Genomic DNA, 113,078 nt, shown 5'->3' with positions numbered 1-113,078 from the left:
CCCATCACCACCAGATGCGCCGCCCAGGGTCGGCTGCGGGCCGGCCCGCACGGGACCCGTTCGGGCTGTTGGCCCTGTCCCGCACGTTGTTCGGCACCGAGGACGAGAGCGAGATCATCCGCCTTTCCATGTCCCACCTCGGCGGGCTGGGACCGTACTGTGCCGAGGGGGGCTACCTCATGGTCGGGAAAGATCTGACCCGCACGCCGCCGCAGGCGGGCCATGGCAGTGGAGGCCCCCTCGACCTCCAGGTCCGGGAGCTCGCCGGGGCGGACGGCCCCGTGACCGTCTCCGGGCGACTGTGGAGCCGGCTGTTCGGTCTGCGCCTGTTCGGCAACCTGCTGGGAGCGCTGGTGGTGTCGTCCTCCTCCGTACCCACCGAGGAGGAGCAGTCGCTGCTCATGACGGTCATCGGGTTCACCTCGGTGGCCCTGTCCCTCGCCTCGGCACAGCACCGCCGGCATGCCTACAGTCGTGAGCTGGACCTACTGCGCAGCGAACATGACACCGCGCACAGAGAGCTGAGCGATCTGCGATCCGAGCTGAAGCACCAGCGGCGCGTCGACGGAGCACTCGACGCGGTCGCGGCCTCGGGCGGCGGCGAAGACGGCATCACCCGTGCCCTGCACGAGCTCACCGGGCTACCGGCGCTCGTCGAGGACCGGTTCGGCAACCTCCGCTCCTGGGCGGGTCCGGGCCGGCCCGACCCCTATCCGGCGCGGGCGCCCACACGACAGGGCGACATGCTGCGGCAGGTGGCCCTCTCGGAGGAACCCGTACGCATCAAGGGGCGGGTGGTCGCTGTTGCCCGGCGGCGCGGCGAGGTCCTGGGTGTACTGGCCCTGGTGGACCCCGACGGCAGGGCGGAGGAGCGTGACCTGTTCGCTCTGGAGCATGCGGTGCAGTCACTCACCCTGGAGCTGATGCATCTGCGCAGCCTGGCCGAGGTCGAGTTGCGGCTGCGCCGCCAGTTGGTCGACGACCTGCTGGAGGGCACGGACGAGGCCAGCGCCTATGCCCGGTCGGAGGCCGTCGGCCACGACCTTCACCGCCCCCACTACGTGATCGTCGTGCACTGGCCGGGCAGGCCGGCGGACGACTTCCTCGCCCGCGCCGTGGAACGAGCCGTGGCGACGCTGGGCATGCGGCCGCTGGTGACGCGCCGCGGCGGCCGGATGGTGCTGCTGACCGAAGAACGACCTCAGGGCACCGCCCTGCATGATGCGCTGGCCCGGGAACTGGGAACGCCCGGCGGGGCGGTCGGTGTGAGTGCCCGCTGCGCCAACCCACTTTGTATACCCCGCTGTTACGAGGAGGCACAACGGGCCCTGGAAGTGCGCCGGCAGTCGCGTCAGCAGCACGGCACGACCTTCTACGACGACCTCGGTCTGTTCCGGCTGCTCGGACCAGGCCAGGACCGCACGGAACTGGAGGGGTTCGTGCGGGAATGGCTCGGTCCGCTCCTCGACTACGACGGGGAGCACGGCACGGACATGGTCCAGACGCTGACGCGGTACTTCGACTGCGGTGGCAACTACGACGAGACCGCCGGCGCCTTGGCCGTCCACCGCAGCACGCTGCGCTACCGGCTCCAGCGCATCCGTGAGATCAGCGACCGCGACCTCGCGGACGTGGACACCCGGCTCAATCTCCAGGTGGCGACACGGGTATGGAGGATCCTGCTGGGCGGGCGGAGCTCACCGTGAGGCCGGGCCGGCTCGCCCGAGGGCCGCGAACCCGCATCGTCACGTCGTCGCGGTAGGGAGCCGCGGAACGTGCCCGCCCAGTTGGCGTGCCCGGTGCACGAACGTCTCGAGCAGATCCTGCGCCGCCTTCGGCACCGACTCGGCCCGTCGGCGCTGGAGCGTCAGCACCACCTGGGTGGTGTCCCCGGCCAGTGGGCGGCACACGATGGTCCCGTCGCGTTCCAGCGGGTCCCCGACCACACTGAAGTCGGCAGGACGGCAGCCCCGAGCTCCCCGCGACCATCAGCTTCCCCATCGCGTTCGGCACCGGGGTCGTGCTGCTGCGCCGGAGGGACGTATGAGGCGCGCCGGGCACGCGGAGTGGACGAAGCCGCGCACCGACGCCGGCACCGTCTGGCTGATGCCGGGCGTGATCGCGCTGACCGTGGCGGTGGGTGCCGGGGTGGCGTCGACGTCCCGGTGCGACGCCGCCGGCTGCGGTGACCCGACGCGGCTGAGCCTGACCGGGGTGATGGCCGGCCAGGTCGTGGTCCTCGCCGTCCTCATGGTCGGCAACGAATACGGCACCGGCATGATGCACACCACCCTGACGGCGGTCCCGCGACGGCTGACGGTCCTGTGCGCCAAGGCCGCCGTTCTCACAGGGGTGACGGTGGTGGCCGCGACCGGCTCGGTGCTCGGCTCGCTGCTGGTCGGGCGGCTGACCGAGCCGGGCCGGGGCTTCACCGAGGAACACGGATACCCGGCCCTGTCGCTGACCGACGGGCCGACCCTGCGGGCCGCGGTCGGCTCGGTCCTCTACCTGGTTCTGGTCGGCCTGCTGAGCCTGGGTCTGGCGCTGGCCGTGCGGAACTCGGCCACCGCGATCGGTGCCGTCCTGGCCCTGCTGTTCGTCCTCCCGATCCTCGCCCAGGTGATCGCCGACCCGGGCCGGCAGCGCCATCTCCAGCAGGTCGCGCCGATGACGGCAGGCCTGGCCGTGCAGGCCACCGTCAGTGTCGGCAATCTGACCATCGGCCCCTGGCAGGGGCTGGGCGTACTGGCCCTCTGGGCGGTCGCCGCCCTCACGGCGGGCGGACGGCTGCTCCGCTCCCGCGACGCCTGAACCGGCCGCCCTGCCTGCCGTGGGTGGGTCAGCCCTCGATCCAGCCGTGGTTCTTCGCGAACTGGGCCAGCGCGCCCCGGACCCGCACGATCTCCTCGGCGGTGAGCGTGGGCGCCGACGCAAGCAGCGTCTCGGTGACCTCGCGGGTGAACTCGTCCGCGCTGAGCAGATCGCACAGCGAGTCGTCGTCCGGGCCGAGCGTCCGGACGTCGGCTCCTCGGGCGAGACGGACGCCGGACGCCTTCGGCCCGCGCTCGCCGCTCTCGATCTCGAACTCCACGGCAACGCCCGGGCGGACGTAGGACTCCGGCATCTGCATGTCGTTCACATGCAGGAAGACGTCCTCTCCGCCACCGTCCGGAGCGATGAACCCGTATCCGCGCGTGCTGTCGAACCGCACCACACGACCGGTAACCATGTGAAACCCCCAACCAAACCGGGCCACCTGCCCGGACACCTGGCCCAGATGGTAGTCAGGTCGGCCCCGGTCGGGCGACTCCGCTCACCGCCGGGCGGCGAAGCCGGGGGTCACGCATCCGGGTCCGGTGCCCCGGATCCGCTGAGCCGGCTCATCAGCGTCTCCGTGTCCGAAGCGATCCATTCCTCGGCCAGCAGGCCGTCGGCGATCCGGTAGAGCTCGGTACTGGAGTACTCGACGGCTGGGCCGGTGGCGGGGACGCCCCGGAACTCGCCCTGGTGCGTGCCCCGCACGGTGAGCCGGACCGCGACCCGTCACCCGACCCGAAGATGTCGTCGATACGAGTCCGGAAGTCGGGGAAGGCCGTGCGCAGCATCATCGTGTTCCGCCGCCAGGTGTCACGGCCCTACATCCGGAACGGCAACCCCGCGATGTTGGTCGCGAAGTCCTCCGTCATCAGCCGGGTGCACGCGTCGAGATCTCCACGGTTGAGGGCGTCGAAGGCGCTGCGGACGAGCTCGACGGGGGACCGGTCGAGCCGCTGGGGGGGCGCGAAGTGGTCATGGTGCCTGCCTCTCTGGGTGGGTGGCACCGTCAGTACGGACCGTGACGTCGCGACAAGGTCAACCGCCGTTCGGGGCGTAGCGGGAACTCGGTGCGCGGACACGGAAGTTGATATGGAAAGCTGTCGCCAGCCGTCGGTGTGCCAAGGGGGGCCGGGGCGGTCATCGAGAGGAGCACACGTGACGCAGGACGGTTCTCGCCCCGTGGAGATCGACACCAGCAAGCCGCATCCCGCGCGGATCTACGACTACCTGCTGGGCGGCAAGGACAACTACGAGGTGGACCGCAAGGCCGGTGACCAGCTCGCCGCCGTCGCGCCCGAGGTGTGGATCTCGGTGCGGGCCAACCGCGGCTTTCTGCAGCGCGCCGTCCGGCATGTCATCGACAGCGGGGTCCGGCAGATCCTGGACGTCGGCACCGGGCTGCCCACCTCGCCGAACGTGCACGAGATCGCCCAGGAGGCCGCCCCGGACGTCCGCGTCGCCTACGTCGACAACGACCCGATCGTGAAGGCGCACGCCGACGCGCTGCTCAACCGGGCCGGCACCACCAGCATCGTCCTCGCCGACCTGCGCGACCCGCAGTCCGTCGTGGACCACCCCGAGGTCCGCCGCATCATCGACTTCGACCAGCCCGTCGCCCTGTTCCTCGTCGCCATCCTGCACTTCATCCGCGACGCGGAGGAGCCCGAGCGGATCGTGGCCACCCTGCGCGACGCGCTCCCGGCAGGCAGCTTCCTGGTGCTCTCGCACGCCACGGACGACTTCGCCGAACGCAGCGAGGCCCAGGCCGTCTACAACAACGCGACCGCCACCATGAACCTGCGCCCGCGCGCCCGGATCGAGCAGTTCTTCGAAGGTTTCGAACTGGTCGAACCCGGCGTGGTCCAGGTACCGTTCTGGCGCCCGGACGCCACCCCGCAGGAGGGCTCCGAGGAGATCGGCTTCTACGGCGGAGTGGCTGTCAAGAAGGGCTGAGCCGTTACGAGGGGTGCCTCATCAGGGGGGCACCCCGAGTTCGAACAGCGCGTACCCCGCGTACGAGCCGGAGGCCAGGGCCGCGAGGCCCAGCAGGAGGCACTGGTAGGGGAGGCTGACGCGGCGCAGCGCGACCGCGAGCGGGACGAACAGCGGGAAGGCGGGCAGCAGATAGCGTGAGACGTTCGCGAAGTACTGCTGGCTGCCGAGCACGAGGGCCAGGGTGAGCACCGTGTGGACGACCAGCACCGCGGGCGGGCGCAGGCGTCGAACGGCTGTGCTCGACGCCCATCCGGCGCCCGGCGGCGCCCAGAACGGAGGACGAACATGCCCGACACCCCGCCCGTGACCCTCCAGGACGTGCAGGACGCGGCCGCGCGGCTCAAGGGAGTGGCCCACCGCACCCCCGTGCTGCGCTCACGCACCCTGGACGAGCTGGTCGGCGCGGAGGTCTTCCTGAAGTGCGAGAACCTCCAGCGCATCGGCGCCTTCAAGTTCCGGGGTGCCTACAACGCCGTGTCACGGCTGTCGGCCGAGCAGCTGGCGAAGGGCGTCGCCGCCTACTCCTCCGGCAACCACGCCCAGGCCGTCGCCCTCGCCGCCCGCGAACTCGGCACCACGGCCGTGATCGTGATGCCCGAGGACACCCCGCGCTCCAAGCTGGAGGCGACCGCCGGGTACGGCGCGGAGATCGTGACCTACGACCGCTACACCGGCGACCGCGTGGCCGTCGGCGAGGCCCTCGCCGCCGAACGAGGACTCGCGTTGGTCCCGCCGTACGAGCACCCGCATGTGATCGCCGGACAGGGCACCGCCGCACTCGAACTCATCGAGGAAGTCGGCAAGTTGGACGCCCTGGTGGTGCCGGTCGGAGGCGGCGGGCTGATCGCCGGCAGTGCCACCGCGGCGAAGGGGCTGCTGCCCGGGATCCGGGTCGTCGGGGTCGAGCCCGAGGCCGGGGACGACACCAGGCGGTCCCTGGAGGCGGGGCACCGGGTGTCCGTCCCGGTGCCGAGGACCATCGCCGACGGCCAGGCGGCCGACATCCCCGGCGAGCTGACCTTCTCCGTCAACCAGCGTCTGGTGGACGACATCTCGCTGGTGAGCGACGACGAGATCCGGGACGCGACGCGGTTCGCCTTCGAGCGGATGAAGACCGTCGTGGAGCCGAGCGGCGCCAGCGGTCTGGCCGCGCTGCTCGCCCACCGGGTGACGCCGCTGCCGCGCCGGATCGGGGTCATCCTGTCCGGGGGCAATGTGAACGCGGAGCGGTTCGCGGAGATCGTGGCCGGCTGAGGACAGCAGCAGCATCGGCTCGCCGGTGCGGGCCTCCCGGACGAAACCGCCGGCAGCGCCGCACCGCCCGCGAAGCGCCCAGCGCCGGGGTGCGGGGCGCCCGGCACCCCGGTTCAGCAGTCGCGGAACTCGGGTGACTGGTTGAGGATCTGCGAGCGCGTCGAGGTGAAGCGGGTGTGCGTCTGTCCGCCGCGCGCCTCGGGCGGGAACACCGCCACCCGGTGGCAGTTCTGGAAGGCGAGGGCGACCCCGAAGTGCCGCTCCAGGCTGCCCCGGATCGCGTCGGAGGACAGCGCCCGGAGCAGCTGCCCGCGCTCCTTCTCCGACGGCGGCGGGGTCTGGTTGTCGGCGAACTCGCTGTCACCTTCGCGTAGTTCGGAGGTCAGCCGGGCGATGAGGTGGTAGGCGTACGGCAGCGAGGTACGGACGGATTCCACGAAGTCCTCCTCCCGCACCGCACCCTTCTCGGCTTCGGCGAGCAGCTGCGGGGAGACGTCGAGCGACATATTGCTGTGTCCTGTTCTGTTCAAGGCGGTCAAGGGGTTGGTGCTCGAAAGGGAGTGAGAGGGAACCGAGGTCTCAGGCGAAGGCGGGCAGGGCCGCCGGTCCGTGCCGGAAGTCCGGGTCGACCTGGGCGGCCAGATCCTGGCCGGTGGCCGCGTTCGCCCAGGCGGCGGCGTTGCGCAGATGGAACTCCACCGCGTGCCGCTGGAAGGCGTCCCAGTCCTTGGCCCGCGCGTCCACGGCGGCCCGCAGCCGGTCCATGGCCCGGGAGTTGTGCGGCTCCAGCGCACCGCCGTCCCGGCCCTGCTCCTGGGCGCGGACGTACGACGACAGCTCGCAGTGGGCCAGCAGGTCGTCGCTCACCCGCTCCCGCAGGAATGCGAGGTCGTCCGCCCCGGTCACCTTGTTGCCGACCACGGCGACCGGGATGCCGAACTCGGCCGCGTGGTCCCGGTACTGGCGGTACACGGACAGGCTCTTACGGGTCGGCTCGACCACCAGGAACGTCATGTCGAAGCGGGTGAACAGCCCGGAGGCGAAGGCGTCGGCGCCCGCCGTCATGTCGACGACGACGTACTCGCCGGGCCCGTCCACCAGATGGTTGAGGTAGAGCTCCACCGCGCCGAGTTTGGAGTGGTAGCAGGCCACCCCGAGGTCGCTCTCGGCGAACGCCCCGGTGACCATCAGCGGCACCCCGCCGACCTCCTGGACGTGGTGGGAGTGCACCTCGTCGTCGCCGAGCAGCCGCAGCAGCCGTGAGCCGCGCCCGGGCGGTGTCGTCTTGACCATGGCCTCCCGGGACGCGATCCGGGGGTTCGTGCCGCGCAGATAGTCCTTGATCGCGCCGGTCCGTGCGCTCAGCGGCGGCGCCGTGAACAGCTCGTCCTCGTCGAGACCGAGGGCGTGGGCCAGGTGCTGGTTGATGTCGCCGTCGATGGCGACGACCGGCGCGCCGGACCGCGCCAGCCGGCGGGCGAAGAGGGCCGACAGGGTGGTCTTGCCGCTGCCGCCCTTGCCGACGAAAGCCACGCGCATCGCTAACCGTCCTTCATCTTGAAAATGGAAGTCATGATCATAGATTGGAGAGGGTGCCGGGCGGTGTCAAATCGAGATCGCCCAACCGGGCTGCGGACCGGAGGAGTTGACGGAGCCCCAGGTCCGGCGGGCGGCGGGCGGCGTGGCGGACGCACGGGAACCCGGTCGGCAGCTCCGGGTGGAGACCCAGGGCCTCGACGTGATCGCGCGGTTCGGCACCCACGATGGTGCTCAGCCGGGCCGGGTACGGCCTCCGCGGGAACCGGCTGCCGTCGGCGTCTCCGGCCATCTGCTGGGCCCGCTCGGCCTCGGCAGTAAGTCGGACGCCTGGGCGTACGGCAACCTGGGCGTACGCCAACCCGGGCGTACGGCAACCCGGGCGTACGCCAACCTGGGCGTCCTGGCCGCGCTGACGCTCGCTTCGCCGGCACCCTGGCGCCGGCCCGCGGCCGGATCCATGCCCAGGAGAGGCAGGCCCCGACCCTCCCCGTGACGGCCCGATGACCATCCCGCCAGGCCCGCCGACCGCCATCGCGCCACGCGGTACGTCCCCCGGGAACGGTCCCCGCAATGCCCCGGCCCCCCGTGCCGGGCATCGCCTGCCTCTCCCGGCTCCCTCTCCCGGCTCCCTCTCCCGGCTCCCTCTCCCGGCTCCCTCTCCCGGCTCCCTCTCCCGGCTCCCTCTCCCGGCATCTCCCCGCCCCGCTGCCCCCCCGTCGACGTCGCCCTTCGGTCACCCGGGCCCCCGGGATCCCGGACGCATGCCCCGGCCACGATCGGGTACGCGTGCCGTGGCTGCCCGGTGCTTACCGGTCCCTGCGGCCCGTACCACCACTACCTGGGGATCTGTCATGGAGACACCCGCACACGACGACTTTCCGACGCCGGCCCAGCGGGCGCTCGACACGCTGGCCGTGAACGCCGAGGACCGTGACGCGCTGGACACGCTCGCACACAGCGACGTGCTGGTCCCGGTCCCGGACGACGCGGCGGAGGCGGCCGACCCCGCGATGATCGCGCTGCCCGTCCTGGAACGGCCCGACGGCGACCCCGTCGTCCCCGTGTTCACCTCGGAGGGAGAGCTGACCGGCCTGCTGCCGACGGTCTCCCGCTACCGCCTGGTGCCGCTGGGCGCGCTCGCCTCACAGTGGCCCGAGGACAACCTGTCGCTCGCCATCGACGGCAGCTCGGCACACGCGCTGACGCTCACCTCCGAGGGCGTACGCACACTGCTGGCCCGGCCGGCGGGCTGACCAACGGTCCCGGTCACCGGGAGGTCGCCATCCGGGTCAGAATGGCCCCATGGAATGGATCTCCGGAGTGGCCGGGGGACTGGTACTGATCCTGGTCCTGCGCAGCATTCTGCGCACCCTCGTGGTCCCCCGGGGCCTGTACTCCGTGCTGGTGTACCGGCTGTGGTGGGGCCTGCGGCGGCTGCTCCGCCTCACCGCGCGCGGCCGCGGTTACCGGGCGATCGACCGGGCGGAGACCTGGCTCGCCCCGCTGATGCTGATCGGCATGCTCACCGCCTGGCTCGGCGGGGCGTTCCTCGGCTTCGGCATGCTGCTGTACGGGTTCTCGCCGCTGTCCTGGAGCATCTCGTTCCGTGAGGCCGGCTCCAGCCTGTTCACCCTCGGCTTCGCCAGCGGCGCCCGGCTTCGGCTGTCCGCGCTCGACTTCGTCGCCGCCGCCACCGGCCCCGTCGTGATCGCCCTGCAGATCGCCTATCTCCCCACGCTGTACTCCGCCTACAACCGCCGCGAACTGGAGGTCACCCTCCTCCAGTCCCGGGCCGGCGAGCCCGCCTGGGGCCCGGAGATCCTCGCCCGGCAGTGGCTGGTCGACACCGATGTCGCGCTGCCCCAGCTGTACCGGGCCTGGGAACGGCTGGCCGCGGACATGGGGGAGAGCCACGCCACCTACCCGGTGCTGCTGGCGTTCCGTTCGCCCCGCCCCTACCGCAGCTGGCTGGTCAGCCTGATCGCTGTCCTGGACGCGGCGGCCATGCAGCTCGCGCTCACCCCGCAGGCCGCCCCTCCGGAGGCCCGCTTGGTGCTGCGTGCCGGTTTCACCGCCCTGCGTGACATCGCCGCCTCCGTACGGGCGACCTTCGAAACCGACCCGGCCCCGGACGCCGACATCGAGCTGACCTACGGCGAGTTCGAGGCGGCCGTGAGCATGCTGGAGAAGACCGGCTTCCGCGCCGAACGCGGCACGGAGGAGGCCTGGCCGCACTTCCACGGCTGGCGGGTCAACTACGAGGCAGTGGCCTACGAACTGTGCCGCCGGTGCGACGCCGTACCGGCGCTGTGGACCGGCGGGCGCGACTTCCCGTCGGAACCGATCCCGCCGATGCGCCCGGTGGACCGGCAGCCCCCCCAAGGACGGCCGGAAGTTCCTCCCAGCCACGGGTAGCGCGGCGCATCCTGCGGGAAGATCCCAGCAGGGGTCGGGAAGACCGAGAGGGGCGAATCGTCGTGAGGGTCGTCCTGCTGGGCACCGCCGCCGGAGGCGGGTTCCCGCAGTGGAACTGCGCCTGCGCACTGTGCGCCGCCGCCCGGGACGGCAAGCTGCCCTCCCGTACCCAGGAGTGTGTCGCCATGACCGGCAACGGCCGGGACTGGTGGCTGCTCAACGCCTCGCCGGACATCCGCGCCCAGCTCACCGCCACCGCGGTGCTGTGGCCGGGCCCGGGCCCTCGGGACACCCCGGTGCGCGGAGTGCTGCTCACCGATGCCGAGGCCGACCATGTCACCGGTCTGACCGTGCTGCGCGGGGCACCGGGCCTCAAGGTGTACGCGGCCCCGCCGGTGCGGACGGTGCTGGCCCCGGCCCGCGGTGCCCTCGACCGCTACGCCCCTTGGGAGTGGGCCGACAGCCTGGCCGACGGCGGCTTCGTGCTGGCCGGCGGCCTGGTCGTGACCGCCCACCCGGTGAGCGCCAAGGCCCCGAAGTACGTCCCGGCCGCGCTCGCCGAGGCCGACGGCCGCTGGGTCACGGCGTATCGCGTCGAGGACCTGGCCACCGGGGGAGTCCTGCTGTACGCACCCTGCGTCGGCGCCTGGAGCGACGTACTCGACGAGTTGTGCGCGGAGGCCGACTGCGTCCTGCTGGACGGCACCTTCTTCACCGCCGACGAGATGGGCACCACGGTCCGCTCCGGGCCCGGGCAGGCCGCCATGGGTCATCTCCCGGTCTCCGGCCCGCACGGCAGCCTCGCCGCCCTGGCCCGCCATCCCCGCGCCCGCCGGATCTACACCCACCTCAACAACACGAACCCCCTGGTCGACCCGGCCTCCCGGGCCCGCGCCCAGCTGGCCGAGGAGGGGATCGAAGTACTTCCGGACGGCATCGAGTTCGCGCTCTAGCCGGCCAGACCGTCGAGCATCCGCTCCAGCGCGGCCCGCTGCAGCGGCCGTACCTCGGCGTGCAGGGCGCGGCCCTTGGAGGTGAGCGCGACCCACACGCCCCGCCGGTCCTCGACGCAGACCGACCGCTCCACCAGGCCGTCCTTCTCCAGCCGCCCGATCAGCCGGGACAGCGCGCTCTGGCTCAGATGGACCCGCCCGACCAGGTTCTGCACCCGGCAGTGGTCACCCTCGGCGGGCGACTCGGTGGCCAGCAGGTCGAGTACCTCGAAGTCGCTGGCGCCCAGCCCGTGCGGATGCAGCACCCGGTCGATCTCGCACATCGTGCGCGCGTGCACCGACAGGATGTCCCGCCAGCGTTCCTCCAGCCGGGCCTCGGCCGTCTTGACTGCCATACCCGCACCGTAGCACCGATCCGGCCAATCGTTGAGTGTGCAACTAGTGCGGGTGCAACAGTCGTCCTGCGAGAAGACTGCGGAGGAGTACGCCGGTCAGGCCACCGGATCCTGGAGCAGCCCCACCATGTTCCCGTCGGCGTCCTTCACCGAGGCGACCAGCCGCCCGTTGCCGACGTCCCGGGCGTCCTGTACCAGCTCCGCGCCCGCCGCCAGCAGCGCCGCGAGCCGCTCCCGCAGATCGGTGACGTGCCAGAAGGGCGTCGGCCCGGTCAGCCCCTGGGCATGCCCGTTCGGGTCGAGCCCGACGTCCTGCCCGGCGGCCTTGAACCCGATGTAGTAGGGCTCGTCGGCATACGGCTCGACGCCCAGCAGCGCGCCGAACAGGGCCTTGGCCCGCTCCGCGTCCTTCACGGGGTAGATGATCGTCTGGATGCCTGCGGTCATGGTGTTCTCGCTCCTTGTGCGTGGCTGCCGGCGCGGTCCGTCCGGCGGTTCCCACGCTAGGAGCGCGCGGGGCGGTACGGCTTCTCGAAAACTGACCGCCTGCCGTACCGCCCCACGCCTCAGGTCGACTCGCGCCGCACCAGCTCCGTCGGCAGGATCACCGCCGCCGGGTCCTCGCCGCCTATCTGGGCGAGCAGCAGCCGCACCATCTCGGCGCTGATGCGGTCGTAGGGCTGGTGGATCGTCGTGAGGGCGGGGGTGGCCTCCGTCGCGGCGGCGGAGTCGTCGAAGCCGCCGACCGAGACGTCCTCGGGCACCCGGCGGCCCGCCCGCCGCAGCACTGCCAGGGCACCCTGCGCCATCAGGTCGGAGGCCACGAAGAGGGCGTCGATGTCCGGGGCCTGCGCGAGAAGCCGCTCGGCGCCCGCCTCGCCACTGGCCCGGCTGTAGTCGCCGGAGACGATGAGCCGTTCGTCGATCTCGATGCCCGCTTCCGTGAGCACCTCCTGGTAGCCGGCGAGGCGATCGACACCACCCGGGGTGTCCAGGGGACCGCTCACCATGCCGATCCGGCGGCGGCCCCGCGACAGCAGGTGCTGCACCATGTCACGGGCACCGTCCCGGTCGTCCGCCGCCACGTAACTCACCTTGGAGCCGGGCCCCATGGGCTTGCCGCACTGGACGAGCGGCACACCCGCCTCGCGCAGTTCCTCGGCGACCCGGTCCCCGGAGTGACTGGACACCAGCAGCACCCCGTCGACATGCCCGGCGGTGATGTACCGCGTGATGCGGCGCCGTTCGTCCTTGGTGCCCGCCAGCATCAGCAGCAGCGGAATGTCGTGTCCGGCCAGCGCCTGGGTGCAACCGCTCAGCAGGACATTGAAGTTGGGGTCCTCGAAGAACCTCTCCTGAGGCTCCGTCAGCAGGAAGCCGACCGAGTCCGAACGTCCGGTGATCAGCGAACGGGCATGCCGGTTCACGACGTACCCGGTGCGGCGGATGGCGTCGTTGACGGCCTCCTGCGCGGCGGGGCTGACGTAGTGTCCGCCGTTGAGCACGCGGGAGACGGTTCCCCGTGAGACACCGGCCTCGCGCGCCACGTCGTGGATCGTCGGCGGTCTGCGCCGGCCCCCCGCATTACTGCTCATGGTCATGACTTTACGGCCCCGGACAGCAGGTCAAGGCTCCAGAACCGCTGGATGACCAGGAACAGCGCGATCAGCGGCAGCACGGCCAGGAACGCTCCGGTGATCACCAGGGTGTACAGCGCCGGAGTGTTGGCGCCCTGCTCGAGGAGCGTGTACAGACCGAGCGTGAGCGGGAACTTCTCGTCGTCGCTCAGCATGATGTACGGCAGAAGGAAGTTGTTCCAGACGGCCACGAACTGGAACAGGAACACCGTCACCATGCCGGGGATCATCATCGGCATCGCGATCCGCGTGAAGATCCGCCACTCACTGGCCCCGTCCATCCGCCCGGCCTCGACCACGTCGGTCGGCACGGCCGCCGCCGCGTAGATGCGGGAGAGGTAGACGCCGTACGGGGAGAGGATCTGCGGCAGCAGCACGGACAGATAGGAGTCCGTGAGGTTCGCCTTGGCGAGCAGCAGGTACTGCGGGATGGCGAGGATGACGGGCGGCATCAGCACGCCCGCGAGCAGCACGTTGAAGATCGTCTCACGGCTGCGGAAGCGGTAGGTCGCGAGCGCGTAGCCGCTGAAGGCGGACACGCACGTCGACAGCAGGGCGCCCAGACCGGCGTACAGGGCGGAGTTGCCCATCCAGCTCCAGTAGATGCCCTCGCGGTAGGCGCTGAGGTCCTTGAGGTTGTCCAGGAAGCCGCTGCCGGGCAGGAAGGTGAACGTGGAGAACAGCTCGCTGCCGGACTTGGTGGACGCGATCACCACCCAGGCCACCGGGAGGAGGGTGTAGATCGCGCCCAGCAGCAGGGTGAGCGTCGGGATCAGGGCGATACGGCGGCGCAGCGGCGGGCCCTGGGCTGTGCCCGGCGTCGTACCGGCCGCGGGGGCGGCCTTGCGAACGGCAAGAGAACTCACTGGGCTGCCTCCTGCTTGTTGCGGCGGTTCGCGGCTCGCAGAAACCCGAAGGACAGCGCCAGCGTGGCAAGGGCGATCAGCGTCGCCTCGGCCGACGCCGAGTAGATGTCCCCCTTGCGGAAGGCGTCCTCGTACACCTTCATCAGCGGACTCCAGGTCGTGTTGACCGAGTTGGTGAGTGGTTTGAGGGTGGTCGGCTCGTTGAAGACCTGGAGCGTGGCGATGATCGAGAAGAAGAAGGTCAGCACCAGCGAGGGCGCCACCATCGGGATCTTGATCCGCAGCGCGGTCTGCAGCGGGGTGGCGCCGTCCAGCTTCGCCGCCTCGTACACCTCGGCCGGGATGGACCTGAGCGAGGTGTAGATGACGATCATGTTGAAGCCGGTGCCGCCCCAGACCGCGATGTTCGACAGGGCCAGGTACAGCGGCCCGCCGTCCAGCAGGTTCGGCTGCGGCAGGCTCAGCTTGTCGAGCACGTAGTAGAAGGGGCTGACGTCCGGCAGGTACAGGAAGCCCCACAGCAGCGCGGCCACCACGCCGGGAATGGCGTACGGCAGGAAGATCGCGAGCCGGGTGAAGGGGGCCAGCCGGACCCGCTCGGAGTCGAGCATCAGGGCGAACAGCAGAGCGAGGCCCAGCATCACCGGGACGACGATGCAGCCGTAGCCGAGGACGCGCAGGGCACCGTCGTAGAACTCGTGGTCGGTGAGGGCGTCGGTGTAGTTCTCCAGGCCGGCCCAGACCTCCGTGCGGGCGCCCGCGCCCAGGCCTAGGCCGGAGACGTGCACCTTGCGGAAGCTGAGCCAGACCGCGTACCCGATGGGCAGCGCGAAGAACAGGGCGAAGAGGACGGTGGCGGGGAGAAGGAAGGCGTACGGGGCCCCCTTGACCCCGTACGACTTCCGGCTGGTGGGGCTGGTCACCGAGAGACCTCGAAGCCCTGCTTCTTCATGTCGGCGACCGTGGCGTCCTGCATGGTGTTCAGGGCGGTCACGAAGTCCGACTTGTTCTTGGCGGCGGCGCCGAAGGCGTCGTTGAAGGACGTGTAGGCGACGTTCACGTTCGGGCCCCACGCGGAGGGCGCCGTGGTCTTCGCGATCTCGGCGGCCTTGGTGTAGAAGTCCGCCTGGTTCGAGAAGTAGTCCGGCGGGTTCGAGAAGGCGCCGCTGAGCTGGGCGGAGGTGGACGCCGGGTAGATGCCGCTCTCCTTGGCCAGCGCGTTGAGGGCGTCGCCGTCGGTGTTCAGCCAGGCGGCGAACTTGGCGGCGGCCTCCTGGTGCTTGGAGTCGGTGGTGACCGCGGTGGAGGAGCCGCCCCAGCTGCCGGTGACGTCCTCGGACGCGGACCACTGCGGAAGCGGGGCCATCGCCCACTTGCCCTTGGTGTCCGGCGCGGCCGTGGTCAGCGTGCCGGGCGCCCACACCGCGGAGACCCAGGCGATCTGCTTGCCGGTGTTGAGCGCCTTGTTCCAGGCCGGGGTGTACATCGGTTGGTTGTCGACGGCGCCCTCCTTGACCAGGCCGCCCCAGAACTTGGCCACCTTCTGGGTGGCCGCGTCGTTGATGGCGACCTTCCACTTGTCACCGGAGGTGGTCCACCACTTGGCGCCGGCCTGCTGGGCCAGGCCCGCGAACAGGCCGGAGTCGTTGGCGGAGAAAGTGGTCAGGTCGACGTCCGGCGCCTTCTTCTTCAGCGCGCGGGCGGTCTCGGCGAACTGCTCCCAGGTGGTGGGGACGGTCAGTCCGTACTTCTTGAAGAGGTCCGCGCGGTAGTAGAACATCATCGGTCCGATGTCCTGCGGCACCGCGTACACCGCGTCCGTGCCCAGCGTGACCTGCTGCCAGACGCCGTCGGCGAACTCGGACTTGGCGTCACCGACGCTCTTCGATATGTCGGCGACGGCGTCGTTGCTGACCAGCGTCGGCAGCGCCTGGTACTCGGCCTGCACCAGGTCCGGGCCGTTCTTCGCCTTGTGGGCGGTGAGAATCTTGGTGACCAGCGTGTCGCCGGACGCCTGCTTCTTCACCGTGACGGTGATCTGCTCCTTCTTGCCCTCGCCCTTGTTCCACAGGTCCACGACCTTGTCCATACCGGGCGCCCAGGCCCAGTACGTGAGCGAGACCGGACCGGAGTCGGCCTTGCTGTCGTCGTCGGACGAGCCGCAGGCGGCGAGGGCGGTGGCGCCGAGCGAGACGGCGACGGCGGTTGTCACGAGGCGGCGGCGCTTCGTGTGCGGCATGGATCTCTCCCCTGACCTGGGCCCCCGCCCGACGCGGGGGCCTGCCATGCAGATACCGAGCGTTTTCGGACCCGGAGCATCGCCCGTCGCGAGCCGTGTCCTGCTCTGTGAGCGTTCACAGTAGAGAAACATCCCGGACACTTGTCAATGGTTGTTGCTGTGCGGTTATGTTGGGCTCACGCCACGATCAATGTGTGTGCACGTTCCCAAATGATCGATGAAACGGGAGAGATCCATGCCGGAGACCACCCCCAGGGGCCTGACCAGGCTCGCCTTCGGTGGGGACTACAACCCCGAGCAGTGGCCGGAAAGCGTCTGGCACGAGGACGTCCGGCTGATGCGCGAGGCCGGGGTCACGATGGTGAGCGTCGGGATCTTCTCCTGGGCCCTGCTGGAACCGGCGCCGGGGGAGTACGACTTCGGCTGGCTGGACCGGATCATCGGCCTGCTGCACGAGAACGGCATCCGCGTCGACCTGGGCACACCCACCGTGGCGCCGCCCGCCTGGTTCTACCGCGCGCACCCCGAGGCCCTGCCGGTGACCGCGGAGGGCGTGCGCTACGAGTTCGGCTCACGCGGCGCCATCTGCCACAGCAACACCGACTACCGCGCGGCCGCCGCGAACATCACCACCCGGCTGGCCGAGCGCTACGGCGACCACCCGGCCCTCGCGATGTGGCACGTCCACAACGAGTACGGCGTCCCCGTCTCTGCCTGCTACTGCGACTCCTGCGCCACGCACTTCCGCCGCTGGCTGACCGGCACCCACGGCACGGTCGACGCGGTCAACGAGGCCTGGGGCACGGCCTTCTGGGGCCAGCACTACACCGACCTGGCGCAGATCAACCCGCCGCGCGCCACCCCGACCGTCGGCAACCCGGGCCAGGCCCTGGACTACAAGCGGTTCACGGACGCCACCATCCGCGAGAACTTCCGCGCGGAACGGGACATCCTGCACCGCCTCTCGCCGGGCGTCCCGGTGACGACGAACTTCATGACCGCCCTCAGCCAGTGCGACTCCATGGACTACTGGGCCTGGGGCCGTGAGGTCGACCTGGTCACCAACGACCACTACCTGATCACCGACGGCCGCCGCACCCATGTCAACCTGGCGATGGCCGCCGACCTCACCCGCTCCGTCGCCGCCGGCGCCCCCTGGCTGCTGCTCGAACACTCCACCTCGGGCGTCAACTGGCAGCCGCGCAATCCGGCCAAGGCTCCCGGGCAGATGGCCCGCAACTCCCTGGTCCATGTGGCCCGCGGCTCCGACGGCGCCATGTTCTTCCAGTGGCGGCAGTCCCGGCGCGGTGCCGAGAAGTTCCACTCGGCGATGCTGCCGCACGGCGGCACCGGGACCCGGGTGTGGCGCGAGGTCGTCGAACTCGGCGCGTCCCTCGACTCGCTGGCGCAGATCCGCGGCAGCCGCACCCAGGCCGACGTGGCCGTGCTGTGGGACTGGCAGTCCTGGTGGGCGCAGAACCTCCAGTGGCGCCCGAGCGAGGACCACGACCCGCGCGAGCGCGCCGACGCCTTCTACGAGGCTCTCTACGACCGGCACCTCACGGTCGACTTCGCCCACCCGGAAAGCGACTTGTCGGCCTATCCCCTTGTCGTCGTACCGGCTCTCTATCTGATGACGGAGGCGGCCGGGAACAATCTCAAGGAATACGTCGAGAGCGGCGGCACCCTGGTCGTATCGTACTTCTCCGGCATCGTCGACGAGCACGACGCCGTGCACGAGGGCGCCTACCCGGGCCCCCTGCGCGACGCCCTCGGCCTCGCCGTCGAGGAGTTCTCACCCCTCCTCCAGGACCAGCGGGTGCGGCTGACCGGCCCGGACGGCTCCGAGCTGACCGGCGACGTGTGGACCGAGTTCGTCGTCCCGCGCGGCGCCGAGACCGTCTGGACCTACGCCGACGGCCTCACCGCCGGCCACCCGGCCGTCACCCGGCACCAACTGGGGGAGGGCACCGCCTGGTATGTGTCGACCCGCCTGGACACGAACGGGCTGGACGCCCTGCTCGGCTGGGCCGCCGAGGACGCCCGGATCACACCCCGCGCCGACCTGCCCCGCGATGTCGAGGTGGTCCGGCGCACCGGTGACCACGGCACCTTCCTCTTCGCCGTCAACCACACCGCCACCGACGCCAAGGTGCCTCTGGAGGCACACGGCACCGAACTGCTGACGGGCGAACGCGCCGCGGGCCGCCTCGCGGTCCCGGCGGGTGCCGTACGGGTCGTACGACTCGACGGCTGAGCCCCGGCCGTGGACCGGGCCGCCGCACCCGCGTCCACCGAGACTCCCCTCCGCCCGCGCGTGCCACGAGAGCCGTGGGCGGAGGGGCCTCCTCCGGCCCCGCCGGAGGACACCCCTCCCCAGTCACGTCGAAGGGACGACGGACGATGATGTTCCATCCCAGACGCACCCTCAGAGCCCTGCTGCTGCCGCTTCTGGCCGGGCTCGCCCTCACCGCTCTTCCCGTGCAGACCGCCACGGCGGCGAGCACCCTCACCAACGGCGGCTTCGAGTCCGACGGAGCCGGAGTGGCCTCGCCCACCGGCTGGTCGGAGTACGGCGACACGGGCGCTTCGTACACCGAGTCCGGTGGCCACGGCGGCAGTTACCGCCTCAGCCACTACTCGGCCTCCGCCTACAAGGTCGAGACCTATCAGTACCTCTCCGGCCTGGCCAACGGCACCTACACCCTCACCGCCTGGGTCCGCTCCAGCGGCGGGCAGAACTCCGCCTACATATCCCTGAAGAACTGCGGCAGTTCGGAGCAGAGGACCGATCTGCCCGTCTCCACCAGCAGCTGGGTGCGGATCGTCACCTCGATCGCGGTCACCAACGCCCAGTGCACGATCAGCATCAACTCCGATGCCAACGCGGGCAACTGGATCAACGTCGACGACCTGACGTTCGCCTCCGGCTCGACCGGCCTGTCGATCAAGGGTGCTGACATCTCGTCACTCGCCAAGAGCGAGGCCAAGGGCGGTGTCTACAAGACCAGCTCCGGCACCACCGGAGACGCGGTCACCATCCTGAAGAGCGCCGGCATGAACTACGCGCGGCTGAAGGTCTGGGTCAACCCGGCCGACGGCTACAACGACAAGGCGCACGTCCTGGCCATGGCCAAGCGCGTCAAGGCGGCCGGCATGAAGCTGCTGGTCGACTTCCACTACTCGGACAGCTGGGCCGACCCGGGCAAGCAGACCAAGCCCGCCGCCTGGTCCGGCCACTCCTACAGCCAGCTCAAGACCGACGTCTACAACCACACGTACGACGTCCTCAACGCGCTGAAGGCACAGGGCACCACCGCCGACATGGTCCAGATCGGCAACGAGATCAACGGCGGCATGCTCTGGTCCGAGGGCTCCACCGACAACTGGTCCCAGCTCGCCGGCCTGATCAACTCCGGCTACAGCGCGGCCAAGGCGGTCTCCTCCAGCACCCAGGTCGCCCTGCACCTGGCCAACGCGGGCGACGACGCCACCGTCCGCTGGTGGTTCGACAACGCCAAGACCTACGGCATCAACTACGACGTGATCGGGCTGTCGTACTACGGCTACTGGCACGGCTCGCTGGCCGCCGCCCAGACCACCCTGGACGATGTGGCCTCCCGTTACTCCAAGCCCGTCTTCGTCGCCGAGACCGCCTACCCGTTCACCCTCGCCCAGGACGACTCGCTGGAGAACCAGATCGACACCAGCGGCGAGCTGGTCACCGGCTACCCGGCCACCGCCGCCGGCCAGCTGGCCTGGATGAACGCCGTCGCGAACATCGTCGAGGCCGTCCCGAACAGCCGTGGCCTCGGCGTCTTCTACTGGGAGGCGACCTGGACCGCCGTCACCGGCAACGGCTGGGACCCGACCGACGCGACCTCCGGCAACGGCTGGGAGAACCAGGCCCTGTTCGGCTACGACGACAAGGCGCTGTCCTCCATGGCGTGGTTCAGCCACCGCTGAACCACCACTGACGAGGGGCCCGGCCCGTAAGGGGACGGCCGGGCACCTCCGCTCTGTCCGCCGTTCGGTCTCGGACAACGCTCACCGAGTCCATGACATGGGGGCTTCGGCCGCGGAACAGTGGGAAGACGAACTGCGAGGAGGCCGGGGACGGACGGAGGCCGGTCGGATGCTGAGGAACTCCACGAGCGCGAGTCGCCTGGACATTCCGGACTGGCTCTCGCCGGCACCCACCTGGGCATGCTGACCCGGCTCGGGCAGGTGCGCACCAGGCGCATCCGGCACCGCACCTACTACCGGCGCGACGGGACTCGGATCGCCGAGGTGGCCCGGATCTCCGAAAAGGGCTGGTGAGACCTGTTCCGCCTGTCACTATGGGATTCATGGACCGACCCGCGCGCCTCGTCCCGCTCCACTACGTCGCCATTGGCGGCCGCGGCCCCGAAGACGTTGTGACGGATCCGGACGGCGGGGTCCTGACCGGCGTCGAGGACGGCCGCATCCTGCGCCTGGACGGGCTCGGCGACCCGGACACCCCGCGGGTCCGGGAGCTCGCCCGGACCGGCGGCCGCCCGCTCGGCCTCGAACTCCTCCCCGACGGCGACCTGCTGGTCTGCGACGCGGAGCGCGGCCTGCTGCGCGTCGGCCTCACCGACGGTGCCGTCCGCGTCCTCGCCGACTCGGTCGAGGGGGAGCCGCTGCGGTTCGCGAGCAACGTGGTCGCCCTGCCCGACGGCACCGTGTACTTCACCGCCTCCAGCCGCCGCTTCCCGCTGGACCGCTGGATCGGCGACATCGTCGAGCACAGCGCCACCGGCCGCCTGCTGCGCCTCGCGCCCGGCGCCCGTACGGCCGAAGTGGCCTGCGACGGCCTCCAGTTCGCCAACGGGCTGGCCGTGAGCGGCGACGGCACCTTTCTGATCGTCGCCGAGACCGGCGCGTACCGTCTCACCCGCTACTGGCTCACCGGCCCGCGAACCGGCCGTGCCGAGTTCTTCGCCGAGCTCCCGGGCATGCCCGACAACATGTGGCGCGACGGCGACCTGACCTGGGTCGCCCTGGCCGGTCCGCGCAACCCGCCGCTCGACCTCTTCCACCGCACCCCGCCCGCCGTCCGCCGGGCGGCCGCCCGAGCCGTCGTACACGCCCCCTACCGTCCCGCCGGCACCATCGCCGTGACGGCTCTCGACGACCACGGCAGGGTCGTCCACCACCTCGCCCGCCACCACTCCGGCTTCCGTATGGCCACCAGCGTCTGTGTGACCGGCCGCCACCTGGTCCTCGGCAGCGTTTGGGAGCCCGGCGTCGCCGTCTGCGCCGCGCCCACCGCGAAGTGACCGGCGGGTAGACCCGGCGGTACCCTGGTGCACCCGTCGGGGCGGTGCCGAACAGGAGACGTACGACCCATGACAGCCCCGGAAGCCGACAGCCTCCGTGCCCAGCCGAGCCCCCGGCGGCGGCCGGAATGGCGTACCCAGGCACCGGTCGTCGCGGCGGTCGCCGCGGGCGGCGCGCTCGGCGCGACGGGTCGCTACGCCCTCGCCCTGGCCCTGCCCACGGCAGCGGGCGGATTCCCCTGGGCGACGTTCTGGACGAACGTCATCGGCTGCGCGGTGATCGGCGCGTTCCTGGTACTGATCACCGAAGGACTCCCCGCGCACCCCCTTGTGCGCCCCTTCTTCGGCACCGGCGTCCTCGGTGGCTTCACGACCTTCTCCACGTACGCCGTCGACATCCAGAAACTGGTCGACCACGGCCGGCCCGCCACCGGCCTCGCCTACCTCGCCGCGACCCTGTGCGCGGCCCTCGCCGCGGTGTGGTGCTCGGCCACCGCGACCCGCCGTGTCCTCGCCCGGAGGCAGCGATGAGAAACCTGAACTCCGGCAAAACGGACGCGAAGGGTAAGAAGTCATTATGAATTGGCTGTTGGTCGTCGCCGGTGCCGTCGTCGGTGCTCCGCTGCGCTACCTCACCGACCGCGCCGTCCGGGCCAGGCACGGCTCCGTCTTCCCCTGGGGCACCTTCGTGGTCAACGTCACCGGGTGCCTGATCCTCGGCCTGCTCACCGGCGCGGCCTCGGCGGGCGCCGCGAGCCCTCACCTCCAGCTGCTGCTGGGCACCGGGCTGTGCGGGGCGCTCACGACATACTCGACGTTCTCGTACGAGACCCTGCGGCTGACCGAGACCGGCGCCGGGCTCTACGCTGCGGCCAACGTCCTCGCGAGCGTCGCTGCGGGGCTCGGGGCGGCCTTCGCCGGGGCGGCGATCGCCCAGGCGGTGTGGGCCTAGGACTTGCTTCAAACCCGCGCGTTGTAAGACTGTCTACAGCACTGTCGACCAAATTCTGCAGAACTGGATCCCATGAGCGCCATCTCCGTCGGTCAGGCCGCCGTCCTCGGAGTAGTCGAGGGGGTGACCGAGTTCCTCCCCGTGTCCTCCACCGGCCACCTCAAGATCACCGAGGGGCTCATGAACATCCCCGTCAACGACAACTCCGTCGTCGGGTTCTCCGCCGTCATCCAGGTCGGCGCCATCGCCGCCGTGCTCGTGTACTTCTTCAAGGACATCGTGCGGATCTGCTCCGCGTGGGGCCGGGGGCTGAGGAACCGCGAGGAGCGGGTGCACCACGACTACAAATTCGCCTGGTGGGTCATCTACGCCACCATCCCGATCGTGATCGTGGGCCTGGCCGCCAAGCCGCTGATCGACGGCCCGCTCGGCTCGCTCTGGGTGGTCGCCGGCTCGCTGATCGTCGGCTCCGGGGTCATGTGGGCGGCGGACCAGATGGGGCGCCACAAGCGTGGTGAGGACGACACCTCCTTCAAGGACGCGATGCTGGTCGGCTGCTCGCAGATCCTCGCCCTGCTCTTCCCCGGCTTCTCCCGCTCCGGCGCCACCATGTCGACCGCGCTCATCCTCGACCTGGACCGGGTCGCCGCCACCCGTCTCTCCTTCTTCCTCGGCATCCCGGCCCTGACCGGCGCCGGCATCTACGAGCTCAAGGACGCCCTGGGCGCGGGCGTCGGCGCCGCTCCGCTCGTCGTCGGCACGGTCGTCTCCTTCGTGGTCGCCTACGCCTCCATCGCCTGGCTGCTGAAGTTCGTCGCCAAGCACTCCTTCAATGCCTTCGTGCTGTACCGGCTCGTCGTCGGCCTGGCCCTCTTCGGGCTGCTCGCCACGGACATGATCAGCGCCTGATCCGGTCATCGCTCGGCCGCGGGGTGTGACGCCTGTGCATTCAGGTGTCGCACCCCGTGAATGTTTCCTTTCCGGAAAGCTTGACAGTCTCGTCCCGCAACCCGGAACATCTCACTCGTGAACCTGTCAGACAGCCGGACAGCCGGACAGCCCCCGCGGCGCGTGAGCGCCATGGAGGCGGTACTGGCGTACCTGCGCGGCGCCATCGAGCGCGGCGAGTACGCCATAGGCGACAAGCTCCCCTCCGAGGCGGAGCTGTGCCGCACCCTGGAGGTCAGCAGGCCCGTCCTGCGCGAGGCCCTGCGGGCCCTCCAGACGATGGGTCTGACCGTCTCCAAGACCGGCAAGGGCACCTTCGTCGTCGCCAGCGCCGTCGAGGACCCCACCTTCGGCGACTACGCGGCCAGCGACCTGCTCGAAGTGCGCCGCCACATCGAGATCCCGGTCGCCGGGTACGCGGCGCTGCGCCGCACCCCGGAGAACCTGGACCACCTGGCCCATCTGGTCGACCGTATGGAGCGGGAGACGGACACCACCGCGTGGGTCGCGATGGACACCCTCTTCCACCTGGCCGTGGCCGAGGCCGCCCAGAACCCGGTCTTCCGCCGGGTCATCGAGGAGATCCGGGACGCGCTGGCGCGTCAGTCGGCCTTCCTCAACGAACTGGGCGGCCGCCGCGAGCAGTCCAACCGGGAGCACCGGGCCATCGTCGAGGCGCTGATCGACGGTTCCGAACCCGACGCCGTGGACGCCATGAGCCACCACCTCGACCGCGTCGAGACGACCCTCACCCGCATCGTGCGCGCCACGCGCACGGACGAGCACACGGAAGGCGGAACCGAAGCGTGAGCGAACAGCACCTCAAAGACGAGACACGCCCCTCGTCCCGTCACGTCGACGCCGGAGACCACGGCTACAGCAAGTCGCTGAAGCACCGGCACGTCAACATGATCGCCATCGGCGGCGCCATAGGCACCGGCCTCTTCCTCGGCGCCGGCGGCCGCCTCGCCGACGCCGGCCCCTCCCTCTTCCTCGCGTACGCGGTCTGCGGGGTCTTCGCCTTCCTCGTCGTACGCGCCCTCGGCGAGCTCGTCCTGTACCGCCCGTCCTCCGGCGCCTTCGTGTCGTACGCCCGGGAGTTCCTCGGGGAGAAGGGCGCCTACACCGCGGGCTGGATGTACTTCCTGAACTGGGCGACCACCGGTATCGCCGACATCACCGCGGTCGCCACCTACACCCACTACTGGGGGATGTTCTCCGACGTCCCCCAATGGTTGATCGCATTGATCGCCCTTGCCGTTGTGTTGACCGTCAACCTGATCTCGGTCAAGGTCTTCGGCGAGCTGGAGTTCTGGTTCGCGATCGTCAAGGTCAGCGCGCTGGTGATCTTCATGTGCATCGGCATCTTCCTGCTGGTCACCCAGCACCCCGTGGACGGCGCCACCCCCGGCCCCTCCCTGATCACCGACAACGGCGGCGTCTTCCCCAACGGCCTGCTGCCCATGCTGCTGATCATCCAGGGCGTCGTCTTCGCCTACGCCTCGGTCGAACTGGTCGGTGTCGCGGCGGGCGAGACCGAGAACCCCGAGAAGATCATGCCCAAGGCGATCAACTCGATCATGTGGCGCGTCGGCCTGTTCTACGTCGGCTCGGTCGTCCTGCTGTCGATGCTGCTGCCCTGGAACAAGTACACGGCAGGGGAGAGTCCCTTCGTCACCGTCCTGTCCCACGTCGGTGTCCCGGCCGCCGGCGGTGTGATGAACCTCGTCGTCCTCACCGCGGCCATGTCCTCCCTCAACTCCGGCCTGTACTCAACCGGCCGCATCCTTCGCTCCATGGCCGTCAACGGGTCCGCCCCGAAGTTCACCGCCAGGATGAGCCGCAGCCAGGTGCCGTACGGCGGAATCCTGCTGACCAGCGGTATCTGTGTGCTCGGCGTGGGCCTCAACTTCGTCGTCCCCGCCGACGCGTTCGAGATCGTCCTCAACTTCGCGGCGATCGGCATCCTCGCCACCTGGGGCATGATCATGCTGTGTCACCTGCTCTTCTGGCAGAAGACCCAGAAGGGCGAACTCACCCGCCCCGGCTACCGACTGCCGGGCTCCCCCTGGACCGAGATCGTGACGCTGGCCTTCCTGGCCGCCGTCCTGGTCCTCATGTACGCCGACGGCGGCGCCGGACGCACCACCGTGCTGTGCCTGCCGCTGATCGTCGCCGCGCTGGTCGCCGGCTGGTACGCCATCCGCGGCCGACTCGCGCGCCCGTCCGCCGGAACCGACGCGTGAACCGCGCACCGGTCCGTCCCAACTCACCCGAGACCAGGCAGTGATGTACAGCAGTTCCCCCGCGGCCGCACCCATCGTCCGTGAGCCCCTCCACGCCCCCGTCGCCCACCTCGTCCGCGGCGGGGTCGTCGAGGGCATCCACTACGGTTCCGTCGTCGTCCTCGGCGCCGACGGCCGGGTCCAGTTCCAGCTCGGCGACATCGAGGCCGCGTTCTACCCGCGCTCGGCCATCAAGCCCGTCCAGGCCGTGGCCATGCTGCGGGCCGGGCTGCCGCTCGACGGCGAGCTGCTCTCCCTGGCCGCCGCCAGCCACTCCGGCGAGGAACGCCACCTCGCCGGGACCCGTCGGATCCTCGACCTCGCCGGCCTCACCGAGGACGACCTGCGCAACGTCCCCGACCTGCCGTACGACCCCGCGGTCCGCGACACCTGGATCCGTGAGGGCCGGTTGCCGTCGCGGCTCGCCCAGAACTGCTCCGGCAAGCATGCGGCGATGCTGTGGACCGCGAAGCTGAACGACTGGTCCCTGGAGGACTGTCTGGAGCCGGAGCACCCGCTCCAGCAGGCGATCGCCGAGATCGTCGAGGACCTGACGGGGCAGCGCATCGCCCGGACCACCGTGGACGGCTGCGGTGCGCCGCTGTTCTCCATCTCCCTGCACGGGCTCGCCCGCGCGGTGTCGCGGATCGTGGCCGCCGCGCCGGGGACGCCGGAGGCGCGGGTCGCCGATGCGATGCGGGAGCATGCCGAGATGGCGTCCGGGGCGGGGCGGGATGTCGCCGCGCTGATGCGGGCCGTGCCGGGATTGCTGGCGAAGGACGGGTTCGAGGGTGTGCAGGTCGCTGCGCTGCCTGATGGGCGGGCTGTTGCCGTGAAGATCGCCGACGGGGCGAACCGGGCGCGGGTTCCCGTGGCCGCGGCGGCGTTGGCGCGGGCCGGTGTTGACCCTGCTCTGCTCACGGAGTTCGCGGGTGAGGCGTTGCTCGGCGGGGGCCGGGAGGTCGGGCGGGTGCGGCCTGTTCGGTCGCTGGAGCCGGTTGTGGTCTCGGCTTGCGCCTAGCGGGGCGGGCCGACTCGTTGTTCGGCGGCTGCGGGCCGGGTGTGGCTGGTCGCGCTCACGCGGCGGTAGCCGCACATCCAGAACGCCCGCGCCCCTGACGGGGCGCTCATGTTCACCCTCTCAGAAGGAGATCTACACCCTCATGACCTTCCGTAGCGAGCACGATCTGCTTGGCGACCGCGACGTTCCCGTCGACGCCTACTGGGGTGTGCACACCCTGCGGGCCACCGAGAACTTCCCCATCACCGGGACGCCGATCTCCGCCTACCCGCATCTGATCGACGCCCTCGCCGCCGTCAAGGAGGCCGCTGCTCTCGCCAATGAGGAGCTGGGGCTGCTGGCGCCCGCCAAGGCCGCCGCGATCGTCGCCGCCTGTCGGGAGATCCGGGACGGCAAGCTGCACGACCAGTTCGTCGTCGATGTCATCCAGGGCGGTGCCGGTACCTCGACGAACATGAACGCCAACGAGGTCGTCGCCAACCGGGCGCTGGAGTTGATGGGGCACGAGAAGGGGCAGTACCAGTACCTGCACCCCAATGAGGACGTCAACCTCGGTCAGTCCACCAACGACGTCTACCCGACCGCCGTCAAGATAGCGACGGTCTTCGCGGTGCGTGGACTGCTCAAGGCGATGGCTGTACTCCAGGACGCCTTCGGCCGGAAGGCCGTCGAGTTCCGTGATGTGCTCAAGATGGGCCGTACACAGTTGCAAGATGCGGTTCCCATGACGCTCGGTCAAGAGTTCTCCACCTTTGCCGTCATGATTGACGAGGACCGCTGCCGTCTTGACGAGGCCGTCGAGTTGATCCATGAGATCAACCTGGGTGCCACCGCCATCGGCACCGGCCTCAACGCGCCCGCCGGATACGCCGAGTCGGCCCGCCGGCACCTCGCCGGGATCACCGGGCTGCCCCTGGTCACCGCCGCGAACCTGGTGGAGGCGACCCAGGACTGCGGGGCGTTCGTGCAGATGTCCGGCGTGCTGAAGCGGATCGCGGTCAAGCTCAGCAAGAGCTGCAACGACCTGCGGCTGCTGTCCTCCGGGCCGCGCGCGGGGCTCGGCGAGATCAATCTGCCGCCCGTGCAGGCCGGTTCGTCGATCATGCCCGGCAAGGTCAACCCGGTCATCCCCGAGGTCGTCAACCAGGTCGCCTTCGAGGTCATCGGCAACGACGTCGCCATCACCATGGCCGCCGAGGCCGGGCAGCTCCAGCTCAACGCGTTCGAGCCGATCATCCTGCACTCCCTGTCGGAGAGCATCACGCATCTGCGGAACGCCTGCCTGACGCTGGCCGAGCGGTGCGTCGACGGCATCACCGCCAACACCGACGTCCTGCGGGCGACGGTCGAGAACTCCATCGGTCTGGTCACCGCTCTCAACCCGTACATCGGGTACACGGCGGCCACCGACATCGCCAAGGAGGCCCTCGTCACCGGCCGGGGTGTGGCGGAACTCGTCCTGGAGAAGGGCCTGTTGCCGGCCGAGCGGCTCGCGGATCTGCTGCGTCCCGAGGTCCTCGCCGGCAGTGGTTCGCCCCTCGCCTGACCTGCGAGTACGCATCAGGACCGGCCCGGAGGCACAATAGTGATCATGACAATGACGTCGTCCCCCGCCTTTCTGCCGGTCCTGGAGCGGATCGCGCAGGAAATGGAGCGGACGCCCGGGCGCGGGCGGCCCGCCGACTACATACCGGCGCTCGCCGCCTGCGATCCCCGCAGCTTCGGCATGGCCGTCGCCGAGCTGGACGGCACGGTCTACGGCGTGGGCGACTGGCGGCAGCCGTTCTCCACGCAGTCCATCACCAAGGTCTTCACCCTCGCCCTCGACCTGGCCCGTGAGGGCGACGAACTCTGGGAGCACGTCGGCCGCGAGCCCTCCGGCAACCCCTTCAACTCCCTGGTCCAGCTGGAGTACGAGAACGGCATCCCGCGCAACCCCTTCATCAACGCGGGCGCCCTCGTCGTCACCGACCGCCTCCAGACCCGTACCGGAGACGCGGCCGGCGAACTCCTCGCCTTTCTGCGCGCCGAGAGCGGCAACGCCGCCCTGGACTTCGACAAGGGCGTGGCAGCCTCCGAGTCCCAGCACGGCGACCGCAATGCCGCCCTCGCCCACTTCATGGCCTCCTACGGCAACATCGACAACGAGGTCCCCGTCCTCCTCGACCAGTACTTCCGCCAGTGCTCCGTCGCCGCTTCCTGCGCCGACCTCGCCCTGGCGACCACGTTCCTGGCCCGCCACGGCATCCGGGCCGACGGCACCCGCCTCCTCACCCGCAGCCAGGCGAAGCAGGTCAACGCGGTGATGCTGACCTGCGGGACGTACGACGCGGCGGGGGACTTCGCCTACCGGGTCGGCCTGCCCGGGAAGAGCGGGGTGGGCGGCGGCATCATCGCCGTGGTGCCCGGGCGCTGTGCCCTGTGCGTGTGGAGCCCGGGTCTGGACGAGCGGGGCAACTCGGTGGCGGGAGTGGCCGCGCTGGACAGGTTCACGACGCTCACGGGTCTGTCGGTGTTCTAGGCCGGTGGCCGGTGTTCTGGGCGGCCGGGCCGAGCACCCCCGTCACGAGCACGCGGGCGTACGCGGCGTCGAGGCCGTCCGGGCGGAACAGGATCCGCGGTGGCCCGGCTCCGGCCGGCCGCACGGCCGGTGTCACACTGCCATCGGCCCGGCGTCACACCGCTGAAAACCGGGACGAGTCCGGGTGCGTGCGGGCGGGGAGAAGAGGATCCACCACCCACAGGTAACAACTAGGCCGCTCCCAAGAAAACGCCCCGTCGCTTTCTGGCCACCCGCCATTGACACGCTGACCCAGTGTTGGCCATGGCTTTCCCCGTCGATCTACGCCGCTGCCAGGTACTCGGCCTGGCCGGCACCGCCTTCCTAGCCCTGGGAGGTGAGACAGCCGGTGCCCTGCCTGTGGAGGATCTCCTCGCGCCGAGCTCCGTGCAGGCGGCGTTCGGCCTGGTCGGGGTCTACTTCGGCGTCGTGCTGCTCATCGCGGCCTGGCTGCTGCTGGGCCGCCTCGTGCGCAGTGGCGAACCACCCACCCCCCGGCAGCTGTTGCTGGTCCTCGCGGTCTGGGCGGCCCCGCTGCTGCTCGCGCCCCCGCTGTTCAGCCGGGACGTATACAGCTACCTCGCACAGGGCGCGATGGTCGACGCGCACATGGACGTCTACACGGCGGGACCCGCGCAGCTCGGCGGTCCGCTGGCCGACGAGGTCGCCCCGGTCTGGCAGAACACCGCCGCCCCGTACGGTCCCGCGTTCATGGGGGTGGCCTCGCTGCTGTCCGGCCTGACCCGGGGCGAACTCCCGGCCGGGCTCTTCGGGATGCGCCTGGTCGCCCTGCTCGGCGTGGGCCTGATGGCGGCCGCGCTGCCCCGGCTCGCCCGGCACAGCGGTGCCGACCCGGCCGCCGCGCTCTGGCTCGGCGCCCTCAACCCCCTGGTGCTGCTGCACCTGGTCGCGGGCGCCCACAACGACGCGATCATGCTCGGTCTGCTGGGCCTCGGTCTGGTCGCGGCGCTCGGCCGCTGGCCGCTCCTCGGAGCCGTGCTCGTCACGCTCGCGGCACTGGTGAAGGCACCGGCCGCACTGGGCCTGCTGGCGATCATCGTCGTACAGGCGCGCAAGGGCCGCAGCCCGGTGGGCGCCACCCTGCTGACGGCGGCCGCCTCCGGTGCCACGACGGTGGTCGCGACCGCCGTCGCCGGTACCGGGTACGGCTGGATAAGGGCGCTCGACACGCCTGTTTCCGCGCACAACTGGGCGCTCAGCAGTCTGCTCGGCCGGGCCACCGGCGCGCTCCTCGAACACCTCGGCAGCGATCTGGCACCGCTGGCCGTCCCGGCCTGGCATCTGCTCGGGCTCGCGCTCACCGCGGTGACCGTGCTGCTGATATGGCTCCGGCTGCGGCCCCGCCCGATCTACGCCCTCGGTCTGAGCCTGGCCGCGGTCGCCGCCTTCGGACCGGCGATCCGGCCCTGGTACGCGATCTGGGGCCTGTTCCTGATAGCGGCAGCGGCGCCCAGCACCTCGGTACGGCACCGGGTGGCCGCCGTCACCGGAGTGCTCGCGCTCGCGGTGCTGCCCAGCGGCGGCCCCGCCGACGTCGGCCAGCTGGTCCTCGCCGTCTCCGGCGGGGTGCTCGGCGTGGTCGTGCTGTGGCAGGCCCACCAGGCCGCGCAGGCCCCGGCCGTGGGACGTACGGCATGAGAGGGCCGAGCACCGACCGAGGGAGACTGCTGCTCGTCCTGGTCCTGGTCGCCGCCGTGACCGCGTTCACGGCCACCGTGCCCCTGCTGCGCGACTGGTTCGACCTGCGCGTCTACTACGGCACCGTGCACACCTGGGTGCACCACGGCGGGCGGATCTACGACTACCGGGTGCCCGGGACGACGTACGGCTTCACCTATCCGCCGTTCGCCGCGGTCGGCATGCTGCCCATGGCGCTGGTGGGGCTGCACATGGCCATCGCGGCCTCGCTGCTGGTCAACCTGGCCGCGCTGGCCTTCGTGCTGCGCATCCTGGCCGGGCCGGGCTGGCGGCGCTGGGGCTGGTACCGCTGGGCGCTGGCCCTGTGCGCGCTGGCGCTGTTCGAGCCGCTGCGGGACACCTTCAGCTTCGGCCAGGTGAACCTGGTGCTGCTCGCCCTGGTCCTGGGCGACTGCTGTCTGCTGCGCAGCGGGCGGGGGCGCTGGGCGGGGGTCGGGATCGGGCTCGCCGCCGCCGTCAAGCTCACACCCGCGCTCTTCATCGGCATGCTGCTGCTCGCCCGTAGGTGGCGGGCGGCGGCGACCGCGACGGCGGTGGCGTTCGCCGCCACCGGGCTCGCCGCCTGGGCCGACCCGAAGGCGTCCCGCTTCTACTGGACGCAGGCGCTCTGGGACACGAGCCGGGTCGGCCGGCTCGACTATGTGTCGAACCAGTCGCTGCAAGGCGTACTGGCCCGGCTCGGCCACCCGGACAAGCCGCTGTGGGCCACGGCCGTGCTGCTCACACTGGCCGTGTGGGCGTGGCGGACCCGTAAGGCGGTGGCGGCCGAGGACTGGACGGCCGCCTTCGCGCTCACCGGTCTCGCCGCCTGCCTGGTCAGCCCGATCACCTGGGTGCACCACCTGGTCTGGGCGCTGCCCTCGTTCGCGCTGCTGGCCCGCGCGGGGTACCCGCGGATCGCGGGCGCTCTCTACGCGGTGATGTGCACCAGCGTGGTGTGGCTGTGGTTCGACGACGCGTCGGGCGTCGACGGGTTCTTCGGCAGCAACCTCTACACCTGGATCACCCTGGGTCTGCTGCTGGGCCTGCCGACCGGTCAGTCCCGCGCTGAGCGGTCGCCCCTGAGCCGCACGGCGAGGGTCACGGCGCCCACGCCGAGCACCGCGAAGCCCGCGGCCATGGCGGTGTCGGACCAGCCGGAGTCGTCCTCCGGTGCGGCGGCCGCCGCCATCGGTACGGTGCTCGGATCCGGCCGCGGCTTGGCCCGCAGAGCGTCCAGCGAACCCACCGGGTCGACCCGTCCGGCCGCCTCGAAACCCCAGTCGAGCAGCTGACGGGCCTCGTCGTACACGCCACCGTCCTGGGGGTTCATCACCGTCACGACCAGGGTGCGCCCGCCCCGCCGGGCGGCGGCGACGAGGGTGTTGCCGGCGTTGCTGGTGTAGCCGTTCTTGATCCCGATCAGTCCGGGATAGCGCGCCACACCGTCCTCGCCGGTCAGCAGCCGGTTGGTGTTCTCGATGCCGAACGACCAGCCGTCGCCGGCGGGGAAGCGGGCCGCGGCGGTGGAGCAGTAGCGGGCGAAGTCAGGGTTGCGCAGCCCGGCCCGGCCGAACACCGCCAGGTCGAACGCCGAGGAGACCTGCCCCGGTGCGTCGTAGCCGTCGGGGGACTTGACGTGTGTGTCGAGGGCGCCCAGGGCACGTGCCTTGGCCTGCATTCGGGAGACGGTGCGGTCCCAGCCCCCGTCGAGCGCGGCCAGGACGTGCACGGCGTCGTTGCCGGAGCTGAGGAAGACCCCGCGCCACAGATCGGCCACCCGGTAGGTGTGCCCCTCCTCGACGCCGACCAGGCTGCTGCCCTCGGCGACGTCCGCCAGTTCCTCGGGTGTCACCCGGTGCTCCAGACCGGGCGGCAGGACCGGCAGCACGGTCAGCGCGAACAGGGTCTTCAGTGTGCTGGCCGGCGGCAGCTCGCGATGTGCCTCGTTCGCCGCCAGCACCTGGCCGTTGCCCGCGTCGGCGACCAGCCAGGAGAGCGCGGAGACGTCCGGTACCTCCGGCACCCCGGGGTGCGGCCGTACCTGTGTGCCGGAGTGGTAGAGCAGGGACGGCCCGGGCACCACCGCCCTCGGGCGCGGGGCCGGCGCCCCGATGCCGGCGGTGGCCGTACCGGACGTGAGCGCCAGCAGGCCCGTCAGACAGAGGGCGCAGCTCGACACCACCACTCGGCGAGGAAATCGGTCAGGGAATCCGATCGTCATACGATCAACGTAGGAAGGGAGCCGGTGTCCCGCGCGCAGCCTGGGCCGGACGGACGCACTGAGCAACCCGGATGCCGCACGCCCGGCTCCGGTGTCAGCCCGCCGGCAGGGTCGGCTGGACACGGCGCAGGAAGGTGGCGTTGTCCGGCGTCTCGCGCATCCGCTCAAGGAGTGTCTCCAGGCCGGAGGGAGTCCCCTCCCGGCTCTGCAGGGCCCGGCGCAGTCCGCGTACGGCGGTCAACTCGGCCGGGGAGAGCAGTAGTTCCTCGCGGCGGGTGCCGGAGGGTGCGATGTCCACGGCCGGGAAGACCCGCCGGGAGGCCAGTTCGCGGTCCAGGCGCAGCTCCATGTTGCCGGTGCCCTTCAGCTCCTCGAAGAAGTAGCCGTCGGCGCGGGAGCCGGTGTCCACCAGGACGGTGGCGAGGATGGTGAGCGAGCCGCCTTCCTCGGCCTTGCGGGCGGCGCCGAAGAACCGTTTGGGGCCGAGCAGCGCGCCGGCGTCGACGCCGCCGCTGAGGGTACGGCCGTTGGAGGCGGCCGCGTTGTTGTGGGCCCGGCACAGCCGCGTCAGGGAGTCCAGGAGGATGACGACGTCCCGGCCGTCCTCGACGAGCCGCTTGGCCCGCTCGACGACGAGTTCGGCGAGGGCGATGTGCTCCTTGGCGGGCCGGTCGAAGGTGGAGGCGTACACCTCGCCCTGGACCGAGCGCCGCATGTCGGTGACTTCCTCGGGGCGCTCGTCTAGCAGCAGCACCATGAGGTGGCACTCCGGGTGGTTGCCGGCGACGGCGGCCGCGAACTGCTGGAGCAGCACGGTCTTGCCGGTCTTCGGTGGGGCCACGATCAGCCCGCGCTGCCCCTTGCCGACGGGGGCGAACAGGTCGGTGACCCGTCCGGCGAGCCCGGAGGCGGGGTGTTCGAGGCGGATCCGCTCGTGCGGGTGCAGCGGGGTCAGATCGCGGAAGTTACGGCGCACGCGCTGCTCTTCGGGCGTACGGCCGTTGACGCGCGTGACCTCGGTCAGGATGCGCTGGTTGCCCCGGACGCCCTCGACGAGGTCGCCCTTGCGCAGGCCGTGACGGCGGATCAGCGCGGCGGAGATCTGCGGGTCCGCCGGGGAGGACAGGCAGCTCGGGGCCCGCAGATGCCCCTTCCCGCCCGCGTCGATGTCGAGGACACCGGTGACGGGCCGGGCGGCGGGCTGGGCCTGCTGCTGAACGGGAGGTTCGAGTGTGGTGGTCATGAGAGGTGGTCCTTTCGGGGACGGAAAACAGGAGAGAAGGGGGAGAGGGCCGCGAGCGGGAGGCGTACACACAGGCCTCGGTGCGGCGGGAACGACACCTCGGGAACGGCACAGAAAGCCCTGGTCACGAGGTGCTGCGGAGAAGCCGGGGGCCGGTCGCAAAGCGACGGCCGAAGCGGCTGGAGGAGGGGGAACCGGCACCGGCGCCCGCTAGGGGGCGACCACAGGTGCTGATCGCACTATACCCGGTGTTCCGTACTCGTCAACGTGGCGCCGGTCACCGGTATTCCCGGGCGATCCCGCGGACGCGACGTGGCCGGGAACCCCGCATCCCGGCGGCTCGGGTGCGCCTACGATCGGCCGTGCTCGCGTACTACGGCCGTCAGGAGCGCCGGTGGAGACCTCGTCCGTGCCACACCGCCTGGACCCCGCCGGCGGCTGCCCGCACGCCGACAACGCCGGCCTGCTGGCGCGCGGTGCCGTGGCACCGGTCGTCCTGCCCGGCGGTGTCGAGGGCATGGCCGTACTCGGGCACGAGACGCTCAGGGAGTTCCTCCAGCATCCCGAAGTCGCCAAGAGCCCAGGGCACTTCACTGAGCTGCGCGAGGGCCGGATCCCCGCGGGCTGGCCGCTGCTGACCTTCGCCACCGTACGGGGCATGACCACCGCCGACGGGGACGACCACCGCAGGCTGCGCGGACTGGTCAGCCGGGCCTTCACACCCCGCCGGGTCGAGGAACTGCGGCCCCGGACAGAGCAGTTGACCGCATCCCTGCTGGACGACCTGGAGCGGGCCGCGGTGGACGGGGTCGCCGATCTGCGGCGGCACTTCGCACTGCCCCTTCCGATGAGCGTGATCGGTGAACTCCTCGGCGTGGACACGGAGTTCCGCGACCGGCTGCACCACCTGTCCAACCAGGTCGTGGCCACCGACATCGAACCGGCCGAGGCCGTGGCCGCCAACCGGGAACTGGTCGCCGTCCTCGCCGCCGTCGTCGCGGCCCGGTCCGAGCGGCCCGGCGACGATCTCACCAGCGCCCTGATCGCCGCCCGCGACGAGGACGGCGACCGGCTCGCGCAGGAGGAGCTGATCGGCACCCTGGTGCTGATGATCATCGCCGGGCACGAGACCACGCTCAACCTGATCACCAACGCCGTGCGCGCCCTGTGCCGCCACCGCGACCAGCTCGACCTGGTGCGCAAGGGCGAGGCGCGCTGGGCGGACGTGGTGGAGGAGACGCTGCGCTGGGACGCGCCGGTGAGCTACTTCCCGTTCCGCTATCCCGTGCGGGACCTGACCGTCGGCGGCGCGGTGATCCCGGCGGGCACCCCGGTGCTGGCCGGTTACTCCGCCGCCGGCCGAGATCCGGCCGCGCACGGCCCGGACGCCGACCGGTTCGACGTCACCAGGCCCGCCCGCCCCGACGCCGTCCGCCATCTCTCCCTCGGCCACGGCGCCCACTACTGCCTGGGCGCCCCGCTGGCCCGGCTGGAGGCCACGGTGGCCCTGGAGCGGCTCTTCGACCGCTTCCCCGCCCTGGACCTCGCCGTGCCCGAGGACGGCCTCGCCCGGCAGGCCGGCTTCGTCGGAAACAGCGTCCGTGCCCTCCCGGTACGCCTGCGCGCCTGAGCCGCGTACTGGTACTTCACCATCAGGAACGAGCTGGACATCCCCTACTTCTGCACCCAGGCCGCCTGGCCGCACCTGATCGCGCGCGGCGGCGGGGCACGCACCGGCTCCGCCAGGCGCAGGCGCGCCCGCGACACGGACGAGGGCGGCCGGGTGGCGGACGACTTCGTGGGGGTGCATCGGGGGGCGGAGGCGGGGCGGCCCGCTCGTCCCGCCCGGCCAGCTCCCGTGCCCTCCGCGCCAGCCGGTCCGCGTCCGCGGCACACGGGAGCCCTCACGCTCACCGTGGCGTGAAACCCGGTGCCGCGGCATGACACCCGGCCGGAGGCGCGGTCCCTCGCCGGTCCGCGCCTCCGCCGTGTCCGGTGCCGATGGCTCCCGTAGGCTGGCCGGATGTTCAGCCCCGAAGGCCCGAGCCTCCGCGAGCTCACCGTCCAGGCCCTGTCCTCGGTCGAGCGCGGTTATGACCTGCTGGCCCCGAAGTTCGACCACACCCCCTTCCGGACCTCGGACTCGCTCCTGGAGGCGGTCGCCAAGGCGCTCGCCCCGCTCGGCCCGTTCACGGACGGGCTCGACCTGTGCTGCGGCACCGGCGCCGGTCTGGACGTGCTCGCCCAGGTGTGCCGGAACAGCGTCACCGGCGTCGACTTCAGCGCCGGCATGCTCGACATCGCCCGGCGCCTGCCCCCGCCCGAAGGGCCGGACGCCAACTGGGTGCGCGCCGACGCCCGGGCCCTGCCCTTCGGGGCCGCCTTCGACCTGGTCGTCAGCTTCGGGGCGTTCGGGCACTTCCTGCCCCGGGAGCTGCCCGGCCTCTTCGACCAGGTCCACTCGGCACTGCGACCGGACGGCACCTTCGCCTTCCCGGTGCCGGCGCCGCCCCGCCCCACCGGCCTCGGGTTCTGGATGCTGCTCGGCTTCGACGCCGTGATGCGGGTGCGCAACGCCCTGTGGCGGCCGCCGTTCATCATGTACTACCGGGCCTTCCGACTCGGTTCTGTGCTGGGGGAGTTGGAGCGGGCGGGGTTCGCGGTGGAGCTGTGCGCGCTGCCCGGGTTCGGCCGGCGTGACGACGGCAGCCCGCGCGTCCGGCTCGTCGTGGCCAGGAAGGCCGGCGAAGGTCAGCCCGCCGCGGGGACCGTGAACTCGTAGACCAACGCGTCCTGCCGGGCGTCCACCACGAGGTCGGTGATCTCCAGCGGGCGGGCGTACTGGTCGTGCACCCGGCGGGTCACCCGGACCGAGGCCGCGTCCGCGACCTGGCTTATCGAGTCCCGGTGGTGCAGGGTCAGGCCCGCCTTGCGCATCCAGTCGTAGGCCCGGCGCAGTTGTGCGGCGGCCGCACCGTCGGCCCGGTCCCGGTAGCGGCCCAGTTCCTCGACCTCGGTCAGTGCGACGGCCGAGAAGGAGGTCACGGCGGTGCGCAGGGCGTGGCCGTCGGGGGAGGCGGACTCGTAGCGGTGGACAAGGGTCGGCCGGTGCGGGGCGAGGCCGAGTGCCGTCGCGTGCTCCGGTGGTGGCTCCTCCCAGGTCACCGTGGCCCGGTCGACCGCGCCGTGCTCCGTGGTCCCGGCGCCCACCGGGAACGCCAGGGAGACGGGGCTCTCCACCGGCCGGCCGCGCAGCGTGGCGTGACTGCCTCGCCGGTCGGTGGCGACCAGACCGCGGTGGCGCAGCACCTCCAGCGCCTGCCGGACGGTCTCCCGGCTGACGCCGAAGTGCTGTGCCAAGTGCCTTTCCCCCGGCAGCCGTTCGCCCGGCGGAATGGTGCCGTCGCGCAGCTCGGCGAGGAGCTGTCTCGCGATCCGCCGGTACAGGGACTGCTCTTCGCTCTCGGAGTGGGCGAGCTGGGTGGTGCGGGCCATGCCGCGCCTCCTGTTGGTGACAAGACGTAGCCGTGCGGGCTCATTGCGCGACCAGATCTAGCATTGGTCTAAACCATCAGGGAAGGGCGGCTCGCAGGTTCGGCCGAAACCGAACCGGCCTCACAGGCTCGCGTAGAGGGCGTTCACCAGGGCCGTCTTTCGTGGATCATCCGCGATCCGTGGCCCCATCCGGTTCATCACGTACCCCAGCGAGATCCCCGCCTCCGGATCGGCCAGCCCGCACGAACCACCGAATCCGTCGTGCCCGAAGGCCCGTGGGTTCGGTCCGTAGGAGCCGTTCACCCCACTCAGCCACAGGCCGAGCCCCACCTCGGTCTCGTGCTCGAAACCCGTCCCGAGCACCAGGTCACGGCAGCTGCCCTGCCCCTGACGCACCCGCTCGGCCGCCTCCGGGGACAGCAGGCGCAGGCCGCCGTACTCGCCCCGGCCCGCGAACACGCCGTACAGCGCGGCCACCGCCCGGGCCGTGCCGTGGCCGTTGGCCGCCGGGATCTCGGCCGCCCGCCACTCCGGCGTGTTCGCCGCGCTCGCGCCCACCCCCGGGTTGGCCAGGGCCGCGACCGCCGCCGGTGCCAACTGGCTGAAGATCGCAGCCTGTTCACTGTCCGACATGACCCGTGGATGCTCCAGCACCGCCACCCGCCCGGACTCCTTCTCCGGCAGCCCGACCGTGAAGTCGATGCCCAGCGGCCCGGTCACCTCCCGCTCCAGAAACGCCCCCGGCAGCAGCCCCGACACCCGCCGCACCACCTCGCCGACCAGGAAGCCGTAGGTCAGCGCGTGATACCCCGACCGTGTTCCCGGCTCCCACCAGGGCTCCGTCGCCGCCAGCCGGGCGGTCGTCAGCTCCCAGTCGTACAGCTGCTGGAGCGAGTGCGGCTCCCGCAGGCCGGACAGGCCGGCGCGGTGTGAGAGCAGATGCCGGACGAGGACCCGCTCCTTTCCCGCCGCCGCGAACTCGGGCCAGTAGCCGGCCACCGGCGCGTCGAGGTCGAGCAGCCCCCGGTCGGCGAGGATGTGCGCGCACAGGGCCACCGGGCCCTTCGTCGTCGACCAGACGTTCACCAGGGTGTCCCGCTCCCACGGCCGGCCGCGCGCCGGATCCGCCCAGCCGCCCCACAGATCCACGACGGTCTCGCCGTCGACCGTGACCGCCACGGCGGCGCCCAGCTCCTCACGGTCCCGGAAGTTCTCCTCGAAGGCCTCCCGCACCGCCGCGAAACGCGGCTCGCAGTGACCGTGGACCTGTGGCTCGTGCTCGGACATGCGCCCTCCGTCGTACGCCGGAAAGCCCGGGCCGCGACGCTGCGGCCCGGGCACCCAGAACGTACCGACTGGTCGGACTGGAGGGAAGGTCAGTGGACGAAGAGATCCCCGTACGGCTCCTGGTGCCCCTCGGTGGTGTGCCAGTAGTCCCGGCTCTCCACCGCCAGGCCCCGCGCGTCGAAACGCACGAACACGCATCCGGCCAGCGTGGCCGCCGTGCCGCTCTCCTCGCAGAACACCCGGAACTCGGCCACCGCGACCCCGTCAGGGCCCACCAGCGGCGCGGAGAACCGTATGTCCGTCACCTGTTCCCCTTCGAACGACCAGCGCAGATACGCGGCGAGCGCGTCCCGTCCCCGGTGCGGTGCGCGGAACGGCGTCGAGCGGTGCACACAGTCCTCGGAGTACAGGGCGAGCAGTGCGTCCACGTCGTGCGCGGCCCAGCCCCGCTCCCAGACCCGGACGAACCGCTCGGCGGCCGCGCGCGTGTCCAGCTCCTCCGAATCGTCAGGCATATGCGCGCAGCCAGCGCATCTTCGCCGCCTCGTGGTACGGCCCGCCGCCCTCGTGGTCGTTGAAGTCGTACACCTCGATCGCCTTGTCCTCGTGCGCCCAGGAGTTGAAGGCCGCGAACACCGTGGACGGCGGGCAGGTCTGGTCCTCCAGGGCCGCCGAGAACAGCGCCGGAGCCCGGCCGCGCGCCGCGAAGTGCACCCCGTCGAAGTAGGAGAGGGTGCGCTGCACCTCGGCCGAACGGCCGCGGTGCGTCTTGAGGAACAGCGCGATCTCACGGTAGGGGTGACGGTCCGTCAGGGTGGTGGCGCGCGGGAAGTCGCACAGGAACGGCACGTCAGGCGCCACCGCGACCAGGTCCGGAACGAGACCGCCGGCCGCGAGGGTGATCCCGCCGCCCTGGCTGGCCCCGAGCGCCACCGTCCGCGCCGCGTCGGTGAGCGGATGCGAGCGCGCCGCCTCGATCGCCCGGACCGCGTCCGTGTACACCCGGCGGTAGTAGTAGTTCTCGGGCGCGTCGATGCCCCGCGTCATGAACCCGGGGAACGCCGGCGCGCCGCCCACCGGGTCGGCGGTGCCGCCCCCGCCGCCCCAGGCGCTGCCCTGGCCCCGGGTGTCCATCACGAAGTGCGCCCGCCCGGTCGACGCCCACAGCAGGTTCTCGTGGGCCAGGCCGCGCCCGCCGCCGTAGCCGATGAACTCCACTATCAGCGGCAGCGGCTCGGTGGCACCGGCCGGCAGCCGCAGCCAGCCCTTGACCGGGTGCCCGCCGAACCCGGCGAAGGTCACGTCGTACACCTCGACCGTGGACAGCCCGGTGTCGACCGGATCGAAGCGGGCGTCGAGATCGTGCTCGCGGGCCTCCTGGAGCGTCTTGGACCAGAAGGCGTCGAAGTCCTCGGGCGCCACCGACGCACTGCGGTGTTCACGGAGTTCGTCGAGGGGAAAGTCGAACAGGGCCATCAACAACCGCCTTTGGTGAAGGGATCGTGCGGATGATCACACCGTACGTGGGTGGTCCGACGAGTCGCCAGGCCTCTGCGCCGCCCGGCGCCTACGATGACCCCCTGCCGTCAACCGTTGATCTGCTGGTCAAGGACGCCGGACTGCTCGTCGTCGACGGCGGGCGGGAGATCCCGGGCGGCTGGGCCGCCGTCACAGGTGGTCGGGTCACCTCGGTCGGGGATGCGGGCGCCGAGCCCGAGGCCCGTACGGTCGTCTCCGCGTCCGGACGACTGGTCACCCCCGGCCTCGTCAACACCCACCATCACATCTACCAGAACCTCACCCGCTCCTACGCCCCCGCCGTCAACGGCTCCCTCTTCGACTGGCTGACCACCCGCTACCCCCTGTGGGCCGCCCTCGACGAGGAGGCCGCCTACGTCTCCGCGTACGTCGGTATGGCGGAACTCCTCATGGGCGGCTGCACCACATCCTCCGACCACCTCTATGTGCATCCGCGCCCCGGCCTGGTCGACGCCGAGATCCGTGCCGCCCGTGACATCGGCTTCCGCTTCCACTCCACCCGCGGCTCGATGACCCGCTCAGTCGAGGACGGCGGACTGCCGCCCAGGAGCGTCACCCAGACCACCGACGAGGTCCTCGCCGACAGCGAACGGCTCGTCAGGACCCACCACGACCCGGAACCCGGCGCCCTGATCCGGATCGCGCTCGCCCCCTGCTCACCGTTCTCGGTGACCAAGGAGGTGATGACGGAGACCGCCGAACTCGCCGAACGGTACGACGTACGCATGCACACCCACCTCGCCGAGGACCACGACGAGGACACCTACTGCCTGGAGACCTACGGCTGCCGCCCCGTCGAGTACTTCGAGGACTGCGGCTGGCTGAGCGACCGCACCTGGGTCGCCCACTGCATCTATCCGAACGACACCGAGCTGAGGAGGCTGGCCGACGCGGGCGTCGGCGTGGCCCACTGTCCCAGCTCCAACATGCTGATCGGCGGCGGTACGGCGCGGGTGCGGGAGATGCGGGAGCTCGGACTGCCCGTCGGCATCGGCTGCGACGGGTCGGCCTCCACGGACCACGCCTCCCTCTGGATGGAGACGCGTAACGCCCTGCTGCTGGGCCGCTACCGGGGCGGACCCGGCGCCATGACCGCACGCGACGCCCTCGACATCGCCACCCGCGGCTCGGCCGCCTGTCTGGGCCGCGCCGACGAACTGGGCCACCTGCGCCCCGGCGCCTGCGCCGACCTGGTCGTCTGGGACCTCCACGAGGTCGCCCTGGCCGGCGCCCTCACCGACCCCGTCGAGGCCTGGCTGCGCTGCGGACCCGCCCGGGCCTGGACGACGGTGGTGGCGGGCCGGGTCCTGGTCGACCGGGGCGAACCGGTCCTGCCGGGGCTGACCGAGGCGCTGCGCACACACGCGCGCGTGTCCCGCCGGATGCAGCAGACGGCGGAGTAGGGGATACGCCGGGGCCTCAGGGCTCCTCAGGCGCGGCCGCGGGTCCAGTCCGGTCCGGTGCGTGCCCACTCCTGCTCCCACTCGGCGAGCCGGTGCCGCAGTGCGACCCGGCGGACGACACCGTGGCAGAGCAGCACCACGGCCGCTGCGCCGCCGGCCCCGCACAGGCCCACGGTGACCGTGTGCTGCCAGACGGCGGCCTCGTTGGGCGGCGGGGCGACACCGTGCCCCTGACGGTCGAACCACACGTCCACCGTGTCACCGGTCCGGGTCCCCCCCGGCACCCCGGCCAGGGCGGTCTTCGTCCCCTTGCCGGGCTCGGTCCAGCGGACGTCCGCCTGGTAGGAGTGCTCCCGGTCGCCGCCCTGCACCGACGGCAACTGCTCCGGCGTGTTCCCGACGACCACCGCCCGGACCATGTGCCGCTCGGCCCGCTCCACCGTCGCCACCGACCGCGCCTGCTCATGGGCCCACAGTCCCGCCACGGCCCCCACCAGGGGTGCACCCACGCACAGCAGGACCGCGACGGCCAGCGCGATCCATGCCTCCACCATGTCGGACTTGCGCCGCAGCGGGTTGTGCCGCCAGCGCCAGCCACGCACCCGGGTACGCATGTCGACCTCCTCGCCGCCACGGGAGCCGTAGGGCCGGACAGCCGGTCCGCAGCTCCCAGCGTGCGCCCCCTGCACGCGAGCGTCCACATCGGTCTTTTACCCCGTACGGAGCACCTCGCCCACCTGCCGGAGCCACGAAGGGCACACCGGCTGAAGCACACGTTCCGCCGCGCGCCGCCCCCCGGCCCCGGCGCCCCGCGGCACCCGGACCGCCCGCCCCCGGCAGGCGGTCCGTAAGGCCCCGTTCTGCCGACTCGCTCGCCACCGTGTGTAACCAGCCGGACCTCGCCGCCCTCCGGCTGCCCTGCCCAGACGATCACGGCCGTCGGACATGGTCCGACCATGTCTCGACGGGGTCGTCGAGAGGCGGCCTCTCTTCCTCCGCATGCGGCCTGCCCAAGTACATGGTGTCGAAGGCCCCGGCGCCGTGGTAGGTGAGCGTGATCGTCGGACTCCCGTCCCCGCCGAGTCCTGCCCATTCCACCCTGGGGTCCCGTCCGGCAGGGTGCCCGAACGGCTGAGGCTCTGGTTGTGGCGGTGTGTACGGGGCGTGATCCGGGTATGGCGGTATCCCTTTGCGATGTCTGCCCTGCTGCGGTGCGGTCTGCTCGCCTTCGCCGCTTGCCACCACGACCGTGACACCGACGATGATCAGCAGGAGCCCGGGTACGGCCGCGGGCTCGATACCCTGCCCCATCAGCCACCATGCGGCGAGCGCGGCCACCGGAGTCTCCAGCAGGAGGAGGACGCTCATCGTCGTCGCCGAAGTCCTGCCGAGGGCGAAGCTCAGTGAGCCGAGCCCCAGAAGCTGGGGCAGGAGGAGCAGCCCGAGCAGGGACAGCTGCGTGGGTTTGTCAAAGCCCGTGAGGGGGAGGCCGGCCAGCCGGCAGACGGCGAGGAGTTCCAGTCCGCAAACGAGCGAGCTGAACGTCGAGAACAAAGGGGTGCTCACATCCGCGCGCGCCCGCTGGCTCAGAGCGGTGTACCCGGCCTGAGCCACGGCCCCGGCGAGGGCGAGCAGATCGCCCGTCAGCGCCGTGCCGCCGGACCTGATGTCGAGACCGGCGGCCGCCGCCGCTCCCACCACGGCGAGCGTCAGGCCCGCCCAGGTCCTGGGAGCGGCCCGGACGCCCTGACCCGCGGCGATGAGGGCCTGCCAGACCGGCTGGGTGGCCACGAGTGCCGTGGCCATGGCGACCGAGGTCATCCGCGTGCTCGTCATGAAGGCCGCGAGGTGGAGGGCGAGCGACGTGGCCGCGAGGAAGCCGAAGGCCAGGGGGCGCCATTGCTCCCGGCGCAGAAGTCCGCGCTCGCCACGCGCGACACGTGCCACCTCGCGGCGGCGAAGGATCAGCAGGAATGGTCCGAGCGTGGCGAAGCCCAGGGCGTTGCGCCAGAAAGCCATGGCGAGAGGCGAGGCGGAGGCGGCGGCGGTGAGAGGGGCGGTGGCTGAGATGGAGACCACCGCGACCGCCATCGCCGCGACGGTCAGCGGATCGATTCTGGATCTCACGCGTTGGTGCCGCCGTCCGCGGCAGGCCGGGGCGCGGCGGATACCGGGGTTTCCCGGCGGCCACCGCAGGACAGCGTGCTCCCGTCCGGCAGATCAAGGGGATGGCCCGACGTCAGGGGCATGAGCCTGGCAGGAGACTCCGCCGCGCTCGGCCCGCGCAGCCGTTCGACGCGCTCACCGTTCAGCAGCACGTGGCCGCCCTCGGGATGCTTGATGTCCGCAAGGCAGAAGGACTTGGCCGGTCCGGTGCCGCACAACACGGGCGGCGCAGAAGACGTGTGGTTCACGTGCTCCAACTTCCGCCTGGGGCAAGGCTCGTGGCATCAGCCGGGTGACCGGTTCACGGCCGCCGCGTCGTCCTTTCGGCCGAGGCCGCCCGGTGGGTGCCGCCCTTACGCTGCGGGATGTGCGAGACATGGACGATCACACCCTGACCCCCCGGCTGCCCCGTACGGCCCTTGTCGCGCTCGTCGTGGTCATGGCGCTGTTGTGGGTGGTCGACGTGGCCGACGTCGCCGCCGCGTCCGGAGTCGAAGGCAACGGCGTGTGGTGGAGGCTGGCCCCCGGCCTGGTCGCCGTCGTGGCGCTGCTGCTGCCGGACCGGCACCGGGCGTCGGCCTGGGGCGCCGCAGCCGCCGTACTCGTCTCCTGGACGGTGACCGTAGCCTTCTTCACGTCCGTGACCGCGTCGTTCGCCGACTGGGGGCTGCTGGAGACGCTGCTCCTGCTGCTCCTGCTGGTCCGCACTGTGAGGGAGACACCCCAGCCCTGGCTGACGGCCGCGCTGGCCACGGCACTCGGCTCCGCCCTGATCCCGGCACCGATGCGGTTGGCCGGGAGCTTCAACGTCTACTTCTCCTTCGGCCTGATCTTCCTCACCGGCGGCGCTCTTGCCCTCGGCTCCTACCTGCGCAGTCTCGACGACCGCAGAAGCCGCGCCGTCGCCGCCACGCGCCAGAGCGAACGTCTCGAACTCGCCCGCGAACTCCACGACTTCGTCGCTCACCACGTCACGGGCATCGTCGTCCAGGCACAGGCGGCCCGTGCGATCCGCGAGAGCGCGCCCGAGCAGGTGGACCCGCTGCTGCGCGGTATAGAGCAGGCCGGGTCCGAGACCCTGGAGTCGATGCGCAAGCTGGTGCGTGTGCTGCGCGAGGACGACGTACGGGCGGTACGGCCGGGGGAGCTCTACGCCGAACTGGGCGAACTGGTCGCCCGGTTCTCCGAACGCGACGACGTTCCCGCCACCCTCCAGGTAGGTGCGGAAGTCCGGCAGGCACGGCCCGCTCCCGAGGTGGAGACCTCCGTACGGAACGTCGTGCGCGAGGCGTTGACGAACGTACGCCGCCATGCGCCCGGTTCGCCGTCCGTCTCCGTGCGGGTCGGTCTCTCGGGCGAGGAGGGCGGGAAAGGCGGGGCCGGCGCAGCCGGCGCGGATGCCCGGCGGCTGCGGGTCGAGGTGCACAACGCGCCGCCGCCCCGGCAAGCGGCGCCGAACGCCGAACCCCTCGGCGGGCGCGGCGGCCTCGGCCTCGTCGGGCTGACCGAACGCACCCGGGCCGTCGGCGGCACCCTGCACGCGAGCCGGGCCGAGGACGGCGGCTGGCGGCTGACCGCCGAGTTCCCGCTGCGCGGCGCTGTGACAGGATCACCTCCATGACCAACGCCAGCGGCAGCGGATCGGCGGTCAGCGTCCTGATCGCCGACGACCAGGAAATGGTGCGCACAGGCTTCCGGTTGATCCTTCAGACCCAGCCCGGCATCGAGGTCGTGGGCGAGGCGGCCGACGGCGCGGAGTGCGTGGACCTGGCCCGGCGGCTGCGCCCCGACGTGTGCCTGGTGGACATCCGGATGCCGAAACTCGACGGCCTTGAGGTGACCCGGCTGCTCGCGGGGCCGAAGACCGTGGATCCGCTGCGCGTCGTGGTCGTGACCACCTTCGACCAGGACGACTACGTCTACGGCGCACTGAGCAACGGCGCCTGCGGGTTCCTGCTGAAGGACGCGGGCCCCGGACTGCTGGTGGAGGCCGTGCGCGCGGCGGCCCGCGGCGACGCGCTGATCTCCCCCGCCGTGACCGTACGGCTCCTGAAGCGGATCGGCGAACAGCGGTCCACCGCTGGAGGGGAGGTGTCCTCGGGGCCGCTGACGGAACGGGAGCTGGAGGTGACCCGGCTGGTCGCCGACGGGCGGACCAATCAGGAGATCTGCGGCGAGCTCGTCGTCGCGCTCTCCACCGTCAAGTCCCATCTGGCGAGCATCCAGGCCAAGTTGGGGCTGCGGAACCGCGTGGAGATCGCGGCCTGGGCCTGGCGCAGCGGTGTGGTGAGCGACCGCTGAACCCTCCTTACTTCTCCAGGCCGTAGTCGAAGCTCACCCGGTCGCCGTGCACCGCGGTCACCGAGATCAGCATCGTGCTGCTCTTCCCCTTGAAGACGGCGGTGCACCGCACGGTGTAGTCCATCTTCGCGCGCAGCCCGCTCGGGCAGCTCACGGACTGCGGGCCGTCCTGGAAGAAGGGGATGGCGTAGTTCTTCTCGGCGAGCCTCTCGACCTCCGCGCGCGGCACCGTGTGATCCGCACGGCTCACGGTGGCGACCGAGGAGTTGTCGAACACGTTCCATGCCGTCACCACGCCTGCCGCCAGTACGGCAGCCACGGCCAGTGCGATGACGATGCGCTTCATGGGTGCTCCTTCGATTCCCGCGACGACCGGACCCTACCGGCCGTTCGCCCCAGAGCTTCCTCCCCCGCCCGCCACCGCCACCTCGGCCAGGCGGCCGGTTGCGGCCCCCGGGCCTCGGCCGAAAGGACGACGCCCGGGGCGGCTCGTGGGCAGTGCCGCTCAGGGCAGCAGTACCACCCGCCCGGCGTAGTTCAGCCCCGCGCCGAAGCCGATCAGCACAACCGAGTCGCCGACGCTCGTGGAGTGGGCCGCTCAGGCCCAGGTCAGGACCCCGATCATTGCGGCCGTATGAACGATCAGCGGGTGCGGGAATAGCGGCCGAGCGATCGTCCTTGGCGCTGAGTGCCGGTACCGGGACACCGGAGACAGCATCAGAGAGCGAGGAAGAACGATGCCCAAGGCGTACGTCTACACCAGGCACGGCGGGCCCGAGAACGAGGCCTTCGCCGACGTGGAGCGGCCCGTTCCCGGCCCCGGTGAGCTGCTGATCGCGGTACGGGCGGCGGGGGTCAACCCCGTCGACTGGAAGCTGCGGAACGGTTTCCGCCGCCCCGGCGAGGGGGATGCGCGCTTCCCGGTCGTCCTCGGCAGCGAGGCCGCCGGAGTGGTCGAGGAGATCGGCGAGGGCGTGACCGGGTTCGCCGTCGGCGACGAGGTCTTCGGCAACACGCCCGCCGGCGCGTTCGCCGAGTACGTCCTGCTGACGGCGGCCGTGACGGCGCACAAGCCCGCCGCGCTCTCCTTCACCGACGCCGCCACCCTGCCGGTCGCCGCGGCCACCGCCTACGACGGCGTACGCCAGCTCGATCTGCCCGAGGGCGCGACCCTGCTGGTCACCGGCGCGGGCGGCGGAGTCGGGGCGGCGGCCGTGCAGATCGCCCGCGCCTGGGGGCTGCGGGTCGTGGGCGTGGCGAGCGAGGCCAAGAAGGACTTCGTCGAGTCGCTCGGCGCCGTGCACGTGCCCTCCGGCCCCGGCCTGGCCGAGCGGGTGCGGGCCGCCGCGCCCCAGGGCGTGGACGGTGTCTACGACCTGGTCGGCGGCGAGGTGCTCGCCGAGGCGGCCGGCCCGCTCGCCGACCGCACGAAGCTGATCACCGCGGGCGCCGCGCCGGACACCGTCGCCGCGCTGGGCGGCAGCCGGGTCGAACGCGCCCGTACCGCCGCGGTCCTCGACGAGGTGGCCGAACTCGTGGTGGGCGGTGAGCTCGACCCGCATGTCTCGCGGACCTTCCCGTTCGACGAGGCCGGTCAGGCGCTGCGCACCGTCGAGGAAGGGCACGCGCGCGGCAAGGTCGTGATCGAGGTCGCCGCATGAGCGTCCCCGTTCCCCGCGAGGGCGCGCCGCACATCCTGGACAACCCCGCCCTCGCCTCGCTCACCGGCCCGCACGCCCTCTTCGCCGAACGGCGCGGGCGGGTCCTGCGCTACCCGGTGGACGTCTCTCCGTGGCTGGCGCTCCCCGACGATCCCGGCGCCGAGGACTGGGCCGACCTCGCCGCCCTGGCCGGCCCGGGCGCGGAGATCGGGCTGGCCGGCTTCCGGGGTGAGCTCCCGGACGGCTGGGAACTCACCATGAACATCCCGGGCGTACAACTGGTGGACGAGGGCATGGACGCCGTTCCGGAGCCGCAGGCGGTCCGCCTCGGCCCCGCCGACGTGCCCGAGATGCTCGACCTGGTCGAGCGCACCCGGCCGGGCCCGTTCCTGCCCCGCACCGTCGAACTCGGCACCTACCTGGGCGTCCGCCGTGACGGCAGGCTGATCGCGATGGCGGGGGAGCGGCTGCACCCGCCGGGCTGGACCGAGATCAGCGCGGTCTGCACCGATCCGGCGTACCGCGGCGAGGGCCTGGCGACCCGGCTGATCCGCGCCGTCGCGTACGGCATCCGGGCCCGCGGTGAGACCCCGTTCCTGCACACCGGTGCCGAGAACACCACCGCGATCCGGCTGTACGAGTCCCTGGGCTTCCGCCTGCGCCGCCGTACCGCCTTCCTCGCGGCCCGGGTGCCGCAGACGCTCGGTCAGTCCTCGCCGGTGTCCGCCGACGTCCCGGCGTTGTAGCGCTCCAGGTATCCGGCGAACCTGACCAGGTCCTCCTCCGGCCAGTCCGCCAGCCGCTCCCGGAACGCGGCCCTGCGGCTGCGTGTGACCTGGGCCAGGATCTCCTGCCCGGCCTCCGTGAGATGCAGCACCTGGACCCGGTGGTCCTCCGGGTCCAGGCGGCGCTCGACCAGCCCCGCCCGCTCCAGCGCCGCCACCTGCCGGCTGACCGTCGACTTGTCCAGCGCGTAGTGCGCGGCCAGGTCGGTCGCCCGGCAGCCGCCGCGCTCCTCCAGATGCCCGAGCAGCGTGTACGACACCAGCGACAGCTCGGGGTGCATACGCCCGGCCGATGCCCGGGCCCGGCGCGCGAAGACCGTCATCTCACGCTGGATGGTCTCGACGGCCGTCTCCGCCGCCGTCATGGGAGGACCTTCGACGGCGGCACCAGCACCAGCAACACCCTCACGGGAATACCTCCTCCGACGTTCTAGTTGTATAGTACAACTTGAACATGAGTTGTATAAGCCAACCAGTTGCCCGGAAGGTCTGGAGGTCGTACGCGATGAGGTCACCGGCACTGCGCCATGTGCTCACCCACCTGATCACCCCGCTGCTGATGTGCCTGGGCATGGGGCTGGCGTACATGGGTGCGTTCGTCCATCCGGAGCCCCACCATCTGCCCGTCGCCGTGGTCGGCGCCGGACCGGAGGCGAAGGTGTTCGCGCAGACCGTCAAGGACACCGCGGGTGACCGGCTCGACGTCCGTACCGTCCCCACCCGCGCCGCGGCCGTCGACCTGCTGACGTCCCGTACCGTCACCGGTGCCTATGTGCCCAGCGCCAGGACGCCGGAGCTGCTGGTCGCGAGCGCCGCCTCCGACATGGGCGCCACCGCCGTCGAGAAGGTCTTCACCCCCGTCGCCGCCGAGGAGGGGGTCCCGCTCAAGGTCACCGACGTGGCCCGGCCGGTCGCCGACGACCCCACAGGACAGGGCCTGTTCTTCCTGCTCATCGCGGTGAGCATCGGCTCCTACGCCTCGGTCGCCGCCCTCGGCGCGGCCGGCGGCGCCCTCCCCATGCGGATACGCGCCCTGCTCGCGCTCGGCGTCTCCGCCGTCGTCAGCGGCATCGGCGCACTGCTCGCCGGACCGGTGTTCCACCTCGCCCACCACGATCTGGCCGGGGTCTGGGGCATGGCCTGGCTCTACTCGGCCGGCATCCTGCTCATCGGCGTCGGCCTGCACGCCTTCCTCAAGCGGTGGACCACGCTGGCCATGATGGTGCTGTTCGTGATGCTCAACTTCACCAGCTCGGGCGGGTTGTTCCGCCCCGAGCTGCAGAACGGTTTCTTCGGCACCCTGCACGCCTTCTGGAACGGCGCCGGCTTCGTCGAGGGCGTCCGCAGCCTGCTGTACTTCGGTGACGACGGCCTGGGCCGCAACGTGTGGACCCTCGTGGTCTGGCTGCTGGTCGGCCTCGCGGTCACCGCGGTCGCGGCGGCGTACGAGCGGGCCAAGGCCCCGGCCGTGCGCGTGGCCGTACCGGACTCGCCCGCCGGGCTCGCGGCGGAGGAAACAGCGGAAGAGGCGGAGGAAGAGGCCGAGGAGACGGTCGGCGTGTGACCGGCGGACCGGCGGCCGGATAGGCTCTCGGCGATGCTCTCACTCTCCGACACCACCGCCGTCGTCTCCGCGCTGCGCGCCGCGGGCTGTGTCTTCGCCGAGGACGAGGCGGAGCTGATCCTCGCCACCGCCCGCACCCCGGACGAGCTGGCCGCGATGGTGGACCGGCGTGCCGCCGGACAGCCCCTCGAACACGTCGTCGGCTGGGCCGGCTTCCACGGTCTGCGGGTGCTGGTGGAACCGGGCGTGTTCGTGCCCCGCCGCCGTACCGAGTTCCTGGTCGGCGAGGCCCTGGCCGAGGCTCCGGACGCGTCCGTCGTCGTGGACCTGTGCTGCGGCTCCGGCGCGGTGGGCGCGGCCCTCGCCGCCGCCCTCGGGAACGCCGAGCTGCATGCCGCCGACATCGACCCGGCCGCGGTCGGCTGCGCCCGGCGGAACATCGCCCCCTACGGCGGTCACGCACACCTGGGCGACCTGTTCGACGCCCTGCCCGCCGCCCTGCGCGGCCGGGTCGGCATCCTCGCGGCCAACGTGCCCTACGTCCCCAGCGGCGAGGTGGGCCTGCTGCCCGCCGAGGCCCGCGACCACGAGCCGCTGGTCGCCCTCGACGGCGGCGGTGACGGCCTGGACGTGCTGCGCAGGGTCGCCGCCGGGGCCCCCGAGTGGCTGGCGCCCGGCGGCTGCGTCCTTGTCGAAACCAGCGAACGCCAGGCCCAGGCGGCCGTCGAGGCCTTCGCCCAGACCGGTCTGACGGCCCGGCTCGCGGTCTCGGAGGAGCTGTACGCCAACGTCGTGATCGGCGTACGGGACCGGGACTGAGCGCTTCGCCGCAAGCGCCGTGACGTGCCGTCGTCCGGCCGCGGCGCCTTGTGTCGATGCCGCCCCGCGCCCCGGTGGGGCCCAACCGAACCGCAGCCGACTTCGCTCGACCCGCTCAGGTCGTCGCCCCGCTGTCCGAAGGGCTCGGTGACGGTGAGCGGTCGCCCGGGCGGCTGTGGTCGTGCATGCCGCCGCCTCGCCCCAGGCCCATGAAGTCGCCCGAGAACGCGGCCGATGCGGTCAGCTTGCCGTCGCCGCCGCGCGTGCCGGCCAGGAACGCCGTCGCGTTCTTCTTGAGCGAGTCGTCGTCGCCCCGTACCTTGACGCCGGAGCCCATGGTCCACGTCCACGACGTACCGTCGTCGCTCTTCACCGTGGCCTGGTCGCCGGCCACCTTCTCGACCGTGCCCCGCTGCCAGACCCGTACCACGTACTTGCCGGTGTCCGGGTCCTTGACGGTCGCCTCGCCGTGCACGCCCATCCCGCCGAGGCCGAACCAGCCGTGCCCGGGTCCGCGTCCGTCCGGCGACGAGGGTGCCGACGGCGCACCGGAGGCCGCGGGCGGAGTGCCGGAGCCGCTCCCGCCGGAGCCGGCGGCGAACGCCACCGTGCCGCCCAGGGCCAGCGCCCCGACGGCGAAGGCCACGGTCACGGCACGCGCGCGTGCCGGCTGCCGACGCCACAGATCGCGCAGCGGCGCCCCCGATCCAGGGTCCGACCCCGGTCCGGCGAGCACTTCCCGTTCCGGGTCTGCCTGCGGGGGATGGTCCGGCATCGGCGGGATCGACGGGTCGGTTCTATCGCCGTCACGGCGGTGTTCCTGCTCCGGTTCGTGCGTCACGGCTCGCTCCCATCGGCGAACGGCACGCGGCATCGCGACGCATGCCTCTCTGTGAATTGTGGGAGCTCCGCTGTAAGAACCCGGTAATCAGTCCCTGTGAATTCGACGAGCCCGCGTGCGGCGGAGCCGGGGCGGTTGATCGCCGTTGACGCTTCGGCTACGGCAGTTCCTGCGCTCGCGCGATGAGCAGCGCCACGTCGTCGTGGTTGTCGGGGTGGTGCAGCTCCCGCAACAGCAGGTCGCAGACCTCCTCCAGCGGGCGGGCTGGGTCGTCGAGGAGGGCCAGCAGCGCGTCCAGCCGCTCGTCCAGGGAGTGGCTGCGGGTCTCGACCAGACCGTCGGTGTAGAACACCAACTCGTCGCCGGGCTCGAAGTCCACGGTCGTCGTGGCGAAGGGGATCCCGCCGACGCCCAGTGGGACCCCGGTGGGCAGGTCGAGCAGTTCCGGCGGCCGGCCGGGGCGGAGCCGGGCCGGGGGCAGATGGCCGGCGTTGGCGATCCGGCACTGGCGCAGCCGCGGGTCGTGCACGGCGTACACACAGGTCGCGATGGAGTGGTCGAGGCCCGAAGTGGTCTTGTCCAGGTGCTCCAGCAGGACGGCCGGGTCGAGGCCCAGTGCGGTCAGGGTGGTGGTCGCGGTGCGCAGCCGGCCCATCGTCGCGGCCGCGTTGATGCCGCTGCCCATCACATCGCCCACCACGAGGGCCGTTCTGCCGCCGTCCAGCGGGATGACGTCGAACCAGTCGCCGCCCACCTCGACGGTGGCGCCGGCCGGCTGGTAGCGGGAGGCGACCTCCAGGCCGGTGGTGATGCGGGGGTGGGTGGGCAGCAGGCTGCGCTGGAGGGTGAGCGCGGTGGTGCGGGCGTTCTGGTACCAGCGGGCGTTGTCGATCTGCACGGCCGCGCGGGCGGCCAGTTCCCGGGCCAGCAGCAGATCGTCCTCGTCGAAGGGTGCCGGAGTGCGGGTGCGCTTGAGGTCGAGGGCGCCCAGCACCTCGCCGCGGGCGATCAGCGGCACGGCCAGATACGAGTGCAGCCCGGCCCGGCCCAGCAGCACGGCCGCCTCGGGGGAACGGGCGATCCTGGGCAGGTCCTCGTCCCTGACGTGCGGCACCAGGACCGCTTCACCGGTCCGTACGCACTCGGTGACCAGCCGGTCGGGGGCGTACCGGGCGACCGTGCCCGGCGGATCGGCCGCCTGGACCGCGTCCGACTCCTGCTCCGCGCGCACGGCGAGAGCGCGGATCACCGCGTCCTCGGCCGGGCCGAGCGTGCTGCGCCGGCCCTCGGCCACCGTGTCCAGCAGGTCCACGGCCGCCACGTCGGCCAGTTCCGGCACGGCGACGTCGGCCAGCTCGGCGGCGGTGCGCTCCAGGTCCAGGGTGGTGCCGATCCGGGCGGAGGCGTCGGCGATCACGGCCAGGCGCCGGCGCGCGTTCTCGGCCTCGACACCGGCCCGGTAGGGCTCGGTGATGTCCACCACCGAGGTCGCCACGCCCAGCACGTTGTCCGACGCGTCCTCCAGGCGGTACACCGACACCGACCAGATGTGCTCCTCGTCCGGGTCGGCCGGCGTACGGCCCACCGTGAACCGGTCGATCACCGGCTCACCGGTGCGCAGCACCCGCAGCGCCGCGGACTCCAGGGCGTCGGCGTCCAGATGCGGCAGCACCTCGCGGGCCGTCCGCCCCACGTGCTCCTCGGCGGCGATCCCGCTGATCCGCTCCAGCGCCGGGTTGACCGAGACGAACCGCAGCTCCGTGTCGAGGACGGCCAGCCCGATCGGCGACTGCTTCACGATCCGCTCGGACAGCGCCACGTCCTGCTCCAGCCGGCGCACCGTCGACTGGTCGGCGGCGAGACCCAGCGCGAACACGTCGCCGTTGTCGTCCATGAGCCGCATGTTGCGGAACTCCACCACATGGGTGGAACCGTCCTTGCGCCGGATGGGGAAGCCGCCCGCCCAGCTCTGCCCGGTGCTCATCACGTCCGCGAACAGCTTGCCGACCAGATCGATATGGCGTTCGTCGACCATCAGCCGGGCCGCGTACTGCCCGAGCGCCTCGCGGGCCGAGTAGCCGAACAGCTCCTCCGCCTGAGGGCTCCACAGCACGATGCGGCCCTTGGCGTCCAGCACGACCGAGGCCACGCCCAGGACGTCGAGCAGTCCGCCCGCCCGCACGGGCCCGCGCACGGGCTCCTCGCCCTCGGCCACCGACGCCTCGGCTGGACTCATCCCACGCACCGCCTTCGAACCTTCGCACGGCACGTCGTCCCCCGTGCCGACTCCCCTTGTTCTATCGCGCTCACACCTGACTCTCCGACGCCGCCGCCGACTTTTTCCACCATCTCTCAACACGGCGGCATCCGTACGGCGAAACGACCACAGGGGCGGCGCGGGCGCGAGTTCACCTTCCCGTTCCGTCATTGGTCTGTACATGCCTGTCAGGCGCACGCCAGACTGTCGGCCGCACGCGCGTCCCACCCCCCTGAACCGAGGAGTAGGCTTCCATGCCCGCGTCCACCCGGCAACGTTGTCGCGCAGGCCTGACCTCCCTGGTCGCCCTCGCCGCGGCCTTCGTCCTCTCGACCGGCACGGCGTCCGCCGCCGACACCTGGACCGAGACCGGCTCCGACCGCGCCGACCCGCTCACCGAGAGCCAGGGCCTGACCTCGGTCGAGGTCCCTGCCAACAGCGCCAACCGCTACACCGGCGTCGGCACCATCCCGCTCAGCGTCTCCAGCCGCGGCTGGAACCACGTCGGCGACCCCGACGAGTCGTACGACGGCTACTACGTCGAGCCGTACCAGGCGGACTCCGGCACCGCCAAGATGTATCGGGTGCAGGCCCCCGGCGGCACCTGGTCGGAGTACGTGCACACGCTCGCCTCCGGCGAGGCCCTCAACAACTCCTGGGACGCGATCTCGCCCGACGGCCAGTACATGCTCTCCGGCGAGTACGGCACGATGACCCGCTTCCTGGTCTTCCCCACGCCGGGCGTCAACAAGAGCACCTCGCCGTCCGCGAACCTCCCGCTGGCGTCCGTCGTCAACCTGGACCACGCCGTGCGTGACGTCCAGGGCTGCGACTTCTCCGGTGCGACCACGCTGCTGTGCTCCTCGGACGACCCGGACGGCAGCCTCTTCGGCTACACCAAGCCGCTCCTGCAGATCGACCTGTCCGCGCAGCCCGGCTCCGCCGACGTCACCGGACATGTCACCGCGCTGCGCCAGCTTCCGCTGCGCAGCTCCTGCTCGGGCACCTTCGAGGCCGAGGGCATCGACTACGACCGGCGCACCGGCACCCTGCGCGTCATCGTGATGTCGCCCGGGTTCTGCATCCTCACGGACAGCAAGACGTACAAGTTCACGCGGGGCTGAGTCCCTTCCCGGGTGGTGCACCACTCGGGAATCGGTGCTTTTCTGTTGGCATGGCGCGGTTCGCGGGGGAACCCGTGATACCGCGCCAATGCCATGAGAGGAGCTATCACGATGGGCCCTGAGCGACTGCACGAGGAATCCGTCTCCCTTGAGATCAGCGGATGCAACAAGGAAGACGCCCGGATCGTGTTCGACACGCTGCGCCAGTGCTTCGAGTCCGACCGGGATGCCGAGGACGTGCCCCAGCAGCTCCACGAGACACGCCCGATGGTGTGGCTCGGCACGTTCGAGGTGACCGACACCCATGAGTGCGCCCCGCCGCCCCGGCTCTCGGCCTCGGTCGAGGCCGACGCGCAGGGCGGCTACTGGGCGATCGACCGGCTCCGTACGACCCTCGACTCCCTGTTCGCGGTACGCAGCCTCTCCTCCGCCTCGGGCGACCAGGAGAGGGAGCTGCACGTCCTGCTCGAAAGCAGGTGAGCGGTGATCTGAGACACGTCACCCCGGAGCCTTTGTGCAACTAGTTGCATAATCCGTGCGCGGTCCTCTAGAACTGGTGCGACGACACCGCGCACGGAGGGCCCGATGAGCCGTTACCCGCATCTGCTGAAACCCCTCGACCTTGGCTTCACCGTCCTGCCCAACCGCGTGCTCATGGGCTCCATGCACGTGGGCCTGGAGGAGGCCGAGCGCGGCTTCGAGCGGATGGCGGCGTTCTACGCGGCCCGGGCCCGCGGGGGAGTGGGCCTCATCGTCACCGGCGGCATCGCGCCCAACGAGGAGGGGCGGCCCTACGAGGGCGGCGCCAAGCTCACCACCGAGGAAGAGGCCGAGCAGCATCGGGTCGTCACCGAGGCCGTGCACCGCGAGGGCGGCAGGATCGCGATGCAGATCCTGCACACCGGCCGGTACGCCTACCACCGGGACCTCGTCGCACCCAGCCCGCTCCAGGCCCCCATCAGCCCCTTCCCGCCCCGTGAGCTGACCGGCGAGGACATCGAGCGGACCATCGACGACTACGCCCGCACCGCCCGCCTCGCCCGGCAGGCCGGCTACGACGGCGTCGAGATCATGGGCTCCGAGGGCTATCTCGTCAACGAGTTCATCGCGGCCCCGACCAACCGGCGCACCGACCGCTGGGGCGGGTCGTACGAGAACCGCATGCGGTTCCCCGTCGAGATCGTCCGGCGGGTGCGCGAGGCCGTCGGCGCGGACTTCATCATCGTCTACCGGCTGTCGATGCTGGACCTGGTGCCCGGCGGCTCCTCCCTCGACGAGGTGATCACCCTCGCCAAGGCCGTCGAGGCCGCCGGGGCGACCATCATCAACACCGGCATCGGCTGGCACGAGGCCCGTATCCCCACCATCGCCACGTCGGTGCCGCGCGGCGCCTACACCTGGGTCACCAAGCGGCTCATGGGCGAGGTCTCCGTCCCGCTGGTCACCACCAACCGCATCAACACCCCGGAAGTCGCCGAGGAGTTGCTGGCCGACGGCGGCGCGGACATGGTCTCGATGGCCCGCCCGATGCTCGCCGATCCCGACTTCGTCGCCAAGGCCGCGGCCGGCACGCCCGAGGCCATCAACACCTGCATCGGCTGCAACCAGGCCTGCCTCGACCACACCTTCAGCGGCAGGATCACCTCCTGCCTGGTCAACCCGCGCGCCTGCCACGAGACCGAACTGGTCCTCGCGCCGACCCGGCTGCGCAAGCGCGTCGCGGTCGTCGGCGCGGGACCGGCCGGGCTCGCCTGCGCGGTCTCCGCCGCCGAACGCGGCCACCAGGTCACCCTGTTCGACGCGGCGGCCGAGATCGGCGGCCAGCTGAACGTGGCCCGCAAGGTCCCCGGCAAGCAGGAGTTCGACGAGACCCTCCGCTACTTCCGCCACCAGCTCGCCGCCCACGGCGTGGACGTACGCCTGAACACCACCGTCGAGCCCGAGGACGTCACCGGCTACGACGAGGTCGTGGTCGCCACCGGCGTCACCCCGCGCACGCCCGACATCCCCGGCGCCGACCACCCCCGCGTCCTCGGCTACCTCGACGTGCTGCGCGACGGCGCCCCCGTCGGCGACCGGGTCGCGATCCTCGGCGCGGGCGGCATCGGCTTCGACGTCGCCGAGTTCCTCACCGACGGCGGCCACAAGGCGAGCGAGGACCCGGCGACGTACTTCAGGCACTGGGGCGTCGACATGGACTACCGGGCACCCGGCGGCCTCGCCGCTCCCGAGCGCCCCGCGCCCCCGCGCACCGTCCACCTGCTCCAGCGCAGGACCAGCAAGGTCGGCGCCGGCCTCGGCAAGACCACCGGCTGGATCCACCGCGCCGAACTCAAGCACCGGGGCGTCACCATGGTCCCCGGCGTGCGGTACGACCTGATCGACGACGCCGGGCTGCATATCACCGTCGACGGGGAGAGCACCGTCCTGGAGGTCGACACCGTCGTGCTCTGCACCGGGCAGGAACCGCGCCGGGACCTGTACGAGGAACTGGTCGCCGCCGGCCGCAGCGCACACCTCATCGGCGGTGCCGACGTCGCCGCCGAACTGGACGCCAAGCGGGCCATCAAGCAGGGCACCGAGCTGGCGGCGGCCCTGTAGAGGCCGTCCCTAGGATGAGCCCATGTCACTCCCGCACGCCATTCTCACCGCCCTGCTGGAGAAGCCGTCGTCCGGGCTGGAGCTGACCCGCAGGTTCGACAGGTCGATCGGCTACTTCTGGTCGGCGACGCACCAGCAGATCTATCGCGAGCTGGGAAAGCTGGAGGCCGAGGGCCACATCCGCACCCTGCCGGCCGAGCAGCCGGCCCGCGGGCAGAAGAAGAGCTACGAGGTCCTGCCCGCGGGCCGCGCCGAACTGGCCCGCTGGACCGCCGCCTCCCAGGACCCCAAGCCGCAGCGGGACGTGCTGCTGCTGCGGCTGCGCGCGGCGGCGGTCGTCGGCACCGCCGGACTCGAAGCCGATCTCCGCCGCCATCTGGAGCTGCGCCGACGGCAGTTGGCCGAGTACGAGGAGATCCAGCGGCGCGACTTCCCGCCGGGCAAGGACGCCCCCGAGGACCGGCTGCGGCACCTGGTGCTGCGGGCCGGCATCGACCTGGAGACCTTCTGGACCCAGTGGCTCGGCCAGGCCCTCCGGGAGGTCCGCGAACTCCCGGAGACCGGGCTCCCGGAGACCTGAGGCGGGTCAGAGCCGGTACGGCTTGGAGCGCTTGCGCAGGTACCAGCCCGTGGCGATGACACCGGAGCCGACCAGCGCCGCGCCGATGCCCAGCGTGAGCGGGCCGTAGTCGCGTGCCGCACCGCCCAGACCGCCCATCACGCCACGGGCGGGCGCGGCCGACCTGGTGGTGGAGGAGGTCGTCGGGGCCGCGGCCGCGGAGACGATCACCGACTGGGAGCCCGCCGTGCCGCCGTTGGAGCAGACGACGACCACCGTGTAGGTGCCCGGCGACACGCCTGTCCAGGCGGCGGACTGGCTCACCGACGTGCCCGCCAGGGCCGCCTGCCGTCCCTCGGCGAATGAGGTCTGGCCGCTGTTGAGCAGCGAGGCGTTGCCCCAGCTGCCGTTGCTCTGCGTGCAGGCGCTGGTGACCACCGAGACCGTGGTACCGGTGGTGCTCACCGAGATGCCCGAGACCGCGGCGGTCGGGCCGGCGAGCCAGGTCGGGAGCGCGGCGGCGGCCGCCAGGGTCAGGCCGGAGCGGAGGAGAAGTCGTGAGATGCGCATGTGGCTGCCCTCCGGCGGCACGGTAGGCGGAACGTCCCTTGCGCCGCCGAGGATCGGAGACTCCCGTGCTGCCTAGGGTCAGCCAAAGCGGCCCCGGCCCGCGCCGCACCCGGGGGCGGCCGACCAGGTGATCTATTCGCCCGTCCGGCCCAGGCCGGGTGCCGGTCACCGCCCCGTCGTCACGGCCCGCTCCGCCGACCACCCGCCCCAGGTCCCGTCCGGCAGCCGCGCCCGCAACCGGGCATGGTGCACCACCCCATGGTCCCGCCCCACATAGAAGCTGTAGGTCGAGTGGCCTTTCGGTGGGGTGCCGCCCCAGACCAGCGAGGTAGTCGTACCGCTGTCGAGCCGGACCTGGTACTCCGTGATCACCCCGTCCACGCGCGGCGGATCCCAGGCCAGATCGAGGTAGTACGCCCCGCTCTCCTCATGGCTCCCGACCGTGAAGCCGGTCGGTGCGGTGTTCCGGCCGTCGTCGCTGCCCGGGGTGGTGAGACGCACCGCAGCGCCGGCCGGCGAGAGGTTGTCGGCCGCGTCCCGGGCACGGACGGTGAACACGTAGTGGGCGCCCGGCCGCAGCCCCGTGACCACGGTCGCGGTCTGGTTCCCGCCCACACTGTGGATCTTCGCACCGCCCTGGTAGATGTCGTACGACACCACAGCCCGGTCGTCCTTCGCGGCACCCCAGGACAGCTGCACCGCACGGCTGCCCACGGCCCGGCCGCCCGGGTGCGCCGGACGCGTCGGCGCCGTGCGGTCCGCCGCGACCACCGCCGGTGTCTTCGCCCGCACCGCACGGCTGCGCGGGCCGAGACTGCCGTCGGCGCCCCGCGCCCGGACGGTGAACGCATACACCGTGGACGGCCTGAGCCTGGTGACGTCCACCATGTGCTGCGCCCCCGGCACTTCAGCGACTTTTGTGGTGCCGCGGTATACCTCGTAGACGCGGATGCCCGAGCCTTCCGGCAACGCGTTCCACATCACATGCACGCTCGTCGCGCTCCCGGCCGCCGCGGTGACCCCCGTCGGGGCGCCGGGCAGTCGGCCGCTGTCGCCGTCGGCGGCCCCGTCCAAGGCGCAGGACGTCATCAACAGCAGGGCGCAGACCAGGACGACAACTCGGCGCACGGTTCCGCCTCCCCGGGGACGGCAGCACGGCAAAGGTCCGGACCAATATGACCTGTCTGTGATGCGGACATCAAGGGGGCCGTATTGGAGACGGCGGGGAATAGTTACGTATGCTGAGGGCTCTGCGGCCGAACTTCCTGAGAACGCCGGGGAGTTCGCGCCCGTGGCGCGGAACGCTGTCGTCGCTGATCCCGCGCCGACGCGGGCGGCCGGGGCGACCGGGCTGACACCGGCTCAGCGCCCCGGCCCCTGACGGATTCTCGACGGAGTGTCAGTTCGTTGCTCCGTACGGCCCTGTACGGCCCCCTCTTGCTGGCCCGTCCGCCCTGCCCACACCACATTGGACCGGGTGACTCCATGTCCCCCACCGAGAGGGTCCCTCGTTGTGCGTGTCCAGTCGCTGACGCTGGTCGTGGCCGGCGCCGCCCTGCTCGCCCCGACCACGCTGCCCGCCCCCGCCGCCCCGCTCACCGCCCCGGGAGAAAGGAACAGGATCACCGCCGCCGACCTGCTGGCCCGGATGCGTGACTGCACCCAGATCTCCAAGGGCCGCTACCGCACCGATGCCGGAACCGCCGCCACCGTCCCCGTGTGCGGCACCGAGCAGGCCGTCTTCTGGGAGGCCGACCTCGACATCGACTGCGACGGCCGGCCCACCGCCCACTGCAACCGCACCGCCGACCCGGCCTTCTCCGCCGCCACCGCCTTCCAGCAGTCCGACGGCCGCCACCTCGACGCGGAGACGCTGCCCTACGTCGTCGTACCGGGCCCCAGCAGCCGCTGGAACCACTGGGCGTCGGGCATCGAGGGCGGTGCGGTCGCCGCCGTGATCTACAAGGACCGGGTGCAGTACGCCGTCGTCGGCGACACGGGACCGCGCGACATCATCGGCGAGGCGTCGTACGCCACCGCGAAGGGGCTGGGCGTGAACCCCGATCCGCTTGTCGGCGGGGTGCCGTCCGGCGTCACCTACATCGTCTTCAAGGACTCGGCCATCAAGCCCATCGAGGACCGCGACGCGGCGCAGGAGGAGGGGGAGCGGCTGGCGGCGCAGTTCATCGAGGGCGGCTGACCGCCCACCCCCGGCGGGGGGTCAGACGGCCGCCCAGCCGTTGTCCACCGGCAGGATCGCGCCGTTGATGTTGCTGGCCGCGTCCGAGGCCAGGAAGACGATCGCGGCCGCCTGCTCCTCGGGCTCGGAGACCTGGCCGACGTTGCCGAAGTACGGGCCGAGCGCGGCCGGTCCGTGGGCGCCGTCCGCCAGGTCGATCTGGATCGCGGTCCTGGTGCCGCCGGGCGCGATCGCGTTGGCCCGGATGCCCTGGTTGCGGTACATCACCGCCAGGTTCTTGGTCAGACCGACGACACCGTGCTTCGAGGCCGTGTAGGCCGCGCCGGCCGCGCTGCCTCGCAGACCGGCCTCGGAGGCGGTGTTGACGATCACACCCCGGCCCGCCGCCAGCATGTGCGGCAGCACCGCGCGAGTGAGGAGGAACGGCGCGGTGAGGTTGACCCGTATCACCCGCTCCCACTCCGCGTCGCTCACCTCGCCCAGCGCCGACATCCGGTCCATGATCCCGGCGTTGTTCACCAGGACGTCCACCGCGCCGAACCGGTCCACGGCGGTCGCGACCACCTCGTCGACCACGGACTGCTCGCTGAGGTCACCGGTGACGGCCACGGCCGTTCCGCCGGCCTCCTCGATCTCCCTGACGGCGGCGCCCGCGCCCTCGGCGTTCAGGTCGGCGACCAGGACCCGGGCGCCCTCCCTGGCGAAGGCCAGGGCGGCGGCACGTCCGATCCCCGATCCCGCGCCGGTGACGATGACGCCGCGCCCGTCGAGTCCGCTGGCCATGTGGTGCTCCCATCAGGTGGTTCGAGGGCGTCCTGGCGCCCGGTGACGGGCACACCATACGACTTAGTGTCGCTCAGTGACATAAAGTCGTGGCGAGATCTTTCCGGCGCTTCGGCGAGAATTCCGTGCAGCAGTCGGCGGAAGCGGAGGAACTGATGACCGCAGCAGGGGGACGCACGGGGCGCCCGCCCCTGACGGAGGAGCGCAGGGCCGAGACCCGACTGGAGATCGCCCGCGCCGCGGTGGACCTGTTCGTCGCCCAGGGGGTGGCGGCGACCACGGGCGAGCAGATCGGCGAGGCGGTCGGGGTCTCCGCGCGCACGGTGTGGCGCTACTTCCCGAGCAAGGAGGCGTGCGTACGACCGCTGTTCGCGGCCGGCATCGAGGTGGTCGCCGACTGCCTGCGTGCCTGGCGGCCGGGCCGGCCGCTGGAGGAGGCCTTCGAGAGCGCGGTACCGACCGACAGCCGTCTGGTGCGGGGCCCCGACCGCGGCACCATCGGCGCCCTGGTCCGCCTGACCCGCACCGAGCCGGGCCTGCGCGCGGAGTGGCTGCAGACCTACGACGAGGCCGAACCCGCGTTCGCCCGCGCCCTGGCCGAGCGCTCCGGACTGCCCGCCGACGATCTCCGTCCGACCATCCAGGCGGCCATGTTCAACGCGGCGCTGCGCGCGGCCGTCGAGCACTACGCCTGGCGGGTCGCCGACGGGACGACGGACCCCGCCACGGCGGAGGCCGAACTCACGACGACCCTGCGCTCGGCTCTCGCCCTGGTGGCTACGGGAGTTGCCTAGGGGGTCGGCAGGGGCACTCCTCGCTGCGGAGGCCGCGTCGGACTCCTGATCGGACGGCGATCCCGGTACTGGGGACGAAGTTGTGAAGGCCTTCCCTCTGTAACAGGACCGTGCGCTGGTTCGCCCCCCGTATGTGGCGCCGCCAACGTCATCGGTCCGGATCCGCCGACGCCGAGCGCACAGCGGAGGTGAGCGTGTCGACGGCGTCCACCAGCCTGTCCGTGATGGTCACCAGGCGTGGGTCGGGCGTCGTCGATTGATCGCGCATCGCGGCGTGGATCCGGCGGAGCGGAGGGAGCCCGTCCGGCGGCTGCCGGGATCTCAGCGCCCCGGCCAGGGAGCCCATCGTGGTGCCCAAGGCCGCCGCGAGTGTGTCGATGCGCTCGGCGTCGGCGCTGGTGGTCCGGTGGAGGTGCTGGACAGTGGCCGAAGCGTCCGATGTGACGAGGGTGTGCAGCGACAACTCGGCGTGCGCCATCCGGGTTACCGCGGCGACCATGGTTCGGGCGACGGCCGGGGTGAGCGGGGGGTGTTCGGGTTCGCCGGCCAGCCGAGCGGTGGATGCCTCTGCATCGGTACGGGCGCGGCGGGCCGTGGTCTGAAGGCGGCGCAGCTGCGCCGGGTCGAACTGCCCGGGATGCGTGAATTCGTTCAGCAGGGAGGTTGCGTAGCGGCCGTGGGCCTCGATGAGGCGGGCGAACTTCTCGTGCGCGGTGAGGCCTTCCCAGGTCGGCCACAACGCGTAGGCGATGAGCGCGAGTGCGGCTCCGATCGCGGTGTCGGCCAGGCGTGCCCTGGCGGTGGTTGCAGCGGGCAGTCCGAGGATGTCGAGAAGGAGCACGATGTAGACGGTGAGGAAGCCGCTGAAGAGCAGGTAGTTCACGTCGAACAGGGCGTACGCGACGGCGACGGCGATCGCGGCCGCGATGATGAGGCCCGCCTGCCCCGGGCCGGCCAGTTCGGCCACCGCGGTGCCGAGCGCGGCTCCGGCGAGCGTGCCCACCGACCGGTGGATGCCGCGGTACACCGTGGAGCTGTAGTCCGGTTTGAGTACCAGGAAGATCGTCAACACCACCCAGCGACCCTCGAACAGGCCGCTGGCCTGCACCATCAGCTCGGCGAGGCCCGTGACGACGGCAAGCCGCAGCGCATGCCTGCCCGTTTCGCCGGCGGGGGTGAGGTTGGCCCGCAGGGTCAGGGCGGTCGAACTGGCCTCGCTCTGCTGGAGTGGTGCCGAAGACGTGCTCGCTTCACTGCGCGTCGGCAGGCTCGTGGGCGCCGTGCCGAAGAGACCTGCCAGGATGTCGGCGACGGCTCGGAGTTGTCCGAGCATCGCCTCGGCCGCCCACTGCCAGTCGGCGCCTACGGGAACGGCCAGGTCTGTCACCGTTTGATGCAGCTCGCGGGCGCGTCGAGCCCGGTCGGCCGGCCTGGCGCTCAGCGCGTCTGCGATGGCCTCCAGCGCCCGGGTGGCATCCGCGATGAAACGTGAGGCGGCGCCGGAGGGATCGGCGTCGGCATGTGCGCCCAGTGCGGCGAGCGAGGCCCGCAGGCGCTCCGCCTGCTCCAGCAGGTCGACGTAGCTCAGCCGGACGGCCGTGGACAGCAGCGGACTGGGATCGGCGAGACGGGTGGTGGCCGGGAAGTCGGCCGGCGCCGGGGGCGCGGACGGCCCGGCGCCCATCCCTGCGGCGTACGTCACAAGGCTGCGGTATGAGGTGGCCAGTGCGGCACGCTCCGGCTCGTCTCGCTGGAGCGCCCAGGAAACCGAGACCAGGACACCTTGGAACAGCCCACCGGCGACGACGAGACCGGCCCGCAGCGCGGCTTCGGCCGGCGACAGCGGCATGCCGATCGCGATCAGCAGCGCCACAGGCCACTGTACGACGGCTACGCTCAGCCGCGGCCCCAGGCAGACGGCCAGCCCGGTCACGTATCCCCACACCATGACGACCGGGACCAGAAGCCAGTGGGCGGCGAAGGCGACAGTTCCCCCGACGAAGGTGGACACCGCCATACCGACGCTGGCCGCGACCACGGCCGCCACCCGGGTGCGGGTCACGCCCTGGAACGACGCCAACCCGGCCGGCAGTGCTCCCAGCGACGCGAAGGCGCCGTACTCCAGGTGTCCGGTGGCAGCTCCCACGGCCAGCGGGACCACCACACCCACCGCCACCCGAGCGGCGCGCCACAAGGCGACGTCGTGCCATGAGAGCGGCTCGGATCCCACGAGCAGCCGCCACTGCAACCGAGCCGGTCCGCTGCGCGTCGCGCGCACATGGCGGCGCGTTCGTCGAGGAGGCTCACGATCTGCCATATTCGATGCTTGCACGAGCGCGCCTGCGGGCTCAGGAGGCGCCTCGACGCGTGAGGGCGGCACGGTGACCGTGACCTGCCAGAGCCGCCGAGGGAGACGTTTCACCGCCGCACGTCCGTGACTTCTGCCCTGACGGAACTCGGCATCGACACCGTCGCCGTGCCGGCACGGCATCCGGCCATGCTGCTCGATCCGGTCTCTCGCAGGGAGGTGACCGCCTACCGGCTGCCGCGGTCGGCGGCCGCGAGTTCCTCGACGAGGTCCACCCTCGACGCCTCGGGGACTGGTGGCGTGCGATCACGAGGTCTTCGCCATGATCGAGCCCGGCAAGCGTTGACAGCGCTCGTGATCGATACACCTAGACCTTGCGGTAGCTGTAGGCCTCGGCGGCGGCCGCCTCCACCGCGCCGAGGTCGGCGCCCGTGGCCGCCGTCACGACCGCGGCGACCGCGCCCTCGACGAACGGGGCGTCCACCAGGCGGGTGCCGTCGGGGAGTTCGTCGCCCTCGGCGAGCAGCGCCTTCACCGTGAGCACGGCGCTGCCCAGGTCGGTGAGGACTGCGATCCCCGCGCCCCGGTCGACGGACGCGGCAGCGGCGGCGATCAGCTCGGCGCTGGTGCCGAGCCCGCCGCCCTCGGTGCCGCCCGCCGGGGCGACCGGTACCGCCGTGCCGCCGCCCGCCAGGCCCTTGGCCAGCTCGGCGACGGAGGCGGCGACCTCCGCGCTGTGCGACACCAGTACGATCCCGACCAGCTTGTCGCTACTCACCGGCTGCCTCCTGAAGTCCCGCGATCAGCAGCGCCGACGAGGTGGCGCCCGGGTCCTGGTGACCGATGCTGCGCTCCCCGAGATAGCTCGCCCGGCCCTTGCGGGCCTGCAACGGGGTGGTCGCCTCGGCGCCCTCCTCGGCGGCGGTCCGCGCCGCGCCGAAGCCGTCGCCGAGCGCGTCCACGGCCGGCACCAGGGCGTCGATCATCGTCTTGTCGCCGGGCGCGGCTCCGCCGAGCGCCATCACCTTGTCCACCCCCGCCCGCAGCGCGTCGGCGAGCTGTGCCTCGCTGACCTCGGCCTCGTCACCGAGTGCCTTGCCGGTGCTGCGCAGCAGCGTGCCGTAGAGCGGTCCCGACGCGCCACCGACCGTGGAGATCAGCCGGCGCCCGGCGAGCGTCAGCACGGCACCCGGGGTGTCGGGTGCCTCCTTCTCGATCGCGGCCACCACCGCCTTGAACCCGCGCTGGAGGTTGCTGCCGTGGTCGGCGTCCCCGATGGGGGAGTCGAGGGCGGTGAGCCGCTCCGCCTCGCGGTCGACGGAGGAGGCGGTCGCCGCCATCCAGCGGCGGAAGAAGTCGGCGTCGAGCACTGGATCTCCTTGCGTTGCGGTACGGGCGTGGCGCTGTTGTCTCTCGCTCACATTCCCCAGCGCAGGGCCGGCGTCTTCACCGGGGCGTCCCACAGCCGCAGCAGCTCCTCGTCGACCTGGCAGAGGGTGACCGAGGCGCCGGCCATGTCCAGGGAGGTGACGTAGTTGCCGACCAGCGTCCGGGCGACGGTGACACCGCGCTCGGCGAGCACGCGCTGGACCTCGGCGTTGAAGCCGTACAGCTCCAGGAGCGGGGTCGCGCCCATGCCGTTGACCAGGGCGAGTACCGGGTTGCGCGGCGGCATGTCCTCCAGGATGGCGTTCACCGCGAAGTCGGCGATCTCGCCGGAGGTCATCATGGCCCGCCGCTCCCGGCCCGGCTCGCCGTGGATGCCGATGCCCAACTCCAGCTCGCCCGACGGCAGATCGAAGGTGGGGGTGCCCTTGGCCGGGGTGGTGCAGGCGCTCAGCGCCACGCCGAAGCTGCGGGAGTTCTCGTTGACCTGGCGCCCGATGGCCTCCACCCGCTCCAGCGGCTGCCCCTCGGCCGCGGCCGCGCCGGCGATCTTCTCCACGAACAGGGTGGCGCCGGTGCCGCGCCGGCCGGCGGTGTAGAGGCTGTCGGTGACGGCCACGTCGTCGTTGACGAGTACCTTGCCGACCTGGATGCCCTCGTCCTCGGCGAGTTCGGCGGCCATGTCGAAGTTGAGTACGTCGCCCGTGTAGTTCTTCACGATGAACAGGACGCCCGCCCCGCTGTCCACGGCAGCGGCGGCCCGGGCCATCTGGTCCGGAACGGGAGAGGTGAACACCTCACCGGGACAGGCAGCCGACAGCATCCCCGGGCCCACGAATCCGCCGTGCAACGGCTCATGCCCGGAACCCCCGCCCGACACAAGCCCGACCTGCCCGGCGACGGGGGCGTCCCGCCGTACGATCACCCGGTTCTCCACGTCCACGGCGAGATCGGGATGGGCGGCCGCCAGGCCCCGCAGCGCATCCGCCACCACGGTTTCCGGGACGTTGATCAGCATCTTCATGGCTGTCTCCCATACAGCGTAGCAAGTAGTTCTCTGACCGGCGTTTTCCCTGTTCAAGCGAGGTGTAACAGGGTGTTGACCTGGGCGGTCCCGGGCGCTTGACGGCGGGTCCTGGCGGTACTGGAGCTGACCGAATGCTGACGTAACTGACGGGTCATCAGTCTCCCCGGGGTCCCTTGGGGTCGGCGGGCGGGCGTCTTGCTCATCAGTATCGACCTTGCGGCAGCGAAGGTCATGTGCGCTGCGGCTCCCCGTTTCGTCGGCGCCGGCTGTGCCGCTGCTCCGGCCGTTCGCGATGCGGCCTCAGGCGGTCACGATCTCGCCGTGGGAAAGCCCCTTTTGCAGGCAGGCGTGTGGGGCGGTCACCTCGGTGATGCGTCGGCGGATTTCGGTGAGTGTGCTAATGTCGTGCGTTTGCGTGGTCGTCGCGGTGGGCGATTCTGCCTGTTCGGTTCCGCTTGTGCGTGGGCTGTTCAATCCTGCCGGGCCTACGTTCCTCTGCGGAAGGCTGTTCATGAAGCATCCCGATGACTCCGGCATCGCTCACGGCGGTCCCGCCCAGCCCGAGGCCACGACCCCGGCGCTGCACCCGGCCGTCTCCTTCGCCGGTCTGAAACTGCCGGTGGAGGTGGTGCGGACACTGAGCGGACTCGGGGTGCGTGAACCCTTTCCGATCCAGGCCGCCACACTGCCCGATGCCCTGGAGGGGCGCGACGTCCTGGGACGCGGGCGCACCGGATCGGGCAAGACGCTCGCCTTCGGCCTGCCGCTGCTGACACGTACGGCCGGGCGGCGCGCCGAACCGAAGCAGCCCCTCGCTCTGATCCTCGTGCCCACCCGGGAGCTGGCCCAGCAGGTCGGCCAGGCGCTGGCGCCGTACGCCGAGGCACTGCGGCTGCGGATGGCCACGGTCGTCGGCGGCATGTCGATCGGCCGGCAGGTCGCCGAGCTGCGTCAGGGAGCCGAGGTGGTCGTCGCCACCCCCGGACGCCTGCACGACCTGATCGAGCGCAAGGCCTGCCGCCTGGGACGGGTGAGGATCACCGTGCTGGACGAGGCCGACCAGATGTGCGACTTGGGATTCCTGCCGCAGGTTGTCGACGTCCTCGATCAGGTGCACCCCGACGGTCAGCGGATGTTGTTCTCGGCCACTCTGGATCGCGACGTCGACCAGCTGGTCCGCCGCTACCTCCACGATCCCGTCGTCCACTCGGTCGACCCGTCCGCCGGCACGGTCACGACGATGGAACACCACGTTCTGGTCGTCCACGGCCCTGACCGCTATGCCGTCACCACGGAGATCGCCGCCCGCGAGGGCCGCGTACTGCTGTTCCTCGACACCAAGCACGCCGTCGACCAGCTCACCCGGCATCTGCGGGCCAGCGGCGTGCACGCCGGGGCCCTGCACAGCGGCAAGTCCCAGCCACAGCGCACACGGACCCTGGCGCAGTTCAAGAACGGCCAGATCACCGTTCTGGTGGCGACCAATGTCGCGGCCCGTGGCCTGCACGTCGACGACCTCGATCTCGTGGTCAACGTGGACCCGCCCACCGACGCCAAGGACTATGTGCACCGGGCGGGCCGCACCGCCCGCGCCGGTGAGTCCGGCAGCGTGGTCACGCTCGTGCTGTCGGCCCAGCGCCGCGAGACGAGCCGGATGATGGCCGGGGCCGGTATCGAGGCAACCGTCACCAAGGTGCGCTCGGGCGAGGCGGAGCTGAGCCGGATCACCGGAGCCAAGGCTCCCTCCGGGACCCCGCTCGACGGCGGCCCCGCCGTCCCCCGACCGAAGAACAGCAACGCTCCCTTCCGCGGCCTCGGCACCAGCAAGGACACCTCCCGCGGCGCCGGCGGCAAGTCCCGAAAGGCCGGCGAGGCCCGCAAGCTCGCCGAGGCCCGCAAGGCCGCCCTCGTGCGTCGCAACGGCTGAGAGTCATTGCCCTGGCGCTGAACGTCCCGGCCGCGGGATCGACAACCCTCGGCCCGGCCCGAAGCCCCGTCTTGTGCGCCTCACCTGCGAAGCGAACGCCCTTGTCCGCGAGAGGGATACCCGCCGAAACGGGGCAGGACGATGTCGCCGGCGCCCCGCACTGCGCCCGGCATGACAAGCTGTGCCTGCACACCCCCCGAACCCAGGAGGTCACCATGACCGCAGAGCCCGTATCCACGGAAGGTTCGGAGCCGGCTGACCCCGAGACGTCCCCTCTGGCGCCGGACAGCGAAGGCAACTACGACCTCAAGCGCAAGTTCCGCGAAGCTCTGGCGCGCAAGCGCGGTGCGCAGGCGGACGCCGCCGATGTCGCCGCCAACCCCGATGCGTCGAAGGTGCGTGCGGCGCACGGTCCGGCTGCGAGCCAGCGGTCGTTCAGGCGCAAGAGCGGCGGCTGAGTCGATCGGTCCCGCGGTCCGGCCGCTTTGCCGGCACTCTGCCCGCTGTCCACTCGCGCGCCCCGTGCGGTGGCCCGCAACGTGCGCAGGCCCGTGTGCGCGTTGCGGACGAGGCGTAGCCGGCGGTCGCGCCCGTGGAACGGTCCAGCTGCGGCCGGCCCGGGTCGGTGGCGCCGCCGCACTGGAATTCCGGCCAGGATGCCCGGTCGCCGACGTTGCACGGTGGCCAGGACGTGGCTGTCGGTACCCGGTGCGGCGCCAGGGCGGTGTCGTGGTGGAGTTGGTCGAGGTGGCCGGTGAAGTAGCGGTGGCGGGCGGCGACCGCTTCGCGGCGGGTGGCGGGTAGCTGTTCGGCCGCGGCCTGCGTGGTCATCACGACGTCCAGTCGGAGTGCCCGTCCGGACGATGCGACTTTCGTCGCGCGTGAGTGCGACGAACGGATGCTGTGTGTCCGCGCGGTGATGCCTACCGTTGGCGCGGGAACGTGACGAAGAAGGCCCTCGATCTCCGGAAACACCTGGGCATGGCAGACATGTGGTCCTGGCGGCGGATTGTCGGTGAGACGCTGCTTGCCCTCCTCCTGGCCGCGTTCGCGGTGGCGGGCCTGACGGGCCAGGGCGCGCTGCGGATGGCCGTCGCGGCAGCGGTCTCCGTGGTGGCCTCGATGCTGCGGAGGGCTTTCCCGGCGACTGTGCCGGTCCTCTTGGGCGCGGTCGCAGGCGTGTTCGGTGGTTTCGCAGTTGCCCTCATCGTCGTGAGCTGGTCGGCGGGTTCGCGGATCGAGGCACCGCGGCGGGCGCTCACGGTGTTCGCGGCCACATACGTCCTCTACGCGGGGCGCTGATCCTGACGACATTCGGCGAGCGGGAGAACGTGCTGCGCGCTCTGAGCCAGGGCGGCGCCGGGTTCCTGCTGAAGGACTCGGCGCCGGCCGAGCTGATCCAGGCGGTACGGGCGGCGGCCGCCGGGGACACGTATCTGTCGCCCAGCGCCGCGCGACACGTGGTCGACTCGCTCGCCTCGGGGCAGGCCGCGGTACGTTGTCGAACGCCGACGCGGGAGAGCGGATCCATGTGAGCGAGGCGACGGTGAAGACGTACGTCAGCCGGATCCTGACGAAGCCGGAGTGCGAGAACCGGGTACAGGCGGCGCTGCTGGCACGGGACGCGGGGCTGGAACCTACCTGATCCGGGATCAGCTGCTCCGGACGGTGTCCTCGAACGTGGTGCCCGCGCTGCGGTACGCCGCCACGGTTGCGGCGACCCGCGCCGGCGTGAGGACCTGGCCCTTGACGTGCAGGACGTAGTCGAACTGCACGTCGTACCCCCGCGCGGTGGTGCTGGTCAGGCCCGCGGTCTCGGTGCGGCAGATGCGCAGGACCCGGAGGTGCTGGGAGGCCAGCGGCATGCCGAGACGCACCGGGGAGGCCAGTGCCTTCAGGAGGTCACTCGCCGCCCGCGGGGCGCGTATCGGCTCGTTCGCCGGTACGGACCGGCTCAGTGGTCGTCCCAGTGCCCCTCGTGTGCCGCGTGACGGTGGCCCTCGTGCACATAGTCGACATGGTCCTCGTGCGGCACGGCCACGTGCCCACACCCCTCGCCGTGCTGGTGGTCGTGGCCCTCGTGCGCGGAGTGGCCGGTGCGCGCGCACTCGTCGACGTGGTCCCCATGGGCCCGGTGGAGGTGGCCGTCGTGCGCGAAGTCGGTGTGGTCGCCGTGCGGGACGGCGACATGTCCACAGCCCTCGCCGTGGGTGTGCGCGTGACCCTCGTGCGTACGGTGCTCGGTCGCGGTGCTCATCTTGCGCTCCTGGTCCTGTTCTTGGGTCGGTTGAGGGCTGGGCGCCCCAGGTGATGCATGGCGTCATTAATATATAGCGATGAATGCATGTGTGTCACGCCGGTCGCCTCACCGACCGCGATGTGTCCACGCATCGGTGCTTGATGACCGCCGCGGGGCAGTCGCGTGAGGCTCAGAAACCGGCGTTCCTCGCCGCGTAGCGGCCTGATCCCTGTTGCGGCGAGATCCGGGCCAAGGTATTGAATATGACTATCATTACCAATTAAGGTGGCCGCGGCGTCGCCGTCACCCGAGGCGGCAGGGGGAGTGGTCTGAGTGAGCGGGACGAGTCAGGCGTTCGGGACCGAGCGGGTCTTCGCGGAACGGCATGTCTGTGTGGGGGCCGGGCAATGCGTGCTCGCCGCGCCGGCCGTCTTCGACCAGGGTGTCGAGGACGGTCTGGTGGTCGTTCTGGACGAGACACCGCCGGATTCGGAGCTCCCTGCGGTACGCGACGCCGTGTGGGCGTGCCCGTCGGGCGCCCTCACCCTGCGCGGGGGTGCGGTGAGCTGACCCGGTACGGCCGCCGGTGCGAGGGCCGGACCGCCACGCTCCCCGGATTCACCTCAAGGCTCGACCGGTTCGTCCCACCCGTGCGCCGGTGCTGCCCCTTTGCTCCGCCGGCGAGGGGTGTCCACAACCTCGCTCGAGCTCAATTCGTAGATCAGCAGATCGTCAAGGAGAAGCATGTCCAGACAGTTCGATCGTCGTGCCTTCCTCCGCCGCGGCGCCACAGGGGCCATGGCCTTGGCGGTGGGGCCTGGCCTGTTGGCGGCGTGCTCGACCGACGATTCCGCCGCCGACTCGAAGTCGACGTCCAACTCCTCCCCCCGCACGGGAGGCACGCTCCGGGCCGCGTTCGTCGGAGGCGGCGCCTCCGAGACTCTCGACTTCTTCAACGGCCCCTCGGCGCTGGACCTGGTGCGCGCCCGGGCCTGGCACGGCACCCTCGGAAACCTCGACCCCAGCCAACCCGACGGCGTGCGCTACGGCGTACTCAAGGGCATCGACATATCCAAGGACCTGTCGACGTACACCCTGCACGTCCGGCCCGGTGTCCGCTTCTCCGACGGCTCGAAGCTGACCTCCGCCGACATCCTGCATTCGCTGGCCGCCCTCGCGAGCAAGAGCATGCTGCCCGTGTACAGGCTCGCCGCCGCGAACTTCGATCTCTCGCGCGCCAGAGCGGACGGCGACCTCAAGGTCGTACTGCCCACGCTCCGGCCCATCGCGGACGGCCGCATGATCCTGTGTCAGGGCAACTTCCTGGTCGTCAAGGACGGGACCAAGACCTTCAGCAAGGGCATGCCCAGCTGCGGTCCCTTCAAGCTCGTCGAGTTCATGCCCGGCCAGGGTTCGGTGTTCACGCGCTACGACGAGTACTACGGCCACGTGCCCTACCTCGACGGCCTGGAGCTGCGGTCGATCGCGGACTCGACGGCCCGCGCCGGGGCGCTCACGAGCGGCGACATCGACTTCGCCCACGACCTCTCGCCCGTCACGGCACGTACCCTCGCGGGCAACGCGAAGATCCAGCTCGTCCCCACGAGGAGCCCGTACCTGGTCGGGCTGTCCTTCCAGATGAACATGGGCGCCAAGCCGTTCGACGACCCGCGGGTGCGTGAGGCGTTCAAGCTCGCGGCCAACCGTGAGGCGATGGTGAAGACGGTGTTCTACGGAGACGCCGAGGTCGGCAACGACCTGCCCTCCATCGGCTTCCCCGACTACGCGGAGAGCCTGCCCCAGCGTGCCTACGACCCCGCCAAGGCCCGGAACCTGCTCAAGGCGGCCGGCGCCGACGGAACGAAGGTCGTGTTGACCACAGGCCCTGAGACGCCGGGCATGGTGGAGACGGCAACCCTCTTCGTCGAGGACCTGAAGAAGGTGGGTGTCCAGGCGTCGATCCGTGAGCTGCCCGCAGGACAGCTGTTCGCCGACTTCGCCGCGTACAGCCGGCTGCCGTTGGCCGCCTCGTACCAGATGCCCATTCCCGCGCTCTCGACCTATCAGATGGGCACGGCGGGCGGCTCGCCGTCCGCCTTCGGCTGGAAGCGGCCCGAGGTCGATGCCCTCGTGGCGGAGGCCCGTGCCCAGAGCGACGAGGCGAAGGCCAGGGAACTGGGCGCGCAGGCACAGCGCAGGCGCTGGGAGGAGGGAAACCAGGTGCTGCCCGTCTTCAAGCCGAACCTCAACGCCCAGGCCAAGGGGGTCAGCGGAATCCGGGACGACCTCTTCGAACAGTTCCCGGGCTTCTCCCGGGCGTCCTTGGCGTGAGCCGGCTCGCCTTCGTCGGACGGCGCCTCGCCGGCGCGGCCGTCCTGCTGGTGCTGTTGTCGGCCGCGATCTTCGCGGCCACGGCGGTACTGCCGGGAGACGCCGTCAGCGCGGTCGCCGGTGTGGACGCCTCTGAGGCGCAACGCGCTCAGGTCCGTACCGAACTCGGTCTGGACCGGCCCGCCGCCGAGCGCTACGGCGCATGGGCGGCCAAGGCTGTCAGGGGGGATCTGGGGACCGGCTTCGTCGGGCATCGGCCGGTCATGGACGTTCTTGGCACGCGGCTGCCCAACAGCCTGCTGCTGGCGGGGCTGACGCTCGCGGTCACCGCGCCGCTCGCCGCGGTACTCGGGCTGTGGACCGGGCTGCGCGGCGGCGCCGCCGACCGCTGGGTCTCGGTGTCGGCGCAAGTCATTGCCGGGACACCCGAGTTCGTACTCGCGTCGCTGCTGGTCGCGGTACTGGCGGTATGGCTCCGGCTCCTGCCGCCGGTCTCCCTCGTCCCGCTGGGCGGTACGCCGCTCGACGCGCCCAGTGCACTGGTACTTCCGGTCCTGACTCTCAGTGCCGTCGGTCTGGCCGTGGCCACCAGGCTGCTTCGCGTGTCCGTGGCCGATGTGGCGGCCACGCCGTACTGCGAATCGGCCCGGCTGAACGGTGTACGGGGCGTGCGCCTGGCGGTGCGCCACATCCTTCCCAACGCCGCGGGGCCGGCCCTGCAGGCGCTCACCCTGACCACCGGGGCGCTGGTCGGCTCCTCCGTGGTCGTGGAGAGCGTCTTCGACTACCCGGGGATCGGACGGGAACTGCAACTGGCCGTGGCCGCGAGGGACGTTCCGATGGTGCAGGGGATCGCCACAGCTCTGGTGGCCGTGATGCTGGTGGTCCTCCTGCTGGGCGACATCTGCGCGCGCCTGCTCGATGCGCGAGGAAGGTACGACGGATGACGACGGTCATGACGCGGGGGCCGCGGCCGCTCCCGGCCGGCCCCGGTGCGACGCGGCGCCGCCCGCCTCTTGTCATCGGGGCGGGGGCACTGTTCATCGTCCTGCTCGCGCTGCTGGGCCCGATGGCCGCGCCGCACAGCCCGACCGCGCAGTTGGGAGCGCCCTTCCAGCAGCCGGGTGGAGAATTTCTCCTGGGCACCGACGTGCTGGGCCGGGACGTGGCGAGCCGGGTGCTGGGCGGGGGCCGGACGATCGTGCTCATCGCGACGGCCGCGACTACCGTCGCCGGTGTCCTCGGGGTGCTCGCCGGTGTGCTGGCAGCCATGGTGTCCCGTCGGCTCGGCGACTTCGTGGTCCGTGTCATCGACGCGCTGGCCGTGCTGCCGGCCCTCCTGCTCGTTCTCGTGCTCGCCGCGGGCTTCCCCGGGAGCGTCGCGGCAGTCGTGGTGGCGGTCGCCCTGGCCACCACGCCCTTCTCCACCAGAGTCCTGCGCGCCGCGGCGAAGACCGTCCTGAGCAGTGGATACGTGGAGGTCTCCGTCGCCCGCGGTGACAGCAAGTGGGCCGTACTGCGCCACGACGTGCTGCCCAACCTCGCCGGCCCCGCACTCATGGACACGGCCCTGCGGCTGGTCGCCTCGCTGCATCTCACCGCCACCGCGGGGTTCCTCGGCCTGGGCAGGGGCGGGGCGGCGCCCGACTGGGGGCGCATGGTGAGCGAGAACGCTCCAGGAGCGTCCCTGGCCATCGCCCCGTTCCTGGTTCCGGCCCTGCTGCTCGTGCTGCTCTCCGTGTGTGTCGGCCTGCTCGCCGGACGCCTGGCCGACATGGTGGGAAGGGGCACGGCGTGAGTGGTTCCGGCTCGCTCGCGGAGGTGAGTGGACTGACGATCGGCCCGACGGCCGGGGGCCCACCCGTCCTGCACGACGCCCGTCTGACCATAGGGCGCGGGCAGGTGCTCGGCGTGGTGGGGAGGTCCGGATCCGGCAAGAGCAGCCTTGCCTTCGGTCTGCTCGGCCACGTCCGGCCCGGCCTGGAACGGCGCCGCGGCACTGTCCGGGTGGCCGGCCTCGACCCGTTCGGCCGGACGGACGCGCGCCGCCTTCGGGGGCGGGTGGTGTCGTTCCTGGGACAGGACCCCGCCTCGTCGCTCAACCCGGCGCTGCGGATCGGCAAGCAGGTCGCCGAGGCGGTGGGGCTGCGGTCGTCCGCGCCGCGCGCGGGGGATGTCGGTGCACAGGTCGAGGACCTGCTCCGATCCGTGGGGCTGCCCGCTGACCGGGCGTTCCAGCGGCGGCTGCCGCATCAGCTCTCGGGCGGGCAGGCCCAGCGGGTGGCTCTCGCCATCGCGCTGGCGGGAACTCCGCGGCTGCTGGTCCTGGACGAGCCGACCAGCAGCCTGGACACGGCTCTGGCGGCCCGGATGCGGCGGCTGCTGGTCGATGTGCTGAGCGACGGGGACCGTTCCGCGCTGCTGGTGAGCCACGATCCCGTCTGGGTCTCCTCTGTTGCGGACGACGTCATCCGTCTGGACGACGGCAGGATCGTCGAAGCTCGCACCCCACCGTTGCCGCCGGTGCCCGCGACGGTCCGCGCCCGACCGACCGACGCTCCGGCGGCCGGTGGGGGACTGTACGTGAAAGAGCTGGTGGCTGTCCACGGACGTGAGCCAGTGCTGCACGACGTTTCTCTCACAGTCGCCGGCGGCAGCTGCACCGCCGTGGTGGGCCCCTCGGGGTCCGGGAAGACCACCCTCGCGCGCTGCCTCGTGGGGCTGCATCGGCCGGCGCGGGGCAGTGTCGCGTGGCGGGAGGACGCCTCGGGGTCAGACGGCCGTGTGGCGGCGCAGCTGGTCGCCCAGGACGCGCGCGGCGCTCTCAACCCGCGTGAATCAGCGCGCACCGCGCTGATGCGTCCCCTGACGGGGCTACGGCGGCAACCGGCCGAGAAGGCGGCGGCGGAGGCAGGCCGGCTGCTCGGACTGGTCGGACTGCCACCGGAGGTGCTCGGACGCAGACCGGGTGAGCTCTCCGGTGGCCAGCGCCAACGAGTCAACCTGGCACGGGCGTTGGCGGCCGACGCGCGGCTCCTGGTGTGCGACGAGATCACCTCGGCGCTCGACCCCGAGACAGGAGGTGGGGTCCTGCACCTGCTGAACTCCTTGCGGCGGACCTTGGGACTGACCGTCGTGCTGGTGACACACGACTTGGCGGCGGCTGCTCGCTGCGCGGAGCAGGTGGTCGTCCTCGACGCCGGACAGGTGGTGGAGTCCGGGCCCGCCGACCGGGTCCTGGCGCATCCGGAGCATGCCGTGACCCGCGAACTGCTCGCCTGCGCAGCACATCTCCCCCCGGGCACGTCCGTACTCCCGGTGCTGGAACAGGAGTAAGCAGCACGCGGGACGAGACGGCGAGCGGGACGGAAGGAGGGGAGCCACCAGGGGGCGCCCACCAGGGGCCCACCAACGGGCAACCAGGGGCCAAGCAGGGGCCAAGCAGGGGCGCTCCCCCCTCCCGCCGGCTCAAGCCTGCGGCAACTGCCGTGCCAGCGCCGCCTTGTCGATCTTCCCCACGGCTGTCAGCGGCATCTGCGACACCTCGACGACCTCGTCCGGAGCCTTGTAGTCCGCCAGCCCGCGGCCCTTCAGGTAGACGGCGAGTTCGTGGGCGCCGGGTGCGGTGCCGGAGCACACGACGAAGGCGACCGAGCGCTCGCCCCACCGTTCGTCGGGCACGCCGACCAGGGCGGCGGAGGCGATGGAGGGATGCGTCAGCAACTGCTCCTCCACCTCGGTCGCGGCGATCTTCTCGCCGCCACGGTTGATCTGGTCCTTGATCCGGCCCACGACGACGAGATGCCCGGATGGCAGACGCCGTACGACATCTCCCGTCCGGTAGTAGCCGTCGGCGGTGAACGCCGTCCGGTTGTGCTCTTCCGCCCGGTAGTAGCCGCGCAGCGTGTACGGGCCCCGGGTCAGCAGTTCGCCCGGTCCGCCGTCCGGCAGCGCCCTGCCCTCGGCATCCACCACGAGGATCTCGTCGTCCGGCGAGATGGGGCGCCCCTGGGTGGTGCAGATGAGGTCTTCCGGATCGTCCAGCCGCGTGAGGTTGATCAGGCCCTCCGCCATACCGAAGACCTGCTGCACCGTGGCCCCCAGTGCCGGTCCCAGCCTGCGCGCGAGGTCGTCGGGCAGCCGTGCCCCGCCGACCTGGACCACCGAGAGGCTGCTGATGTCCCAGGCGCCGGAGGCGGCTTCGTCCATCCAGTACGGAACAAGCGGAGGGCTCAGGGAAGTGATGGTCACGACTTCGCGCTCGATGAGGGCGAACGCGGTCTGCGGGCTGGCATCCGGCGAGACGACGACGGTTCCGCCTCTGGAGAGGGTGCCGAGCACGCCGGGACAGGACAGCGTGAAGTTGAAGGCGATCGGCAGGACCGCCAGATATACGCTCTGTGCGTCGAGGGCGCAGACGTCCGCGCTGGCACGCGCGTTGTAGCTGTAGTCGTCGTGCGTCCGGGGGATGAGTTTGGGCAGTCCCGTCGTGCCCCCGGACAGCAGCAGCAGGGCGAGGTCGGCGGAGTCGGTCCCGCTGTCGTCGCCGACGAGGTCCTGCCCGGAGTTGCCGGTCTTTCGCAACTCTTCGAACGGGACGAAGTCGCCATGCGGGCCGGGGGCGCCGACCACGACCACGTGGCGCAGCGGCCCCCCGGGCTCCTGCTCGGCGAGTATCTCCCGCACGAGTTCACGGTGGTCGAACCTCGCATGCCGGTCGGGAACGACGCAGGCCACTGCTCCGGAGGTGCGCACGAGATGGCCGATCTCCCGCCGCCGATGGCCCGGCATGGCATGGACGGGTACCGCGCCGAGCCGCTGCAGGCCGAACCAGAGCAGCACGAACTCCGCACAGTTGGGGAGCTGTACGACCACCCGGTCGCCTCTGGCCACTCCCAGTGCGCGCAGCCCGCGTGCGACCCGGTCGGCCTCGGCGTCCAGGTCCGGGTACGTCCAGCGCCGGTCACCGTCGACCAGGGCGACGCGTTCACGGTGGTCCGCCGCCCACCGGCGCAGCTGGGCGCCGAACGTCACTCCCCGCCAGTGTCCGGCAGCGCGGTAACGCTCCGATTCGGCTTCGGGCCAACGGGGTTGGGTCTCGTTCATGGGCTCTGCCTCTCGTCGCTGTGGGTCCGGGCACTGGCGCTGTGCGCTGTCGCGTGGCTACGATACGAACCTCGAAATGATAATCATTTTTATCTAGCGTGGGCCCGGCACTGAACGCAACACCCGTCAGCGATCGCCGACGGCCTTCACACCACCCCGACTGGAAGGCGTCTCATCAGTGAGCGATGAACCGGCCGTCACGACGCAGACCTGGAACGGCGACGCCGTGAACCGTGACGTCCATGCGCCGGAGGCGGTGCGTGAGACGGTGGCACGTGCGCTGAACGTGGCCCCGCAGGAGTTGGACGGCGATCGAGACCTCTTCGAAGTCGGCCTCGACTCACTGGCGTTGATGGGTCTCGTCGGTGGGTGGCGCCGCGACGGCAGCACCGTCACGTTCCAGGACCTCACTCGGAAGCCCACACTGAGTGCCTGGACGACGCTGCTCAGGGAGAAGGCTCGGGCCGACGCGCCATCCGCCGGCCGGCCTGTGCCGCTCGCCACCGGGCAGGCGGCAGAAGGCGGACCGTTCCCCCTGGCGACAATGCAACACGCCTACTGGATCGGCCGCCAGGACGGCCAGCCCCTCGGCGGCGTCGCCGCGCACTTCTACGTCGAACTGGACGGCCATGACGTCGATCCCGCCCGGCTCGACACCGCCCTGAAGGCAGTCGTGCGGCGGCACGGGATGCTGCGGGCCGTCTTCGACGACGAGGGCCGCCAGGACTTCGGCGCCGCGCACGCCGAACTCACCGTCCACGACCTGCGCCAACACCCCTCCGACGGGGTCGAGTCGGAACTGGGGCGGCTCCGCGAGCGCAACACCCATGCGCGACCGGACGTCACCGCCGGTCAGGTCTTCCGGCTGGCCCTGTGTCTCCTCCCGGGCGGCGGGACGCGTCTGCAACTCGACCTCGACATGATGGCCGGCGACGCGTTGAGCCTGCGTGTCCTACTGTCCGACCTGCGGCGCTACTACGAGTGTCCGGGCGACACGCCGGCCGAAATCGGCCTCGACTACCGTCGATACCTCACCGAACACACGCACCGGCGGAGCGCCGAGCGCGACCAGCACGCCGCCTGGTGGCAGGAACGGCTGGCCGAACTGCCTCGCGCACCGCGACTGCCGACGACCGTCGACCCCCTCACCCCGGTTCGGGCGGACGACACGGCACTCACCCACTCCCGTCGGCTGCACCACTGGCTCGACCCGGAGGCCAAGGGCGCCCTGATCAGCGCCGCCCGCCGACACGGCCTCACCCCCGCGGCCGCGCTCGCCACCGCCTTCGCCGAAGTCATCGCGGCCTGGAGCGGCAGCCAGAGGTTCCTCCTCAACCTCCCCCTGTTCGACCGGGAGATGTACACCCCCGAAGTGGCCCAGCTCGTGGGCGACTTCAGCAGCTCCGTCCTGCTCGACGCGGACATGAGCGCACCGCTGCCCTTCGTCCACCAGGCCCGGCAACTGCAGGAGCGGCTCCAGGACGGTATCGCCCATGGCGCGTACGGCGGGGTGGAGGTGCTACGCGACCTCGCACGCATAGAGGGCGCTCCGGTACTCGCCCCCGTCGTCTACACCAGCGCCATCGGGCTGGGCGAGATCTTCGAGCAGGACGTCCAGAAGTCCTTCGGCCGTCCCGTCTGGATCATCTCGCAGGGGCCGCAGGTCTTCCTGGACGCGCAGGTCACCGAACTCGACGGGGGCTTCCTCCTCAACTGGGACGTGCGCGACGGCGTGTTCGAACCCGGCGTCCCCGACGCGGCTTTCGAGGCGTACCGCCGCCTGATCACCAACCTGGTCACGGACCCCTCCGCCTGGACCCGCCCGGTGGGCCCGCTGCTGGACCCCGGCGCCCTGCCCCGGCGAGCCGTCACGGCCCTGCCGACCACGCCCCTTCCGGACCGCGCCCTGCACACCCGCTTCTTCCGGCTCGCCGAAGCCGAGCCAGGACGTACCGCGGTCATCCGCGAGTCCGGCGGCACGCTCACCTACGGCCAACTCGCCCATCAGGCACGGCAGGTCGCGACGCTGCTGCGCCGGCACGGTGTGCGGGAGGGCGACACCGTGACGGTGACCCTCCCCAAGGGCGCCGACCAGATCACCGCCGTGCTCGGCGTCCTGGCCGCCGGCGCCACCTACGCCCCCGTCGGAGTCGAGCAGCCCGCCGCACGCCGGGCACGCATCCACGCCGTAGCCGAGGCGTCCGCCGTACTCACCGACCAGGAGCACGCGCACCTGTGTGCGGACGTCTCATCCGCTCCGGTGCTGCTCCTGGAGGACGCACCGGCGCAGGCGCCGGGCCCGGTCGCCCAGCCGGACACCGTCCTGCCCGCCTACGTGCTGTTCACCTCCGGCTCGACGGGTCTGCCCAAGGGCGTGGAGGTCCCGCACCGCGCCGTGGTCAACACCATCGAGGCCATGGAGGACCAGCTCGGACTCGGTCCCGACGACCGCACCCTCGCGATCTCCGTCCTGGACTTCGACCTGGCCACCTGGGACATCTTCACCCCGCTGTCCCTCGGCGGCCAGGTGGTCGCCGTCGGACAGGAACACCGAAGGGACGCCCACCACTGGGCCCGCCTGGTACGCACACACCGGGTGACGCTGGTGCAGTGCGTACCGGCCCTCCTTGACCTGCTCATGGCCGCGGGCGAGGACGAGGGCCTCGGGGACTCCCTGCGCATGGTCCTGCTCGGCGGCGACTGGGTCGGCCTCGACCAGCCCGGCCGACTGCGCGCCCTCGTACCGGGCTGCCGCTTCGTGGCACTCGGCGGCATGACGGAAGCGGCGGTGCACTCGACCGTCTTCGAGGTGGACGAGCCCGATCCCGCCTGGAAGTCCGTGCCGTACGGCGTACCGCTGCGCAACATGCGGGCACGTGTGGTCGACGGACGCGGCCGGGACTGCCCGGACCTCGTCCCCGGTGAGCTGTGGATCGGCGGGCGCGGCGTGGCGACCGGCTACCGGTCGGATCCCGAGCGCACGGCCGAGCGTTTCGTCGAGTACGACGGTGAACACTGGTACCGCAGTGGCGACCTGGCCCGCTACCGGCCCGACGGCATTCTGGAGTTCCTCGGCCGCGCCGACCACCAGGTCAAGATCGGCGGCTACCGCATCGAACTGGGTGAGGTCGAATCCGCCCTGGAGGACGACCCCACCGTCCAGCACGCGATTGCCACGGTCCTCGAGACGCCGATGCGCCGGCTGGCCGCGGCCGTGTCGGCCCGCGGGGAGGCACCGCACCCGGACGAAGTGCGCGCCCGGGTGGCCGAACGACTGCCGGCCTACATGGTTCCCGAGCGGATCCTGGTCCTTCCCGACCTGCCGCTGACCGCCAACGGCAAGCTCGACCGGGCGGCCGTACGGCAGGCTCTGACCGATTCCGCAGGGGCGGAGAGCCCCCGTACGTCGGAGCCCGTCGGCCCGGTGGAGACGGCCGTCGCGGCCGAATGGGCCGCCCTGCTCTGCGTGCACGACATCGGAAGGGAGAGCAGCTTCTTCCTGCTCGGCGGCGACTCGCTCATCGCCACGCGCATGATCGGCCGTCTGCGCGCCGCCGGGTTCACCGGCGCCCGAGTGGCCGCACTGTTCACACACCCCGTGCTCCAGCACTTCTGCGAGACGCTGCACCCCGCGACGGGAAGCGACGAGGAGGAGCAGGCGCGGCCCGCCCTGGTGCCCGACCCCGGTCACGCCCACGAGCCGTTCCCCCTGACCGATGTCCAGGCCGCCTACCACACCGGCCGGGACCCGGGCTTCACCCTCGGCGGTGTCGGCACCTGGCACTACACCGAGTTCGACGGCGCGGACGTCGACCTGGACCGGATGGAGCGGGCCTGGCGTAGCCTCGTGGACAGGCACGGCATGCTGCGCGCTGTCGTGGAGGACGGCACGCAGCGCGTCCTCCCCGACGTCCCGGCCTTTGGCATACCGGTGGAGGAGGCGGACTACGAAGGGGCGTCCGAGGCCCTGGCCCGGCTGCGTGAGCGGATGTCCCACCAGGTACGGGACCCCGCCCAGTGGCCGCTGTTCGCAGTGGAGGCGGTGCGTTGTCCCGACGGCTCCGGCACCCTCAGGACCCGGATCGGCGTCGGCCTGGACTACCTCGTCCTCGACGCCCTCTCGATCACCACCCTCTACGCGGAGCTCAACGCCCTCTACGCCGACACGGACCGGCAACTCCCGCCGGTCGACGTGTCGTTCCGCGACTACCTGACGCAACTGCCCACCGATCCGGCCGCGACTGAACGCGCACGCGAGCACTGGCAGAGCAGGCTGGCCGAACTGCCGTCACCTCCCGCGCTGCCGTTCGACCGGGACCCCGCAACCTTCGGTACGCCCGCCTTCACCCGGCGCCGGTTCCGCCTGGCCACGGCGGACTGGAGGGCCGTCAAGCAGGGTGCCGCCCGTCACGGTCTCACCCCCTCCACCGTGCTGCTGGCCGTGTACTGCGAAGTGCTCGCGGCCTGGAGCGGGACCGACGCCCTGACGGTCACCCTGACCCTCTTCAACCGGCGTGACGTACACCCTCACATCCACCGTGTGCTGGGTGACTTCACCTCCCTCTCCCTGGCGGGATACCGCCGTGCGGAGGAGGGTTGGCTGGCCGCGGCCGTCGCACTTCAGCAACGTCAGGCCGAGGACCTCGACCACAGTGACGTACCGATCGACTGGCTGCTGCGGGAATTCGGGCGCCGCACAGGCACGGTGGACGCGGCCGCGCCCGTGGTGTTCACCAGCGCCATCGGCGTGGGCGACGCGGCTCTGGCCGATCCCGCCGCGGGCTTCCCCGCGAAGGTCTGGGGCATCTCGCAGTCCCCGCAGGTCTGCCTGGACAACCAGGTCACCGAGGAGTCCGGGGAGCTGGTCGTCACCTGGGACGCCGTGGAGGAACTGTTCAGCGAGGGCGTTCTCGACGCCATGTTCGCCGCCCACACCCGGCTGCTTCGTCACCTCGTGACGAACGACTGGGCATCGCCTCTGCCCGACCTGGTGCCCGCGTCCCAGCGCGAGAGGCGCACCGCCGAGGCCCTGGAGGCGAGCCTGGAGGGGGTACCCGCTCGCCTCCTGCACGAGACGTTCTTCGCGCGCGCCGCGGACCGTCCCGACCGCACGGCCCTGGTCACCGCGCAGGGAACGGAGGTCAGCTACGGAACGCTCGCCCAGCAGGCACTGCGGACCGCGGCCTCACTCGTGACCGCCGGTGTGCGTCCGGGCGATCTGGTCGCGATCACGCTCCCCAAGGGCCCGGAACAGATCGCCGCGGTTCTCGGCGTGCTCGCGGCCGGCGCCGCCTACGTTCCCCTCGGCCGCGATCAGCCCGCCGCACGACTGGAGCGGGTGCACGCCACGGCCGGCTTCCCCCTGGTGATCGGCGACTGGCCCGCCGTAGCCGATCCGGACGGCGAGGCGCAGGGGACAGCGCCCCGCGCCATCCCGTTCCAGGACACACAGCAAGGGCCGCCGCTGCCGGCGCCGCACGAGACGTCTCCCGACGCGCTCGCCTACGTCATCTTCACGTCCGGCTCGACAGGTGAGCCCAAGGGCGTCGAGATCACCCACGCCGCCGCCTGGAACACCGTCGCGGACATCAACGCCCGCCACGGCATCACCGAGGACGACCGTGTGTTCGCCCTGTCGGCACTCGACTTCGACCTGTCCGTGTACGACATCTTCGGCCTGTTGTCCGCGGGCGGTTCCCTCCTGCTGCCCACGGAGGACCTGCGGCGCGAACCGGCGCGTTGGCCCAGCCTCGTCGGCCGGCACGGCGTGACGGTGTGGAACACCGTGCCCGCCCTGCTCGACCTGCTGCTCGACGCCGACGAACAGGGCGGCCACGAAGCGGGCGGTGTCCGGGGTCTGCGAACCGCCCTGGTCTCCGGCGACTGGATCGGCCTCGACCTCCCGGCCCGCCTGAAGGCCCGGACGGCCCGGCCCTGCACGTTCGTCGCCATGGGCGGAGCGACGGAGGCCGCCATCTGGTCCAACACCCTGACCGTCGACGAGGTGGACCCCCGGTGGGCGTCCATCCCCTACGGGCGGCCGCTGACCGGGCAGCACTACCGCGTGGTCGACCAGGCCGGCCGCGACTGCCCCGACTGGACGCCCGGCGAGCTGTGGATCGGCGGCCTGGGGCTGGCGCGCGGCTATCTGTCCGATCCGGTCCGCACGGCCGAGAAGTTCGTCGTACGGAACGGGCGGCGCTGGTACCGCACGGGCGACCTGGGTCGTTACCGGGGCGATGGGCTGCTGGAGTTCCTGGGCCGCCTCGACAGCCAGCTGAAGATCGCCGGTCACCGCATCGAGGCGGGTGAGATCGAAGCGGCCCTTGAGGCACATCCCGACGTGGCGCGGGCCGCCGTCGTCGCCGTGGGGGAGCGCACCGCGAAACGACTCGTCGCGTTCGCCGTGCCACGGGACACATCGGCCATGGTGCCCGCGGACGCGGACACACCCGGCAGCGGTGGGACAGCCGCCGAAGCGGAGGGGGCCGGCCGGTCGCCCGAGCCGTCGGACCTCACCGAGAGCCTCTTCGGCTGGCTCGCGGAGCGGCTGGCCCCCTATGCCGTCCCGTCCCGTGTGCTGCTGCTGCCCGCCCTGCCGCTCACCGCGAACGGCAAGGTCGACCGCAACGCCCTGATCGGCACGGCGGGACAGGAAGCGGTGTCCGCCGATGCCGAACCACCGCTTGGCGAGATCGAGACAACCCTCGCCGAACTGTGGCAGGACCATGTGCCGGGCCCGGTGCTGGACCGGAACGCCAACTTCTTCACGATCGGCGGCGACAGCCTCTCGGCGCTGCGCCTGCTGGCGGCGATCGAGCGCCGCCTGGGAGTCGCCGTTCCCGTCCGGCGTCTCTTCGCCGCACCGACGATCGCCGCGCTCGGCGCGGACGTCACCCGAACGCTCGCGGCCCACGCGACCGCCTACGAAACCGGAGAGCTGTGAACATCGCTGAACTGCTGGCCCGCTGCGCCGACGAGGGCGTGGTCCTGTGGGCTCAGGACGGACAACTGCGCTTCCGGGCCCCGCAGGGCCGACTCACCGACGAACGCCGAGCCGAGCTGCGGACGCACAGGGAGGAGATCCTGCGCCACCTGGAAGCCGGCGAGCCCGTCCTGCGGAGCGACCCGGCCGGGCGCCACGAACCCTTTCCGCTGACCGATATCCAGGCCGCCTATCTCATCGGACGCACCGACGCCTACGCCTACGGGGGTATCGGCTGCCACGCGTACGTCGAGCTGGAGTACCCCGAACTCGACCCGGACCGCGTCACCGCCGTGTGGCGCGAACTCGTCCAGCGGCACGACATGCTGCGTGCCGTCATCCACGACGACGGCTACCAGCGGGTGCTGCCGGAAGTCCCCGAGCTGGAGGTCACCGTCAGCGACCTCACCACGCTCCCGGCAGAGGCGGACGCCGAGGGGGAGCTGGAGCGTACCCGTGCCCGCATGTCCGTACGACGAGCCCCCACCGACCGCTGGCCGCTCTTCGACGTCCACGTGAGCAGGACCGGCAAGCGCGCCGTGCTCCACCTCTCGTTCGACATGCTCGTCGTCGACCACGCCAGCCTGCGGATCCTGCTCGCCGAGTTCCAGAGCCGCTACGGGGGCTCCGCCCTGTCCGAGGCGCCCCGGATCTCGTTCCGCGACTACGTGCTGGCCCGCCGTGCCCTCCCGGACGGCGCCGAGTACTCCCGGGACCGGGCCTACTGGACGGAGCGGCTCGACGCGCTGCCGCCCGCCCCCGAACTGCCCACCGCGGAAAGCTGGGAACCGGTAGGGCGGTCACGGGAGAGCACGGTCCGGCACGGCGAGGCCGTGGTCTTTCGGCGACTGGAGCATTCGCTTCCCGCGTCCGACCGGGAACGCTTCGCCGAGCGGGCCGCGCGGCGCGGGCTGACCGTGTCGACGGCGCTGCTCGCCGCCTACGCCGAGACCGTCGGCCGCTGGTCGCGGACCAGCCGGTTCACGCTCAACGTGCCGACAGTGGACCGCCCCGAGCTGCACGAGGACATCGGCCGGCTCGTCGGGGACTTCACCTCACTCGAACTGCTCGCCGTCGACCTCGACGCTCCGGCGTCCTTCGCCGAGCGGGTCAGGACCATCGGCGAGCAGCTCCTCGAAGACCTGGCACACCCGCTGTTCACCGGCTCGGAGGTACTCGCCGAACTCTCCCGCAGGTCCGGAGCGCCGGTCCTGATGCCGGTCGTCTTCACCAGCGCCCTGGGCACCGGCGCCACCTCCGAGGGCGTGCCCCCCGAAGTGACCTATGCCGTGACCCAGACGCCGCAGGTGTGGCTCGACTGCCAGGTCATGCGGCGCGGGGACGCGCTGAGCCTGTCCTGGGACGTACGGGAGGGTGCGCTCAGCGAGGGCGTGGCGGAGGACATGTTCGCCGCCTACACCGACCTCGTGCGTCTGCTGTCCGCCGAGGGCGAGGCAAGCGACGTGGCCTGGGACGAACCGGCCCGCATCCCTCTGCCCGACGCACAAGCGGCCCGCAGAACCGCGGTCAACGCGACCGAGGGGCCCCTGCCGGACGCCCTCCTCCACGAACCCGTGCTCGCTCAGGCCCTGGCCACACCGGACGCGATCGCGGTCCGGACGCCTGAGCTGGCCCTCTCGTACCGCCGGCTCGTCGCCCGCGCGAGCGGCCTGGCCGAGACGCTGGCGGAGTCCGGGCTGCGGCCCGGCGAGCCGGTGGCCATCTGGATGGACAAGGGCTGGGAGCAGGTGGTCGCCGTCTTCGGCATCCTCATGGCGGGTGGGGCGTACCTTCCGGTCGACACCGCGCAGCCACCGGCCCGCCGGGACACGATCATCGCGGACGCCGGGGTACGCACGGTCCTCACGCAGTCCTGGCTCGCCGAGATCGACGATCTCCCGGCGAGCGTGTCGGCCGTCGCCGTCGACCTGATCCCGGATAGCGTCACGTCCACCATGGCCGGCGCTCGCCGTCACCCGGACGAACTCGCCTATGTCATCTACACGTCGGGTTCCACCGGCACGCCCAAGGGCGTGATGATCAGTCACCGCGCGGCCCTCAACACGATCGAGGACATCAACCGGCGCTACTCCGTCACCGCGCAAGACGGTGTCCTCGGGATCGCGGGACTGGGCTTCGACCTGTCCGTCTACGACCTGTTCGGACCGCTGTCGGTGGGCGCCACCCTCGTCCTGCCCCGTGCCGAGCGGCGCGGTGACCCCTCCCACTGGGCCGAACTGATCCGGGACTTCGGCGTCACCGTGTGGAACTCGGTGCCCGGCCAGTTGCACATGCTGTGCGACTGGCTGCGCTCGGAACCCCCCACCGAGGACGGGACGCTGCGGCTCGCGCTGATCTCGGGCGACTGGATACCGGTGTCCCTGCCCGACGAGGGCCGCAGCCTCCTGCCGGGCCTGGAGGTGATCTCCCTCGGCGGTGCCACGGAGGGCTCCATCTGGTCCATCGCCCACCCGATCGGCGAGGTGGACACCGCACGCCCGAGCATCCCCTACGGCAAGCCCCTGACCAACCAGACCTTCGCCGTACTCGACAAACAGTTGCGGCCCCGGCCCGAATGGGTGCCGGGCGAGCTGTACATCGGTGGTGCCGGAGTCGCCATGGGCTACCTCGGCGACGAGGCGCGTACCGCGGAGCGGTTCCTCACCGACCCCGCCGGCGGCGAGCGGATCTACCGCACCGGTGACCTCGGGCGCTACCTCCCCGACGGGACCATCGAGTTCCTCGGCCGCGAGGACGCCCAGGTGAAGATCCGCGGCTACCGGGTCGAACTGGCCGAGGTCGAAGCCGCCGTGCAGGCGCACCCGGCCGTGGCCGCGGGCGCGGTCATCGTCGACTACTCCGCTTCCGGCGGCCGACGCCTCGCCGCCTTCGTCGAGACGGCACGCCGGGACGGCGAGGAGCCGGCCGAGCCGGGACGCGAAGACGCGCGCACGGCAGCCGCCGAAGCCGTTCGGGAAGCCTCCACGGCCGTCGACGCCGCCCGACTGACGGAGTTCCTCACCGCGCTCGACGAGGTGGCGCTCGCCGAGATGACCCGCGTCCTCGCGGCGGCCGGGGTGTTCGAGGACGGCGCCGCGCGCACGGCGGACGAGGTGAGCGCGGCGCTGCGCTCCACCCCGCGCCACCGTCACATCGTGCGGCGCTGGTTGCGGGCTCTCAGCTCACGAGGCCGACTGACGCACCATGACACCGAGGACACCTACGGCGAGCTCGTCCCCGTCCCCGCGTCCGAGCTGGAGCAGAGCTGGCAGCGGGCCGCCGAGCTGGAGCACGAGGTCGGCTGGAGCACCGAACTGCTCACCGTCATGCGCACCTGCGCCGACCGGCTGCCCGAACTGATCGCCGGGGACATCGGGATCAGGGAGCTGCTCTTCCCCGGCGCCGCGCTGGAGGCCGCGGACGCCGCCTACCGGGACAATCTCGCCATCCGGCATCTCAACCGCGCCGTGGTCGCCGCCCTGGGTGAGATCGCGGCGGCCCACACCGGCGAGGAGCGGCTGCGCGTGCTGGAGGTGGGCGGCGGCGTCGGCGGCACCACGGGCGAACTGGTGCCCGTACTCGCCGAGTACGGAGTCGACTACCTCTTCACCGACGCGTCGGCCTTCTTCCTCAACGAGGCGCGTGAACGCTTCGCCGACCACTCCTGGGTGCGCTACCAGCGCTTCGACGTCGACGAGGATCCACGTTCCCAGAACCTCCTCCCCAACTCCTTCGACGTCGTGGTCTGCGCCAACACCCTTCACGCCGCGGCCGACGCGGACGCGGCGGTGGGCCGACTGCGGGAACTGCTCGTACCGGGCGGCCAGTTGGTGTTCGTGGAGAACACCCGCGACGTGAACCTCCCGCTGCTGGTCTCCATGGAGTTCCTGGAGGTCGCCGGACGGACCTGGACCGACGTACGGGCACACACCGGTCAGTCGTTCCTCACCCACGCCCAGTGGCGCGAACTCCTCGACCGCCACGACGCGTCGGACGTCACGTCCCTGCCGGACCCGCAGGACCCCCTGGCCTCGACCGGGCAGGAGGTGTTCATCGCCACGACGAAGGGCGACCGGCACCACGTGCCGGTGGGGGAGCTGGCGCGCAGTGCGGCCACCCGGCTGCCCGACTACATGCTCCCGGCGGTGTGGCAGATCGTCGACACCCTGCCCCGAACCGCCAACGGCAAGACCGACCGCTCGCGGTTGCGGACCTGGCTGCCCCGGGAAACCGCACAGCCCGTGGTCGACGACCGGCCGATGGACGACCTGGAGAGCAGTCTGGCCGAACTGTGGGCGGAACTGCTGTCGGTCGAGTGCGTCACCCGCAACGACGACTTCTTCGACCTGGGCGGCGACTCCCTGCTGGTCGCCCGGATGGTGGGCCGGCTGCGGGAACGCATACCGCAGGCCGCCGACCTCGAATGGGAGGTCGTCCTGCGCCACATGCTCCGCCGGCCCACGGTGGCGGGCCTGGCCGGATTCCTGCGCGGACTGGCCGGCGCGGAGCAGGCACCGACGGCCGGCACCGCCGTACGTACCGACCCGGTGATCCATCTCCACGGCGCCCGGTCGGCCGACGAACCCACGACCGTGCTGGTGCACGCGGGGACCGCCACGATCATGCCGTACCGGGCGCTGATCACCGAGATCAGGCGGCGCTCGCCGGGCCTCGCCGAGGTCGTCGGCGTCGAGGTCCCGGATCTGAACGGGTTCCTCGCCGCCCCGCCGGAGGGGCTCATCGAGCAGCTGGCGGCCGACTACGCGCGGTCCCTGACGGCGGACGGCCGGCGCCGCTTCCACGTCGTCGGCTACTGCCTGGGCGGCCTGATCGCCACCGAGGTGGCGCGCAACCTGGCCGAATCCGGGGCCGAGGTGGAGAGCCTCACGGTCATCAGCAGTCACAGCCCCCGCTTCCGGCTGGACGACGAACTGCTCGCCGAGTACTCCTTCGCCGTCATGATGGGCATCGACCCCGCCGCGCTGGGCTTCCCCGACGACCAGTACCGGGTGGCCGCGGCGGCCGACGCCGTCCTGGCCGGCAGCCCCGGCGTCCTGCCCGACGGAGGACTCGCCGCGCTTCCCGACGAGTTCGAGGATGTCGCGGGCTGCTTCCGGGCGCTGGCCGACGTGCCCCGCGCCACCCGCATCGCCCGGATGTGCGAGGCGGTGCCCGCATCGGCCGGCAGCTACGAACCCGACCACATGACACGGCTGTTCCTCGCCTTCCGGCAGAGCGTCTTCGCCATCACCCGTTACAGCGCCGAGCCGTACGCGGGCGACATCACCTTCCTGCGGCACGACGGCGCCTACCCCTTCCCCGGCAGCAAGGACGCCGTCACCGCCTACTGGGAGGAACTGACCCTGGGCGAACTGGACATCGTCGACATCGGCGGCGACCACTACACCTGTCTGTCCGTCGAGCACGCCCCCGGCATCCTCAAGACCCTCGGCGAACTCACCCAGGGGGCGATCACCCGATGACACGGAAGAAGCCCCTCATCGGTGTCCTGGGAGCCTCCGGAGCGGTCGGCCGGGCCGCCGTGCGCGAACTGCGTGAACTCGGCCATGCCGGGCTGCGGTTGGGTGGCCGGACCACGTCGGCCCTGTGTGCGGTCGCCGAGGAGGACCCCGCCGGCCGCGACGAGATCATCTGGGCGGACGCCGCCACTCCGGGTGGTCTGCGCGTCTTCGCCGAAGGATGCGACATCGTCCTCAACTGCGTCGGCCCCACCTACCGGCTCCGGGCGACGGTGGCCTCGGCGGCCCTCGCCGCGGGCGCGCACTGCGTCGACGTGGCCGGGGACGACCCGGCCGCCGAGGACCTGCTCAAGGAGGGCGACCCGGCCGGCGACGGCCGCACCGTAGTCCTGTCGGCGGGGGCGCTGCCCGGCCTGTCCAGCCTGCTGCCACGCTGGCTGGCCCGGCAGGGCCTCGACAGCGCCTCCGGACTGACCGCCCACTGCGGCGGCCTGGAGACCTGCTCGCCCACGGTGGCCAGAGATCTCATGCTCTCCCTCACCGCCGGTGGGGCGGACGGCGCGGCCTACGGCGAGGCGCTTGCCGCCATCCGGGGCGGCCGACGCGTTCCGCGGGCCCTGCGGACCGCCGAGGACACCGAACGCGCCGGGTTTCCCGGCCGGGTGGCCGTGCAGCCCTACCTCAGCGGGGAGAGCGAACGCCTCGCCGCCGAACTGGGCCTCGACCGGCTCGACTGGTACAACGTCCATCCCGGTCCTCAGGTGCGTGCCCTGCTCAACCTCCTGCCGGGCCGTCTCGCCGCGGGCGACGACCCGGACGACCTGGCACACCGTCTGATCCTCGCCGCCGACCTCGACCTGGCCGGACGCAAGCCCTACTACGTCATGGACTTCGAGCTGTCGGGAACCGCGTCCGGACAGCCCGCGACGTCGGGGCTGACGCTGCGCGCGGCCAGCAGTTACCGGCTCACCGCCGCCGTCGGCGCGCTCGCGGTGGACGCCGTACTGCGGGCCGCCGTGCCGCCCGGTGTGCACTTCGCGTGCGACGTGCTGGACCCGGCCACCACGGTCAGCCACCTCCGCGCGGGAGGCGCCGGCGACATACGGCTCACCGGAGCGGCTGCCTCCGCGGCGGACGACGAGCACGTGGAAGAGGGCGTCCTGTGACCGCCGAACCGCCCTTCCGCGTCCTGGTCTGCGGGACCAACTTCGGCCGTTTCTACGCCGAGGCCGCGCGGCAGCGCCCGGGATACACCCTGGCCGGGATCCTGAGCCGGGGCTCCGCCGCCTCCCGTTCGTACGCCGAGAGCCTCGGCGTCCCGCACTACTCGGACGTCGACGACCTCCCGGCCGACATCGACGCCGCCTGCGTGGCCGTGAGTTCCTCCATATCCGGCGGACAGGGCACCGAGCTGGCCAAGGCGCTGATGGACCGAGGCATCCACGTCCTTCAGGAACACCCGGTTCACCTCACCGAGCTGACGGACTGCCTCAAGCACGCACGCCGCCGGGGTGTGCAGTACCGCATCAACACCCACTACCCGCACGTCGCTCCCGTCCGGGCCTTCACCGAAGCGGCCCGCAAACTCACCGCCCTGCAGGAACCGCTCTTCGTGGACGCCGCCACCCCCGTCCACCTGATGCATCCGTTGGTGGACATCCTCGGACGAGCGCTGGGCAGCCTGCGGCCCTGGCGTTTCGCAGACCCGGCACCGCTTCCCACGGAGATCGGGCCGCAGCCGTTCCGCTCCCTGCAGGGTGTGTTCGGCGGCGTACCCCTGACGCTGCGGGTGCACCACCAGCTCGACCCGTCCGACCGCGACAACCACGCCCTGCACTGGCACCGGATCTCCATCGGCACACAGGGCGGCGTCCTTTCCCTGGCCGACACACACGGGCCGGTCCTGTGGAGTCCGCGGCTGCACATCGGCAGGGACGCCGACCGCCGCTTCGTCCTGGACGGGCCGGGCACCGGCAGTCTGGGACTCGGTACCACGGCGGTCGTCGGAACCACCGGAACCTTCCGGACCCTGTTCACCGACCTGTGGCCGCAGGCCATCGGAAGCGCGCTCGACGGGCTGCGCGAGGCCGCCGAACAGGGCGGTGACGCTCTGCGCGCGGGACAGTACGACCTGGCCGTGTGCCGCATCTGGTCCGACCTGGCGGCACGGCTCGGACCACCGGAGATCGTACGGCCACCCGCCCCACGCCCCCTCCCGGCCAGCGACATGTTCCCCGGCCCCGGACGGGCCCCGGCCGATCCGCAACCCGGCTCCGGGCCTGTCCGAAGCGAGGCCGTGGCTGTCTTTGTCCCATCGGCTGTCTCCGCCCCACCGGGCGACTCCGCGCCCTACACCCCGTCGGCGGAGTTCTTCGACCTCGTCGCGGCCGAACACACCGCGACCGCGAGCGCCCCCGCCGTCGCCGCACTGCTCGCCGACGCCGATCTCGGTGCCGGGCCGGTGGTCGACATCGGTGCCGGTACCGGCCTGGTGACCGAAGCGGTCGCCCGGGCCAGACCGGACGTGGAAATCCTCGCCTGCGAACCCGCGGTCGGCATGCGCGCCGTGCTCACCAGCCGCGTCTTCAGCGACCCCGACCTGCGCTCCAGGGTCACCATCACCGCGGACGCGGCCCCGGACCTGGAACTCCCGGACCGTGTCAGTGCCGTTCTGCTGTGCGGAGTCCTCGGCCACCTCGACGCCTCGCAGCGCACGCGGCTGTGGAGAAGGCTGAGACAACGGCTGGCCCCGGGTGGACTCGTCGTCGTCGAACTCATGGGCTTCGACGCGCCGTTGACCCTCCCGGCCACCAGGCTCGCCACCACGGCCGCCGGGCGGCAGCGCTACGAGTGGACGTTCTCCGGAACACCGGACGCGGCGGAGGACGGCGTGATGCGGCTGAACTCCACCTGGCGTGTCTACCGGGACGGCGATTCCGCGGTGGTCCGCGAGGTGCACGACTCCTACCGCTGGGCCCCCTTCGGCCTGAAGGACGTGGCGGCCGAGTCCGGCATGACCGTACGGCCCCTGCCCACCCGGGCCGGCGCGCCGCCGCTGGCCGTGCTCACCAACGCGCCCGACCCGGCACCAGCCACCACCGTCTCCGTACTTGTCTCACCCGTCACCGACCGCTGAGGACCTCCGATGACCACTCCCGAATCCGCAAGCTCCGACATCTCCGACGTGCTCCCTGCTGAGGGCGCGCCGGAAGGCGCCACATCTCCCCGCGAGTTCCCCATCCGGCGGGGCTGTCCTTTCGCGGCGCCCGAGGAGTACGACGTGCTGCGCGCCAAAGACCCGGTGGCCCGCGTGACACTGCCGACCAAGCGCGAAGCCTGGGTGGTGAGCCGCTACGACGACGTGCGTGAGCTGCTGTCGGATCCGCGCATCAGCGCTGACATCCGCCGTCCGAACTTCCCCGCGCTCGGTGAGGGGGAGCAGGAGGCCGGAGCCAGGTTCCGTCCCTTCATCCGCACCGACGCCCCCGAGCACACCCGCTACCGACGGATGCTGCTGCCGGAGTTCACGGTGCGCCGGACGCGCGCGATGCGGCCCGCCGTGCAGGCGCGCGTGGACGAGGTCCTGGACGACATGCTCGCGGCCCAGGGACCGGTCAACTTCGTGTCCGTTTACGCCAACGCCGTGTCCACCTCGGTGATCTGCGAACTGCTCGGCATCCCCCGGGAGAACCTGGAGTTCTTCCGGGACGTCACCCGGATCTCCGGCTCCCGTCACAGCACCGCCGAGCAGGTCTCCGAAGCGCTGGGCGGTCTCTTCGGTCTGATAGCCGACCTGGTGGCCGAACGACAGGAGGAACCCCGTGACGACCTGATCTCCAAGCTCGTGGCGGACCACCTGAACACCGGCAACATCGCACTCAACGAACTGCTCTCCACGATCGGCATCACCATCAACGCCGGCCGCGAGACCAGCACCAGCATGATCGCGCTGAGCACCCTGCTCCTCCTGGACCGACCGGACCTGATGGAGGAACTGCGCGGGGACCCCTCGCTCATGCCCGCCGCCGTCGACGAACTCCTGCGCGTCCTGTCCGTCGCCGACTCCATCCCCCTGCGGGTCGCCACGGAGGACATCGAGCTCTCCGGCCGGGTCATTCCCGCGGACGACGGTGTCATCGCCCTTCTCGCCGGGGCCAACCACGACCCCGAACAGTTCGACCACCCGGAACAGGTCGACTTCCACCGGACGGACAACCACCACGTCGCGTTCGGCTACGGCGTGCACCAGTGCGTCGGGCAGCACCTGGCGCGGCTCGAACTGGAGGTCGCCCTGGAGACGCTCATCCGCCGCGTGCCCACACTTCGGCTCGCAGGGGACCGTGAGCAGGTCGCGTTCAAGCACGACTCGGCCACCTTCGGCCTCGAAGAGCTGATGGTGACCTGGTGACCGCCGCCTCTGTGCCGAACGCGTCCTCCCGCACCGGTGTAGAGGGTCGCCGTGCCCGGCGTACCGACAGCCCGTGGATCAGGCGTTGGAGCGACGGGGCCGTCGCCCGGCTCACGCTGATCTGCCTTCCGCACGCGGGCGGCAGCGCGAGCTTCTACCGGTCCTGGGCCGCGCTGCTGCCACCTGAGGTGGAGTTGCTCGGCGTCCAGTACCCGGGCCGCGAGGACCGCTTCGAAGACCCGATGATCGACAGCATGGGTGAGCTGGTGACGGCTCTCGCGGAGGGTCTCGTGCCCCTGCTCGACCGGCCGTACGCCCTGTTCGGGCACAGCATGGGATCCGCGATCGCCTGGGAACTCGCCCATGAGCTGGACCGCCGCGGGGCACCCGGCCCGCGGCGGCTCTTCGCCTCCGGCCGCGCGGCTCCCGGCACGGCGGTGGTCGCTGACGTGCACCGCCAAGGCGACGACGTGCTCCGCGCCGAACTGCAACGGCTGGGCGGTACCAGCCGTGAGGTGCTCGACGACCCCGGGCTGCGCGCCCTGATCCTCGGGACCGTACGCAACGACTACCGGCTCATCGAGACGTACCGGCCTGCCCAACGGCCGCCGTTGCACTGCCCGATCCATGTGCTGACCGGCAGCACGGACCCCGAACTCGGCGAGGAGCGCAGCCGCGACCGGGCCGGCGGCTGGGCGGATCTCACGACCGCCCGCACCGAGGTACGGACCTTCCCGGGCGACCACTTCTACCTCACCCCGCAACGCCGTGAGGTCGTCGCCACCGTCCTGCGCCGGATGGACCCCTCGCTGACCACAGGCGGGCACACGTGGCCGAGCACCCCCTGAGCCGCCGTCCACCGGTGGCACGAACGCAGCCCGCACGCCCTGCCGCGTACGCATGGAGATCTCTGTGATCGACTACTACTCGACTTCGGCCGAGTTCTACGAGCTGGTCGCCACCCGGCACACCGCCAGCAGCGGACCGCCGCTCAGCCGCGTCCTCAAGGGTGTCGACGTCTCGCACGGCCCGGTGCTGGAGATCGGCGCGGGTACCGGACGCGTGACCGAAGTCATCGCCTCCGCACTGCCCGAGGCCGAGATCATCGCCGCGGAACCCTCGGCCACGATGCGCGCCATGCTCACCTCCAGGGTGGCCCGCGACCCCGACCTGCGGCGCCGGGTGACCGTGGTCGACGGCGCGGCACAGGACCTTCCGCTGCCCGAACGGCTCTCGGCCGTGGTCATCTTCGGAGTGGCGGGTCACCTCACCGTCGCCGAACGCGTGGCGCTCTGGAAACGTCTCGCCGCCTGCCTGCCCGACGGCGCGCCCATCGTCGTGGAACTGATGGGTGTCTCCTCGCCACGCACCATCCCACCGGTGATGTCCCTCAAAGAGACCATCGGCCGCCAGACGTACGAGTGGTGGATCGGCGGCGAACCCACCGAGGGCGACGCCATGCGGTTCACCACCACCTGGAAGGTCCTGCGGGACGGCCGCACCGTGCGTGAGGTCGCCGACAGCTACGTCTGGCACACCTTCGACGTCGCCCAGCTCGCCCGAGAAGCGGGCATGACCAGCCGCCGCGTCACCGAGGCGGGCGGTCGCCCCATCCCGGAAATCGGAGTCCTCGTCAATTGAATCCTCACCTCCGTGAACGGAGGTGATTCCTGGCTCACGCTGCCTCTCGGACCGGCGGTCCATCAGGTCTTCCACGATCGACACCAGCCGGGTTGAAACCAGCCCAGGCAGCTCACCTGCTGCAAGGTCACACAACTTCAAGGAGACTCCGCGTGCTTGGCTCTCGCGACGCATCGTCTGCAACTCACGCTACCCATACGCCGGTCCGCCCCAGGGGCGAACCGGCCTTTCCTGCCCTGCTGCGCAGGTGTTCGATTCTGCCCCGGCCTGAAGGCCAGGGCGTCCTCGGAGGGATCCGGTGAAGTCACAACCGTCCGAGCGGGGCACGGACTTGACATCCCCCGCCGCGCCGGCCACGGCACCCCCGCCACCGTTGCGCGGACTGCTGGAGCCGGTCCGCGGGCCACTCGCGCTCGCCGTGGGCCTCCAGGCCGTCGCCGCTCTCGCCGGCGTGGTTCCGTTCATCGCCGTCTCCCGCATCGCGAACCGCCTCACCGCAGGCTCCCGCGCCGGTGGCGACGGCCTGTGGCCGCTGGTCACGCTCGCCTGCGCGGCGGGCCTGCTCGCCCTGGTGTGCGGCACGGCGGCCGGCGCCGTCGGCCACCTGGCCGACAACGACCTTCAGCTCACGCTCCGCCGCCGGCTCGCCCGGCACGTCGGGCGGCTGCCGCTCGGCTGGATCACCACCAAGGGTTCCGGCGAGGTCAAGCAGGCGGTGCAGGACGACGTACGGGCTCTGCACACGCTGGTCGCCCACACCCTGCTCGATGTCGTCGCCGTGCTCACCGCACCGGTGCTGGCACTGGTCTACCTGTTCACCGTCGACTGGCGCCTGGCCCTGATCAGCGTGCTGCCGCTGGCCCTCGGCGTGTTCCTGTTCAGCAGGGCCATGTCGGGTGCGGCCGCGCAGATGGCCGAGTTCGGAGCCGCGCTGGGCCGTATCTCCTCCGCCGCCGTGGAGTTCGCGGGCGGAATCGCCGTCCTGAAGACCTTCGGACGCGGGCGCAAGGCCCATGAGCGGTTCCTCAACGCCACCGAAGGATTCGCCGACTTCTTCTCCCGCTGGGTACGGGCCACCGTGGTCACCTCCACAGCGGCCGTACTGGTGGTCTCGCCGGCCGTCGTGCTACTGCTCCTTTCAGTGGTGGGCGCGGTGTTCGTCACCAACGGCCTGATCACCGGCGCCCAGTTCGTGCCCTTCCTGCTGCTCGGCCCGGCCGTCGCCGCCCCCATGGGCGTGGTCGGTCCCCGCATCCAGCAGATCCGGGCCGGCCAGGCGGCCGCCGTCCGTATCTCCGCGCTGCTGGACACAGCCGTCCTGCCGGAGTCCACGACGCCCGCCGTGCCCGACGGCCACGACGTCTCCCTGCGCGGTGTGTCCTTCTCCTACGACGACGGCCGTACCGACGCGCTCAGCGGCATCGACCTCGACCTGCCCCCCGGTACGGTCACCGCGCTCGTCGGTCCCTCCGGGTCGGGCAAGTCCACACTCGCTTCGTTGCTGCTCCGCTTCCATGACGTCACCACCGGCACGGTCACCGTCGGCGGCGTCGATGTCCGGGACGTCCCCGCGGCCGAGCTGTATCGCCGCGTCGGCTTCGTCCTCCAGGACGTGCGGCTGCTGCGGGCGAGCGTCGCCGACAACATCCGCCTGGGCCGCCCCGAGGCCACCGACGACGAAGTGGAGCGGTGTGCCCGCGCCGCCCGGATCCACGACCGCGTCACGGCCCTGCCCGACGGATACGCGACCGAGGTCGGCACGGGCGTCACCCTGTCCGGGGGAGAGGCGCAGCGCCTCTCGATCGCACGGGCGCTGCTCGCCGACGCCCCCGTCCTCGTCCTGGACGAGGCCACCGCGTACGCCGACCCGAACTCAGAGGCACTGATCCAGGACGCGCTGTCCGCCCTCGCCAGCAACCGCACCCTGCTGGTCATCGCGCACCGGTTGGCGACCATCCGCACCGCCGACCGGATCGTGGCCCTCGACGGCGGACGCATCACCGAACAGGGCCGCCACGACGACCTGTTGGCCGCCGACGGCCTCTACGCCCGCCTGTGGGAAGCCCAGCAGGAGGCACTGCCGGTCCCGTCCGACGGCGTTCCCCGCCAGAACACCGCCCGTCCGGTCGCGGGCGGGACCCGGGACGACATCCGAGAGGGAAGCTCACGATGATCCGCCAGCTCTACCGCGTCCTCGGCCCCGACGGTGCACGTCCGCTGAACCGCCTGCTCGTCCTCCTGGCCGGCGCGGCCGTCCTCCAGGGCGTCGCCTTCGCCCTCCTGGTGCCCGTACTGCGCGCACTGCTCAGCGAGCATCCGAGCCACGTGTGGCCCTGGCTGACCGCACTCATCGGCTCCTCGCTCGGCTACGCGGTACTGCACGCTGCCGCTCTCAGCGGCGGCTTCACCGTCGGCTCGCAGCTCTCCCGGGTACTGCACCGCCGTCTGGCGGACCGGGCGCTGGACCTGCCGCTCGGCTGGTTCACCGCCGGCCGGGCGGCCGAGTTCAGCCGGCTGGCCGGACAGAACGTCATCCAGGTGATGAACATGCCGGCCCACCTGCTGCGGCCGTTCGTCAGCTCACTGCTGACCCCTGTCACCCTCGTGGTCGCGACGTTCTTCTTCGATGTGCGGACGGCACTCGTGCTGCTGGTCTGCGCTCCCGTGCTGTTCGCCGTGCACCTGGCGAGCACCGCGGTGATGCGCCGGCTCGACCAGGGCCGGGACGGGGCGATCGGCGAAGCCGCCGACCGGGTCCTGGAGTTCGCGCAGAACCAGCCGGTCCTGCGGGCCTTCGGGCGCACGGTGGAAGGCTACGGGGCGTTGGACGACGCCCTGGTCGCGGAGGCACGCGCGGACCGCCGGCTCATCGTCCGTGGACTGCCCGGTCTGGTCTCCTTCGCCTTCACCACCCGGCTGGTGTTCGCCCTGCTGCTGGCGCTGGGCGTGTCCTGGGAACTGGACGGTTCGCTCACCGTCCCCACCCTGCTGGCACTCCTGGTGCTGCTGGTCCGGCTGATCGACAGCCTCTCGGGAGCCGCGGACGTCGGCGCCGGTATGCGCATCGCCCGCAACAGCCTGGAACGGCTCGGCGCGGTCCTGGACGAGACCCCGTTTCCCCAGCCCGCCGAGCCCAAGGTGCCTCAGGGCGCGAGCGTGGAGTTCACGGGTGTCGGCTTCCGGTACGACACCGGGGGAACCGGTCGGCCGGACGCGGAACCCACGCCCCCGGTACTCAACGGCCTGACCTTCCGTCTGCCGGAGCGCAGCATGACCGCCCTGGTCGGCCCCTCCGGCGCCGGCAAGACCACGGTCGCCAGACTGCTCGCCCGCTTCTGGGACACCACCGACGGTACCGTCCGGATCGGAGGCGTCGATGTACGTGACGTCGCTCCCGAGGAACTGGCCGCCCATGTCTCCCTGGTCTTCCAGGACGTCTACCTCTTCGAGGGCACGATCGAGGAGAACGTCCGGATCGGCGCCCCCGGCGCCGGCCCCGAGGAACTGCGCAGGGCTGCCGCACTCTCCGGACTGGATCGTGTGATCGAGGTACTGCCCGACGGATGGGCCACGAGGGTGGGGGAGGGCGGCACGAGGCTCTCCGGAGGGCAGCGCCAACGCGTGTCCATCGCCCGTGCCCTCCTCAAGGACACCCCGATCCTCGTCCTCGACGAGGCCACCGCCGCCCTGGACCAGGAGAACGAGGCTCTGCTCGCCGAGACCGTCCGCACTCTCGCCGACCGGAAGACGCTGCTGGTCATCGCGCACCGCCTCAGCACCGTCGTGTCGGCCGACCAGATCCTCGTCCTTGAGGACGGCGAGATCACCGAGCGCGGCACGCACGCCGAGCTGGTCACGGCGGGTGGTACGTACTCCTCCTTCTGGGAACAGCGAGCGCACGCACAAGGCTGGCGGCTGGAAGCGGCACGCCCATGACCCGGGACCGGGTGCGCGCGACCGTCGAACGAGCCCAACGGCAGAGGGAAGGCATACGACGATGAGCATCGGTTCCCGGACCGGCTGGGACGAGTGGGCGAGGGCGGTTCCCCCGCTCCGGTGCACGAGCAGCCTGGAATCCGACCACGACCCCGCGGCCACCGCCGTCCACCTCGCCGGGGCGGGACTGGCCGACCAGTACGCCGTGTACGAGAGGGAAGGCGTCTGGCACTTCGCGGCCGGCTCGGCGGTGACCCTCACCGCCACCGCAGACCGCATCACCGCCAGGGCCGACGGAAGGGCGTGGACGTCAGAGGCCGGCGCGCAGCCGCTGGAGGTGTTCGCCGAGGCCCTCGCGGCACTGGGGAACGCGGGTGGCACAGAGCGCCACTTCTACGGCTGGGCCGCCTTCGAGCTCGCGCACGTCCTCCACGGCGACCCGGCGGCAGGCGGCACCGGGCCTCTGCTGCACGCCCTGGTTCCGTGCGTGGACGTGTCCCTGACGCGCGACCGGGCCGTCATCCGAGCGGTCGACGAGGCATGGGCGCAGAAGGCCGGCGACCTGCTCGCCGAGCCGCCCGCCGCGCAGAACGCGGTCGGCGAGGTCACGCCGGCCGAGGCCGAGCGCATCATCGCCGAGGGTGCCACGGCCTACGGGCAAGCGGTCGCCCGTACCGTCGCGGACATCCGGGCGGGACTGCTGGAGAAGGCCGTCCTGTCCCGGAAGGTGCCGCTGGCCGCCGGGCCGCGCACCGACTTCGCCGCGTCCTACCTGGCGGGCCGACGGGCCAACACCCCGGCGCGCTCCTATCTGCTGGACCTCGGTGCGCGCAGAGCGGCCGGGTTCAGCCCCGAGACCGTACTGGAGGTCGGGGAGGACGGGGGCGTCAGCACCCAGCCGCTCGCGGGCACCCGCGCACTGGGTACCGACCCGGCGGAGAACGAACGCCGGCGGACGGAACTGCTCACGGACCCGAAGGAGATCCACGAGCACGCGGTCTCCGTACGCCTCGCCTGCGACGAGATGGAGGCGGCCTGCCGGCCCGGCTCCGTGGTGGTCGAGGAGTTCATGACGGTGAAGCCGCGCGGCTCGGTGCAGCACCTGGCCTCGCGCGTCACGGGCCGACTGCGGTCAGGGGCCGGACCGTGGGACGCGTTCGCGTCGCTCTTCCCCGCGATCACCGCCACGGGTGTGTCGAAGCGAGCCGCTCTGGGCGTGCTGGCCCGCTACGAGGAGGGGCCACGCGGCCTGTACGGCGGGGCGGTGTTCCGGGGGAGTACCGGCGGCTCACTGGACGCGGCCCTGGTCCTCCGCACGCTGCTTGCAGAGGGAGACGAGGTCTGGCTGCGTGCGGGAGCCGGTGTCACAGGGCAGTCCCTCCCCGAGCGGGAGATCGAAGAGACGTGCGAGAAGCTTCGAAGCGTCGCTCCCCATCTCAGGTATGCCGGCGGCTGACGCCTCTCCGCCGCACCACGGACGGGCCCGGACCACTGGGTGGTCCGGGCCCGTCCGTACGGAACGACACCTGGTGGTGGACACCGCGGTGTGTCACGCGGCGTCGAGCAGGGAGTCGAAGGCCGCCGGCAGGCGTCGCCAGCCCTCGGGTCCGGCTGCGTACTCGGTGTCGGTGAGCAGGCAGGAGTCGAGAAGCCGCTCGATGCCGGAGCGGTCGAGTCCGGGTGAGGTGAAAACAAGGTGCTGGCAGCGGTCGCCGTGTTCGGGATGCCAGTCCAGGGCGGCGGCCGCCCGCCGTACCGGGGGCACCAGGTCCCATGCCGCGTCGGGCAGGGAGGCAAGCCACGGACCGGCGCTTTCGACACACAGGGCGCCGCCGGCGGCCTCCCAGGAGAGCAGGGTGTCAGGGCGGTCGGCGAGCCAGAACCGGCCTCTGCTGCGTGCTGCCGCGCAGCAGAGGTCTTCCAGAGCCTGGTAGAGGCGTTCGGGGTGAAAGGGGCGGGTGCGGTGCCAGACCAGCGTCGTGACGCCTGCGTCGTCGGCCTCCTGTGGCAGGAGTGCGCAGGCCGGGTGCTGGGCCGTGGCCGCCGCGTCCACGTCGAATCCGGCGAAGGCCAGCTGCGCGAGTTCACCCGAGGCCGCGTCGACGTGGCGGGCGGTGGGGTGGAGCTGGGTCAGCAGGGCATGGTCCTGTTCGTCCGCGTCCTCGCCGTCCACGAGGGCGAGGACGGGCGCGTACTCCAGTTGCCGGGCCCAGGTGTCGCCGACGGTGCGCTGGTCCGTCGCCGCTGCCGCGAGTCCGACCTCGGCCAGGTCGTCTCCGTTGGAGAGGTAGGGCAGGACGAGAGCCGGGTCGACCGCGGTGATCACGTTGGTGAGCGTCAGGCCGTCGCCGCTGTGCGCGGCGACGACCTCCGCCATGGCCTTGGGCTCGACCGAGTCCCACAGCTCGACGATCGCCAGCCGCGTCAGGCCGTGGCCGGCCAGTCGCTCCAGCTCGGGGACGAGATCTTCGCGCAGGGCGCAGCAGGCGCAGTCGTTGACCAGCGGCGCTTCGCCCGACCCGAGCACGCCTGACCGGTCGCGGACGTGACGTCGTACCGTTCCCTCGCCCGCGGTGGCCAGGTCGTGATGAAGGGCGACGCTGCCCGGCACCGCTCGCAGCAGGCGATCGACGACGTGTCGGCGGGCCTCCGTATGCAGGCCGCCGACGATGACGACCGGCAACCGGCCTTCCTCGGGCATCACCGGTCTCCGGAACGCCCGTAACGGCGTTCGAAGCGCTCCACCCGGCCGGCGGTGTCCATGACCCGGGCGGTGCCGGTGTAGAAGGGGTGACTCGCCGAGGAGATCTCGACGTCCACGACGGGATAGGTGTTGCCGTCCTCCCACTCGATGCGTTTGTCACTGGAGAGCGTCGAGCGAGTGAGGAAGGCGAAGTCCGCGGCCTTGTCCCGGAAGACGACGGGACCGTAGGCGGGGTGGATACCGGGCTTCATGGCGGGCTCCCTGGAGCTGTGGGTGATCGGGTCGGCGTTCTTCGCGGAAGTCGAGGTGCGGGCCGACGACCGGGTCGATACGCGGTACTATATGGGAACGATTTCCATTACCGATAACCAGCCACAATGAGAGGCAGGTCATCCCGTGTCCGCCCACTGCCAACTGACCGGCGCCCAGCCCGGATTCGGCAACCGCATCTCCCATTCGCACCGACGCACCTCCCGCCGCTTCAACCCGAACATCCAGCACAAGCGGTACTGGCTGCCCAGCGAGTCCCGGTACGTCCGGCTGACGCTGAGCGCCCGAGGAATCAAGACGGTCGACACCATCGGCGTGGAAGCGGCAGTCGCCCGCATCCGTGCCCGGGGAGGAAAGGTCTGATGGCCAAGCGAAGCAAGATCGCGATGAACGAGAAGCGCAAAGCCGTCGTCGAGCGGTACGCCGCCCGGCGGGCCGAACTCAAGGAGATCATTCGTCGTCCTTCCTCTACGGAAGCCGAGCGCGGTGCCGCGATCACCGAACTGCGCCGGCAGCCGCGCGACGCCAGTGCCACGCGCGTCCGCAACCGCGACGGCGTCGACGGCCGTCCCCGGGGGTATCTGCGCAAGTTCGGGCTCTCCCGTGTCCGTGCGAGGGAGCAGGCGCACGCGGGTTTCCTGCCCGGTGTCACCAAGTCGTCCTGGTGACGGCGCGTACGCGCATGCGCGAAGAGTCCTGGCGTGCTCGTGGTCGCCGTCCGCGCGTATGCGAGAGGTGAGCCGAAGTGGAAGCCGTCCACCGTGAAATCCGGCAGGAGTGCACTCATGAGTGACGCCGCACGCGGCCACCGTGGCCATCCCTTCACCCTTGTCGTCTGCGCCTCGTGTCAGGCCGGCACCGATCAGGTGATGGACGAGCTGCGCCGGGTGGTCCGCAACAGCCCCCAGGGGGTCATGATCTCCACAGGATGCCTCCGGAAGCTTCTCGGCTGCGCGGGCCGACGCGGGCTGCACGCTGCCGTACAGCCGTGCACGGCGGACCGCAGGCCCACCGGAGCTGTCGTGCGTCTGGGCCCGCTCGTCACCGCGGCCGACGCCGCAGCGGTCGGAGCGTGGCTGCGGGCCGGAATGCCGGACGACGGCACACTGCCCGACAGGCTCCTGGCGGCGCCCGCCCCGCAGAGTGTCGCGCACCTCAACTGAGGGTGGACGGTGTGAGCAAGGGCCCGTTGAGCGTGGCGGCCGGCGACAGGCCCGGCGTTCGCGGTGCCGTGGTCGACCGGTTGCCGAGGCTTGCTCCAGGTGCCGTGGTCCTGGCGGTGCCGAGCCTGGCGAACCTCCGTGCGAACACGTGACGAAGCGTCATGCGGGCTGGGAGACCGTCTCCGCCTCGCCCGCGCCGTCCACCGCTTCCGCCGTGGCTTGCTTCCGGCGCGGGATGACCGTGGTGACGAGGAAGGCCAGCAGGGCGGCCCCGGCGCCGATGGCCATCACGACCTTGAAGCCGTTCTCCGACGGCAGGGCGTGGCCGCCGAAGTCCGTGGTCGTCTGCGCCAGGATGACACCCGCGATGGCGCTCGCGAACGAGGTGCCGAGGGAGCGCATCAGGGTGTTGAGGCTGTTGGCCGCACCGGTCTGGGAGGGATCGACCGCGGCCATGATCAGCGCGGGCAGGGCGCCGTAGGTGACGCCGAAACCGGCGCCGTGGATGGTCCCGTCACCGCGGGTCGGGCAAGGGCGTCCGACATGGGAATGGCCTCCAGCGGCGTCCAAGCTGGACACGCTCCGCGCGAGCCTACGAGCGGCCGCGTGGTGTGTTGACGGATCCGGTCCGGGCAATCCCCGGGTGTACGGGGTGAGTCCGGCACGAACGGCTCGACGTCCTGCAGCCACGCACGCTGCAGGTGCGGGCGTCGCGCGTGGTTGCCCGTGGCGTGCCGGAGCGGGCGCCAACTGTCCGCGGCAGGAGCAGGGGCGCTCCGGTGAAACCACCACCGACCTGTCCGTGGTTGACGCGGAACTCGGCGATGACGCGTCCGTTCCTCTCCCGGGCGTCCGTCATGGGTGCCTGTGCCGGAGCCTGGGCCTGGGCCTGGGCCTGGCGTCAGCGTTCGAAGACGCCGGTCAGTCGGCCGCGGTCGAGGACGAGTGCGGTGATGGCGGGCAGGACGGCGCGGGGCCGTGCCCGGTCCACCGGCGTTGAGTCGGGGGCGCTGTCCACGGGGGTCGAAAGGGCGAACAGCTGGAAGATGTAGCGGTGTGGCCCGTGGCCTTTGATGGGCGCGGGACCGTGGTATCCGCGTCCGATGGTGGACCGCAGCACCCGCACCCCGGGGCCGGGCTGCCGCGCGGCCAGGGCACCGGGCTCCAGGTGTTCGGCTGCCGGGTCGATCAGGGCGAGGCAGTGCACGGCGGGCTTGGCTATGGGGACGTCGATGTCCTCGACGACCAGGAGGAGTTGCGCGGTGCCGGGTGGGGGCGGGGTCCAGGCCAGGTGGGGGGACAGGTCGGCGCCGCCGATGTGCTTCGCGCAGTGTTCCAGCGGAATGCCGTCACCCCCGTCGAAGTGCCGGCTGGTGAGGACCATCAGCTCGGGTCCTTGCAGGTTGGGCAGGTTCCACGCCGTGTGGGTGTCCCCTGCTCTGCGGTTGTTCAGGAGTCGTCCGAGCAGTGTCATCGTGTTGCTCCGACCATGTCGATGACGTCGGCGGTGGTGGCGGTTTCGCCGAGCTTGGGGAAGACGCGTTCGACGCTGTGGCGGTGGGCGTCGGCGTCGGGGTCGCTCATGGCGTCGGTGGCCAGCACGACGTGGTAGCCGTAGTCGGAGGCCGAGCGTGCGGTCGACTCGACGCCTGCGCTGGTCGAGATGCCGGCGAGCACGACCTGGGTGACGCCCAAGTCCCGTAGGAGCGTGTCGAGTCCGGTGTCGTGGAAGGCGCTGCGCCGCCGCTTGGTGATCAGGTGGTCGGTCGGCTGGACGTCGAGTTCGTCGATGAGGTCGGCCCATCCGGCCGGCAGTGCGGGGATGCTCCGGGACCGTCCGGCCTCGGTGCGTCCCGGGGCGCGGCCGGTGACGTTGACCAGGACCACGGGCAGGCCGTGCCGCCGGAACGCGGTGGCCAGGTGGGTGGCCTGCTTGACGGCGGCGGTGACCCGATCGGCGGTGTGGTCCGGGACGATGCCCTTCTGCAGGTCGATCACGACGAGAGCGGACGTGGGGTCGATCGTTGTCAGTGTCATGGTGTTGTTTCTCCCGTGGATGTCGGCTGGTTGCCGGGGGCGGGCGGTGAGGTGGTTCAGCCGCTGGTGTACCTGTCCGGTCGCGCGAGGGGGCCACCGCTGACGGCCTCTTGCGGTCCTGGGGCCTTGGCGGCGGGGCTGGTGCCGCGTAGGAGGGAGGCGATCGCGGCGAGGAAGGCGAGGGTGGCGCCGAAGGCGAACACGATGACCAGGCCGGAGTGGAAGGGCCCGGCGATCAGGGTCGGGAAGAACTCGCCTCCGGTCAGCACCTGTTGCTGCGCTGCCGTCAGATGGGCCAGGGTGCCGCTGGGCTGGAGCAGGTGCTGGATCGGATTGACGCCCAGTTGGGCGGCGAACAGGGACGAGACGGGGGGCAGGCCGGCGACCTGGGTGGCGACGTGGGCCGGTACGCCCTGCTGTCGCAGGCCGGCGGTGAGGGTGGTCCGGAGGCTGCCGGCCAGCCCGGCGATCATGAGGGAGAAGAACACGCCGATCGAGACGGCGGTGCCGGAGTTCTGGAAGGTGGCGCGCATGCCGGAGGCGACACCGCGTAGGCGTGCGGGCACGCTGCCCATGATCGAGGAGGAGTTGGGGGAGGCGAACATGCCGCTGGCTATCCCGTTGAGCGCTATCAGCACCGCGAAGATCCAGTAACTGAAGTCGATCGGCAGGAGCATCAGACCCAGGAAGCTGGCGCCGAACAGCACCGCACCGCCGGTGGCCAGCCCCCGGGAGCCGAGGCGGTCGGACAGGTAGCCGGAGACGGGACCTGCGGCGAGGAACCCGGCGGTCAGCGGCAGCATGAAGATGCCGGCCCACAGCGGCGTGTCGCCGTAGTCGTAGCCGTGCAACGGAAGCCAGATGCCCTGCAGCCAGATGATCAGCACGAACTGCATCCCGCCACGGCCGATCGAGATGGCCAGGCCGGCCAGATTGCCGAAGGTGAAGGCCCGCAGGCGAAAGAGACCCAGTTGGATCATCGGCGCGGAGACGCGGTTCTCGATGGCGACGAATGCTGCCAGGAGGATCAGTCCGCCGGTGATCAGCCCGTCGACCAGCGGGTTGGTCCAGCCCATGGTGTGCCCGGCGTAGGGCTGCAGGCCGAAGGTGACCGCGATCAGGACCGCGCTGAGGCCCATCGCGAAGGTGATGTTGCCCCACCAGTCGATCCGGCCGCCGCCGCGCTTGCCGGTCTCACGCAGGGTGCGGTAGGCCCACAGTGTGAAGAACATGCCGACGGGCACGTTCACCCAGAACACCGCCCGCCAGTCCCAGGCCGACAGCAGTCCCCCGGCGACCAGACCGATGAACATCCCCGCCAGGCCGGCGACCTGGTTGATGCCCAGGGCGAAGCCGCGCTGCTCCTCGGGAAAGGCATCGGTCAGGATCGCGGCCGAGTTCGCGGTCAACATCGAGCCGCCGACGGCCTGCACCACCCGCCAGCCGATCAGCCACATCGCCCCGTGGCCGCCGTCGAAGGGATCGAAGGACAGCAGGATCGAGGCGAAGGTGAAGACCGCGAACCCGGAGTTGTAGATCCGGACCCGGCCATACATGTCTCCCAGTCGGCCCACCGTGACCACCAGGACGGCCTGGACCAGCCGGTACCCCATGATCATCCACAGCAGATAAGCGATGTTGCCCGGAGCCAGCGGGTCCAGGTGCACGCCCCGGAAGACCGCCGGCAGGGCGATCAGCACGATGGAGCCGTCCAGGGCGGACATGAAGACCGCGGCGGTCGTGTTCGTCAGCGCCGTCCACTTGTACCGGTCACCGGGCGAGCGGCGCGGGGCGCGCGGCTTGGGAGGATCCGTCATCAGTTTTCTTCCTCATGGTCGCGTCGGCGTCCGATGTTCTGGGCCAGTCGCTCCAGCAGGGGCGCGGCCGCTGCGAGCTGCTCCAGCTCCGATGGGGCGAACGTGTCACTGGTCAGCGCCTGGGCGATGAGTTCGGCCCGCGCGTTGCGCTTGTCCTGCAGCGCCTGCCGACCGGCGTCGGTCACCGTCAACACCACGCGCCTGCCGTCGTTCGGATCCGGGCGGCGCTCGACCAGGCCACGGTCCCGCAGCGCACTGAGTGTCGCCCCCATGGCCTGCGCGGTGATCTGCACCTGCCGGGCCAGCGCCGAGGAGGTGGTGGGGCCCGAGCGGTCGAGGTGCGACAGGGCCGTGCGCTCGGGCATCGTGAGTCCGCCTTCGATCGGTACCTGGCGTACCCGTCGCACGAGCACGCTGATACTCGCCAGCAGGGCTGAGGCGACTCCATCGGGGTCCAGGTCATCGGTCATTTACTAAGGCTACTTTATCAACCTGCCTTAGTAAATACACCTCATCGTGCCGCCCGGGAAGAAGCGGGGCGGCCCGGTGCGTGCCTTGCCCGCGCGGCCAGGAGGAACACCACCGCGGCCGCGACCGGTGTCCATGCGACGACCCAGCGCCGAGTGGTGGGGGTGGAAGCCAACGGCCAGTACCACCCTGGACTGCACCGTAAGGTGCGCGACCGGCCGCCGGCGCCCTGCGTCGGCGGCTTCCCCGACTTCGGTGAAGCCGCCGGCCGACCGACGTCCTCCGGCCGACGGCAGGTGCGCTCCAGCCGGGCCCACTCCGCGTTCGGACGAGGCGGGTCGGCGCAGCCAACTACCGGCCCCGGCAGGGAGGTTGGAAAGGCCTCAGTGAGCCGTTTTCAACCTCGCAAGGGCTGCTGACGCGGCTCGCCCCCTGGTTGAGCCGGGTGGAGGCGCTCGCGGCAGGATGGTCTCGTGCCCACCATGGTTGTTGAGATCCACGTGCCGTTGCTCCCGATATCCGACTTGCCGGACGGGACCTACCCGTTTCCCTGGATCGAAGAGGTCGAGGACTTCCTGTCCGATACCGAAGAGCAAGGTGATGTGAAAGTCCTCGATGACGGAGAGGAGGACGGGGACGTCTACGTCTTCTTCGTCACCGGAGCTGACGAGGAAGATCTTCTGGCGGTGGCGTCTCGCGTGGCCACGCTGCCCGGGGTCCCTGCGGGAATCGTTGCGGTCGTCAGTGACGACGAGGGCGAGGAGTTCGGCCTGGGACGACGTGTGTCGCTTCCGCTGTCTACGGTATGAAGAGCGGTGCGGAGCCTCCGCTGCGGGTGCCCGCAGTCAACTCGACTGGATGCGGGCGTGTGAGGAAGACTGGGCAGGTCAGGCAAGCGGTGGCGGGCGGGCAGGTTTCCGAGCCGGACCGCTGCGGGCGGAGTTCACCCAGCGCCCCGAACTCGCCGAGATCCTCATCTTCACCGGGGAAGCAGTCATCCGGTACACCGGTCTTTCGGATTCGCCGTCTCGGAGGGATGTATCCGGCATCGTGTACTACAGGACTGGATGGGCCGACTGGTGGAGTTGACCGGTCCGAACTCGGTGCGATCCGTTCGGACCTGCCCAGGTCGGTGTCCTGGCAGGGTGTCGCATGACACACTCGGACCGGGTCGTCACAGGCGGCGGCAGCGGGAGGTAGCACCTTGATGACATTGGATTTGCACCCGATCTTCCGGAACAACCGCGACATCGAACTCTCGCTGCGGCAGATCGTCTTCCAGGCGAAACACGCGGGGGAGCCCGTCGTGCAGATCATTCACGGAAAGGGCACTGGGCAGCTCAAGGGGCGCGTCCTCGCGTTCCTCGGCCAGAAGCACATCAGGAAGCTGTACGACCGCGTGGAGATCGACACGGCCAACACGGGCCGGATCCTGGTCCACTTCGCGCCACGCCCCTGAGCCCTCTCCCGCCTCGGTTCGGGGCGCCGAGGCGCCCGTTCGGGGCCGTCCATCCGGCGTCCAGGTCCGTACGCCACTTTTCAGGATGGAGCTGACGCCGTCACCAGGTGACCGGCAACTCGTAGAGACCGTTGGCGAGTTTGTCGTGCCGGAACGGGACGTCAGCCGACGGGACGGCCAGCCGCAGGCCGGGCAACCGCCGCAGCAGAGTGGGTAGGCGACCTGGAGCTCGACCCGGGAGAGGGGTTGGCCCAAGCACTGGTGTATTCCGTAGCCGAAGGCCACTTGGTGGCTGGCCTGACGGGTGACGTCCAGCCGGTCGGTGTCCGCCAGGTTCATGCCTTCGTACGCGCGGTTAGGGACGACCGCCTCTACGGCCCTCTCCTGCTGTCAGAGCACCGCGCACCCGGGCGAGCTTCTGGGAGTGATCTGCGCGGACACCAGGGTGAGCGAGCTGACAGCCCAGGGCATCGCTCACCACGCACGCATCGTGCCGGCGTCCGAAGCGCGCGGCCTGGAATTCGACGGGTCGTCGTCATGAATCCCGAGGAAATCATCACGGCCCGCCCCGGTGGGGAAAGGGACTTGTACGTAGCCCTGACCCGGGCCACCAAGCGCCTCTGCACAATCACGGTCCAGCCCGCTGACGAATTCAAGGAAGCGGTGTACGGCCTCGTCGGACACATGATCAATATGTGACCGGGCCGGTGCGCAATCGGGCCGCAGCGTGCGTACGGCCCGGGTGCTCTGCCCATTCCCGCACACTGTGCGCGAGGGAGCGGAGGTGGGGTGCCACGCCTTCCGGTGCGTCGGAGGGCGGGATTGTCGCCTCACGAAGGTGCAAGGCGCGGGCTTGGTGGTGACACCGTCTACCGGGGACTTCGCCCTGCACAGCCCTCGGGACACAGTCCGGCCCGCACCGTCGGGCCTACGCGGTTGCCGGGTGACGCCCAGCGCATGGGAAAGATCTCACTGCGCCGGTTTCATACGGAACCCGGGGCCGGGGATGCTTTCGATGTCATCGGCCTGGACGGGGTGGCCTTCTGAGCAGCGGATCTGGGCGTGGACGCGCGCGCCGCATCCGCGGTGCCGTGCCTCGACGGCCGGACCTTCCGGGTCGGCGCGGTAGCGGTCGCCCCACTGCAGGAGCCCCATCACGGCCGGCACCAGGTCCATGCCCTTGGCCGTGATCACGTACTTGGGCCGGCTGCGCGCGCCGGGTTCCTTGTAGGTCTCGGTGGCCAGGATCCCCTCCTTCACCAGCATGCGAAGCCGCGTGGCGAGGAGGTTGCG

The 113,078-nt window shown here is 71.4% G+C and carries 100 protein-coding genes and 7 pseudogenes (2 of these 107 cut by a window edge); 63 read left to right on the top strand and 44 right to left on the bottom strand.

From position 1 onward, the window contains the following. On the top strand, nt 1–1,706 hold the 3' portion of the coding sequence (locus tag ABTY98_RS17745; RefSeq protein ID WP_352221833.1) for a PucR family transcriptional regulator. Its footprint begins 82 nt before the window's first position; the window shows 1,706 of its 1,788 coding nt (coding positions 83–1,788); its start codon lies beyond the left edge, outside the window; it ends in the stop codon at nt 1,704–1,706. A 39-nt stretch (nt 1,707–1,745) separates the two neighbouring features. Here ABTY98_RS17745 and ABTY98_RS17740 read toward each other — a convergent pair whose 3' ends face one another. Then, nucleotides 1,746–1,946 carry a hypothetical protein gene (locus ABTY98_RS17740; protein ID WP_502994251.1) on the bottom strand — a complete coding sequence of 67 codons (201 nt, stop codon included), beginning with the start codon at nt 1,944–1,946 and terminating at the stop codon, nt 1,746–1,748. A 97-nt stretch (nt 1,947–2,043) separates the two neighbouring features. Between ABTY98_RS17740 and ABTY98_RS17735 the strand changes: the two genes are divergently transcribed. Beyond that, complete coding sequence (locus ABTY98_RS17735; RefSeq protein WP_352221832.1) at nt 2,044–2,811, top strand: ABC transporter permease; 768 nt, start codon at nt 2,044–2,046, stop codon at nt 2,809–2,811. A gap of 28 nt (nt 2,812–2,839) precedes the next feature. Here the strand turns inward: ABTY98_RS17735 and ABTY98_RS17730 are convergent, their stop codons facing one another. The 3 genes from ABTY98_RS17730 to ABTY98_RS17720 form a co-directional block, all read right to left on the bottom strand. Further along, nucleotides 2,840–3,229, bottom strand: coding sequence for a cold-shock protein (locus ABTY98_RS17730; protein WP_352221831.1), 390 nt, complete (start codon nt 3,227–3,229; stop codon nt 2,840–2,842). Between the two features lie 110 nt (nt 3,230–3,339). Beyond that, nucleotides 3,340–3,522: an ester cyclase gene (locus ABTY98_RS17725; protein ID WP_352221830.1), complete on the bottom strand. Its 183-nt coding sequence runs from the start codon at nt 3,520–3,522 to the stop codon at nt 3,340–3,342. A gap of 113 nt (nt 3,523–3,635) precedes the next feature. Next, a complete protein-coding gene (locus ABTY98_RS17720) occupies nt 3,636–3,821 on the bottom strand; it encodes a nuclear transport factor 2-like protein (protein WP_352221829.1) in 186 nt (61 codons plus the stop codon). A gap of 151 nt (nt 3,822–3,972) precedes the next feature. Between ABTY98_RS17720 and ABTY98_RS17715 the strand changes: the two genes are divergently transcribed. Further along, nucleotides 3,973–4,770 (top strand): SAM-dependent methyltransferase, encoded by a 798-nt coding sequence (locus ABTY98_RS17715; RefSeq protein WP_352221828.1) that lies wholly within the window; start codon nt 3,973–3,975, stop codon nt 4,768–4,770. 21 nt (nt 4,771–4,791) lie between these two features. Here the strand turns inward: ABTY98_RS17715 and ABTY98_RS17710 are convergent. Then, nucleotides 4,792–5,037 (bottom strand): annotated as a pseudogene (locus tag ABTY98_RS17710) (hypothetical protein); the annotation flags it as partial. A 60-nt stretch (nt 5,038–5,097) separates the two neighbouring features. Here ABTY98_RS17710 and ABTY98_RS17705 point away from each other — a divergent pair. Then, entirely contained in the window at nt 5,098–6,066 is a 969-nt protein-coding gene (locus ABTY98_RS17705; protein WP_352221827.1) for a threo-3-hydroxy-L-aspartate ammonia-lyase, read from the top strand. A gap of 113 nt (nt 6,067–6,179) precedes the next feature. Here the strand turns inward: ABTY98_RS17705 and ABTY98_RS17700 are convergent, their stop codons facing one another. Together ABTY98_RS17700 and ABTY98_RS17695 are read right to left on the bottom strand one after the other, a co-directional pair. Next, the gene (locus ABTY98_RS17700; protein WP_352221825.1) at nt 6,180–6,572 is read right to left on the bottom strand and encodes an SCO5389 family protein; all 393 of its coding nucleotides are present in this window, start codon (nt 6,570–6,572) and stop codon (nt 6,180–6,182) included. Nucleotides 6,573–6,645: 73 nt separating this feature from the next. After that, complete coding sequence (locus ABTY98_RS17695) at nt 6,646–7,605, bottom strand: ATP-binding protein (protein ID WP_352221824.1); 960 nt, start codon at nt 7,603–7,605, stop codon at nt 6,646–6,648. Nucleotides 7,606–7,711: 106 nt separating this feature from the next. Here ABTY98_RS17695 and ABTY98_RS17690 point away from each other — a divergent pair, with 106 nt between their 5' ends. The 4 genes from ABTY98_RS17690 (at nt 7,712) to pqqB (ending at nt 10,973) form a co-directional block, all read left to right on the top strand. Beyond that, nucleotides 7,712–8,098 (top strand): hypothetical protein, encoded by a 387-nt coding sequence (locus ABTY98_RS17690; RefSeq protein WP_352221823.1) that lies wholly within the window; start codon nt 7,712–7,714, stop codon nt 8,096–8,098. 358 nt (nt 8,099–8,456) lie between these two features. Next, nucleotides 8,457–8,858: an SseB family protein gene (locus tag ABTY98_RS17685; RefSeq protein WP_352221822.1), complete on the top strand. Its 402-nt coding sequence runs from the start codon at nt 8,457–8,459 to the stop codon at nt 8,856–8,858. 49 nt (nt 8,859–8,907) lie between these two features. Then, entirely contained in the window at nt 8,908–10,020 is a 1,113-nt protein-coding gene (locus tag ABTY98_RS17680) for a hypothetical protein (protein WP_352221821.1), read from the top strand. A gap of 62 nt (nt 10,021–10,082) precedes the next feature. After that, nucleotides 10,083–10,973, top strand: coding sequence for a pyrroloquinoline quinone biosynthesis protein PqqB (pqqB, locus tag ABTY98_RS17675; protein WP_352221820.1), 891 nt, complete (start codon nt 10,083–10,085; stop codon nt 10,971–10,973). On the opposite strand, the gene ABTY98_RS17670 is transcribed toward pqqB, so the two are convergent. From ABTY98_RS17670 to ABTY98_RS17645, 6 genes are all read right to left on the bottom strand, one after another. Further along, nucleotides 10,970–11,368, bottom strand: a complete 399-nt coding sequence (locus tag ABTY98_RS17670; protein WP_352221819.1) for a MarR family winged helix-turn-helix transcriptional regulator — start codon at nt 11,366–11,368, stop codon at nt 10,970–10,972. The genes pqqB and ABTY98_RS17670 overlap by 4 nt on opposite strands. A 96-nt stretch (nt 11,369–11,464) precedes the next feature. Further along, the gene (locus ABTY98_RS17665) at nt 11,465–11,815 is read right to left on the bottom strand and encodes a VOC family protein (protein WP_351322685.1); all 351 of its coding nucleotides are present in this window, start codon (nt 11,813–11,815) and stop codon (nt 11,465–11,467) included. Between the two features lie 119 nt (nt 11,816–11,934). Continuing rightward, entirely contained in the window at nt 11,935–12,969 is a 1,035-nt protein-coding gene (locus tag ABTY98_RS17660) for a LacI family DNA-binding transcriptional regulator (protein ID WP_352221818.1), read from the bottom strand. Continuing rightward, nucleotides 12,966–13,871: a carbohydrate ABC transporter permease gene (locus ABTY98_RS17655; RefSeq protein ID WP_352221817.1), complete on the bottom strand. Its 906-nt coding sequence runs from the start codon at nt 13,869–13,871 to the stop codon at nt 12,966–12,968. Before ABTY98_RS17655 ends, ABTY98_RS17660 begins: the two co-directional genes overlap by 4 nt. Next, a complete protein-coding gene (locus ABTY98_RS17650; protein ID WP_352221816.1) occupies nt 13,868–14,794 on the bottom strand; it encodes a carbohydrate ABC transporter permease in 927 nt (308 codons plus the stop codon). Before ABTY98_RS17650 ends, ABTY98_RS17655 begins: the two co-directional genes overlap by 4 nt. Beyond that, the gene (locus tag ABTY98_RS17645; RefSeq protein ID WP_352221815.1) at nt 14,791–16,110 is read right to left on the bottom strand and encodes an ABC transporter substrate-binding protein; all 1,320 of its coding nucleotides are present in this window, start codon (nt 16,108–16,110) and stop codon (nt 14,791–14,793) included. Before ABTY98_RS17645 ends, ABTY98_RS17650 begins: the two co-directional genes overlap by 4 nt. A gap of 235 nt (nt 16,111–16,345) precedes the next feature. Between ABTY98_RS17645 and ABTY98_RS17640 the strand changes: the two genes are divergently transcribed. The 14 genes and pseudogenes from ABTY98_RS17640 to ABTY98_RS17575 all read left to right on the top strand — a co-directional run bounded on the left by ABTY98_RS17640 (nt 16,346) and on the right by ABTY98_RS17575 (nt 32,172). Then, nucleotides 16,346–18,367, top strand: coding sequence for a beta-galactosidase (locus ABTY98_RS17640; protein ID WP_352221814.1), 2,022 nt, complete (start codon nt 16,346–16,348; stop codon nt 18,365–18,367). Nucleotides 18,368–18,516: 149 nt separating this feature from the next. Then, entirely contained in the window at nt 18,517–20,076 is a 1,560-nt protein-coding gene (locus ABTY98_RS17635; RefSeq protein WP_352221851.1) for a glycosyl hydrolase 53 family protein, read from the top strand. Nucleotides 20,077–20,295: 219 nt separating this feature from the next. Beyond that, a pseudogene (locus tag ABTY98_RS42320) lies at nt 20,296–20,430 on the top strand (ArsR family transcriptional regulator); the annotation flags it as partial. Between the two features lie 29 nt (nt 20,431–20,459). Beyond that, the gene (locus tag ABTY98_RS17625; RefSeq protein ID WP_352221812.1) at nt 20,460–21,413 is read left to right on the top strand and encodes an SMP-30/gluconolactonase/LRE family protein; all 954 of its coding nucleotides are present in this window, start codon (nt 20,460–20,462) and stop codon (nt 21,411–21,413) included. 69 nt (nt 21,414–21,482) lie between these two features. Continuing rightward, the gene (crcB, locus tag ABTY98_RS17620; RefSeq protein ID WP_352221811.1) at nt 21,483–21,944 is read left to right on the top strand and encodes a fluoride efflux transporter CrcB; all 462 of its coding nucleotides are present in this window, start codon (nt 21,483–21,485) and stop codon (nt 21,942–21,944) included. Nucleotides 21,945–21,990: 46 nt separating this feature from the next. Further along, the gene (crcB, locus tag ABTY98_RS17615; protein ID WP_352221810.1) at nt 21,991–22,365 is read left to right on the top strand and encodes a fluoride efflux transporter CrcB; all 375 of its coding nucleotides are present in this window, start codon (nt 21,991–21,993) and stop codon (nt 22,363–22,365) included. A gap of 72 nt (nt 22,366–22,437) precedes the next feature. Further along, on the top strand, nt 22,438–23,274 hold the full coding sequence (locus ABTY98_RS17610; RefSeq protein ID WP_352221809.1) for an undecaprenyl-diphosphate phosphatase: 837 nt from the start codon (nt 22,438–22,440) through the stop codon (nt 23,272–23,274). A 171-nt stretch (nt 23,275–23,445) separates the two neighbouring features. Continuing rightward, the gene (locus ABTY98_RS17605) at nt 23,446–24,123 is read left to right on the top strand and encodes a FadR/GntR family transcriptional regulator (RefSeq protein WP_352221850.1); all 678 of its coding nucleotides are present in this window, start codon (nt 23,446–23,448) and stop codon (nt 24,121–24,123) included. Next, a complete protein-coding gene (locus tag ABTY98_RS17600; protein WP_352221808.1) occupies nt 24,120–25,559 on the top strand; it encodes an amino acid permease in 1,440 nt (479 codons plus the stop codon). Before ABTY98_RS17605 ends, ABTY98_RS17600 begins: the two co-directional genes overlap by 4 nt. Before the next feature lie 43 nt (nt 25,560–25,602). Beyond that, on the top strand, nt 25,603–26,619 hold the full coding sequence (locus ABTY98_RS17595; RefSeq protein WP_352221807.1) for an asparaginase: 1,017 nt from the start codon (nt 25,603–25,605) through the stop codon (nt 26,617–26,619). A 142-nt stretch (nt 26,620–26,761) separates the two neighbouring features. Continuing rightward, nucleotides 26,762–28,165, top strand: a complete 1,404-nt coding sequence (gene aspA / locus ABTY98_RS17590) for an aspartate ammonia-lyase (protein WP_352221806.1) — start codon at nt 26,762–26,764, stop codon at nt 28,163–28,165. 45 nt (nt 28,166–28,210) lie between these two features. Next, complete coding sequence (locus tag ABTY98_RS17585) at nt 28,211–29,140, top strand: glutaminase (RefSeq protein WP_352221805.1); 930 nt, start codon at nt 28,211–28,213, stop codon at nt 29,138–29,140. A gap of 303 nt (nt 29,141–29,443) precedes the next feature. Further along, nucleotides 29,444–30,838, top strand: a complete 1,395-nt coding sequence (gene mptB, locus ABTY98_RS17580; RefSeq protein ID WP_352221804.1) for a polyprenol phosphomannose-dependent alpha 1,6 mannosyltransferase MptB — start codon at nt 29,444–29,446, stop codon at nt 30,836–30,838. Then, nucleotides 30,835–32,172 (top strand): glycosyltransferase family 87 protein, encoded by a 1,338-nt coding sequence (locus ABTY98_RS17575; RefSeq protein ID WP_352221803.1) that lies wholly within the window; start codon nt 30,835–30,837, stop codon nt 32,170–32,172. Before mptB ends, ABTY98_RS17575 begins: the two co-directional genes overlap by 4 nt. Before the next feature lie 89 nt (nt 32,173–32,261). Here the strand turns inward: ABTY98_RS17575 and ABTY98_RS17570 are convergent. Both ABTY98_RS17570 and rho read right to left on the bottom strand, forming a co-directional pair. Continuing rightward, nucleotides 32,262–33,101: pseudogene (locus tag ABTY98_RS17570) on the bottom strand (D-alanyl-D-alanine carboxypeptidase family protein); the annotation flags it as partial. Nucleotides 33,102–33,195: 94 nt separating this feature from the next. After that, nucleotides 33,196–34,344: a transcription termination factor Rho gene (rho, locus tag ABTY98_RS17565; RefSeq protein WP_352221802.1), complete on the bottom strand. Its 1,149-nt coding sequence runs from the start codon at nt 34,342–34,344 to the stop codon at nt 33,196–33,198. Nucleotides 34,345–34,738: 394 nt separating this feature from the next. Between rho and ABTY98_RS17560 the strand changes: the two genes are divergently transcribed. Both ABTY98_RS17560 and ABTY98_RS17555 read left to right on the top strand, forming a co-directional pair. Beyond that, a complete protein-coding gene (locus ABTY98_RS17560; RefSeq protein ID WP_352221801.1) occupies nt 34,739–35,974 on the top strand; it encodes a cytochrome P450 family protein in 1,236 nt (411 codons plus the stop codon). Between the two features lie 393 nt (nt 35,975–36,367). Further along, nucleotides 36,368–37,126 (top strand): class I SAM-dependent methyltransferase, encoded by a 759-nt coding sequence (locus ABTY98_RS17555; protein ID WP_352221800.1) that lies wholly within the window; start codon nt 36,368–36,370, stop codon nt 37,124–37,126. Here ABTY98_RS17555 and ABTY98_RS17550 read toward each other — a convergent pair. The 4 genes from ABTY98_RS17550 to ABTY98_RS17535 form a co-directional block, all read right to left on the bottom strand. Further along, on the bottom strand, nt 37,096–37,839 hold the full coding sequence (locus ABTY98_RS17550; protein WP_352221799.1) for a GntR family transcriptional regulator: 744 nt from the start codon (nt 37,837–37,839) through the stop codon (nt 37,096–37,098). The two genes, ABTY98_RS17555 and ABTY98_RS17550, sit on opposite strands and share 31 nt — an antisense overlap. 120 nt (nt 37,840–37,959) lie before the next feature. Further along, nucleotides 37,960–39,126 carry a serine hydrolase domain-containing protein gene (locus tag ABTY98_RS17545; protein WP_352221798.1) on the bottom strand — a complete coding sequence of 389 codons (1,167 nt, stop codon included), beginning with the start codon at nt 39,124–39,126 and terminating at the stop codon, nt 37,960–37,962. 89 nt (nt 39,127–39,215) lie between these two features. Further along, a complete protein-coding gene (locus ABTY98_RS17540) occupies nt 39,216–39,620 on the bottom strand; it encodes a nuclear transport factor 2 family protein (RefSeq protein ID WP_352221849.1) in 405 nt (134 codons plus the stop codon). Between the two features lie 13 nt (nt 39,621–39,633). Further along, on the bottom strand, nt 39,634–40,602 hold the full coding sequence (locus ABTY98_RS17535; RefSeq protein ID WP_352221797.1) for an acetylxylan esterase: 969 nt from the start codon (nt 40,600–40,602) through the stop codon (nt 39,634–39,636). Nucleotides 40,603–40,706: 104 nt separating this feature from the next. On the opposite strand from ABTY98_RS17535, the gene ABTY98_RS17530 reads away from it, so the two are divergent. Further along, complete coding sequence (locus tag ABTY98_RS17530; protein WP_502994255.1) at nt 40,707–42,068, top strand: 8-oxoguanine deaminase; 1,362 nt, start codon at nt 40,707–40,709, stop codon at nt 42,066–42,068. A gap of 26 nt (nt 42,069–42,094) precedes the next feature. On the opposite strand, the gene ABTY98_RS17525 is transcribed toward ABTY98_RS17530, so the two are convergent. From ABTY98_RS17525 to ABTY98_RS17515, 3 genes are all read right to left on the bottom strand, one after another. Further along, nucleotides 42,095–42,682: an Rv1733c family protein gene (locus tag ABTY98_RS17525; protein ID WP_352221795.1), complete on the bottom strand. Its 588-nt coding sequence runs from the start codon at nt 42,680–42,682 to the stop codon at nt 42,095–42,097. A gap of 316 nt (nt 42,683–42,998) precedes the next feature. After that, nucleotides 42,999–44,195, bottom strand: a complete 1,197-nt coding sequence (locus ABTY98_RS17520) for a DMT family transporter (protein WP_352221794.1) — start codon at nt 44,193–44,195, stop codon at nt 42,999–43,001. After that, nucleotides 44,192–44,482, bottom strand: coding sequence for a hypothetical protein (locus ABTY98_RS17515; protein WP_352221793.1), 291 nt, complete (start codon nt 44,480–44,482; stop codon nt 44,192–44,194). The genes ABTY98_RS17520 and ABTY98_RS17515 overlap by 4 nt, the downstream gene beginning before the upstream one ends. A 128-nt stretch (nt 44,483–44,610) precedes the next feature. Between ABTY98_RS17515 and ABTY98_RS17510 the strand changes: the two genes are divergently transcribed. Both ABTY98_RS17510 and ABTY98_RS17505 read left to right on the top strand, forming a co-directional pair. Continuing rightward, nucleotides 44,611–45,855 carry a sensor histidine kinase gene (locus ABTY98_RS17510; protein WP_352221792.1) on the top strand — a complete coding sequence of 415 codons (1,245 nt, stop codon included), beginning with the start codon at nt 44,611–44,613 and terminating at the stop codon, nt 45,853–45,855. After that, on the top strand, nt 45,852–46,535 hold the full coding sequence (locus ABTY98_RS17505) for a response regulator (protein WP_352221791.1): 684 nt from the start codon (nt 45,852–45,854) through the stop codon (nt 46,533–46,535). The genes ABTY98_RS17510 and ABTY98_RS17505 overlap by 4 nt, the downstream gene beginning before the upstream one ends. 7 nt (nt 46,536–46,542) lie before the next feature. On the opposite strand, the gene ABTY98_RS17500 is transcribed toward ABTY98_RS17505, so the two are convergent. Then, complete coding sequence (locus ABTY98_RS17500; RefSeq protein WP_352221790.1) at nt 46,543–46,881, bottom strand: DUF4333 domain-containing protein; 339 nt, start codon at nt 46,879–46,881, stop codon at nt 46,543–46,545. 391 nt (nt 46,882–47,272) lie between these two features. On the opposite strand from ABTY98_RS17500, the gene ABTY98_RS17495 reads away from it, so the two are divergent. Continuing rightward, complete coding sequence (locus tag ABTY98_RS17495) at nt 47,273–48,196, top strand: NADP-dependent oxidoreductase (RefSeq protein WP_352221789.1); 924 nt, start codon at nt 47,273–47,275, stop codon at nt 48,194–48,196. Further along, the gene (locus tag ABTY98_RS17490; RefSeq protein ID WP_352221788.1) at nt 48,193–48,942 is read left to right on the top strand and encodes a GNAT family N-acetyltransferase; all 750 of its coding nucleotides are present in this window, start codon (nt 48,193–48,195) and stop codon (nt 48,940–48,942) included. Before ABTY98_RS17495 ends, ABTY98_RS17490 begins: the two co-directional genes overlap by 4 nt. Here the strand turns inward: ABTY98_RS17490 and ABTY98_RS17485 are convergent. Continuing rightward, a complete protein-coding gene (locus tag ABTY98_RS17485; protein WP_352221787.1) occupies nt 48,903–49,346 on the bottom strand; it encodes a MarR family winged helix-turn-helix transcriptional regulator in 444 nt (147 codons plus the stop codon). The genes ABTY98_RS17490 and ABTY98_RS17485 overlap by 40 nt on opposite strands. A gap of 140 nt (nt 49,347–49,486) precedes the next feature. Between ABTY98_RS17485 and ABTY98_RS17480 the strand changes: the two genes are divergently transcribed. Continuing rightward, nucleotides 49,487–50,545, top strand: a complete 1,059-nt coding sequence (locus ABTY98_RS17480) for an ABC-2 transporter permease (RefSeq protein WP_352221786.1) — start codon at nt 49,487–49,489, stop codon at nt 50,543–50,545. Nucleotides 50,546–50,578: 33 nt separating this feature from the next. After that, nucleotides 50,579–51,364: a putative protein N(5)-glutamine methyltransferase gene (locus ABTY98_RS17475; protein WP_352221785.1), complete on the top strand. Its 786-nt coding sequence runs from the start codon at nt 50,579–50,581 to the stop codon at nt 51,362–51,364. 115 nt (nt 51,365–51,479) lie between these two features. Here the strand turns inward: ABTY98_RS17475 and ABTY98_RS17470 are convergent, their stop codons facing one another. Next, nucleotides 51,480–52,205, bottom strand: a complete 726-nt coding sequence (locus tag ABTY98_RS17470) for a hypothetical protein (RefSeq protein WP_352221784.1) — start codon at nt 52,203–52,205, stop codon at nt 51,480–51,482. Nucleotides 52,206–52,362: 157 nt separating this feature from the next. Beyond that, on the bottom strand, nt 52,363–54,441 hold the full coding sequence (locus tag ABTY98_RS17465; protein ID WP_352221783.1) for a SpoIIE family protein phosphatase: 2,079 nt from the start codon (nt 54,439–54,441) through the stop codon (nt 52,363–52,365). 275 nt (nt 54,442–54,716) lie between these two features. Between ABTY98_RS17465 and ABTY98_RS17460 the strand changes: the two genes are divergently transcribed. The 4 genes from ABTY98_RS17460 (at nt 54,717) to ABTY98_RS17445 (ending at nt 58,767) form a co-directional block, all read left to right on the top strand. Then, nucleotides 54,717–55,586, top strand: coding sequence for a hypothetical protein (locus tag ABTY98_RS17460; protein WP_352221782.1), 870 nt, complete (start codon nt 54,717–54,719; stop codon nt 55,584–55,586). Between the two features lie 111 nt (nt 55,587–55,697). Further along, nucleotides 55,698–56,066: a hypothetical protein gene (locus ABTY98_RS17455; RefSeq protein WP_352221781.1), complete on the top strand. Its 369-nt coding sequence runs from the start codon at nt 55,698–55,700 to the stop codon at nt 56,064–56,066. Nucleotides 56,067–56,171: 105 nt separating this feature from the next. Beyond that, complete coding sequence (locus ABTY98_RS17450; RefSeq protein WP_352221780.1) at nt 56,172–58,187, top strand: FAD-dependent oxidoreductase; 2,016 nt, start codon at nt 56,172–56,174, stop codon at nt 58,185–58,187. A gap of 22 nt (nt 58,188–58,209) precedes the next feature. Further along, on the top strand, nt 58,210–58,767 hold the full coding sequence (locus ABTY98_RS17445; RefSeq protein ID WP_352221779.1) for a PadR family transcriptional regulator: 558 nt from the start codon (nt 58,210–58,212) through the stop codon (nt 58,765–58,767). 6 nt (nt 58,768–58,773) lie between these two features. Here ABTY98_RS17445 and ABTY98_RS17440 read toward each other — a convergent pair whose 3' ends face one another. Then, the gene (locus ABTY98_RS17440; RefSeq protein WP_352221778.1) at nt 58,774–59,316 is read right to left on the bottom strand and encodes a hypothetical protein; all 543 of its coding nucleotides are present in this window, start codon (nt 59,314–59,316) and stop codon (nt 58,774–58,776) included. 165 nt (nt 59,317–59,481) lie between these two features. Next, complete coding sequence (locus ABTY98_RS17435; RefSeq protein ID WP_352221777.1) at nt 59,482–60,444, bottom strand: fibronectin type III domain-containing protein; 963 nt, start codon at nt 60,442–60,444, stop codon at nt 59,482–59,484. Between the two features lie 385 nt (nt 60,445–60,829). Here ABTY98_RS17435 and ABTY98_RS17430 point away from each other — a divergent pair, with 385 nt between their 5' ends. After that, entirely contained in the window at nt 60,830–61,516 is a 687-nt protein-coding gene (locus ABTY98_RS17430) for a glycoside hydrolase family 75 protein (RefSeq protein ID WP_352221776.1), read from the top strand. A gap of 21 nt (nt 61,517–61,537) precedes the next feature. On the opposite strand, the gene ABTY98_RS17425 is transcribed toward ABTY98_RS17430, so the two are convergent. Next, nucleotides 61,538–62,299 carry an SDR family NAD(P)-dependent oxidoreductase gene (locus tag ABTY98_RS17425; protein WP_352221775.1) on the bottom strand — a complete coding sequence of 254 codons (762 nt, stop codon included), beginning with the start codon at nt 62,297–62,299 and terminating at the stop codon, nt 61,538–61,540. Between the two features lie 155 nt (nt 62,300–62,454). On the opposite strand from ABTY98_RS17425, the gene ABTY98_RS17420 reads away from it, so the two are divergent. Next, nucleotides 62,455–63,093, top strand: coding sequence for a TetR/AcrR family transcriptional regulator (locus tag ABTY98_RS17420; RefSeq protein WP_352221848.1), 639 nt, complete (start codon nt 62,455–62,457; stop codon nt 63,091–63,093). A gap of 148 nt (nt 63,094–63,241) precedes the next feature. Here ABTY98_RS17420 and ABTY98_RS17415 read toward each other — a convergent pair whose 3' ends face one another. The 4 genes from ABTY98_RS17415 to dhaK form a co-directional block, all read right to left on the bottom strand. Beyond that, complete coding sequence (locus tag ABTY98_RS17415) at nt 63,242–65,323, bottom strand: FUSC family protein (protein ID WP_352221774.1); 2,082 nt, start codon at nt 65,321–65,323, stop codon at nt 63,242–63,244. Nucleotides 65,324–65,768: 445 nt separating this feature from the next. Continuing rightward, nucleotides 65,769–66,179 (bottom strand): PTS-dependent dihydroxyacetone kinase phosphotransferase subunit DhaM, encoded by a 411-nt coding sequence (locus ABTY98_RS17410; RefSeq protein WP_352221773.1) that lies wholly within the window; start codon nt 66,177–66,179, stop codon nt 65,769–65,771. After that, on the bottom strand, nt 66,172–66,771 hold the full coding sequence (dhaL, locus tag ABTY98_RS17405) for a dihydroxyacetone kinase subunit DhaL (RefSeq protein WP_352221772.1): 600 nt from the start codon (nt 66,769–66,771) through the stop codon (nt 66,172–66,174). Before dhaL ends, ABTY98_RS17410 begins: the two co-directional genes overlap by 8 nt. A gap of 47 nt (nt 66,772–66,818) precedes the next feature. After that, entirely contained in the window at nt 66,819–67,811 is a 993-nt protein-coding gene (dhaK, locus tag ABTY98_RS17400) for a dihydroxyacetone kinase subunit DhaK (protein WP_352221771.1), read from the bottom strand. Between the two features lie 514 nt (nt 67,812–68,325). Here dhaK and ABTY98_RS17395 point away from each other — a divergent pair. From ABTY98_RS17395 to ABTY98_RS42315, 4 genes and pseudogenes are all read left to right on the top strand, one after another. Continuing rightward, a complete protein-coding gene (locus ABTY98_RS17395) occupies nt 68,326–69,741 on the top strand; it encodes a DEAD/DEAH box helicase (protein ID WP_352221770.1) in 1,416 nt (471 codons plus the stop codon). A 215-nt stretch (nt 69,742–69,956) separates the two neighbouring features. Then, nucleotides 69,957–70,199, top strand: coding sequence for a DUF5302 domain-containing protein (locus tag ABTY98_RS17390; protein ID WP_352221769.1), 243 nt, complete (start codon nt 69,957–69,959; stop codon nt 70,197–70,199). 523 nt (nt 70,200–70,722) lie between these two features. Next, nucleotides 70,723–71,043 (top strand): hypothetical protein, encoded by a 321-nt coding sequence (locus ABTY98_RS17385; protein ID WP_352221768.1) that lies wholly within the window; start codon nt 70,723–70,725, stop codon nt 71,041–71,043. Then, nucleotides 71,025–71,386: pseudogene (locus ABTY98_RS42315) on the top strand (response regulator transcription factor); the annotation flags it as partial. The gene ABTY98_RS17385 and the pseudogene ABTY98_RS42315, both read left to right, overlap by 19 nt. A 7-nt stretch (nt 71,387–71,393) precedes the next feature. On the opposite strand, the pseudogene ABTY98_RS17370 reads toward ABTY98_RS42315, so the two are convergent. Then, nucleotides 71,394–71,558 (bottom strand): annotated as a pseudogene (locus ABTY98_RS17370) (cellulose binding domain-containing protein); the annotation flags it as partial. 137 nt (nt 71,559–71,695) lie between these two features. Continuing rightward, nucleotides 71,696–71,998, bottom strand: coding sequence for a hypothetical protein (locus ABTY98_RS17365; RefSeq protein ID WP_352221765.1), 303 nt, complete (start codon nt 71,996–71,998; stop codon nt 71,696–71,698). A gap of 315 nt (nt 71,999–72,313) precedes the next feature. Here ABTY98_RS17365 and ABTY98_RS17360 point away from each other — a divergent pair, with 315 nt between their 5' ends. The 5 genes from ABTY98_RS17360 (at nt 72,314) to ABTY98_RS17340 (ending at nt 77,647) form a co-directional block, all read left to right on the top strand. Continuing rightward, the gene (locus ABTY98_RS17360) at nt 72,314–72,550 is read left to right on the top strand and encodes a ferredoxin (RefSeq protein ID WP_352221764.1); all 237 of its coding nucleotides are present in this window, start codon (nt 72,314–72,316) and stop codon (nt 72,548–72,550) included. A 174-nt stretch (nt 72,551–72,724) separates the two neighbouring features. Next, entirely contained in the window at nt 72,725–74,311 is a 1,587-nt protein-coding gene (locus tag ABTY98_RS17355) for an ABC transporter substrate-binding protein (RefSeq protein WP_352221763.1), read from the top strand. Next, nucleotides 74,308–75,258: an ABC transporter permease gene (locus ABTY98_RS17350; RefSeq protein WP_352221762.1), complete on the top strand. Its 951-nt coding sequence runs from the start codon at nt 74,308–74,310 to the stop codon at nt 75,256–75,258. The genes ABTY98_RS17355 and ABTY98_RS17350 overlap by 4 nt, the downstream gene beginning before the upstream one ends. Beyond that, complete coding sequence (locus ABTY98_RS17345; RefSeq protein WP_352221761.1) at nt 75,255–76,109, top strand: ABC transporter permease; 855 nt, start codon at nt 75,255–75,257, stop codon at nt 76,107–76,109. Before ABTY98_RS17350 ends, ABTY98_RS17345 begins: the two co-directional genes overlap by 4 nt. Beyond that, nucleotides 76,106–77,647 (top strand): ABC transporter ATP-binding protein, encoded by a 1,542-nt coding sequence (locus ABTY98_RS17340; protein WP_352221760.1) that lies wholly within the window; start codon nt 76,106–76,108, stop codon nt 77,645–77,647. Before ABTY98_RS17345 ends, ABTY98_RS17340 begins: the two co-directional genes overlap by 4 nt. A 132-nt stretch (nt 77,648–77,779) precedes the next feature. On the opposite strand, the gene ABTY98_RS17335 is transcribed toward ABTY98_RS17340, so the two are convergent. Then, entirely contained in the window at nt 77,780–79,417 is a 1,638-nt protein-coding gene (locus tag ABTY98_RS17335) for a (2,3-dihydroxybenzoyl)adenylate synthase (protein WP_352221759.1), read from the bottom strand. A 256-nt stretch (nt 79,418–79,673) separates the two neighbouring features. On the opposite strand from ABTY98_RS17335, the gene ABTY98_RS17330 reads away from it, so the two are divergent. The 10 genes from ABTY98_RS17330 (at nt 79,674) to ABTY98_RS17285 (ending at nt 103,323) form a co-directional block, all read left to right on the top strand. Continuing rightward, nucleotides 79,674–86,363: an amino acid adenylation domain-containing protein gene (locus ABTY98_RS17330; protein ID WP_502994254.1), complete on the top strand. Its 6,690-nt coding sequence runs from the start codon at nt 79,674–79,676 to the stop codon at nt 86,361–86,363. Continuing rightward, complete coding sequence (locus ABTY98_RS17325; RefSeq protein WP_352221757.1) at nt 86,360–91,885, top strand: non-ribosomal peptide synthetase; 5,526 nt, start codon at nt 86,360–86,362, stop codon at nt 91,883–91,885. Before ABTY98_RS17330 ends, ABTY98_RS17325 begins: the two co-directional genes overlap by 4 nt. Further along, on the top strand, nt 91,882–93,048 hold the full coding sequence (locus ABTY98_RS17320) for a saccharopine dehydrogenase NADP-binding domain-containing protein (protein WP_352221756.1): 1,167 nt from the start codon (nt 91,882–91,884) through the stop codon (nt 93,046–93,048). Before ABTY98_RS17325 ends, ABTY98_RS17320 begins: the two co-directional genes overlap by 4 nt. After that, nucleotides 93,045–95,018, top strand: a complete 1,974-nt coding sequence (locus tag ABTY98_RS17315) for a Gfo/Idh/MocA family oxidoreductase (RefSeq protein WP_352221755.1) — start codon at nt 93,045–93,047, stop codon at nt 95,016–95,018. Before ABTY98_RS17320 ends, ABTY98_RS17315 begins: the two co-directional genes overlap by 4 nt. A gap of 9 nt (nt 95,019–95,027) precedes the next feature. Next, complete coding sequence (locus ABTY98_RS17310) at nt 95,028–96,290, top strand: cytochrome P450 (protein WP_352221754.1); 1,263 nt, start codon at nt 95,028–95,030, stop codon at nt 96,288–96,290. Next, on the top strand, nt 96,287–97,138 hold the full coding sequence (locus tag ABTY98_RS17305) for a thioesterase II family protein (RefSeq protein WP_352221753.1): 852 nt from the start codon (nt 96,287–96,289) through the stop codon (nt 97,136–97,138). Before ABTY98_RS17310 ends, ABTY98_RS17305 begins: the two co-directional genes overlap by 4 nt. A gap of 64 nt (nt 97,139–97,202) precedes the next feature. After that, a complete protein-coding gene (locus tag ABTY98_RS17300) occupies nt 97,203–97,931 on the top strand; it encodes a class I SAM-dependent methyltransferase (RefSeq protein WP_352221847.1) in 729 nt (242 codons plus the stop codon). A gap of 298 nt (nt 97,932–98,229) precedes the next feature. Beyond that, the gene (locus ABTY98_RS17295; protein ID WP_502994249.1) at nt 98,230–100,104 is read left to right on the top strand and encodes an ABC transporter ATP-binding protein; all 1,875 of its coding nucleotides are present in this window, start codon (nt 98,230–98,232) and stop codon (nt 100,102–100,104) included. After that, nucleotides 100,101–101,867 carry an ABC transporter ATP-binding protein gene (locus ABTY98_RS17290; RefSeq protein WP_352221751.1) on the top strand — a complete coding sequence of 589 codons (1,767 nt, stop codon included), beginning with the start codon at nt 100,101–100,103 and terminating at the stop codon, nt 101,865–101,867. The genes ABTY98_RS17295 and ABTY98_RS17290 overlap by 4 nt, the downstream gene beginning before the upstream one ends. 61 nt (nt 101,868–101,928) lie before the next feature. Further along, the gene (locus tag ABTY98_RS17285; RefSeq protein ID WP_352221750.1) at nt 101,929–103,323 is read left to right on the top strand and encodes a salicylate synthase; all 1,395 of its coding nucleotides are present in this window, start codon (nt 101,929–101,931) and stop codon (nt 103,321–103,323) included. A gap of 93 nt (nt 103,324–103,416) precedes the next feature. Here ABTY98_RS17285 and ABTY98_RS17280 read toward each other — a convergent pair whose 3' ends face one another. Both ABTY98_RS17280 and ABTY98_RS17275 read right to left on the bottom strand, forming a co-directional pair. Beyond that, the gene (locus ABTY98_RS17280; RefSeq protein WP_352221749.1) at nt 103,417–104,568 is read right to left on the bottom strand and encodes a CobW family GTP-binding protein; all 1,152 of its coding nucleotides are present in this window, start codon (nt 104,566–104,568) and stop codon (nt 103,417–103,419) included. Continuing rightward, entirely contained in the window at nt 104,568–104,822 is a 255-nt protein-coding gene (locus ABTY98_RS17275; protein WP_352221748.1) for a type B 50S ribosomal protein L31, read from the bottom strand. Before ABTY98_RS17275 ends, ABTY98_RS17280 begins: the two co-directional genes overlap by 1 nt. Between ABTY98_RS17275 and ABTY98_RS17270 the strand changes: the two genes are divergently transcribed. From ABTY98_RS17270 to ABTY98_RS17255, 4 genes are all read left to right on the top strand, one after another. Then, nucleotides 104,821–104,952, top strand: coding sequence for a hypothetical protein (locus tag ABTY98_RS17270; protein ID WP_352221747.1), 132 nt, complete (start codon nt 104,821–104,823; stop codon nt 104,950–104,952). The genes ABTY98_RS17275 and ABTY98_RS17270 overlap by 2 nt on opposite strands. Before the next feature lie 15 nt (nt 104,953–104,967). After that, the gene (gene rpmB, locus ABTY98_RS17265) at nt 104,968–105,204 is read left to right on the top strand and encodes a 50S ribosomal protein L28 (RefSeq protein ID WP_352221746.1); all 237 of its coding nucleotides are present in this window, start codon (nt 104,968–104,970) and stop codon (nt 105,202–105,204) included. Then, complete coding sequence (rpsN, locus tag ABTY98_RS17260) at nt 105,204–105,509, top strand: 30S ribosomal protein S14 (RefSeq protein WP_352221745.1); 306 nt, start codon at nt 105,204–105,206, stop codon at nt 105,507–105,509. Before rpmB ends, rpsN begins: the two co-directional genes overlap by 1 nt. 117 nt (nt 105,510–105,626) lie before the next feature. Beyond that, nucleotides 105,627–106,004: a hypothetical protein gene (locus ABTY98_RS17255; protein ID WP_352221744.1), complete on the top strand. Its 378-nt coding sequence runs from the start codon at nt 105,627–105,629 to the stop codon at nt 106,002–106,004. Between the two features lie 159 nt (nt 106,005–106,163). On the opposite strand, the pseudogene ABTY98_RS17250 reads toward ABTY98_RS17255, so the two are convergent. The 5 genes and pseudogenes from ABTY98_RS17250 to ABTY98_RS17230 form a co-directional block, all read right to left on the bottom strand. Then, nucleotides 106,164–106,505, bottom strand: a pseudogene (locus tag ABTY98_RS17250) (MFS transporter); the annotation flags it as partial. Between the two features lie 400 nt (nt 106,506–106,905). Next, on the bottom strand, nt 106,906–107,478 hold the full coding sequence (locus ABTY98_RS17245) for a YbhB/YbcL family Raf kinase inhibitor-like protein (RefSeq protein WP_352221743.1): 573 nt from the start codon (nt 107,476–107,478) through the stop codon (nt 106,906–106,908). Next, complete coding sequence (locus ABTY98_RS17240; protein WP_352221742.1) at nt 107,475–108,041, bottom strand: isochorismatase family protein; 567 nt, start codon at nt 108,039–108,041, stop codon at nt 107,475–107,477. The genes ABTY98_RS17245 and ABTY98_RS17240 overlap by 4 nt, the downstream gene beginning before the upstream one ends. Nucleotides 108,042–108,097: 56 nt before the next feature. Further along, nucleotides 108,098–109,858, bottom strand: a complete 1,761-nt coding sequence (locus ABTY98_RS17235; RefSeq protein WP_352221741.1) for an MFS transporter — start codon at nt 109,856–109,858, stop codon at nt 108,098–108,100. Next, a complete protein-coding gene (locus ABTY98_RS17230; protein ID WP_352221740.1) occupies nt 109,858–110,328 on the bottom strand; it encodes a MarR family winged helix-turn-helix transcriptional regulator in 471 nt (156 codons plus the stop codon). Before ABTY98_RS17230 ends, ABTY98_RS17235 begins: the two co-directional genes overlap by 1 nt. A 480-nt stretch (nt 110,329–110,808) precedes the next feature. Between ABTY98_RS17230 and ABTY98_RS17225 the strand changes: the two genes are divergently transcribed. The 3 genes and pseudogenes from ABTY98_RS17225 to ABTY98_RS17210 form a co-directional block, all read left to right on the top strand. Then, a complete protein-coding gene (locus tag ABTY98_RS17225) occupies nt 110,809–111,135 on the top strand; it encodes a hypothetical protein (RefSeq protein ID WP_352221846.1) in 327 nt (108 codons plus the stop codon). Nucleotides 111,136–111,533: 398 nt separating this feature from the next. Beyond that, on the top strand, nt 111,534–111,785 hold the full coding sequence (locus tag ABTY98_RS17220; protein WP_352221739.1) for a Smr/MutS family protein: 252 nt from the start codon (nt 111,534–111,536) through the stop codon (nt 111,783–111,785). Between the two features lie 391 nt (nt 111,786–112,176). Further along, a pseudogene (locus ABTY98_RS17210) lies at nt 112,177–112,484 on the top strand (hypothetical protein); the annotation flags it as partial. 270 nt (nt 112,485–112,754) lie between these two features. On the opposite strand, the gene ABTY98_RS17205 reads toward ABTY98_RS17210, so the two are convergent. After that, a protein-coding gene (locus ABTY98_RS17205) for a winged helix-turn-helix transcriptional regulator (RefSeq protein ID WP_502994253.1) crosses the window boundary here: on the bottom strand, nt 112,755–113,078 show its 3' portion. The gene runs 150 nt beyond the window's last position; only the last 324 of its 474 coding nucleotides appear in the window; the start codon falls outside the window, past its right edge — the gene reads right to left on this strand; it ends in the stop codon at nt 112,755–112,757.

Origin of the sequence: Streptomyces sp. NPDC096040, from assembly GCF_040303265.1 — a bacterium.
In the GTDB taxonomy this organism is placed as follows: domain Bacteria; phylum Actinomycetota; class Actinomycetes; order Streptomycetales; family Streptomycetaceae; genus Streptomyces.
This window is presented reverse-complemented; position numbering and strand designations above follow the sequence as displayed.

What these genes read in the sequence shown, in the direction of transcription:
- ABTY98_RS17735 (WP_352221832.1), top strand. Translation starts at nt 2,044, where the DNA reads ATGAGGCGCGCCGGGCACGCGGAGTGGACGAAGCCGCGCACCGACGCC.
- ABTY98_RS17730 (WP_352221831.1), bottom strand. Translation starts at nt 3,229, where the DNA reads ATGGTTACCGGTCGTGTGGTGCGGTTCGACAGCACGCGCGGATACGGG.
- ABTY98_RS17705 (WP_352221827.1), top strand. Translation starts at nt 5,098, where the DNA reads ATGCCCGACACCCCGCCCGTGACCCTCCAGGACGTGCAGGACGCGGCC.
- ABTY98_RS17700 (WP_352221825.1), bottom strand. Translation starts at nt 6,572, where the DNA reads ATGTCGCTCGACGTCTCCCCGCAGCTGCTCGCCGAAGCCGAGAAGGGT.
- ABTY98_RS17695 (WP_352221824.1), bottom strand. Translation starts at nt 7,605, where the DNA reads ATGCGCGTGGCTTTCGTCGGCAAGGGCGGCAGCGGCAAGACCACCCTG.
- ABTY98_RS17685 (WP_352221822.1), top strand. Translation starts at nt 8,457, where the DNA reads ATGGAGACACCCGCACACGACGACTTTCCGACGCCGGCCCAGCGGGCG.
- ABTY98_RS17680 (WP_352221821.1), top strand. Translation starts at nt 8,908, where the DNA reads ATGGAATGGATCTCCGGAGTGGCCGGGGGACTGGTACTGATCCTGGTC.
- ABTY98_RS17670 (WP_352221819.1), bottom strand. Translation starts at nt 11,368, where the DNA reads ATGGCAGTCAAGACGGCCGAGGCCCGGCTGGAGGAACGCTGGCGGGAC.
- ABTY98_RS17665 (WP_351322685.1), bottom strand. Translation starts at nt 11,815, where the DNA reads ATGACCGCAGGCATCCAGACGATCATCTACCCCGTGAAGGACGCGGAG.
- ABTY98_RS17660 (WP_352221818.1), bottom strand. Translation starts at nt 12,969, where the DNA reads ATGACCATGAGCAGTAATGCGGGGGGCCGGCGCAGACCGCCGACGATC.
- ABTY98_RS17645 (WP_352221815.1), bottom strand. Translation starts at nt 16,110, where the DNA reads ATGCCGCACACGAAGCGCCGCCGCCTCGTGACAACCGCCGTCGCCGTC.
- ABTY98_RS17640 (WP_352221814.1), top strand. Translation starts at nt 16,346, where the DNA reads ATGCCGGAGACCACCCCCAGGGGCCTGACCAGGCTCGCCTTCGGTGGG.
- ABTY98_RS17635 (WP_352221851.1), top strand. Translation starts at nt 18,517, where the DNA reads ATGTTCCATCCCAGACGCACCCTCAGAGCCCTGCTGCTGCCGCTTCTG.
- ABTY98_RS17625 (WP_352221812.1), top strand. Translation starts at nt 20,460, where the DNA reads ATGGACCGACCCGCGCGCCTCGTCCCGCTCCACTACGTCGCCATTGGC.
- crcB (WP_352221811.1), top strand. Translation starts at nt 21,483, where the DNA reads ATGACAGCCCCGGAAGCCGACAGCCTCCGTGCCCAGCCGAGCCCCCGG.
- crcB (WP_352221810.1), top strand. Translation starts at nt 21,991, where the DNA reads ATGAATTGGCTGTTGGTCGTCGCCGGTGCCGTCGTCGGTGCTCCGCTG.
- ABTY98_RS17610 (WP_352221809.1), top strand. Translation starts at nt 22,438, where the DNA reads ATGAGCGCCATCTCCGTCGGTCAGGCCGCCGTCCTCGGAGTAGTCGAG.
- ABTY98_RS17605 (WP_352221850.1), top strand. Translation starts at nt 23,446, where the DNA reads ATGGAGGCGGTACTGGCGTACCTGCGCGGCGCCATCGAGCGCGGCGAG.
- ABTY98_RS17595 (WP_352221807.1), top strand. Translation starts at nt 25,603, where the DNA reads ATGTACAGCAGTTCCCCCGCGGCCGCACCCATCGTCCGTGAGCCCCTC.
- aspA (WP_352221806.1), top strand. Translation starts at nt 26,762, where the DNA reads ATGACCTTCCGTAGCGAGCACGATCTGCTTGGCGACCGCGACGTTCCC.
- ABTY98_RS17585 (WP_352221805.1), top strand. Translation starts at nt 28,211, where the DNA reads ATGACAATGACGTCGTCCCCCGCCTTTCTGCCGGTCCTGGAGCGGATC.
- mptB (WP_352221804.1), top strand. Translation starts at nt 29,444, where the DNA reads ATGGCTTTCCCCGTCGATCTACGCCGCTGCCAGGTACTCGGCCTGGCC.
- ABTY98_RS17575 (WP_352221803.1), top strand. Translation starts at nt 30,835, where the DNA reads ATGAGAGGGCCGAGCACCGACCGAGGGAGACTGCTGCTCGTCCTGGTC.
- rho (WP_352221802.1), bottom strand. Translation starts at nt 34,344, where the DNA reads ATGACCACCACACTCGAACCTCCCGTTCAGCAGCAGGCCCAGCCCGCC.
- ABTY98_RS17555 (WP_352221800.1), top strand. Translation starts at nt 36,368, where the DNA reads ATGTTCAGCCCCGAAGGCCCGAGCCTCCGCGAGCTCACCGTCCAGGCC.
- ABTY98_RS17550 (WP_352221799.1), bottom strand. Translation starts at nt 37,839, where the DNA reads ATGGCCCGCACCACCCAGCTCGCCCACTCCGAGAGCGAAGAGCAGTCC.
- ABTY98_RS17545 (WP_352221798.1), bottom strand. Translation starts at nt 39,126, where the DNA reads ATGTCCGAGCACGAGCCACAGGTCCACGGTCACTGCGAGCCGCGTTTC.
- ABTY98_RS17535 (WP_352221797.1), bottom strand. Translation starts at nt 40,602, where the DNA reads ATGGCCCTGTTCGACTTTCCCCTCGACGAACTCCGTGAACACCGCAGT.
- ABTY98_RS17525 (WP_352221795.1), bottom strand. Translation starts at nt 42,682, where the DNA reads ATGCGTACCCGGGTGCGTGGCTGGCGCTGGCGGCACAACCCGCTGCGG.
- ABTY98_RS17510 (WP_352221792.1), top strand. Translation starts at nt 44,611, where the DNA reads ATGGACGATCACACCCTGACCCCCCGGCTGCCCCGTACGGCCCTTGTC.
- ABTY98_RS17505 (WP_352221791.1), top strand. Translation starts at nt 45,852, where the DNA reads ATGACCAACGCCAGCGGCAGCGGATCGGCGGTCAGCGTCCTGATCGCC.
- ABTY98_RS17500 (WP_352221790.1), bottom strand. Translation starts at nt 46,881, where the DNA reads ATGAAGCGCATCGTCATCGCACTGGCCGTGGCTGCCGTACTGGCGGCA.
- ABTY98_RS17495 (WP_352221789.1), top strand. Translation starts at nt 47,273, where the DNA reads ATGCCCAAGGCGTACGTCTACACCAGGCACGGCGGGCCCGAGAACGAG.
- ABTY98_RS17490 (WP_352221788.1), top strand. Translation starts at nt 48,193, where the DNA reads ATGAGCGTCCCCGTTCCCCGCGAGGGCGCGCCGCACATCCTGGACAAC.
- ABTY98_RS17485 (WP_352221787.1), bottom strand. Translation starts at nt 49,346, where the DNA reads ATGACGGCGGCGGAGACGGCCGTCGAGACCATCCAGCGTGAGATGACG.
- ABTY98_RS17480 (WP_352221786.1), top strand. Translation starts at nt 49,487, where the DNA reads ATGAGGTCACCGGCACTGCGCCATGTGCTCACCCACCTGATCACCCCG.
- ABTY98_RS17475 (WP_352221785.1), top strand. Translation starts at nt 50,579, where the DNA reads ATGCTCTCACTCTCCGACACCACCGCCGTCGTCTCCGCGCTGCGCGCC.
- ABTY98_RS17465 (WP_352221783.1), bottom strand. Translation starts at nt 54,441, where the DNA reads ATGAGTCCAGCCGAGGCGTCGGTGGCCGAGGGCGAGGAGCCCGTGCGC.
- ABTY98_RS17460 (WP_352221782.1), top strand. Translation starts at nt 54,717, where the DNA reads ATGCCCGCGTCCACCCGGCAACGTTGTCGCGCAGGCCTGACCTCCCTG.
- ABTY98_RS17455 (WP_352221781.1), top strand. Translation starts at nt 55,698, where the DNA reads ATGGGCCCTGAGCGACTGCACGAGGAATCCGTCTCCCTTGAGATCAGC.
- ABTY98_RS17450 (WP_352221780.1), top strand. Translation starts at nt 56,172, where the DNA reads ATGAGCCGTTACCCGCATCTGCTGAAACCCCTCGACCTTGGCTTCACC.
- ABTY98_RS17445 (WP_352221779.1), top strand. Translation starts at nt 58,210, where the DNA reads ATGTCACTCCCGCACGCCATTCTCACCGCCCTGCTGGAGAAGCCGTCG.
- ABTY98_RS17440 (WP_352221778.1), bottom strand. Translation starts at nt 59,316, where the DNA reads ATGCGCATCTCACGACTTCTCCTCCGCTCCGGCCTGACCCTGGCGGCC.
- ABTY98_RS17425 (WP_352221775.1), bottom strand. Translation starts at nt 62,299, where the DNA reads ATGGCCAGCGGACTCGACGGGCGCGGCGTCATCGTCACCGGCGCGGGA.
- ABTY98_RS17420 (WP_352221848.1), top strand. Translation starts at nt 62,455, where the DNA reads ATGACCGCAGCAGGGGGACGCACGGGGCGCCCGCCCCTGACGGAGGAG.
- dhaK (WP_352221771.1), bottom strand. Translation starts at nt 67,811, where the DNA reads ATGAAGATGCTGATCAACGTCCCGGAAACCGTGGTGGCGGATGCGCTG.
- ABTY98_RS17395 (WP_352221770.1), top strand. Translation starts at nt 68,326, where the DNA reads ATGAAGCATCCCGATGACTCCGGCATCGCTCACGGCGGTCCCGCCCAG.
- ABTY98_RS17390 (WP_352221769.1), top strand. Translation starts at nt 69,957, where the DNA reads ATGACCGCAGAGCCCGTATCCACGGAAGGTTCGGAGCCGGCTGACCCC.
- ABTY98_RS17385 (WP_352221768.1), top strand. Translation starts at nt 70,723, where the DNA reads ATGGCAGACATGTGGTCCTGGCGGCGGATTGTCGGTGAGACGCTGCTT.
- ABTY98_RS17365 (WP_352221765.1), bottom strand. Translation starts at nt 71,998, where the DNA reads ATGAGCACCGCGACCGAGCACCGTACGCACGAGGGTCACGCGCACACC.
- ABTY98_RS17355 (WP_352221763.1), top strand. Translation starts at nt 72,725, where the DNA reads ATGTCCAGACAGTTCGATCGTCGTGCCTTCCTCCGCCGCGGCGCCACA.
- ABTY98_RS17345 (WP_352221761.1), top strand. Translation starts at nt 75,255, where the DNA reads ATGACGACGGTCATGACGCGGGGGCCGCGGCCGCTCCCGGCCGGCCCC.
- ABTY98_RS17335 (WP_352221759.1), bottom strand. Translation starts at nt 79,417, where the DNA reads ATGAACGAGACCCAACCCCGTTGGCCCGAAGCCGAATCGGAGCGTTAC.
- ABTY98_RS17320 (WP_352221756.1), top strand. Translation starts at nt 91,882, where the DNA reads ATGACACGGAAGAAGCCCCTCATCGGTGTCCTGGGAGCCTCCGGAGCG.
- ABTY98_RS17310 (WP_352221754.1), top strand. Translation starts at nt 95,028, where the DNA reads ATGACCACTCCCGAATCCGCAAGCTCCGACATCTCCGACGTGCTCCCT.
- ABTY98_RS17290 (WP_352221751.1), top strand. Translation starts at nt 100,101, where the DNA reads ATGATCCGCCAGCTCTACCGCGTCCTCGGCCCCGACGGTGCACGTCCG.
- ABTY98_RS17285 (WP_352221750.1), top strand. Translation starts at nt 101,929, where the DNA reads ATGAGCATCGGTTCCCGGACCGGCTGGGACGAGTGGGCGAGGGCGGTT.
- ABTY98_RS17280 (WP_352221749.1), bottom strand. Translation starts at nt 104,568, where the DNA reads ATGCCCGAGGAAGGCCGGTTGCCGGTCGTCATCGTCGGCGGCCTGCAT.
- ABTY98_RS17270 (WP_352221747.1), top strand. Translation starts at nt 104,821, where the DNA reads ATGGCGGGCTCCCTGGAGCTGTGGGTGATCGGGTCGGCGTTCTTCGCG.
- ABTY98_RS17275 (WP_352221748.1), bottom strand. Translation starts at nt 104,822, where the DNA reads ATGAAGCCCGGTATCCACCCCGCCTACGGTCCCGTCGTCTTCCGGGAC.
- rpsN (WP_352221745.1), top strand. Translation starts at nt 105,204, where the DNA reads ATGGCCAAGCGAAGCAAGATCGCGATGAACGAGAAGCGCAAAGCCGTC.
- ABTY98_RS17255 (WP_352221744.1), top strand. Translation starts at nt 105,627, where the DNA reads ATGAGTGACGCCGCACGCGGCCACCGTGGCCATCCCTTCACCCTTGTC.
- ABTY98_RS17245 (WP_352221743.1), bottom strand. Translation starts at nt 107,478, where the DNA reads ATGACACTGCTCGGACGACTCCTGAACAACCGCAGAGCAGGGGACACC.
- ABTY98_RS17240 (WP_352221742.1), bottom strand. Translation starts at nt 108,041, where the DNA reads ATGACACTGACAACGATCGACCCCACGTCCGCTCTCGTCGTGATCGAC.
- ABTY98_RS17235 (WP_352221741.1), bottom strand. Translation starts at nt 109,858, where the DNA reads ATGACGGATCCTCCCAAGCCGCGCGCCCCGCGCCGCTCGCCCGGTGAC.
- ABTY98_RS17230 (WP_352221740.1), bottom strand. Translation starts at nt 110,328, where the DNA reads ATGACCGATGACCTGGACCCCGATGGAGTCGCCTCAGCCCTGCTGGCG.
- ABTY98_RS17225 (WP_352221846.1), top strand. Translation starts at nt 110,809, where the DNA reads ATGGTTGTTGAGATCCACGTGCCGTTGCTCCCGATATCCGACTTGCCG.
- ABTY98_RS17220 (WP_352221739.1), top strand. Translation starts at nt 111,534, where the DNA reads ATGACATTGGATTTGCACCCGATCTTCCGGAACAACCGCGACATCGAA.